Genomic DNA, 115343 nt, shown 5'->3' on the forward strand with positions numbered 1-115343 from the left:
ACTGTGTAAATTACCCATGCCGTAGTCGATGACGGCAACGGTGGTTTTGCTCATGTTAGTGCTTCCGACAGAATTCGCTTACAGGATTCAGACTACAGCGAGCCCTTGGTTGAGGGCATCACACCGGCCATACGCTCATCACGTTCCACGGCCACACGCAACGCGCGACCAAACGCTTTGAATATGGTTTCTGCCTGGTGGTGGGCGTTTTTACCCTTCAGATTGTCGATGTGCAGGGTCATCATGGCATGGTTCACCAGCCCCTGGAAAAACTCTCCGAACAAGTCCACGTCAAAGCCACCAATGGACGCCCGCGTGTACTCAACGTCCATCTGCAAACCGGGTCGACCGGACAAATCAATCACCACACGGGACAGGGCTTCATCCAAAGGCACATAGGCATGACCGTATCGACGGATGCCCTTTTTATCGCCCCAGGCCTGAGCCAACGCCTGCCCCAGGGTAATACCGGTATCTTCAACGGTGTGATGGGCGTCGATGTGGAGATCACCTTTGGCCACAATTTCGATATCAATCAGGCCATGGCGGGCCACTTGATCAATCATGTGCTCCAGAAAAGGCACGCCGGTATCCAGCTTGCACTGGCCGGTGCCATCCAGGTTCACGGACACGGTTATCTGGGTTTCCAGCGTATTGCGCTCAACGCGGGCAGTACGTTGCAACATGGCTACTCCACTGAGGGTATGGGAAAGCGGGGGATTATAACGCGAAGGCGATGAAATTCCTAAGCCGTTGGGTGGTTTCCGAGGGCTCTAGCCTGAACAGGGCTTAGCCAACGCTCCACCACCTCTTGCAACCCTTCCTTGCGCAGGGGTTTGGCCAGATAATCATCCATGCCAGCGGCCAGGCATTTCTCCCGGTCTCCGTCCATGGCGTTGGCAGTAACCGCTATTATGGGCAAGGCCTGCCCCTTGAGATGCTCGCGAATAGCCCGGGTTGCCTCGTAGCCATCCATTACCGGCATCTGGCAATCCATGAACACCATGCCGTAATGCTGCCTTTTGACTGCTTCCAACGCCTGCTGGCCATCCTCCGCAATATCACAGCTGAAACCCAGTTTGCGCAGGTAACCACAGGCCACGCGACGGTTAACCTCGTTGTCATCCACCACCAGCACTTGGGGCAGGGAGGCTTTGACAGCAACACCGGACTGCACCACGGTGATGAAATCATCCCCCCGACCCATCATGCAGTCTACGAGTTGTCGTTGCGAGAAGGGCACGTACAGATGTGGCAGCGGGCGCTGCCCATAGCGTTCTGTCGGCACCCTTAACTGTATGATTCTAGGAGGATTATCACCATGCAGAAACGGATTGAGCTTCTCCCAAAAACGATCGCTGATCTCTTGAGCAATAAATATCCAGCGATAGTTTCGGGCGTTCAATACATCATCCAATTGACGTATCAAGCGGGATTCTTTGGGCTCCCAGTGAAAATCCAGCCCCCATTGCTGACAGGCCATCTGCATCACCATCTGTGTGGCAGGCAAATCACCGATCAGCAGCACAGATGCATCCGCTTTGTGATGTGAAAACTCCTGGCGCACGCGTACTGCCAGCGAGGTCTGCCCTGCAGGCACTTCCACCGGCAGCTCAAAAAAGAACGACGATCCAACGCCTTTGATTGAACGCACGCCAATGCGCCCACCCATGGCACTGAGCAACCCATCACACAGGGCTAACCCCAGCCCGGAGCCTCCAAATTTTCGGGTGCTGGAGACATCCTCCTGCACAAAGGGCCTGAATAGATCCCCCTGGCGCTCGGCACCAATACCGACACCGGTATCCTTGATCTCCACATAAAGGCGATTATTGGGCAGCATTTCGGCCCACAGCAGAATGGAGCCGTGCTCGGTAAATTTCACCGCATTCGAAAGCAGGCTGGTGAGCACCTGACGCAGCTTGGTCGCATCGGCCACGACGCGCTGGGGCAGCCCGGCCTCGGCCACCATGCCCAGATCCAGCCCCCGGCGATAGGCCTCCACCGACACGAAGCTCACCGCCGAGTTAAACAGGTCGTGGACATTCAGCTCTTCGTACACGAACTCCAGCTCACCGCTTTCCAGCCGGGAGAAGTCCATTACGTCGTCCACCAATGACAACAGGTTGCGCCCTGATTGCTTGGCCAACTCCAGCACCTGACGCTGCTCATCAGTCAGGCCGCTTTCATTAAACACGTCCAACATGCCCAGCATCCCGTTCATCGGGGTGCGAATCTCGTGGCTGACAATGGCCAGGAACCTGCTCTTATCTTCTGCCGTGGTTAACGCCAGATCACGCGCTTCGGCCATATCTTCGGAGGCCTTCACGATTTCGTTGATGTCCACCACCACACCACGCAGGCCCACCACGTTAAGCCCTTCGATCACCACACTCACCAGTGCTTTCACCCACACCCATTCACCATTACTGTGGCGCGCCTTGAATTCAATATAGGTATCGCTGGCCTCGTTGGTGGCATAACGGAAGGCATCCATCACCGTCTGATGATGGTCAGGATGAACATGATGCTGCCAGTCATTTAACTGCTCCAACAGCTGTTCGGGCGTATAACCCAGCACGTGCTGCACCTGCCCGGACAACAGTGACACGTGCATTGGATTGATCTGGGCCTCCCAAACGACACAATCAATGGAGCTGATAATAGATTGATAGCGCTCTTTGGATTCAAACAACTCATCCAGGTTCTTTTTCATATTGCTGCGCATGTTATCCAGCGAATTGGCCAGTTGGGCCAGCTCATCATTGGAACGCAGACTGATACGGCGATCGAGGTTGCCGTGGGTAAGCTCTTCTGCCCAGCCAGAAAGCCGGGCAATGGGTGCACCGATTTGTCGCGACATAACATAGGCCACCACCGCAATCAGCATGGTGGCAATCAAGCCGATCAAAAACGCCCGTTCGCGGATAAACGCAATATCCTTCAGGGCATCGTCGGCATCGCGCACCAGCACCAGGCTCCAACCACTGTCACGCACATAGCGGAACTCCCGCGCAGGCATATTGACCAGCAATAGCTCCTGAGAACCTCGGCGAATATAACGATGGCCCGGCCGACTCAATAACCGATCCAGCAGCATAGGGTTGTTGGCCACCCACCAACGCTTGCCATACACACGAGTGGGATCGTCGCCACTGCTGGCCGCATCATCAAACAGAATAAAATCAGGGGCCGCCAGGATATAGCCATCGGCATCGATCAACACCGCATAACCGCTCTCCTCCTGCTGTTCTGGCACCACATTGATGGCGCTTACCTGCAACAACAACTCGCGCCAATCAAGACTGGCTTTGAGCACACCGACAAGATGATCGGGCTGGTATTTTCGAAAAATAGGCACCACGATACTGACACCGTAGCCACCCAGCTCTGAATCAAGCCGCAGAGGCGACAAAAACGCCTTACGCTCAATCATCACCTGTTTAAACCACTGGGCCTCTTTCAGGGAAATACCGATCAAATCGGAATCCCCCGCTGCCACCACCGCGCCGTCTACATCCACTGCCACCAACGTGTTATAAACACCATAGGCACGCTGATAATCGAACAGCATCTCGGACACCACCCCTTCCGGGTCGCCCCGCTCCACCGCCTGCATTACATCCAATGCCGCCCATGAGCGAATATTCTCCTGACTGAAACCAAACGTACGATCAATTTGCGACATGGCCAACAACGAAGTGGCTTGTAAACGTTCACCTACCTGATTGATGATGGTTTCGCGGGATTTGAAATAGGCAAGGGTGCCGAACACCATCAGCGGAGCCAATGCCACAATCAGCATTATCGCCAATAGCTTATTTTGAATGGTGGGGGCGAGCCAGCGGCGCGCTTTGCGTCTGTCCATATTACTAATCAGGGAGCCTTGCTACACGATCCTTGGTCTTCGCCCGAATGGCAGGGGCAGGTTCACTACTCCATAAGTTCTCAGTATAGTGGCAATCCCTACATTTGCCCACGCGCGGTAAGTAATTACTAATCAGTGCCTAACCAACTGATATATTGAACAAAAAAACCATACAGAAGAGTAATTTTTGAACCCTGAACTTCTACAGAATGCAGACATCTTCCGAGCCCGCGTGCTGGACTGGTATCACCAGTTTGGCCGCAAGGATCTACCCTGGCAGCAAAACGTCAACCCTTACCGGGTTTGGATTTCAGAAATCATGCTGCAGCAGACCCAGGTCAGCACCGTAATCCCCTATTTTGAACGCTTTATGGCCCGCTTCCCCAGCGTGCAGGCCCTGGCAGACAGCCCCGTGGATGACGTACTGCAACACTGGTCCGGCTTGGGCTACTACGCCCGCGCCCGCAACCTGCACAAAGCCGCCTGCGTGGTGGACGAAGTCTTTGCCGGAGAATTCCCCCGCAACGTAGACACCCTCACCACGCTCCCCGGCATTGGCCGCTCCACCGCCGGAGCCATCGCCAGCATCAGCATGGGCATCGCCGCCCCCATCCTGGATGGCAACGTAAAACGGGTACTGGCACGCCTGCACGCAATCGAAGGCTGGCCCGGCGACAAAAAAGTGGCCGACCGCCTGTGGCAGATTGCCGAAGGCTATTCCATGGCTGAGCAAAACCGCGCCGACACACGGGAATACACCCAAGCCATGATGGATCTGGGTGCCACCCTCTGCACCCGCAGCAAGCCCGCCTGCACCGTCTGCCCCCTGGTGGACGGCTGCAAGGCCGTGGCTGAGGGCAACCCCACAGCCTACCCCCACTCCAAACCCAAAAAAGACAAACCCGTCAAAGCCACCTGGATGTTAATGCTGCAACACAAGGGCGAACTGCTGCTGTACCGGCGACCCGACCAAGGCATCTGGGGTGGATTGTGGAGCTTTCCTGAGTTTGGGAGTGAAGACGCACTGCAACAGCATCTGGCCCTGCAGGGATTAAAGCCCCGCCAACAGACCAGCCTTGAGCCCTTTCGGCACACCTTCTCCCACTACCATCTGGATATCCACCCCATCCACATTACCCTAAGCCGCAAACTGCCCAGCGTGATGGAAGGGCTGGATCAGGTCTGGTATAACGAGAGCCAGATCGAACAGCTGGGGCTGGCCGCCCCCATAAAAAAGCTGATCCAGATACTTCATCACGCCAACCCCGTCAAACAGTGAGCTGAACACCATGAGCAGAACCGTCTTTTGCCGCAAATACCAACAGGACATGGAAGGCCTGGAGCGCCCGCCCTACCCCGGCCCCAAAGGGCAAGACATCTACGACAACGTATCCAAACAGGCCTGGCAGGAATGGCTCAAACACCAGACCATGCTGATCAACGAAAAGCGCCTGAATATGATGGACCCGGAGACTCAAACCTACCTGACGGGTGAATTTGACAAGTTTCTTGCTGGAGAAGACGTCGAACAGCCCGAAGGCTATGTACCCCCAAGCAGCTGATTTAGAAAAACCTTCTGGATCAGGCCAAGGGGTATTGACTCAAAAGCCGTCTGAAGGTTTAATAGCGCCCTCTTGACGCCCGGTTAGCTCAGTCGGTAGAGCAGGGGATTGAAAATCCCCGTGTCCTTGGTTCGATTCCGAGACCGGGCACCATATATAAAGGCCTGCAAGCAGTTGCGGGCCTTTTTTTATTCCTGTGACACACCCCTGTCACACTGCCAATTAGCCTCCCCCCTCTACCAGCACGACCATACTCTTACAACTAGATTCCCCCCTTCCAATTCCCTTTATATCAACATGCAATTAATATCAGTGGCGACTGCATTCGTGAAACTATTGGAAATAACTAATGGGTAACAATAACCATCAAGAAGAAATCGCCTCATCGGGAAAAAAAGATGATAACAAGCCTATATCTAAAACTCCTTTGTCTGAACACGTAAAGAAGTTTTTGCTCCTTAAATTTTTTAGCAGTTTTAGCTTATCCCAAAGAAAGCTCCTTAGAATAATGTTCTATGCTTGGTTTATTTGGGTTGTCGGCTTTATTATCTCTGCCCTGTATCTCCTTAGAAAAAGCGAGACTCTAGCAGAAGTCGCAAAAGACAATTTCTGGATATCCTTCTACGCATCTGCCGCTGAAGACGCTCTTTTCTTCATTATTTTGACCGCGATAGTAATACTCATTTCATCCAGGAAACCAGAAGAAGAAACTATCGACAACAAAATCAGTTTTCTTTTCAATGATGAATCTCTTAACGCTAAACAATACGCCAAAAGAGCAATAGAAAGATTGGCATGCTATAGTCCCCAGTCAACTGTTCGCATCTCCGTTCACAGTTACAACTCGAAAATAGACGCTTTCAAAGTAATCACTAAATGGGACTTCAACCTAACCAATATTTACAATAACTTTGCATACGAAAATGATGACAGTCTCCACGTCGACATAGATACAGACGACATCTATTTGGAAGACGAAATCAGAGGCGCCTTAACACACCTCCAACTTTGCCCCATTGTCTCCTCAAAACATACAACTAACACTCGAAGCTATGAATTGCAGAATGACGAGCAAATAAAATCGAAGTTTTTGAAAAAGAAAATCCATGCTTCAATTGGCGCCAATGAAGCTGCTAAATATGAAGTAGAATTCTGGATGTGGTGTAAAAATGGAGAGCCATACCATCAATGGGTTCGACGCTTTACGGAAAAATACGTAATCAAAGTAACTAATGACATGACTTGCGGAAAGTCTATTACAGTGGAATGTCAGCCTCCATTCGACAAAACTTCCGATATATCTGACCCCGAGCACCGCAAGATCGAGCTGAAACCCAACCAGTCAGAAGTTATTTATTCGGGAACAGAGATGACACCAGACGATGACATGTGGATATGTATTTCAGGAAACGGCTCAACCCCAGAAGATAACCACAAAGAATAAAAAGCAATATACTTATTCCTATATACTATAATAAACAGTTTTTAAATCTGTATACTTGTAAATGTTAACATTTAGTTCTCTTTCTAGAAGGATGCACACCATGTACTTAGTAAGTAGCGGTGCAGGTGGTGGTTGAACCACTTATATTTTGACTTTGCATGAAAATTATAAAGGACGCAGGCCGTAAGCCTGCGTTTTTTATTGCACCCAAGATGCGACACATATGTGACATACCAGAACAAAAAGCCATAACCAGCTGATTAATAATATATATTTCTAGTTGTTCGGTGATTATTAGTCCCCTGTTGCCGTTTATTGTCAATTGCTGTAACCTTTTGCTGTATATTTGAACAGTGTAAAGGTTTTCTCCATGGCGACTATCCGAGAGCGAAAAACAAGCAAGGGTGAAACCCGCTATCAAGCCATAGTCCGCCTCAAGGGCTTTCCTCCCCAAACAGCCACATTCAATAGAAAGACTGATGCCAAAAGATGGGTTACCAATACCGAAGCAGCTATACGCGAAGGCAGGCACTTCAAAACTACGGAATCCAAAAAACACACGCTCAGCGATTTAATAGAACGCTACATAAAATACGTCTTACCCACAAAACCAAAGAGCCAGCTTAAACAAGCTGCTCAGTTACGATGGTGGCAATCTGAAATTGGCTACCTAACGCTTTCAGAAGTGACTCCAGCTCGCTTAGGCGAAGCAAGAGACAAACTTCAAAGGGGGCGTCAGCCAGCAACTGTGGTGAGGTATATGGCAGCCCTCTCTCACGCCTTCACAATTGCTTCAAACGAATGGGGATGGTTAGAAGACAACCCACTACGCAAGGTGCGGAAACCTGTAGAACCAAGAGGCCGAGTACGCTTCCTGGATGAAGAAGAACGCTCCAGACTGCTCACAGCCTGCAAACAATCTGACTGTGAATCACTGTACCCCGTAGTGGTACTGGCACTTTCAACAGGAATGAGACAAGGCGAAATCCTATCACTTGAATGGCCTCATGTAGACTTGGTTCGCGGCTACATCTACCTATCAGACACAAAAAACGGTGAGCGCCGCACAGTTCCACTGGTAAGCCATGCAAAAGAGCTTGTTCTTAACCTGTCAAAAATTCGCAGAGTCGATACAAAGCTACTGTTTCCCAGCACAGTGAAACCACAATCCCCAGTCGCCATACGAAGACCTTGGGGTGAAGCCCTCAAAGCAGCTGACATTCATGATTTCAGGTTCCACGATTTACGCCATACTGCCGCCAGCTACCTAGCTATGAACGGAGCATCTTTGGCTGAGATAGCTGAAATATTAGGTCATAAAACTCTCCAAATGGTGAAGCGTTACGCCCACCTTTCCGAGCAGCATACCAGCCGAGTTCTGGAGTCCATGAATAGGAGTATGTTTAATGGCTAATGTTTCAGATTCATCCTTAGAACTAGAGCTCAGCCAGAATTCTTATTACCTGGAAAGTGCCAGCGAAAAGCTCAGTGAATTAATGAACAAGCCTTTTAATGTGTCTAGACTATTCGAGCTAGCGGAACACGGTGAGATTGCCATAGCGTTCTCACCTGAGCCCAGCCTTGCCCAGCGGATGTATGCCCAAAAAGAAGCGAAAATAAAGCGGTTCTTGTATTTGAATCACTCTGACATTCTAGAGTTTAGCCCACACAACAGAAACAGAGAAATTATAAGGAGTGTCACCGCATTCGAAGATGCGAATTATGCGCGAATGTACAATGCCCATGCATCCGGCAATGATACAAAAAAGTTTCCGACAGACAACCCTGATTCAACGGACAAATTATATTGTGAAAATCTAGCTAGAACCGAATTAGTAATAACCAAAGAAGAACTAGAGCGATTTATCAAGGAGTCAAAACCTACGACTTCCCTTGAATTCTGTAGTTATCACGATGCTGGACACATTCTATTTAACAATGATGGCATAACCCCCAGAATGAGAGGGCATGAACTAGAAATGTGGGCATATATCGACCAAGACAACCTGCAGCCCTACCTGGATAAAGGCCTCACTAGAAAAACCACAACAAATGAATGTAGAAAGTTAGGATTAAATATAGAATCCTGCTACTTCTCTATGACACAAGTTGAAACCTTCAATCCAGAGGCCAAGGAAAACAGTGGTCGCTGGCTCACATTTCAAGAATTAATCCAACGTTGGTCGAACCAAACACCGAATTATTCACTTGAATCTCTAAACAACCTAATAACTAGCGTTCACAAAAAAGCCATTAACACAAATCATCTTGAGTTGTGGCCTTTGTCGCCCGATGAATACTTCTATGCCGTCGATCCTTATTCCGATGTAGCCTCCTGCCCCCAATCAGGAATGTTTCAGCTGCGTCAGATTGAGAAATTTGAAGAGCACCACTTTAAGGTAAGTCTCTCGGATTTGAGCAACCCAGAATCAATTGGATATGAAGTTGCTTTTCAGATTCTAAACAGCAAGTTCGAATGTTCTGCTGAAGAGTTCACAGTGTGGTGCAATTGGGACAGATGGGAATTAAAACCTTACATGGACGACCAATTAAAACGCCAATATTCGTTTTTTAGAGAAGAAGTTAGCTCACTTACTGATTGCTTAATTGGGGCGTTCTTTAACAAAACACAAGTTGAGCAATATGAGCCGAATGAGCGCTACATTACGCACACTGAACTTGTACACAAAATTGTGGAAGCAAGTGGATATGATGAAGCTAGAGCAGTAAAGCTAGTGATGAACAAATTCCATCAGGATCGAGGGCAATTAGAAAAGCCCGACCCGGTATCTAATACGAATACTCTAGGAATGACTTGGACAACTAAATTTACAAGCCCCACCCCTAGCAACGCGGTTTTTGAATTAGAAAAGGTAATCAAGTTCATAGCATCATCATTTGCCTGCCACACGATCACTTCCTCTAACTCAGCATCCAAGATAGCGAACACAAGCGCTCCGGCTACCTCATGTCAGCCATCAGTAGTCACCAGAACCAACCAACTGCACCAACTACTAATGAAAATTGACGAGCATCTTGAGAAAACCCTTGGCAAGAAACCAGCTCTTAAGCTAATACAAAAAACTCTCGAATCCCATTACGCTCAATTCGACGACGAAAACATAATCCAAGAAATTGACGAAGACACAATTTATTGGAGAAGCAAACATGGGTCAGAACAGAAACTAAGTTTCGGCTCCTTATCTGCTACCATATCCAAACTGCGGAGACGTTAATTTAACGCTAAGCGTTAATTCTTAATGCCCCCCTTAACGTTAAGCAATACATCTAATAATCACAGTTACAGATAGCGAATAACCGCTACTGACAACCAAATACCAAACTGTAACTGGTGATTTATGTCTACTGAAACTCACGCTAAACGGCTAGCTACCGTAAGAAACACTAGCCTGAAGTACCCGGATGCCAACATTACTGAAAGCAGCCTGCGCTGGCTCATATTTAATGGTAGTGAAAATGGCTTTAATCAATGCATTGTTAGGATCGGTCGTAAAATCCTTATAGACTTGGATAAGTTCGAAAGCTGGCTAGATGAGCAGGCAGCCAATGGGGGTGCAGTATGACTCTCAATATCAGTTACCCTAAACCAAACTGCTTATGTGCGCGATATTTAGCCCGATTCTTACAAGGCGAAACGCTTAAACACAGAGAGGCTGACAGCGCTACAGGGAGTTACCGGCTCGCATCACATGTCCATTACCTTCAGGAAAAGCATGGTTGGCACATTGAGCGCAGGGAAGTTACTGAAGCTACTAGGGATCCCACAGGGAGAGCTGCCACCTTCATGGAGTATTGGTTAGCAGCCAGCTTGATAGAGTGGGCAGGTATCCAAGGCCAAGAATATGTTGAAAAGGTCTTGGAATTGGAAGCCATCAGGATAGCGGAGAGGCTGGCGGCCACCAGCCCCACCGCAGATGACAATCCTGACGGGACTGACAAGGAGAAGCCTAGCACGATTCCTGCCTTAAGTAATGGGCCAGATAATGGCTCGCAATAGGGCAAAGACTAAGGGAAGGGGTGGGACTCCACCCTTTTTCCAGCTCACTCATCGACTTTTAGACCTACCCGCGTACATCCAATTGCCACATACCGCAAAAAGTCTGTTGATTGACATGGCAAGGCAGTACAACGGCCATAACAACGGTGATATATGCGTAACACTGAAAGTGATGAAAAAGAGAGGCTGGACATCAAACGGGACCATGTGGAGAGCGCTACAGGCACTCATAGCGGCTGATTTAGTCATGCAAACCAGACAAGGAGGATTGAACAAATGCAGCCTGTATGCCTTTACGTGGCTAGCTATCAACGAGTGCGGGGGTAAGCTGGACATTGCGCCGACAAAAGGCCCGCCAATACCCCTTCACATGCACCCAAGCCTGAACAAATAACCCATACCTTGATAGGGATTAGCCTACTCTCTATCAAGGGTCTGTTCACACACAACGGATTAATAATTACTCCTTTACAAGGTACAGTGAATTACCAATCAGTAGTTGAAACTAATCCTCCAATGAGACACCTTTCTATATATCTGCCATACCTTATGGACATAAAGGGAAAAACCATGAGTAAAGTCACACATAAAATATTGCTGGGGGCATTAGTAGTCACACTACTCGCATGTAGGAGTACAAGCATCAAGCACTATACGGATGCAGATTACAAAACATACCAGATACATAAATTTCTGGTGGAATCTAATAGTGATAAGTTCGAAGAAATGCTCAGCCACAAGATTAAGCAAACAAATGCAGAACTGGTAGAACGCTACTCAATTATGCCACCGACCAGAAGCTACAGCCCTGAGCAAATACAGACAATAATCGCAACAAACAATATCGACTCGGTTTTGGTGGTCCAGATAGGGGAAATGAAAAAGGAAACCCAAGTTGTCGGTACAAACACTCAAACCCAGCATTCATTCTATTATTCACCTCCGCCCAACAACCCATACTTGGTATCACCCACAAGCTCGACGATAACCGGCACATCAAACTCGACCACCACCACTATAATCGCTTCCAGAAGTGCTTCAAACGCAACCGCCACGCTTTATGACGTAAAAACAGGCAGAATTATATGGACCGGAGAAATCGCCACGAAAGCTCAAGGCACCATTTACACGAATGAAGCCTCAGCCGCGAGCGATATAGCTATCAAAGTTCTAAACGCCTTACTTGAAAGCGGTCATATCAGCCGCAAGTAAGCAGCAAAATGCTATGATGGTTCCTCATATTTAATCGAAATCATTAGGCAGATTGGGAAATAAATCATGGGTGGAATTGGCAGCGGCAGACAAGCTCACAGGAATACCGCTACCGCAGAAGAGTTTAAACGGATAGACATTCGATATTTGAAAAGAATAGGTATTCTGGGCAAGTATCGAAGTGGCACCCTATCATGGACCTGTAACGGCCAACAGAGCGGTTTTATCAATTACGCCTCATCGCCCCAAACCCTGACTTTAGAATTTCGATTCCGTAGGTATGGCGAGGATTGGCAGCCAGTCACCCAGCATATCCAGTTCGTCGATTCTCTCTGTAATTATGGTGGAAGCCGGAAGTGGCTTGAGTGTCCAAAATGCGAACGGCGCTGCGGAGTTCTATATGCAGGTGGGCCACGATTTTTATGCCGGACCTGTTACCAGATACCTTACACCAGCCAGACCAAAGGCCCAATTGACCGTATGATTCACAGAATGCATAACTTAGAAGCGCGAATCTTTGACGAAACTGGCTACAGGAAGCGAAAGGGGATGCACTGGAGGACATTTGAGCGGCTTCTACAGCAACGTGACAAGCTGAGCAGTCGAATTGACGCAGACATATACAAATTCTGCTCAGAGCACCTTGAGGGCATCCCCAGAGGCGGCTATAGCCAATAGTAGTTTAGTTTCGTGCCACACTCCTGCCACACTTGGAGATATTAAAACACAACAAAACACCACATCCGACAGCTCAACAAACCCGATAATTCATTGATATTATTATTGTTTATTGTTGTCATCCATTGCCGTTATTGAATAGAAACCGATTGAAAATCCCCGTGTCCTTGGTTCGATTCCGAGACCGGGCACCATATTTTAGAACGTAAAAAAGCCCCTACAGCGATGTTGGGGCTTTTTTGTTTGGGCCGTACCTGTAAGTAGGTCTATTTTGGAAAGCGTACTTGGCGGCTCATTTTTTTAGCCTCATACGCTTGCTTGACGACCCGAATACTTCTCCAACCCGGCTCAGCCGCATCCAACTGTGTTTGTAAATTCCCAAGATGATTAACAGTCCTTATCAATTCCAGCAACCGGTCATTTTGTGCTTGGTTACGCTGTCGTGCGTTCCTACCACCTCCTCCCTGCTTGGTTTCCCGCTTTGCTTCTACCGCTGCTAATGGCCTCGCATGCGCGTTGATATACGCCACTGCTGCTGCCCTATTGGTTGTCGCCGCGGAGTTCTCACCATCGCCCCGCCCTCCACTACGATGCCCATGGTGTTGGCTTTTAGCGGGATAAGATTGCAAAACACGTAGAATTTCAGTTTCACCGTACTTACGCGATAATTGATTCGCTGTTGCGCGATTGTACGTATATATGCAAGCCCAAACGTTTCTATGTGGCATTTTTCACTCACTCCATGTGATCATTGACGGAGTGGCCTAGCACGAGCCTAGACTTTATAACTGAAAGTGAACGAGCCACACATCCATCGGAACACCGCCATCATGCGAGCTGACATTTTTCTGCCCCCAATCTAAGCACTGATAAGCAATCGAAACCCGGTGCAGTTCCTAGATCGGCTTGCAGAGATCACGGTGACAGCGTTATCTATGGGTTTTCCTATTTGTGTGCATCCTTGGACATAGAGTCTTCGGAGTAAGCAGTCAATCAGGGCTTATTACGGCGAAAATACCGGCAATATAACTCTATGGGGCATTTGGAATTTACTCTACCCACTCAGCGTTCTGCAATACAACACGATACCCATCAGCGTCCTCAAAGGTCTTACCAACAGAATCCCAATAGCTGTTAAATGACTGCACAGAGATAAATCCAGCTGCTTCCATTTTTTTGCAGCTTTCTATCCATGCACTATGATCAGGCATAAAGAAAACCAGCAAATTATCTTTAGTTGGCGCTCGGCCAACCATTGTACCAGCGTGATGTGTGAACTCTAGATGGTAAGCATGATTTGGATGGCCGATGATCGACCCATCAAAACCATCGTGATCCTTAAAACTACTTAGCAGTTGGAAGCCTAAACCGGAGACATACATTGAAGTAATCTCATTCAACTTATCTGTTGGTCTGGCCACCCTGAGAACTGAAGATTTTAAAACCATTCGGCACATCCTTTCGCTGATATAATCTTTATTTGTCTTCACCTTGATTCGCTGATGCGCAGGGCGATGTTTTCATACACTTCAGCATCGCCCACCTCCCCAAACTTTGCTACAAACACGCTCTGTATCAACTTGGCCAGTGCAGCATCCGAGAACACCGCCCCCATTCGCATAACAATTGCAGCCACCTCCTGATCGTACGCATCTTTGGCACCAGCATGCACAAGCCCAACGGGGTCCGCATGGTTAATCGCTGCTTCCGCCTGCTGCCAGCGTTGTGGAAATTGCTGTTTTATTCTTTGATAGTCCATCTCCATGAGTTTGCATCCCGCTTAACGATTCAATTCAGAAACTCTATCACCCTAGCGCCCAGCGTCGTAGCAGGTTGTGGTAAATGCCGGTAAGCCTCGCAACCTCTGGGTGATTTGGTTGCAGCTCGGTGCGCACCGATTGAATGCTCTGATCCAAGTCGTAGAGCAGCTCTCGGGCTGCTTCATCCCGCACCATGCTTTGCAGCCAGAAGAAAGAGCACACGCGCTGCCCCTGTGTTACCGGCAGCACCTGATGCAGGCTTGATGAGGGGTACAATACCATGTCCCCTGCGTTGAGTTTTACCGATTGCGCGCCGAACTTACCTTCAATGATCAGCTCGCCACCTTCGTAATCCTCTGGCTGAGTGAGAAACACCGTCGCTGACAGATCGGTGCGCATGCTGTCTGGCTTGCCTGGCAGGTGCATAATGGCACTGTCCACATGAACACCATAATGGCCTCCATCGCGGTATCGATTAAACTTGGGCGGGTAAATGGTCTGCGGCAATGCAGCAGAGATAAATTGCGGATGCGTACCCAGGCGGGTAACAAGATGATTACCCAGCGTAATGGCAAGAGCGGTGTCATCGGGCAGCTGTTGATTGGTTTTTACCGCTCTGGCAATGTCACCGGCGGTGCTGCTACCCGCCTCCCATTCGGCTTGATCCAGTTGTTGGCGATACTGGTGAACCTCATCCGGCGTCAGTACATTTTCAATCACGATGAGCATGTTGGTTTGTCTCCTGTTCGCTATGCCACAAACATTGGCGGTCGATTTCCTGAAGGGTGGGGCAGCCGGTTAAGGCCATGCACACTTCCAGTTCATCCCGCAGCATTCTCAATATGTGGGCCACCCCCAGCGCTCCGGCCACCGCAAGACCGTACAGAAGCGGCCGCCCCACCATGACCGCATCCGCCCCCAATGCCAGCAATTTAAACACATCGTAACCAGAGCGCACGCCGCCATCCGCTAACACGGTAACGTCTTTACCCAGCGCCGCCCGGATCTGAGGCAATACGTGAACCGCCGAAGGCACACCATCCAGGGCACGACCACCATGATTGGATACCACCACGCCACTCACCCCCATGGCAGCCAGTTGCTTGGCATCATTGGGATGCAGCACCCCTTTCACCAGCACTGGCAGTGAGGTATTGGCCAGCAGCCATTCCAGATCTGACCAACCCGGCGCTTCGGCCATGGCGCCTTGAAATATAACGCTTTGATCGGTGCTGAGGGTGACTTGCTGGGGTGGCTGGTAGCGTTGCAGATTCTCTGGCCGAACGGCGGTGGGGAATTGAAACCCTGCCCGCTTGGCACGTCGGTTACTGGCTTGTATCGATGCATCGAGGGTAACCATTAACGCGGAATAACCGGCGGCCTCGGCTCTGCGCACCAAATCCAGGGTATGCGCCCGATCTACCTGAAAATAAAGCTGGAACCAGCGATTGCCCTGATGAGCCTGGGCAATCTCTTCTAATGTGCAGGATGACAGTGTACTGGTCACCATGCAGGTATCCAGCGCTTCTGCTGCACGTGCCGTTTCCAGTTCGCCCAATGGATGCACCAGCTTTTGATAGGCCACTGGGGCCAACAAAACAGGATGCCGAAAAGACTGGCCGAGCAGTTGTGTCGCCGTAGTGCCGGCAGAACAATCCACTAACAATCGGTTTACCAGTTGTACGCTTTGAAACGCTTCGATATTGGCACGCAGGGACTGTTCATTACCGCTGCCACCGGCAATGTACTCATACACAGGCGTGTCGATATAGTCTTTTGCCAGGGCTTCGTAATCAGCAACGCAGGTAATGTCAGAGGGAATGGAAGTAAGTTTGGGCTTTGATGCGCACTTGGGCAATTCTGATTGCTGCATAGTCACTGACCCCTATCTCGATACCACATAAACAGAAAAAGAAAGAGAGGCAGCACACTGGGTACGGCCCCTCTTTCTTAGTACTTACAGGTTAACAACCTATTGAATTACATCTGATACGTCAATGTCAGCACTGCGCGGCGGGCATCACCTATATAGGTGAATGAACCACTGCGGTAAGCCGCCAGATAGTAATCTTTGTCGGTCACGTTGGTGACATTCAAGCGGGCATTAAGGTTGTCGGTTACGTCATAAACCGCGAACACGTCAAACACAGTGTAGCTTGGCACGGTGTATGAGTAATCGTTGATGTCATTGTCCCAACCTGCTGCGGAATCAGGCTGGCCCGCGTACATTTCACTTTTGTAAGTAGCGGTACCACCAAAGGCGAACTGATCCAGCAACTGATAACGCAATTGCAGAAAGGCGCTGTCATCGGCAAAGTTACTCAGTGCGCGGCCGATGTTCTCTGGGTTATAGGAGTCCAATACTTTCGATTCCATCATCGAGACCCCTAATTGCGTGCTGAGTTTAGCCGTAATATTTCCTACCAGCGACGCTTCAACACCTTGCACGCGGTTTTCTCCGCTATTCAATGTTCCCACAGTGTCGTAACCTTCACCTTCCATTACATCGTCTTTATTAATGCGGAAGATCGCCAGCGTAGCCAACAGCTTCTCATCGAAGATATTCCACTTGGTACCAAGCTCCCAATTGACCGTTCTTTCAGGTGAAGCGCTTTGGAATTCACCCAGCGTTGAGCCGCATGCACCGCCATAGCCGCAGTTTCCACCCAGATCGGATTCACCACCATTTATGTCGCTGGATGTGCTCCAAGTCAGATACACATTGCCATTTTCGGCAACATCGTACACCAAGCCAACATGGCCATTCCAGAATGAGTCGGTATTGTAGAAATCGGTAACATCTTCCGAGCCACGCTGATAGAAGCCATTCGAATAATCATAGCGATCGTAGCGAAGCCCCAGGAACATCGAGAACACATCATTAAAGTCGATGGTGTCCATGATTGAAGCAGACATGGTTTCTATATTCCAGTCAGAATCCCAGTCGCCTTTTTGGATATCGCGTTGTATCAAGCTGGTAGCATCACTCACCCAATCGCCGTTGGCATCCATAATACAATAGCCGCCGGAAGCAGGATTCGAACCACGACCTGGCAATACGCAATTGGTGGCACCCGTGTCGGTTCGATCATACACGCCGTTTAGCACTTTGTAGTCTGAATACTCCAATCCAAAGATGAAGCTGTGAGCAATGCCGGAAGCCTCAACTGTATTAAAGTAAAAGTTGAGCTGATCAACGAAGTATTCCGCCTCTTGCCAGCCCTGGTGTGTAGACAGGCTGACGGTATAAGCACCCGGCGCAACAGGGTCACTAATGTCGCGATCACGACCTCGCGCACCGGTGGTCATATATCCATTATCAGTGGTGCCGTAACGCAGCGAGTTTTGAACGCGGAACTGGTCATTGACCTCGTATCCCACTCGCAGCGTAAATGCGTTAATTTCCGAATCCTGAAAATCTTCATCCTGCGCATACACAGGGATGTCTTTCACCGGCTTACCACCATCAGGCATGATATAGGTGCCCAGATCAGGCTTATCTTTGGCATCCAGATAGTAATAATCGGCAATAACGTTCAACTTGTCGGACGCCTGGAAAGACGCAGACAGCGCAGCACCGGTACGCTCACGATCAGCCGGATCACGATCAGGCACATCTTCGGCGGTTTGCAGCAGGTTGGCGCGAATGGCTACGGTATCGCTCAACACCTGATTGGAATCCACCGTGGCACGATAGTAGTTGTCGGTACCCACACCACCAGAAAGCTCAGTAAAGTTATATTCTGTGCTGGCCTGTTTGGTTACGCTGTTAACCGCGCCACCGGTGGTGCCACGCCCACCAAACGTGGAGCTTGGGCCTTTGGTAATTTCCACTTGCTCGGTGGCAAAGCTTTCACGGGTGGTCATGCCTGGGTCACGCAAACCATCAACGAACACATCGCTGCGGGCTTCGTGGCCACGGATAATATAGCGATCACCAAAGGCGTTGCCGTTTTCCCCTGTGCCGATCGTGATACCGGGCTGAGCCTGCAGAATTTCTTTCAAATCGGTGCGGCCCGATTCCTGAATCTGGGTTTCGGTCAGTACCGTCATGGTTTGCGGTGTTTCAGCAATAGGTTTGATATGGCGCTGATCACCAGACACTTTTGCCTTATAGGGTGCCCCTGGCTCTGCATAGGGGTTGGTGTCGATGGTTCGATCTTCGATCTTCAGTGTATCCAGTTCAATGGCTTCCTCTTCCTGAGCCATGGCAACCGGGCTCAACATCAGGGCGGATATACCCAATGCCAAGGTGGTTTTTTTGGTGGTCAGTGAAGCTTTGATCGCAGGTTCACGCAGGCTCAAGGGCCGCTGAATTTGCCGTGAGTCAACAGACATGAAATTCCCCTTCGGTGATTAGTGAGTATTAAGTGAGTATTCGATTGGAATGCTTAACAGCAGTCGATCACGATTCATGGAATCCGGTATCGCTGGCACTGGGTCGGCCTTGGCTAACATGTCCAGAGCCGCTTGATCCAGGATTGGAAAACCTGAACTTCTTTTGATCTTGGCTGTTAAAACCTCTCCGTTTTTGTTGATGGAAAATGTCAGCACTACCACGCCTTGCTGTTTTTGTTTTTTAAGCTCTGCCGGGTAGTCCTTGTGCTGTTCAAGCCAAGCCATTAGCTCTGCAAAGTAACTCTTTGCATTGCCTGACCTGCCACCGCCGCTGTGTTGCTGCTGCGTTCCGGTGCCTTCTCGCATGGCGTCTTGGGTTGCCTCAGCTTTAACCTTGGCGTCTGTTACATCTTCCTCAGTGGGTGGCGGAAGAATCGATTCCGGCTCCGTTTCCGGTTCCGGCTTCGGCTCTTCAACCTGTTCTTGTTCTGGAGGCTGTTCAGTGGTATTGACCTGAACGGCCTCCGGTGGTGGTGCAACCATTTCTACTGTTTTCAGTACGGGTTCTGGCTCAGGAGCCACGGGCTCGGGCTCTTGTATCGGTTCCGGCGCAGTGGTTTCTTCTCGGCTCCGATACGCGCCCAACTGCCCCAGCCCAATTTCATGCCCTTGCCGCCCTTCGAACTGCGCTGAACCTGTGCCAAATGGCTCTATCTCAGGCACGCCAAGCAGCAATGCGACATGCAGCAACAGCGCTATAACAAAGCCCAGGCTCCAATGTGTTAGTTTCATGCTATTGCACCGTAGCCCTGGTCAGCAGTGTTACGCTTAGTACGCCGCTGTCTCGCAGCACTTCCAGCAATTTATCCAGGTCTTCGGCCAGCAAGGCTCGATCAACCTTTACCGATATGCGCTGATTACCAACGGGGTTGAGCGCCGCCAACTGCGCTGGTAGTTGCTGCAAATCAATTCGCTTGCCGTTCAGACGCAACCCTCTATCCGAGGCCATTTCAAGCATCCACTCAGGGTGCACTGCAGTATTTTCGCTGGCCGATTCAGGGGCTTGTATGCGCTGATCCTGTTGGTGGCTGATCTGTCCGGCGATCAAAAAGAAAATCAATAGCAGGAATACAATGTTAATCAGCGGGATGAGGCTTTCATCCAAACTCTTTTGTTGGCGTTCTGGAATCATGGTCATGGGGCCTTTGCGCCACCGTAGTTCACACTGGATATCCCCAATGCGCGCAAGCTGTCCAAAGCGCTGACAATGTCCTGCACGGACACCGTTGCCTCTGGCACCAGAATGATGGGTGCATCTGCATTGAACCAACCCATCTGTGCCGCACCCAATTGCTGATAGTGATCAAGGGAGCCGACCTTGCGATTGCCCTGATCTTTCACATCCAGGGATAAGTCTTCATTCAAAAACACCAGCTGGTTTTTGCTTTCGGCATTAGGCTCTGCAGCAACCATCGGATGAAATTCAACGGCACCCCATTGATCAAAATTGGAGGTGAGCATAAAAAACATGAGCAAGATAAAAACCACATCAATCAGCGCGGTGAGGCCGATACTGCGTCGTCTTGGCTTGTAACCCAGTGCCGCTGTCACCATGATTTATGCAGCCACTGCCAAGCTGATTTCTGCAACATCGCCTGTCTGCAGCAGTTGAGTGCGATCCATCACGTCCTGCAGCAGGGTGGCCTGTACTTCAACCCGCCGTTCGAACCAGCTGTGGGCCATGGACACCGGGATCGCGACCGCCAGCCCCACTGCCGTGGTAAGCAGCGCTTGCCAGATGCCACCGGACAACACCGCAGGATTAACCTGACTACCCGCTACTTCCATCGCCTGGAAGGCCTCGATCATGCCCAACACGGTGCCAAACAGCCCCAGCAGAGGTGCGACATTGGCCACCACTTCAAGAATACGCAGATGATCGGTTAGCTCACTGAGCAGCTCCCGGGCCTTACGTTGTGATTCCATGCGCAGATCTGCGGCGGAGAGGGATTGGCGTGATATCAGCGCCACCATGTGGGCCAACAGCCGAGAGGCGAGATCTTGACGTTTGAAGGTGGGCTGGGCCTGTTCATGACGCTGCCCGGCAGGCACAGAGGCTAAAAGCACTTGCATCTGCTGGGCCGAAAGCGGCCGCAAGCGAAAGAACTGCCATGCTTTGACTAGAATGACGGTGAGCGCTATCAACGATAGGCCTACCAATATGCTGACGACGACACCGCCCTGTTCGGCGATATGAATTAAATTAGGAAACATGCCTCAAACACCCGTAGCGTTAACTGGATATATTTGAGGCACTATACCTAAATGATAATTATTATCAATACGATTATCATTAAATTGTATTAAATATAATCAGCGATACCCTGCCCTGTCCATCAACATAATGGCATCCTTCTGTCGACGCCCAGCCGCTTCCAGGTTCAAAGGGTCGGCCTTGAACTCACCCCAGGATTCCACAATCGGGTCCAGGCGAGTGGCATCATTGACCGGATACTCCATATTGATCCCCGCAAAAGCCTCTTGCGCGGAGCGCTTGGCCAGCCATTCCAGCAATGCCTGAGCAGCTTTGGGGCTTTTGGCGTGGGTAGTAACCCCGGCACCCGAGATGTTCACGTGAACCCCGGTGGTGCTTTGATTAGGCCAGAACAGGGCGGCGGGGATCTCGGGATTCGCCATCTGCAGACGCCCAAAATAGTAGGTGTTGACGATTCCAACATCGCATTGGCCGGCCACAATGGCTTCGATCAGAGCGGTATCGTTGGCGAACACCGGCGCGGCCAGGTTGCTCACCCACCCCTTTACCATCTGCTCTGTGGCTTGCTCACCCTGACGCTCCATCAGCATGGCCAGCATGGATTGGTTGTACACTTTTTTGGCAGTGCGCAAACACAGCTTACCTTTCCATTTGGGATCGGCCAGATCCTGGTAGGTGGACAGCTGTTGCGGTTGAACACGGGCCTTGGAGTAGACAATGGTTCTGGCTCGTAACGACAACCCAAACCAGCGGTTATCCTCATCCTGATACTGATCCGGCACCACCGCTTCCAACACTCTGGACTTGATGGGGCGCAGCAAACCCTGATCGGCGGCATACCATAGGTTGCCGGCGTCGACGGTCATCAGCATATCAGCAGGTGTACGTGAGCCTTCCGCCGCCAGTCGCGCGATCAGCGGGCCCGCCTCATCATTGAGCAACACCACCTTGACCCCGGTTTGCTGGGTATAGAGATCGAAAATAGGTTTGATCAGGCCCTCGCTGCGGGCTGAATACACAACCACTTCTTGACCAGCGTTAGCCCAAGGGGAAACCAATACCCCTAGAATCAAAGTAAGACGAGCCAGAACAACAACTGCACTTTTCATATAAACACACCATTACCGCAAAAGGGTTAATGATAATCATTATTATTGCCAAAGTGAATGCGTATCTTTCGCAAAGGCGGGCTGACAGCCTCTATCCAGCCATCACTGTTGATACTGGCCGACCAATTGCTGAATCTGTGCGGCGGATAAGGCACCGGCTTGGTCGAACTTCATATCCCCGCCGACAAACAATTTGAAATTGGGGATGCTGCGGATGCCATAGCGGGCCGCCAGTTGCTGTTGGGTTTCGGTGTTCACTTTCAATAAGATAGCCTTGCCTGCCAGGGCTTGTGCCGCTTTGGCAAATTCCGGCGCTGCCATTTTGCAGGGGCCGCACCACTCGGCCCAGAAATCCACCAACACCGGCACCGTGGCGTTATTGATAATGTCATCGAAGCTGGCGGCGTCCACATCTATGGGTGTCGACTGGGGCGGCAGCGGGGTTTTGCATTGGCCGCACTTGCCGGTGGCGGCAAGATAGCGGGCTGGAATGCGGTTTTTGGTCTGACAATGGGAGCAGGTTCGAATCACGCAGGGCCTCATGACGGGATCAGTGTATTAACACATATGGGGCCATGGCGGTTGATTACAAGCTACCTGTCTCCCATCACGGCCTGAATATAAGGCTCCGCCTCCTGCTTCAAGCGCACAAACGAAGGCCGCATGGAAACCTCTTCCCAATAGCGAAAAATATTGTCAAAACCACCAAATGGTGCAAAGGAGTTGGCGTAGAACAGCACGGGTATGGCGGAGCAATCAGCGATGCTAAAGGTGTCACCCCCCAGATACTGGGAGCTGCCTAACTGATCATCCATAAAGCGGTACATGGTGCCGATTCGCTCGCTGCTTTTACTGATCAATTCACGGTTTTGTTCGTTCTCCGGCTTCCAGCTTTCAAAAATCAGGCTCACCACGGGATCATTCAAATACAGGTCGCACATGCGATCCATAAAACGGGCGCGACGGCCCAGCTCAGGATCACGGGGGATAAGAATCGGTTCCTGCTCGAAATGGGTGTCGATGAATTCCACAATAATGGAGGATTCGGGGATCATGCGGCTGTCATCCCGCACCAGTAGCGGTAATTTGCCAAAGGGATACAGCTTTGTGTATTCCTCTTTGGCGGCCGGATCGCTCAGGTCCACCAAGTGCGGGGTGAACGAGACATCCTTTTCATAAAGAGCGATAAGCACTTTCTGCGAATAGGTGGAGAGGTAGGAAAAATAAAGATCCATGGAGCGGCTCCTGATGGTCAATTGGGCAAACTTATTTGTTATTAGACGTTAATGTTCCCAATAAGATTAGCCGCTCCAGTGCATTTCGCCCAATGCCCCTGATTTTGATCAGGATTTGAGCAGCGCCTCCCACTCAATTGCGGGATCACCCAGGGCATAAAACTCCGGATTCAGCACACTTTCCTTGCGGTTGTAGGTCAGCGGTTCAAACTCGGTGTTGATGACCCGACCTCCGGCCTCCATCAACACCGCCTGAGCCGCTGCAGTATCCCATTCACTGGTGGGCGCCAGGCGCGGATAGAGATCCGCTTTGCCTTCGGCGATCAGGCAGAATTTCAACGAGCTGCCCATGCTGGTCATATCGGTGCTGTAGCCTGCGGACTCTAATTTCTGCAGCAGCGCATTCAACTTTTCGGCACCATGGCGGCGGCTACCCACCACAATAAGCGCCCGGTCTTCTACTGTGCGCACTGCTATTTTATGCCATTGGCCCTGATCCACCTTGAAGGCACCCACACCCTGACCACCCACATAGGCCTGATCCTTCAGCGGCACCGTAACCACCCCCAACACCGGCTCGTTGTTCTCAATAAGCGCAATATTGACGGTAAATTCACCCGTGCCATTGATGAACTCCTTAGTGCCATCCAGGGGATCCACCAACCAATAGCGGCTCCAGGTTTGCCGTTGCGCATAGGTGATACTTTCTGACTCTTCGGAAAATACCGGGATATCAGGGGTAAGGCTAACCAGCTTGTCCACGATGACATGATGGGCGGCATGATCGGCCTCGGTTACCGGGCTGTCGTCTGCTTTGGTAATCACTTGCACGGCCTCATCGCGATGGTAGACAACTTTAATTGCCTCACCTGCCTGTTCCGCAATTGCCAGTACGCTTTCCATTAAGTCTTTGGTGACCAATTCGCTCATGAACTATTTCCTGTTTCGAATGATGTCGCGGGCCATATACAGCGCCGCCAATGATCGTGCCTCGGTAAAATCTTCTGCGGCCAATAAACTGTCGATGTCCTCCAAAGGGTGCTCGATCACTTCGATGGCTTCCGGCTCATCACCGGGAAGGGTTTTTTCGTACAAATCCTCTGCCATGACCACATGAATCATATGCCCCATATAGCCAGGCGACATGGATAATGTCTTTAGCTCGGTTAACTGGTTGGCACCATGACCGGCCTCTTCCATCAGCTCGCGGTTAGCCGCTTCAAACATGGTTTCCTGCCCGTCCATGGCACCTTTGGGCAACGCTAATTGATAGTCATGGGTGCCACAGGCGTATTCCCGAATCAGTAACACGTTGCCATTCTCTTTTACTGCCACCACCAGCACCGCCGGTATACGCGGCGTGCGCAACCGCTCGTAGACGCGCTCCTCACCATTGGAGAAACGCAGCTGCAGGCGCTCTATGCCAAACAGGCGACTTTCCGCCACTAATTCATGATCGAGTATGGTAGGCTTTTGCGGCATGATAATCGCTCAATTTCAGGAGTAATGGCTTTTATGATTTGCTGGGATCATATCGATACTGTGTTGCTGGATATGGACGGCACCCTGCTGGATCTGTATTTCGACAATTATTTCTGGATGGAATTTTTACCCCAGCGCTATGCCGAAGCGAAACATATTAGCCTCGATGACGCCAAAACCCAACTGTTCGCCCGCTTCAGTGAGCATCGCGGCACTCTGAATTGGTATTGCCTGGATTTCTGGCGCCAAGAGACAGGCCTGGACATCGTAGCAATGAAAGCCGAAGTGAAAGACCTGATTGGGCTGCGCCCCAACGCCATCACGTTTCTGCAGAAAGTGCGGGAATCGGGCCGTAAAGCCGTGCTGATCACCAACGCCCATCGCGGCAGCCTGGATCTGAAGCTGGAACAAATCCCCATGGCACCTCATTTTGACGGTATTTTCAGCTCCCATGACTTTGGCCTCCCCAAGGAAGATCCCCATCTGTGGAGCCGACTGCAAGCAGTCATGCATTATGAGCCAGCCCGCACTCTGTTGATCGACGACAGCCTGGCCGTGTTGCGTTCCGCCAAAAAAGCGGGGATCGCTCACACTCTGGGCGTGCTGCAACCGGACAGCCAAAAACAATCCATGGATACCGAAGAGTTCATTGGCCTGGACTGCTTCAGCCGCATTTATCCGCCCTCCGCGCAGCCCGACAACCACTAAACAAATGACACAACCTTGTTTCCGAGGACAAAGCAGTAGGGCAAATTGACCATTCAAGCCTTGTAGAAGGTGCCTTTTATAAGACGTTTTATACAATTGTCTCAACACTTAGCACACAGTGTTGAAGTAAGCCCATCATCTTATGAAGCAATTGAGTTGTGTAGTCGATACTTTGGCGCCGCACCGGCGCCTTTTTTTTCGCCTTTTATTCGCATCTGTTTCCACCCAGCACGGTTCCTGCAGCAGACCTCGCCAAATCGTTTTATAATGCCCCGTTTTAACGCTGACATTGCGTGCAACCTTGGATCAGGAAACAGGGGCCAAAACGAGTATGGGCCAGACCGACAACGGACGCTCCGATACCCACACCAAAATTCGACTGGATAAATGGCTGTGGGCGGCGCGTTTCTACAAGACCCGCTCCATTGCCAAAGACATGATCGATGGTGGTAAAGTGCACTACGAAGGCCACCGGGTTAAAGCCAGTAAAGAGGTGAGCCTGGGAGCCCAAATCCGCCTGCGCCAGGGCTTTGATGAAAAAACCGTGGTGGTGCTCAGCCTCAGCGATCGGCGCGGCAATGCCAGCATCGCCGCCACCCTGTATGAAGAAACCCAGGAAAGCATCGAAAAACGCCAACTGGCCAGCGCCCAACGCAAAGCCATGAACGCCGCTGCGCCAGGCACTGAAAGCCGCCCCAACAAAAAGCAGCGCCGCCAGATCAACCAGTTCAAAAGCCAACAGAGCGATTAATATGACCAGCAGCGACATCAGCCAACGATTCATGATCAACGACAGCGGCGTGCGCGGCCAATGGACCCTGCTGGATGCCAGTTTTCAGACCGTGTTGGCCAAACACGATTATCCGTTGGAAATCCAGGCAGTTTTGGGAGAAATGATGGCCGCTGCCATTTTGCTCACCTCAACCCTCAAGTTCGAAGGCAGCATGACCATCCAGGCACGCGGCACCGGCACCGTCAGCCTGCTCACCGTAGAATGCACCCACGACAACAAGCTGCGCGCCATCGCCCGTTGGGAGGGTGACACCAGCGGCATGGATTTTCGTACCATGGTGGGGGATTCCACCCTGGGGATCACCATTTCCCCCCTCCAAGGCGAGCGCTATCAGGGCATCGTACCTCTGGACGGAGAAAACCTGTCCCAATGCCTGGAAAGCTACTTTCAGTACTCCGAACAATTGCGCACCCAGATTCAACTGTTTCACGGCAACAACCGCGCCGGCGGCCTGTTTCTGCAAATACTGCCCACCCATTCCGGCATCAAAACCGACCCGGAAGCCCAGAAAGAAGAATGGGAGCGTGTCACCGCCCTGGCAGGCACCCTTACCGCCGAGGAGCTGTTGAATCTGGATTGTTCAACCGTGCTGCATCGCCTGTTTCACGAAGAAAGCGTGCAACTGTTTCAGCCGGAGCCGGTACTATTCCAATGTACCTGCAGTCGCCAGCGCACCGCCGATGCCCTTATTCAAATAGGCAAAGAGGAGCTGGACAGCGTCATCGCCACCGAAGGCAAAGTGGATGTCAGCTGCCAGTTTTGTAACGAGCGTTACGTTTTCGATGCGGTGGATGTGGCCCTGCTGTTTACCGACGCCAGCAGCGAAAGTATTGACTCTGGTAAGTCCATAAACTGAGCAAAAATGAATGAGCGACAACCACTTATCGCTCGCACCCCGGCCATTGTTAGCAACCACTAACCACAGCCACCAATTAACTCGCACTCGCCCCGAATAAGTGCGTTTCATGGACGAATTTCGGCCCAGCGGAAAGGCTTAGCGTTTTTCAGGGAAATTTGCCATAATGCGCCGCTCAAATTCGGGCTGGCGTTAAGTCGAGCAGGACACCAAGTACAGCAACCGATTGAATTCATCGGTCTGTCATGGGTACAGCCCAGTATTCAGAGCCTGCTTGCGAGAAGCTACCGTCGTGGCCAAGGGCCTGCGGAAACGCTATCTCATAACGATAGCCACACAGCTTTATTTTTAAACTGTTAGAAAAAGCGGCCAAAAGCCGATTAAAGTGAGGTTATAGGAAACATGTCAAACGCTCCCCAGATTCATACCGATCCGAGCAGCACATTCTTGATTGAAGAAGCCATCAAGCGCGGCGAAGGCGAATTGGCCCACAACGGTGCCTTTGTTGCCAAAACCGGTGCCCGTACTGGCCGCTCTCCCATGGATCGCTTCATCGTAGACGAGCCCAGCACCAGTGAGCACATCCACTGGGGTCCGGTTAACCGTCCTTTCCCTGCAGACAAGTTCGATGCCCTGTGGGGCCGCGTTGAGGAGCATGTTTCCCAAAGCGACCAGTTCATCTCCAACCTGCACGTTGGTGCTGACCCTGATCACTACATCGCCGTTAAGGTCACCACACAAACCGCGTGGCACAACCTGTTCGGCCGCTGCCTGTTTATCCGCCCCGAAAAGTTCAACCCAAAATCCAAAGAAGGCTGGGAAATTCTGCACGCCCCCACCTTTGAGTGTCAGCCAGAGCGCGACGGCACCAACAGCGATGGCTGTGTAATCCTGAACTTCGCAGCACGCAAAGTTCTGATCGCCGGTATGCAATACGCTGGCGAAATGAAGAAAGCCATGTTCTCGGTACAGAACTTCCTGTTGCCTGAGAAATCAGTACTGCCCATGCACTGCTCTTCCAACGTGGGTGAAGACGGCGGCGTAGCCCTGTTCTTCGGCTTGTCCGGTACCGGTAAAACCACCCTGTCTGCTGACCCTGATCGCTACCTGATCGGTGATGACGAGCACGGCTGGGCCAAAGGCTCCGTATTCAACCTCGAAGGCGGCTGCTACGCCAAATGTATCGACCTGAGCCAGAAAAATGAGCCCGTGATCTGGGATGCCATCCGTTTTGGTGCCGTTCTGGAGAACGTGGTCATGGACGAAAACCGCGTTCCTGACTACACCAATTGCACTCTGACTCAAAACACCCGTGCTGCTTACCCGCTGGAAAACATCGAGAAGCGAGTGCTGGAAAACCGGGCTGGCGAACCCAAGCACGTAATCTTCCTGACCTGCGATCTGAACGGCGTTATTCCTCCCGTATCACGTCTCAGCAACGAAGCCGCTGCTTACCACTTCCTGAGTGGCTACACTGCACTGGTTGGCTCCACAGAAATGGGATCTGACGCTGGCATCAAAACCACCTTCTCTACCTGTTTCGGCGCACCTTTCTTCCCGCGTCCTGCAGGCGAGTACGCAGAGCTGCTGATCAAGCGCATTCAGGAATTCGATTCCAAAGTGTTCCTGGTTAACACTGGCTGGACCGGCGGCCCTTACGGCGAAGGCAAGCGTTTCGACATCCCCACCACCCGTGGTGTCATCACCGCCATCCTCAGTGGCGCACTGGACGAAGTTGAAACCCAGCACATCGACATCCTAAACCTGGACGTGCCCGTTGACGTTCCTGGTGTTGATCCAAACCTGCTGATCCCCGAGAACACCTGGTCCCACAAAGACGCCTATGTTGCCCGTGCGCAACACTTGGCTGAGTTGTTCAACAACAACTTCCAGAAGTACTCAGAAGTGTCTGACGAGATCCGCAACGCAGGCCCAAAAGCCGAGTAATTTTTATAGAGCCTCTTTAAAAAGACTCTTTAAAAATTCTGAAAGCCGCCCCCTTCTGCTACAGTTGGGGCGGCTTTTTTATACCGAGAGAGAAAATGGAATACGACAGCCCGTTTGGGCGCTTCACCCTATTGCCACTGCACCATCACGCCAAATCCCCTTTACAGGCCTGGAGTGCCGCCGATGACTTGCTGTTGAAAGAACTGGCCAGCATCGACCCACTGCCCAAGCGCATATTGCTGCTCAATGATCTACATGGCGCCCTTGGCACCTGCCTCAATCATCTGCACCCACACAGCTGGAATGACAGCTACACCAGCAAACTCTCTCTACAGCAGAACCTGTACCGCAATCAGTTAGCGTTCCTCAGCGACCATTGGCGGGAATCAACCCAAGAGCTGGATGGCCTGTTCGACATTGTGCTGGTGAAGATTCCCAAAACCCTGTCCCTGCTGGAATACCAGCTCACCCGGCTGCGCCCCCACATCGGCCCGCACACCAAAGTCATCGGTGCCGGCATGGTGAAACATCTCAGCCAATCCATGGTGCGCTGTTTTGAAAACTGCATCGGCCCCGCCACCACCTCCCTGGCGCAACGCAAGGCCCGCTTGGTGTTTGCTGAATTCAACCCCGAACTCAAACCTGCCGTGCCACAACCCATACGCTATGGTATTCCCGGCACCACGCTGCAAATGGTGAATCACGCCAATGTGTTTTCGCAACAAAAGCTGGATATCGGCAGCCGTTTTCTGTTGGATAACTTCCCCCAGGTAGAAGAAGCGACACACATCATGGATCTGGGCTGCGGCAACGGTGCCCTGGCCTGTTACGCCGCCCTGCAAAACAGCAGCGCCCGCCTCAGCCTGCTGGACGATTCGAGCCTGGCACTGCTCAGCGCCAAAGACAGCATGGCATTGAATGGCATCAAAAACCCCTGCGACTACATCATCGCAGACGGGCTGGATGGGTTTGAAGAGCAAGTGGACGTGATACTGTGCAACCCGCCGTTCCACGAGGGCAACAACATCAATTCCAACATCGCACTGCGCATGTTCAAAGGTGCCAAGCGCTGCCTGACAGAACACGGAAAACTGGTGGTAGTGGGCAACCGTCATCTGGATTATCACCAAACCTTAAAGTCGCACTTCAAAGAAGTAGAGCTGACCGCCAGCAACCCCAAATTTGTCGTCCTGACCGCCAGCCGACCCCGCTAAGACCTCGCCCGGGTTACTCCGGGCACACCTCCCCACCCTTACCGCCTTGGCCCAAGCCTCCTCTCATGCTTTCGAAATTAATGCAATTGATAACGATTTGCATTAAGATTGCGACATTATTAGGGAAGTAAAGGCCAGCTGTATGATTTCGCTTGATCAAGTATGCGTCAATCGTGGGGGTAAGCGCATTCTGGATACCGTGTCGGTCTCGCTTAAGCCCGACAGGATCACCGCCATAGTGGGGCCCAACGGTTCCGGAAAAAGCTCCTTGCTGAAAGTGATGGTGGGCGCACTGCAACCCGACCGGGGTCAGGCCTGCCTGGATGAAAAGAACCTCCAGCGCTGGCGACGCAAAGATCTAGCCAGAGCCCTGGCCTACCTGCCCCAAACATCAGAGCGCCCCAACGGCATGTCCGTGGAGGAAGTGGTGGCCTGTGGTCGCTTTGCCCACCTGCCCCCCTGGGCGAACCTGACCGAGGAAGACAGCGCGGCCGTAAGCCATGCCCTGCAGCAAACCGAAATGCTGGATAAAGCTGAGCAAACCGTAGACCACTTATCCGGCGGCGAAATGCAACGGGTGTGGCTGGCCACGGTACTGGCCCAAGGCTCGGATTTGTTGTTACTGGATGAGCCCAACTCTTTTCTCGACCTATCCCACCAGCTGGAATTGATGGCGCTGATTCATCGCCTGAATCGGGAGCTCAGCAAAACCATCGCCCTGGTAATTCACGATCTCAATCAGGCGATTCAGTGGTGCGACGAAGTCATTGTCATCAAACAAGGCAAGGTGTACGCCACTGGCCCCATCAACCTGCTACAGGATCCCACCCTGCTGCGGGAAGTATTCAATCTTTCCTGCCAGTTCTTACGCTCACCGGGTCAGAGCAGGCCCATTTTACAAGCAAGCCTGTATCAACCGGCAGGGGCACCCAGCTCATGAAATCCGCTTTTCTGTGGCTGCTGAGCGCAACCTGTGCCCTGCTGGGCAATCACGGGCTCGCAGCGATCACCCTCCATCACGACGCAGGCAGCACGACATTCGAGCGCCCGCCCCAGCGAATTGTCGCGCTGACTTGGTCCCACGCCGAGATTCTGCTGACACTGGGGATCACCCCAGTCGGCGTGGCGACCGTTTCAGGCTACCGTAAATGGCAGTCCAATCACCCTCCCCTGCCAGACACCACCATCGACGTAGGCCATCGCGGCAATCCAAGCATGGAAGCCATCGCCCGCCTTAAACCGGATCTGATTCTAGGCTACAACTTTCGCCACCAGAACCAGCTAGGGCGACTGCAAGGCATTGCCCCCACCCTGCTCTACCGCCAATACCCCAGCAGCAGTCAGCCTGATTTCCGCTACTTCGAGCAGATGCTGCGCATCACCCGTGATCTGGGCCGCCTGTTGAACCGGGAACAACAGGCAGAAACCGCCATCTCCGACATGGAAGACACCATCCGCAGCGCCAGACAACAACTGCAACAGGCTGGTCTCCAGGGGCAGCCGGTGGTACTGGGCAAGTTTGTCGGCATGGGAATGGGTCTGCGGGTCTTCGCCAATCAAGCCATGAGCGCCGACGTAGCTCAACAACTGGGCCTGCAAAACCACTGGCACTCAGCATTGCCCGGTCGGGATTTCAGCCACATCCAGCTACCCCAGATGCTGGCGCTGGGAAACTGTCACCTGATCATATTCGGTGATGATTCCAATGAAACGGCTCTGATGGAGCAATCCCCCATCTGGCCGCAGCTTGAGTTTGTAGTGAATCACCGTTACTACCGGGCCCCCAACAGCTGGGGCTTTGGTGGCCCACTGTCGGCCACCCTGATGGCACAACGGATCCGTAATGCCCTGTTGGGATACGCCCCATGAACGCACCTCTGATTACACTCAATCCGATCCGCGTCGGCCTGCTGTTCGGCGGCCTGCTGCTGGCCACCATGTGCTTATGGCTGGCCTTACAGTTTCCCTTGCAGCTTCACAGCCAACAGGCTCTGTTGATCCGGCTGTACGAGCTGCCACGAATCGGGCTGGCGTTATTGTGTGGTGGAGCCATGGGCCTGGCCGGTCTGCTGATTCAACAGGTCATTCGCAATCCGTTTGCCAGCCCATCCACCCTCGGCATCAACGCAGGTGCCATGCTGGGTGTCACCTTGGCGGCCAGCGTGGGCAGCCACCCCGGCTTCTCGCCACTGGGTGGTTTACTGGGAGGGCTGCTGGCGGGCGGCCTCACCTTATTGCTGGCAAAACGACTGGGAGGCAGCCCGGTACACACCGTATTAATCGGCATGATCATCAATCTGGGCCTGAATGGACTGGCTGCCATACTGCTGCTGTTTTTCGAAAACTCCCTGGATGGTCTCTACATCTGGGGAGCGGGCAATCTGCATCTGCACGACTACTCCCTGCTGTGGCAGATGGGGCTGGTCGTCTTACTGGTGCTAACGGTCAGCCTGCCCATGGCGCGCTCACTGGATCTCTTCGCCCTGGGAGAAACCCGCGCCACCAGCCTCGGCGTCGCGGTAAAACCCATTCAGATTCTGGCCTTGGGTAGCGCTATCGTATTGGCCTCAATGGTCTGCAGTGTGGTGGGCATGATCAGTTTTGTCGGGCTCATTGCGCCTCACCTGGCTAACGGCAGTGGGGCTCGCAGCACCCGCCAGAAACTGTGCTGGAGCATGGCATGGGGTGCCCTGATTCTGTTGGGTGCCGACGTATTGGCCCGTTGGCTGGGCGGTGACGATGTCAGCATTCCCGCCGGAGCCCTCACCACATTACTGGGTGCACCCTGCCTGCTGTATTTTCTGCGCCATCGCAACAAATACAGCTATCACAGCCCTGCCAAAAACACCCTGAGCCTGACAACACCGCTTCGGGCACCACCAGTGCCAGCCGCCACAGCATTACTGGCTCTGACTGCCGTCGGAATTTACCTGACATTAACCCACGGCACCACAGACGAAAGCCTGATGTCTCTGCGCCTGCCCCGCATCATCTACGCCATCTGCGCTGGCGCAGGGCTGGCTGCCGCGGGCATGATATTGCAGCTGTTTTTGCGCAACCCACTGGCCAGCCCCGACATTACCGGACTCACCCACAGCGGCGTACTCAGCGTTGTGATCGCTGGCATGTTCCTGTCTGGCATGAGCCAACTCACCACACTCACCATCTCCATTATCGGCAGCGGCCTGGGCTTGGGCTTTCTTCTATGGCTGAACAGAGGAGCCTACTTCTCACCGGTGCGATTGGCACTCACGGGCATTGCCGTAACCGCCATCACCAGCACTGCCACGCCCATCGTCTTCGCCCTGAGTGCAACCCAATCCACCGACGCACTGATGTGGCTGTCAGGAACCACCTACACCGCCACCCCCGCCATGGCCTGGTTCTATGGCCTGTTGAGTGCTGCCCTGTTACTGCCCCTATGGCTCACCTGGCGCTGGATGAATCTGTTACAGCTGGGCAATCACTGGGCCACAGGCCTTGGGCTTAACCTGCAACAGTGCCGCTTGCTACTGTTATTGATTGCATCCCTGTTGAGCGGGCTTGCCGTGGCATTAGTCGGCGGCATCACATTTATCGGCTTGATGGCCCCCCATGGCGCACGCCTGTTGGGCATTTCGAATCACAAACACCTGACATTGATTACCGCGCTGATGGGTGCCTGCCTGCTGACCTGGGCAGACCTGGCCGCCCAAACCGTTATGTACCCATTCGAACTGCCGTCCGGCCTATTGGTATCCCTCATGGGGGGGCTGTATTTCATCGGACTCATGTCACTGGGCATTCGCACGCAAAAATAAACACCGCAGTCTTTGGAGAGAGGCTCCGCTTTAACATCCATTGGGAGTAACAAACGTGAAAGTAAAACCCTTAGCTTACGTCGTCGCGACACTCAGCGCCGCGACAGTCAATTCATCCTGGGGCGAAGAAGAACCCTACATGCTGGACACCCTTGTGGTGAGCGCCTCACGGATTACCGAAAACGTGGCATCTATCCCCTACACCACGCAGGTAATCGAAGGAAGCGCAATAGCAGAACAAGCACAACCGGGGCGCAACCTGGGGCAGATACTGGGGCAAATGGTTCCCGGTCTGGCCCCCGGAGACGACTCAGCCACCAGCGCCTATCAAACCCTGCGGGGCCGCAAAGTACTGGTGCTGATCGATGGGGTGGCACAACGGGCCACTCGCGATATATCACGCCAACTCACCACCATCTCGCCAGAAAACATCGAACGGGTTGAAATCATCTCTGGTGCCACGGCCGTTTACGGGGCCGGTGCAACCGGTGGTGTTATCAACATCATCACCAAACGCGGCCAGAATCAACAATCCCAATTCAACACCAAACTGGGCATGACCCTGAACACTGAAAACACCGACAGCGACGGCTTCACCCGTTTCGGCTCACAAACCGTAAGCGGCAGCGGCGATCAAGTCGATTACCTGGTGAACGTAAACTACGAACAACGAGGCAACTACTACGACAGTGAAGGCAACCAGATCGCTACCGACCCCAACCAAGTAAGCCGTGATAACAGCGACACGCTGGACATCCTGGTCAACCTGGGTTGGCAGATCGACAGCAATCGCTCTCTGCGGGTCAGCATGGAGCACTATAAAGAGAAACAGAACACCGACTATGCGGCCGATTTCGGTGAGCCAAGCGCCACTTACCTGGGCCTGCCGTCGGGCATTTTTGCCAAAGGTGGTGATTACACCCCAACCCCTAAACCCGGCCTTAGTTTGAATGAACAACCACAAAGCACCCGCGACAGCATCACCTTCGACTTCAGTCAGCAGAATTTCTTTGGCCATACCCTGCTAACCCAGCTCAGCTACCGCGAAAACGAGTACTTTTACTATCCTTATCCCAGCAGCCCGCTGTTCCTCAATATCGACTGGGCCGGTGTCGTGGCCGCAGGCCCCACCACCACGCCACAATTATTGGCCGCTGTAGCCGCCAATATTCAAGGTGCAACCGGCACCCTGTTCCAAAGCCAGGTCAACTCAGAAGTATTGGATTTCAAACTGGCTCTGGATAAGCCATTTAAGCTCGGCGATGGTCAAACTCTGGATCTCACTTACGGATTGGATTACATCCATGACAACAGCGAGCAGCGCTCCATTGCCTACAGCTACAACAACTGGATCGCCAGCGGGCAAACTGAATATCAAGCCACTGGTGGAAACTATGACGCAGGCCCTGCCACCACAACCGAAACCACCGCTTTGTTCTTGCAGGGCAAACTGGCATTGAATGAACGCTGGACACTGAAAGCCGGTGTGCGCTACGAGCACGCCGATGTTGAAGTAGATGACACTGTTTCCGGCGTTGATATCGCCAACGCAGAGTATTATCAACAAGAACTGGAAGATCCCTATCTGCAAGCTATCGCAGGAGCATCCGGTACACCCGCCAACCTGTTACTGGAAAGCATCATCAACACCGCCTCCAATCTATACGATTACGAAAATTATCTAATCTACAGCGATAGCGCAGCAAATCGCACCGGCGGCAAAGAAACCTACTCGGAAACCCTGTTCAACGCAGGCGTAGTGTATGCACTGACCCAACAACAAGAAACTTTCCTCAATTACTCAGAAGGCTTTACCGTTCCAGATCTGACAAGACTACTGCGATCAGTCACCGTACTGAGTGATGGTGGCGTGCAAGGCCCCATACTGGAAGGCACGAACATCGATGCCAGCAAAACCCAATCATGGGATCTGGGTTGGCGCGGACGTTTTAGTAACATCAGCGCACAGACATCGCTGTTCTATAACACCTCCGATCAAAATGTAGAATTTGATCGCGAAACCGGCGTCGTTACCATTCGCAAACAGGACGAACGTTTCTGGGGCTTTGAGGCGCTGCTGGATGCCCGCTTCGACAGCGGCATGGTCGCAGGTCTGACCTACGCCCGCACCCAAGGGGAAACAGAAGATGACAACGGAAGCTGGTATGCACTGGGTGCTGATCGGGTAGCCCCCGAAAAAATCACCGGTTACCTGGGCTACAGCTTTAACCAAGCCGCTGATGCCCGGTTGCAGTTCACTCATCTAAGCGATTACAAACAAGGCCATCATGAAGCGCCGGATGATCAGAAATCTCAGGTGGTTCCTTTTGAAGGCTATCGCACATTCGATCTGATCACCAACTTCTACACAGAAGCCGGTAACTTCACAGCTGCAGTACGCAACCTGACCAACGCTGAATACTACTCGGTTTACAATCAGGTACGCGGATACCCGTCAGGCGGTGCATCAGCCTACCTGCCCGCTCAGGGTCGCACTCTCACCCTCAGTTACAGCGTGGATTATTAAGCGCCCATAAAAAAAGGTGGCCACGGATGGCCACCTTTTCACTACCGCTCACTGCAATGCAACATTACATATCAGTCAGTTTATCCTGCAACCAAGCCCGCGCCTGCTCCTCATCAACCGAGGCATAAATAGGGCACGGCATCGCAGCCTGCATCTTCGGCCCCGCCAAACGTTCCACGGCATCGGCCTGCGGTGCTATACGAGCCACCCCCACACACCAAAGGGAAAGTTGCTCTCGCCGCAGCTTGAACCACAACCCCATCGCCTTGCGCCCGGCAGCAGAAAAGTCACTGTCTTCATCTGTTTTGGTTAGCAACCCAAAGCGTGTACGGCGCAAGAACAGATCATCCATTTGTTGCAACCAGGACTGCACCTGCCCCTCATTCGCAGGGCCAACAAAACACACCTTAACCAACGGCCAGCCTTCAACCAAAATCGGCTGACCCATATCCTCAGCATTCATAGTAAAGCCTTCTTCACGCCACAAAGCGCTCTTTCGCAGTCGCTGGCAACACGCCCCACTGAACAAACCCGGGCTGCTCCAGCTTATATAATTCGTATCCCAGCAGATCATTAACAATATTGGCAGCGCGCCATGCCATCAGGCTCGTCTGCGGATCAACGATACCGTGATGATGACGACTGGCATTCACAGCATAAATACGACTTTGATCCTGACACTCCCAGTTCACCTGATAATTGTCATCCATGGATAATACACCATCACTTTCCCATTGGATCTGTTCTGCCAACGGTTCCAGGCACGACGGGATCACCGTGCGAAACCCTGTACTGAAAATAACAACATCAGCATCAATACGTTCCTTAGCCTTACCGCTGTGCATCAACATCAACTCGTATCCTCCGCCCTGCTTCAGCATAGACACCAACTGACGATCCGGCAGCATCATGATATTACGCCCTCGCTCGCACACCACCTGGGTGTGATACAGCGACTGATAGATTTCCTTCAGCGTAGCAGGCGAGATACCGTCACTGGCCAGCTTCTGTCGCGCTACAATCGCTTGTTTCTCTTCCTGAGGCAGAGCAAGAAAGTGCTTAACATAAGATGGGGTAAACAGATCATTGGTAAATGGTGCTTCATCCAGCTGATCAAAGTTTTCCCTGCGGGACACCCAGGCAATTGATTCACACTCACCCCAGCGCTCGCTAATCAGCTCCTGAAATATTTCAGCGCCCGTTTGACCGCCACCGATCACCGCAACCTTTAACCCTGTAAAATCACGCTTCGCATTCAGAATTCCGCCAGCATGAAGAACCTGCTTTCCCAAATAAGGAACAGCAAACTCCGGCACATAGGGTTGCGTACCGGTCCCTACACACAGGTGATCGGCACTGACAATGCGATCATCAAAACGCAGCCAAAACCGTCCCTGCTGGTAATTCACCTCCCGAACATGCGCATTATATCGGACAGCAGGCAGTTGCTGAGCTACCCAATCCAGATACTGGGCAAACTCCTGTCGCGATATCGATGATTGCTCGGCATTAATAAACGAATAGAATCGTCTTTTCTCCACCAGAAACTTCAAAAAACTGTACGGACTGGTTGGATCAACCGGAGTTACCAGATCCTTCATCCATGAGGTCTGTAATTTTGCCCCCGGCAGCATCAATCCGCTGTGCCAGCTGAACTCCGGCTTTTTATCGAAAAAAGCGTAGCGAGTATTCCGACATTTCTGCAACAATGCTGCCACGCTCAGATTAAAAGGGCCCGCGCCAATTCCGGCCAGGTTAACGTGCTGCTGATTCATCAGGCAACCTCCTATTGCATTCAAAGTGTGTAACCAGTAACGGATTTTCAAGATCGGTTCCCAAAATGGGTAACGGGCGCTCATGCCGATCGCCATAGCCCTCCAGAAAGCGCACCCGGTTTATGCAGACGCGTTTCATTTTGGGAGCCAGCAAATCAAACATGTCAAAACGCTCCTGCAACTGTGGGCATCCTGACTGATAGTCGCGGATCACCTCGGCCAGGACAGAATAAAATTCGGTTTCGGTCAGCAGCTCCTGCTCGTGCAACAGCGCGGACAGATAACGCAACACCGTCACGAAGTGGCCAGTCTGTAAATCATGGATCAAATAGTGAGGCGGCAACCGAGTAAGCACGCTCTTAATGTCTGCATCCAGCGATTCCAGTTCCGCAAAATCCTGATCCACCAGGCGCAGATCACCTTGCAGATCTTTAATCGCTAATCGCCGGGGCACGCCATCTGCAAGAATCAGCGTAAGATTCTGCCCATGGGCTACCAATCCAACACCGTACTTACACATCAAGTGATACAGCGGCACTACCACCGCATCAAAAAATGCCCGCATCCAACTTTGCGCCGTCAACCCCGATCTGACGATCAGATGGCCCACAACACAATCACCCTGATTATCCTGTTGCAGTAAACCGGCCACCAACATAGCCTGCTCATCAGAACGTAATTTGCTTTGCACGCTCTCTCGCCACACAACACCCAGCATTTCATTAAAGCGGTAGGGTGCTTTGTCTATATGAACGTAGTGTGGATGGCTGCAACTAACCCCAACCGGTTCTTTTAATACCTCTGTGCCACGATCATATAGCAAGGCATCCATCTGGCAGCGTTCATGCAACCAGTTGGAAAGCCGCCCTCCAATTTCAATGTACTTACCGGGGATACCGCGATAACAGGATGTATTCAGAATGGTCACAGGCAACTTGACATTGAACGCTTCAGGCTCGTCGATGTTAGCCAGGGTACGAATAGACTGCAGCGGTAAAAATCGGTGCCCGGCCACGCCCAAATCCACCAAGTCACCACCGGCAATCCAGTCATAAAAGTGTTTGCGTATTTTGTGCTGCCATTGCCATGGGTGAACTGGCAGCAACACCCAGGGCTCTATTAAACCACTGACCCGAACCAACTGTTGCAGCAGTGCTGTGTATTCATCGTCACTCATTGCACTGCGCACAACCGCACTCATCTCCAACGCATGGCTGCTGCCAACCCGACAGTGACGTTTCTTCACTGCGATCCAACGCAATTGCAAAGGGCTCGCGTACTCGGGGGCGAATTGCTCCAACTCCGCATCCCCCCACCCTAGCCGCCCTTTGTTCAATACGGCTTTCGGGTGCCCATTTAAATATGGCTGCATCCTGTCAATATCCATACTGGCCAGCTCTGCAGCGCTAACACCCTGTTTTATGTGCCACGACTGTATGTCGCCTTGCAGCGTCTGGGCGCATTCTTCCAGCAAGTTTGCCAGTACAATATCATCCAACTCCAGCTCACTCTGCGCATCCAGAAAGAACTGCGCAGCGCTGACAGCCAGATCTGCGCTGCGTTGCAACGAGTCAACATCAACACGCACCTGCCCCCACAACGTCTCCCAACCTGTAAAGGTATAACGCACGCCTGAAGTCAGTTTCAGTACCCAGCCAGCACCTTCCTTATTAATTTGAAAGCACTGTTCATACTGCAGCTCACCGATGACTTTTGCCACCAGCTCGCGATTCAGCCTATCCCAAAGTTCACCATCCGACATTATGCTCATTTCCAACCTTCATCATGGCAATTTAACAAGATCGAAAAAGCGTGCGCGCGTGCATTCCGCTAGCGCAGCTCGCTTATGGGGAAAATCGAATTCTTTAACCACCTGAAAAGACGGCACCGTTTGCAGGTGTTTGAGGATGGATTTATTATCCGCACGAGGCTCACCCATCACATTCATCGTTCTGGGGTCATCCAGAAACAAAAAGTGCGTCAACCCGGTAAACCACGCGGCAAAGTACTGAGCCCCAAGATAGGCCGGGTTGCCCACCAGCAAGTGAATCCCACGGTCAAAATCCTGCGCTTGGTAATAAGGCCCCAGCCGATCTTCCGGGGTCCAGTACAGTTCAAAATATCCGAAGGGTTCGTCATCAAAATAACCAAAAACAGAAAATATATGCGGATCCGACTGACGCTCCAGCAAGTACTTCTCCAGCTCTGGTTTAGGCAAGCCCAGCTCCCAAGCAGGAGCGATGCGTGGGTGATTCATCCAGTCGTGAAAACGATCCAGATCCCTGGTTACATCAACGGTTTTAAACGACAGGACTTTGTTCAGCGTCGGCACATAACGGCGATAGAACTCACCGTCTGGTTGCGGTGGACGCAATGGATGGCTAGCGTGTTCGCTCATCACCCATTCCACCGGGCGAGGATACGCAACACCCGCCGCCAGCCACAGCTCGGGCCATTGATAGAACGTCTGCCGGGTCAGAATGCGACCGCGCAGCATGGCACCATCCATTAATCGGTCGATTTCATGATTAACAATGATCGCTCGCAATTCTTGGTGGGTACTGAACACTATATCCAGTATCGACAACAATGCGCTTCGAACCCGGCGCTGATCTTGCTCCCCCGTGGCCACGTGCCAACTGCGAATATTAAGCAGATCGGAGCCATCCCAATGCAACTCCAACACCATGGAGATTTGATCTGCATCCAATACAGCGCGAAGCTCTGCACTGCCAGTATCCAGCAGAATGCTGGTACTTCCCATTACATGATGATTGTAATGCCAGGCACGAAACCCACTTTCATGCTGAACTACGGTAGTCATAAATTGGCTGGTCATATTGATTCCTAGCAGGTAGTACTTGCTCGCAAAGATGGCTTGGTTAGCCCGGAGCAAACAGGATTAGAGACGGCGCGATAAATAGATACAGGATCAGCCAGGGTGTTTTCGTTCAAGTCTGCCAACGAGCAGATGAAATTCCCTTTCTGCCAGAGTTCTTCTGATTCTAGAATGGTTTTAATGAAACTCTGATCCTGAAGCTTTGGTGATAATGTGGTCAGAAAGAATGCCCTGAGACGATCAACCAGATCAGCTTCATCAATCATCCCCTCAGCCCCCATGGCACTGATCACACCAAAGGTGGAATTAATAATCAGGTAATACGCGAACAGTTTGATCGCCATGTCGCTATGAATCTGATTTTCGGCTGATTCGCCCAAAGCGTTCTGGTCCAGATGAAACCGACGCACGCCCACATCGCTGAAACCCGTACCCTGGCAATCACGGAAAAAGCAGTGCACCGGCAAACCCTGCTGCAATGCCAGCACTATATTTTGCTGATGAGCACCAAACAAAATGCCATAGTCTGCCTGTGCCAGCAGCAACGGTTTAACCGCCACATCAAGATAAGCATCAAACCATAAACTGGCAGCCTGCTCTTTCGATACTCGCTGCGTTTGTGCAACCTCACCCACCAGGTTCGATAAGCGCCCCGGCTCAGCAAATGGGTGATCCTGAGTTATGGTTGCCAACACGTTATATTGCCAATCGGATCGTTCACGGATGGGGTTATCACGAAACACCATCATGGATTCAGGTATCTGAGCCCCCCCGTCATCCAACAAACACAGATAAGCGGGCTCTTCCATAATGTCAAACTGGCTGAAACGTTGAGTGAACTGTTGCCCAGTGGCTGTTGCCAATACCTTTGAGATCAGACAACCTCGCTCCGCTTCCGCCGGCTGCAAATGGCGCACCGAGTTGGTAAGCCGCACACTGAGGGAAAACTTCAGCATGTAGGGAGCATTCTGTGCATAGAGGGAACGCATGGATGAGGTGGCAGACCAACGTTGACCCTGAGGTTCAAGCACCGTGATTTCCTGTTGTGCGAAAGCCGTTTGCAGTGCTGGCAGCTGCTGCAAACGGCGAACCTGCCATGGATGGGCCGGGATCAGGGTGTACCCTTCCGGCGTATCTGCAAGCACCTCACTAAGATTCGCATCATTGGCAACCAACAACTGTATCCGCTGCTGCAAGGTCTGGTTGTCTGCACTGCGATAATGAATGCGATGATCACGCACCCGCATCCACGCCAAGGCAAAGCCGGAACCCCCTTCCGGTCCATATTGAATGGCTTCGGTTAGCGTCATAGGCTGGCGCACTTTAGGGGCAGGGTGAACCGAATGCCCAATCAACAAGGCCTGCTCGGCTTCACAAAACGTCAGCGGATCGCGCATCAGCTTGCCAATCTCTGCTTCCCGCAGCGCCAATAGCATTTCCAGATTACGATGGCTCTCAATAATGCGCTCCAGAAAACGTGCCATCGCACCGATGGTGCCGTTTGTCTGGATCGCTGCGTTTTCCACCAACACTTTTGCCAGTGCTAAAAATCCCATCTGCCGATCCTCCCGGCAGTGTTCACCTTCACAACGGGCGGGCATGGCAAACCGATGACGTCCACACAAAGACCAATACTTAACGCCAATCCACACTGTTTGATGCCCAAGCGGAATAACCAAAGCCTGCGAGGGAAAGCCAAGCACCTGCCATTCCGCCGGGCTGGCAGCATAACGCCAGTCATCAAACTCACGCACATAAGCATTTAGAAAACAGTTGACCGATAAATAATCAGCCGCACCAGAAATCAACCTGTCCATCGTATTCACCCGCTGTGATGTTTGCGGAGATCACGATATCGTGTATGATTATCAAATGCAAACGATTATCATTCAGAGCAACGTAGGCGCTACGACAGAAGCTCCCAAAGGGGGCAATCTTGTCGACGATACCCAGGTCCGCCGCCTGAGCTGGGCGGTGGGCCCTATGGGCTTAAGTCAGTCGGCCATGTTGGTTTATCTTCCCCTGTTGGTCAGCAATACCGACCTGGATTATCAACATTGGGCACAGTTGTTTGCTGCAGGTATGCTGACCTACCTCGTGGGGGCTATTGCCTGGCCACTGCTACTGCCCCGGTTGGGACATCGCCGTATGCTGTGGATTGGCTTAGGTGGTTTTGCCATAAGCATGATGTTGTTTGGAGCAACTTTGTGGATGAGGGACAGCGGGGTGCTGACTCGTGATGAGAACCTGATGGGTTTAATATTGAGTCGACTTTTGTATGGGGTTTTTGCGTCCAGCCTGCTGCCGGTAACCCAAAGCTGGAGCGCCCAACTGAGTCAACCTCAGCAGCGTCTGGCAGCTTTCAGCCGTATCAGCCAGCAACTGGCGCTATCCCGCGCACTGGGCCCCATTCTGGCAGCGGCGGCAGGATGGCTGCACTGGTTACTGTTGCCGGTGCTTCTGGCTCTGCTGCCCCTGATTCTAATCACCAAATTGGCAGGATCACCCGAACCCACCCGGCCGAACTCCCAACTCGCACTGGGAAAAACCTTGCGTGGATTAATACCACCCCCCTGGCTTGGGGTCATCGCCATTGCCACAACCGCCATTGCCAGCAGCCTGCAATTTCAGCTCAGCCCCGCCTTAGCGGTACTGACCTCAGCATCAGCCGAGCACATCAGCCTTACCATTGCGCTGTTAATGACTGCCGCCGCGGCACTGAGTGTCATTGGTCATCGTTTGCAGATCAGGCATCCCGCGCCCAACCCCATGTTGCGGCAGCTCTGGATTGCGGCGCTACTGGTCACCTGCACTTTGGGGTTGCTGCTAAGCCATAATCTGTGGGGGCTGTGCGCCATCGCATTATTGATGAGCCTGGGGTTAGCCTGGCTCACACCGCTTTACAGCACATCGTTATCCCTTGGGCAACATCAAAACCAGCAACACCTGGTGGCAGCGCAATTGGGCCTCACTCATATTCTGGGGCATCTGCTGGGGTTGTCTGTTACGGCGGTAGCCATGGCGCAATCCCTTAGCTGTGTTTATATCTGGATGACAATACTGGGCATGATCATCGCCATCGCCAACCTTTCCCACCAGCCAGAAGGCTGATGCACGCCGAGCGTTAAGAAGCCTGCTCGGTAACGTGCTTATTGCCAGAGAAAACACGCTTGAGCTTGAGAATGCCAAAGTACGTGGCCCAAACCCCACCCACTACCGCACGTTGCAACCATGAGAACAGACGCACCCCCATTGGCTGCTGTTTATAAACCGTCACTTCCTGAGATTTTCCGGTCTTGTGATCTTTGCTGATCACCAGGCTATCATCCTGCTGATTAGGATTTTTGGCCCACTTCAATTCATAGGTGTTGCATTGAAATGTGTGTTCCGCGATAGGTGTAAAATGATACACAATCGGCAAACCACGAATTTTCACCGCCAACATGCCATCACTGACAAACACATCACCGGAAATAGGCACCGTCAATCCCAACAATGGTCCACGCACCACCAATGTTCCACAATAAGACTTCAGAGTTTCCTCATCCATTTCAATAGGGTTCAATTGCAGTATCTCGGTTTCACTGCGTACCTGCTCTATAAACGCTTCCGGGAACAATTCCAGCGTCTCAGCCGTAATGGGGCAATCCATAACCAGATGCACTCGGGTTATATCGCTTTTATTGCGCAAGGAATGCGGCTTCGAAAAATCCCCAAACCAGAATTCACCAGGTTTCCAATATACCTCGTCATCCCCAATACTGAACTCAACTCTGGGATCCGTCACAATAGGAATATGCAAGCGCACCATACCGTGATGCCAGCCAAACCCGGCATCCGTGTGTTCACCAATCACTTTTCCCGGCGGCAAAAACAGAATGCGCGCCACGTAAACCGGGCAACCAATATTGTCCAGCACTTCCTTAAAGTAAGCGCATTGCTTCAACACCGCCGTGTCCTTGCTGTGGCCTGTGTGTGCGGCCAGGGTATTGCCATGATCGCCAGAAAAATTGCGCAGCCCAATACCAGTCCAACTGCCGTCATGGTATTTACCAACCTGAGGTGCAGATTGAAAATGGGCGGTCGCGGTATCCAGATCCGCCTTCAGGCGATCCACATCAAAGCTTCCCTTTAACTGAACACTGGTGGTTTTCATCTCATGCTCCTATTGCAATGACCGCTGGTCATACCTGTCGCTCTACTGCTTATTATTCTGAATAAAGTACCCGGCCACATCCTGCGCCAGAATAGTCGAAAACAATGGCCGCCCTGAGTCCATAGACAAGTGGGTGACGTCATAAAAAGCCGATTCATCAAAAGCCTCATGCTCCTGATAATTGTGTACTGTCACGCCTGTAACCTGCTGCAAATGCGCCAGCATCTGCGCCAATCGCTGCTGCCCCTCGGGGGATGGCTGGACCCACTTACGGTTACGCGGCATCACAACAATTTCTACCCGATCTGAAAACCGCTGAGCGCTCTTCACTGTATCAATAAATTCATCAATCAGCTTGTCATTGAAGGACAGATTCTCTATATCACAGCATTGAATTCTTCCCGCAAGATCCATCTCCAGTGCCTTAGGATGCCGCATTTCACCTGAGATTTTCGCTGCCAGCGCCTGTGCTTGAGGTGAAAGATCCATCATATCAATCAAACCACCCTGAGTTAGCGGATTCCACACATGGGACTTTTTGGTCACCGGGTGTTCCTGATAGATGTATTTATTCAGCTCGGAGCGGAATTCCGATAACTGCTGAATATGCTTCAGCTGATCATCGGTGAGTTGATTCATCATCGGAGCCTGTGCCTGAGCCTGCCCCACCAAAAAACGCACGCCCCCGGTGATCGCTTCTGCAGACACGCCGTTGCGTAAGTACTTGATACTGACCAGACGAGCAAAGCGCTCCGGATCATCCCACAGCGTATCCATCACCTCGTCCGGCGACATCAACACAGCCTGGATCTGCTCTGTCATAAACGGTCGAAACTGTTGGCGCGCATCGGTGACCAAAAACGGATTAAACTCTATCAGCGTCAATGCAGCATTACGCTGATGCAGGGCAAAGGTCTCCGCCATCCGTCGTACCAATATCTTCTGATAGCTGGGCTTCATATTACCCATGCCCACATTAAAACTGGTCACCCTACTACCGCTGGCCTGCGCCAATGCCGCATCAAACACTCGCGGAGAGAAGCCATCTTTTACCAGCGATGAACCTACGAACAACGCGGTATCACCATCGACTTCAGCCATATAATCCATGGATTCGATCACCGAGCGAATGCGCTGGATACCAAAAATATCACCGGCACTGCTTTCGGCAGATCGCGTCAACCAGTTCACCAGGCCCACCGCTGGCAACATCGTAATCGCCGCGATGAACATCGTGTAAAACGCGATGTTTCTAGAACTGGAAGTAGATGAACTCATAGCCCGGCTCCCCGATAAGAATGGTGAAGGTCAGCCCTAAAATCAGCAATGGCACAAAGCGGGCGTAACGACGGGTAATCAACTCACGGCCGTGAACAATACCGTAATCAATACAATGGATCAGCAGGATCGCCACCGCCACCATAGCCAGCAGGCCACCGGCAAACGGCTGGGCCTCAACTGCCGATCCAGGGCTGTGCAAAGCAGCGATAATAGTCAAAGCATCCTGCACCGATTCGGCACGGAAGAACACCCAACCAATACACACCAAATAGAACGTAAACAACCACTGCAGCCAGCGAAATGCTCGCAGCTTTATACCCGCCAGCCACTGCCCCAACGCCGTACCCCGCAACATATGAGTGGCCGAAATAATAACACCATGGTATGCACCCCAGATCACAAAGGTCCAGGCGGCACCATGCCACAACCCACCCAACAGCATCGTGATAAACACGTTGCGAATTTGCCGCCCGTTACGGTTGCCCCCCAGCGAGATATACAGGTAATCCCTCAACCAACTGGATAAGGAAATATGCCAGCGCTTCCAGAAATCCACTGGTGACAGCGCAAAATAAGGCGTGTTGAAATTCAGGGGAATTTGTATTCCCAGCAACAAGGCAATACCGATGGCGATATCGCTGTAACCGGAGAAATCACCGTATATTTGGCCCGCGAATGCCAGCACGCCCGTCACCGTCTCGATCCAGCTCAAGGGCGCATCACTGTTAAAAAGCGTTTGCGCAGGGGACGACAGCAAATCTGCAATGGTCTTTTTAAACAAACCCATGGTAATGAGCACAAAACCAAACTTAACGTTTTCCGGCGTCACATCAGGAAAGCGTTCTATCTGCGGCAGGATCTGCTTGGCCCGCAGAATCGGCCCGGCAACCAATTGCGGAAAAAACGAAAGGGTAGCAAAAAAAGGCACAAAATTATGTCGAGCCTTGGTTTCACGCCGATACACATCAATGGTGTAACTCATGCTCTGGAAGGTATAAAACGAAATACCCACCGGTAACACCACCTCCAGCGTACCCAGCGAGACAGGCACACCAAAGAAGCTCAGTGTTTCCTGCACCGAATCGATCATGAAATTGGAATACTTGAAGATCCCCAGAATACCCAGGTTTACAAACAGAGAAACGAACAACCACTGCTTACGCCGCCGTTGCTCGGTGTGTCCCTCGATTTGCTGGGCCACAAAAAAATCCACCACCCCGCTGAACACCAACAACGGCACAAAGCGATAATCCCAACCGGCGTAAAATATTAGGCTGGCGGCCACCATAAACAGCGCGCGGGTATGCGGCCGAGTAAAAACGAAGGAGTGTAGGATAAAAAAAAGGCAAAAAAAGCCAAAAAACAACGATGTATTAAACAGCATCCCAGTACTTCACAATTCTTATTATTATCCCGCAGACAACCAAATCCGGGGAACACAACGCACGGAGGGCTATTGTCCAGCACCACCCCGAACCCGTCAATTGGCGTCAGATAGCCGGTCAACCGACAGAACCTGGCCCTAAATGACCGTTTTTTAGCACGCTTTGACTGTACCAGCCTGCACGGCTTTCCCTATACTGGGACGTACGCACTAGATTTACCACTACAAAACGTAACCGTATTTGCAGATACCGTATTCGATGCCACCCCGTTTGAGGTACCAACCATGACCGCCGCTGCTCACCAAAATGCCAATCGCATTGGCACAGACGACATTCCTGTTCGCCATATGGATTTTGAATTCGACGACAGCATCCCCACCTTCTGGTTTGGTAACGATCCGCTGCGTTCCATGATACTGACAGCGCTATCCGGCACCTTCCCTGAAGGGGAGCGTATGTTTATGCGGTCTGTGCGGCATTTCCAAAAGGCCATCAAAAACCCCGAGCTGAAAAAACAGGTGAAAGCGTTTATCGGCCAGGAAGCCCATCACGGCAAGGAACATGAGTCCTTCAATAATATGATGAGCCGCAAAGGCATACCGGTGGATCAAATCGATAAGTTCACTAAGATCGGACTGGGACGCCAGGAGAAGTTCTATTCACCCGAGCGCCTGCTGGCAAAAACCTGCGCCCTGGAACACTTCACAGCGCTGTTTGCCGAAACCCTGCTGGCACACCCCGAGCTGATCGATGAAGTAGATGAAAGCCTCAAACCCCTGTGGATATGGCACGCCATAGAAGAGAGCGAACATAAGTCGGTAGCGTATGACGTCTATCAGGAGCAAGTAGGAGGCTATTGGATTCGGGTCAGTGAAATGGCCATCACCACCCTGCTGTTCAGCTTCTTCTCAACGCTGCATACCGCCCAGCTGCTGCATGCAGCCAAGGATCTGCCCAAGCAGAAAACCTCCCTCAGGCAACGAGCGAAAGGCCTGTGGAAACATCGAGATGTATTTGCCGAGCTGGGTAAACACTACATCTCCTATTACAGCCCCAGCTTTCATCCCACCCAGAAAGACAGCTCAGACCTGCGCAATAAAGGCCTGGCAATGCTGACCCAATATGTGGGTGAAAAGGCCAACATCTCAGCCTGATACAGATCAAAACAACCGCTGATTCAATGGCACCTGGCAACGGTGCCATTGCCCCCAACAAGGCCCCCCGCTGGTTTAGCCACCCCGAAACCGGTATCATCTGCACCCATTACTTTACCTATTACAAGTCGGTGGGACTGCATTCATGGAAATCATCAAGACCCTGGGCGAATTCATCATTGATCAGCAAACAGAGTATCCAGACGCCAGCGGCGAACTGACCTCTCTGTTTTCTTCAATCCGACTGGCAGCAAAAATATTGCACCGGGAGATCAATAAGGCTGGCCTGGCGGACATCATGGGATCAGCCGGAGAAGACAACGTACAAGGCGAACAGCAGCAAAAACTGGATGTCTACGCCAACGAACGCTTCAAAAATGCTCTGGCCCAGCGCGGCGTGGTCTGCGGTATAGCCTCCGAAGAAGAAGAAGAGTTCGTCACCTTTGAAGAAACCAAAAACCTGGACGGTAAATACGTCGTATTGATCGATCCTCTGGATGGCTCCTCCAACATCGATGTGAACGTCTCCGTTGGAACCATTTTCAGCATTTATCGCCGCGTATCGCCACTGGGCAGCCACGTCACCGAGGAAGATTTTCTGCAACCCGGCCATAAGCAGATCGCCGCTGGTTACGTTATCTATGGTTCCTCCACCATGCTGGTCTACTCTACCGGCAACGGCGTGAACGGTTTCACCTACGATCCCACCATCGGTGTGTTCTGCCTGTCTCACCCCAACCTGAAGATCCCTGCCGACGGCAACATCTACTCAGTCAACGAAGGCAACTACATACACTTCCCCGATGGCGTAAAAAAATACATTAAATACTGTCAGGAAGAAGACACCACCACCAACCGCCCATACACCTCTCGCTACATCGGTTCACTGGTATCAGACTTCCATCGCAACCTGATCAAAGGCGGCATCTATCTATACCCCACCTCCAGCCGCTACCCCAACGGTAAACTGCGCCTGCTGTATGAGTGCAACCCCATGGCCTACCTGATCGAACAGGCCGGGGGAACCGCCGTTGCCACCACCGGGCAGCGCATTCTGGACATTGAGCCAACCACACTGCATCAGCGTTGCCCGCTGTTTGTGGGATCGCCGAACATGGTCGGCAAGCTGGAAGAGTTCATTACCGAGTTCGGCTGATCATGCAGGCGCTGGAGCTAAAAATCCCCCCATTGGCACTGGTAGTTATTTTCGGTGCGCTGATGGGGTTGGCTGCGTGGCTCAGTCCGCCGATGAATCTACCCACTTGGATGATCATGCTCAATACCGGCGCTCTTGCCCTGCTGGGTTGTGTAGTCGCGCTTACAGGTGTGATTAGCTTTCGGCGCGCCAAAACCACCGTCAACCCACTACAACCAGACGCCAGCTCATCATTGGTCAGCACCGGCATATACCGATACAGTCGCAACCCCATGTACGTTGGCTTCCTGTGCTGGCTATTGGCCTGGGGCGTATTCCTCAACAGTGGCTTAGCCCTGTTGCTGGCGCTGGGGTTCATCCCGTATATGAACCGATTCCAAATCGTCCCCGAAGAACAAGCCCTGCAACAATTGTTTGGCAACTCTTTTACCCAATACCGAAAGCACGTGCGACGCTGGCTGTAATGCCTCATGCAGCAATGCGTTGACTTCCGGCTCCCCGCTGGGTAGAACATCAAACTACCCAGCGACAGATTACGACCCATCTGAAAAGGAGCCTTCATGACCAGCCCCACTCTATCTGAAATTCAGGTCCGCCCACTGAGCGTCGACCATCCCTGGTTGTGGCTGCAGAAAGGCTGGGAAGACTTCAAACGCGTACCTCTGATTGGGCTGGCTCACGGGATCGCTGTATCAGGGTTTGGATTTTTACTGCTGGTGCTGGCCTATGATCAGTTCTGGCTATTGGCCGGTGCATTCACGGGCTTTCTAGCGGTCGCCCCAGTATTGGCAGTAGGCCTATACGCCGTCAGCCGCGCGCTGGAACAAAACGAACCGGCCACTTTCATGCTGGTATTGCGCACCTGGTGGAGCTGGCGCGGAAAGCCTCGCCATGATTGGCGCCTGGTGCGTTTTAGCCTGCTACTGGGCCTGTCTGGTGCCGGCTGGGTGGTTACCTCCGCCGCGCTCATTGTTTTATTCTCTGCTGCGCCCGTAAACCAACCGCTGGATTTTCTACGCTACGTAGTGGCCGCTCCAGACAGCTATCTATTCGAAGCCTGGCTCATACTCGGTGGCATATTGGCTGCACCGGTATTTGCATCCACCGTCGTCACCCTGCCTTTACTGCTGGACAGGCGCGTCAGCATATTGGACGCCGTACTGGTTAGCTGGAAAGTCATCATGCAAAACCCCCAGCCCATGGCATTGTGGGCGGCACTGATCATGATCATCTCACTATTGGGTTTAGTTGCCCTGATTGGCAGCGTACTGGTCATTCCTGTACTGGGTCACGCCAGCTGGCATGTATACCGCGATGCAGTTGATGCCCACACCCTGCCACCCAGAATAGGGAGTTAACCATGGAAGGCGCCGTGCTAGGCTACACCGAAGAACAAATCGCCACTTTTGGGCTCACCTTCGGCGTTGCTGCTTTCATGCTCTATATGCTATTTATAGTCGCCCAGCTGGCGCGGGAGTCCAAAGCCGGGCGCTTCGGCACCTTTATGATCTTTTTAGTACTCACCCTGGGCATGCTGGGATTCGTCGCCAAACTCTTCATTCAATGGCTATTGGACATCTAGCAACTGCCAACAACCGTTAGGAATCTGCATTGTGAAACTCATAATGAAACTGATCATTGGATTGATCGCCGTTGTTTTACTCGCCACGGCCACCTTGGTAGCCGCCACCTGGCAACCGGACCGCAAGGTAGAGGAACTTACTGAGCGCTGGGCCCCGGCACCCTCTCAGTTCATAAGCGTTAACGGGCAAGCCGTACACCTGCGCGATGAAGGCCCCAAAAGCGACCCAACCCCCATAGTGCTGCTGCACGGCACCTCTGCAAGCCTGCACACATGGGATGGCTGGGCCGACAAACTATCCCAGACCCGCCGCGTCATCCGCTTTGACCTACCTGGCTTTGGCCTAACCGGGCCTGCTGCCAACGGAGACTATAGCCTGGATGCTTACGTAGACTTCGTCACCAGCGTACTGAACAGCATTGGTGTAAAGCGCTGTATTCTGGCTGGTAATTCATTGGGTGGCAGCATCGCCTGGCGCACCACCGTAGCCCACCCGGAGCGCGTGGAAAAACTGATTTTGGTGGATGCCGGCGGTTACCCTTTCAAGCCGGAATCCATGCCCATCGCATTTGTCATATCCCAGATACCCGTGCTTAACCACGTCATGGAGCTCACCCTACCCCGAGCCGCCGTTGAATCCAGCGTACGCAACGTATACGGTGATCCAGCCAAAGTCAGCGAAGAATTGATTGACCGCTATTTTGAACTCGCCTTGCGGGAGGGCAACCGCGCCGCCCTACGGGAACGCTTTGCGCAATTAGAATACACCGACCAAAGTGGCCTGGTAAAAACCATCCAACAACCCACCCTGGTATTGTGGGGCGCTGAGGATCATTTGATTCCAACCAGCATTGCCAAACGTTTCGAACAGGATCTACCGAATGGAAAGCTGATCACATTTGATGGGTTGGGGCACGTTCCCCACGAGGAAGATCCAGCCACTACTCTGGCAGCCGTTGAAGCCTTCTTGCAATAGCCTGCCACCAACCGACATCGAATCAAAAACAAGCAAGCTATTTGGCAGGCCCCGCCGCTCCAATCAGCGCAACGGCCCTATCAAAAAATTGGAGAGCATCGTTGAACAACCCAATCAACACCGACCTGAAGCACGAATGGTCTTTACTGCAAAATCAATTCGACAGCTACGAAAAGCACTCACTGCTTATTAAGCTGGCCAATACTGCCCTGCTAAGCGCGGCTTATGTATCAGATACCTTGAGCGCTTTCGTTGGCTTGCTGCTGCTGACCTTGTGGGGGCAAGATGCAATCTGGAAAACGTTTCAGTGGCGCATTGAAACCAGATTGCTGCAGATTGAAAACAGCCTGTTAACCAGCGGCAATGATGCTGCATATCAATTTAACACTCAGTACGAGAAAACAAGACCAGGCCTGCTCGGGTTGATAAGTGAATATGCACGCCAAGCCATAAGGCCCACCGTAGCGTTTCCCCACTTGATACTGATCATAATACTCGGAGCCTACTGCTTCGCCCCGTGAACATCATTCACCAATGCCGCCAGCACATCGATTCTGGCGTCGGACAATTGGCGATAATCTAAATACGGAGAGACAATCAAGCGTTTGGCGCGGTTGACAGCGAAGTAGCGATCAACCCATACAACACACTCAGTTACCCCCAGGGTGTGGGCATGCTGCTTGCCAGCAATGATATGAATGGTGTTTTCTGCAAAACTGGGCGCGCTAAATAGCAGCGCATAATTGGAGCCTGGCTGCAGGAGCGAATCATCACGCAACTGTTGCCACGAACCATAGCCCTCGGCACACAGCTTGAAGGCAAGCTTGGCATACACGTTAAAGATTTTGCGCCAATGATTGCCTGTAAGGCGGGCAATTTCTGCTATTTCACCGTGCACCAGCGGCGTTAAACCACCAATATATTGATGTTGATCGAGCGGGGGGCGATTGGGCATGTATATCGCCACCGTGAAAGATTCACTACCTAAACCGACGTCGTTAACCATATCTGGATTATACACATTAATACGAACACACTATGGACGGCACCCACCAGCGCCTTTAAACTTGCCCATTCTCTTAAATAGCACCGCCCATGTCATGACCAAACGCCTCGACACCGACGATTATCGCACGCTGTTCCTTAACGACCTTCCACTACTGGACGTACGTGCGCCTGTTGAGTTTGTTAAAGGTGCCTTCCCCTGCAGTACCAATATACCCTTATTGGATGACGACCAGCGCACAAAAATCGGTACCCGCTACAAGGAACAAGGCCAGGATGCAGCGATTGAGCTAGGCTGGCAGTTGGCCACACCGGAAATCCAGCAGCAACGTATCAAGGCTTGGTCTGCCTATATAAACCAGCACCCCAATGGCTACCTGTACTGTTTTCGCGGTGGATTGCGCTCCCGCTTGAGCCAACAACTCATCCGTGAATCAGGCCTTAACTATCCACTGATAAAAGGTGGCTACAAGGCCATGCGCCGGTTCCTGATCGACGAGCTGGATGCTATAAGCCGATCCCAACCCATGATTGCAATCAGCGGGCGCACCGGCAGTGGCAAAACCCTCGCAATCAAACAACTTCAGCAGGCCGTTGACTTGGAAGGGCTGGCAAATCATCGTGGGTCGGCTTTTGGCCGCCAACTGCAAGAACAGCCATCACAAATCAATTTTGAGAATGCGCTCAGCATAGCACTGATTAAACTTCAGGCCGCACAGAGCAAAGTCGTATTTGTGGAGGATGAAGGACCGCTAATTGGCCGTGTGTCCTTACCACAGGCTTTTTTGGAAGCTTTCAAGCGCGCCCCTCGCATCCTCTTGGAAACACCAATGGATAAGCGGATAAACATTACCCTCGCCGATTACGTGACCGAAGCAATCCCAGCATACAGAAACGCATACGGCGAGGCAGAAAGCATTCCCAAGTTTCGAGAGCACGTGCTTGGCAACTTGGCCCGAATTCGTAAACGTTTGGGTGGTGATCGACACAGCCATTTACATGGATTGTTTTCCAGTGCGATTGACGAGCTGGATCATTCCGGCAGTACTGATGCATTCCGCCCCGGCATCGAAATGCTATTGAAAGAATATTATGACCCTATGTACGACTACCAACAGGCCAAGCGCGGCGGCCAAGTATTGTTTAAAGGCGAGCATGATGAGTTAATCGCCTGGGCACAGCGCTATCAATCAGGAATCTGACGCTACTTATAATTGAATCGTTTCACCCCAACACTCACACCAACTAGATAACAGGAGAATATACCGTGCGGTTATTGACTGCTTTAGCAGCGCTGCTCGTTTCCCTCAGCACCAGCGCACAGACATTTACATTCACAGCCATCCCTGATCAGGATGAATCCCACCTGCAGGAACGCTTTGGCAAGGTGGCAACCTACCTGTCCAAAGAACTGGGCACAGAAGTAAAATACATCCCGGTTAAAAGCTACGCTGCAGCTGTTACCGCGTTTCGTAACAACCAAGTCCAGCTCGCCTGGTTTGGTGGCCTTTCCGGCGTGCAAGCCAGAGCATTGGTACCCGGCAGTGATGCCATCGCCCAAGGCTACGAAGATCAACTGTTTAAGACCTACTTTATTGCCCATCAAAAAAGCGGTATAAGCCCATCGGAATCCTTTCCCAAAGCGATTGAAGGCAAAACATTCACCTTTGGCTCCAAGGGCTCCACGTCCGGCCGTTTAATGCCAGAATTTTATATTCGACAACACCTAAATAAAGCGCCTGATGCCGCATTTTCCCGAGTGGGCTTCAGTGGCGACCACAGCCGTACCATCGCATTGGTTCAGTCCGGTGCGTATCTTGTTGGCGCACTGAACTATGCCGTCTGGGAGGAAGCCGTTGCCGCAGGGAAAGTCGACACCAAGGTTGTAAACGTGATTTGGGAGACACCCACCTACCCCGATTATCAATGGAGTATCCGTGGTGATGTTGATCAACGCTGGGGGCCGGGCTTTAAAACCAAAGTTAAATCCGCTTTGATAAACATCAAAGACAAAGCGCTACTGGACGCGTTTCCTCGCAGCTCGTTTATAGAAGCCAACAACGCACAGTATCAACCCATTGAAGATACGGCTGTCTCCATCGGGCTGATGGATTCGTTCTAAATCGTGCTGTTTGAAATTGATGGCCTTGATTTGAAATATCAAGGCCAATCCATACTGCAACAGGTATCACTGCGCATCGCGCACGGTGAGCGCGTAGCGCTGATTGGAAAATCAGGCGCTGGCAAATCAACTTTGCTGGCTCACTTACGGGCGCTACAACCTCAACAGATTGCATGGTGCCCGCAGCACACCGGTTTGGTGCCAATGCTCAGCGTCTACCATAATATCTATATGGGTGCGCTACACCGGCACAACAGCATTTACAATCTGGCAAACCTGATACGCCCTCTGTCCCGCCCGTTTCAAGAAGTTGCGCAATTGGCAGATCAACTTCTATTACGGAATTGGCTCCTTACCTCAGTAGACCAACTCTCCGGTGGACAACAGCAGCGCACCGCTATCGGTCGCGCACTCTATCAGCAAAAACCTGTATTCATAGGGGACGAGCCCGTATCTGGCCTTGATGATTTTCAAGCCAACACACTGCTAAAGCTCATTGCAGAACGTCACTCCACACTCATTCTCGCGCTACACGACATTGAACAAGCATTGCAATTGTGCGATAGAATAATTGGCTTAAAAGACCAGCGAATTGCGCTTGATGCGCCTAGCGCTTCACTGTCTGCGGCAGATCTAACGCCGCTTTATCAATAACCTTGTCATGTCCAGTCATGCCACGCGGCCCTACCCCATCAGCACTTCTGCAAGAAAGCTGAAAACTGCCAGCTTCTGGTTCGCTGTTGTGGGAATCGGCTGCCTGCTGCTTGCCGACATAAACATCTCTCGCCCCGATCCTTGGCACGAACTTTCCTTGATGGGCCAAGGATTGATGAACCCACACATCCATTCGTGGCCAGAAACATTAGCAAGCATCGCAACCACACTTAGCTTTGCATTGCAGGGCATTGTTCTCGCTGCTGTCAGCGGTTTTATCCTGTCGCTGGGTTATCGCTGGCTACCTGTCCGATCACTGTGTGCCTTTATTCGTTCTATACATGAATTATTCTGGGCATTGCTGTTTATTCAGATTGTCGGGCTTTCAACCCTAACCGGGCTGCTGGCCATTGCCATTCCCTACGCAGGCACACTGGCAAAAATCTACGGTGAACTGTTCGAAGAAACCAACCCTGCGCCCATAAATAATTTGGCACCAGCAAGCAGCCTAAGCAAATTCTTCTATACGACACTGCCGCTGGCGTGGCAGCCTTTGGTAGCCTATACCCGTTATCGTTTCGAATGCTCCATCCGATCCAGTGTGGTGCTTGGATTTATCGGCTTTCCCACTCTTGGCTTTCATCTAGAATCTGCGCTAAGTGATGGTCACTACAATGAAGCCGCCGCACTACTGTATATACTTTTCTTTGTTGTACTTAGTTTTCAGATCTGGCTGAGGGCCCGTTTATTGCCGATCTACCTGATTGCATCGATATGGTACTTGCCTCCTCATGCCGCGACCTCATGGGAAACCGCCATGCGCTTCCTTACGCAGGATATAGTACCTGCGCCTCTGCGTGGCAGCTGGACTGATTCAACTCTCAACGACCTATCAGGCTGGTTTGACTATTTATGGCAAAACCAGCTATGGCCAGGATTGATTGACACCCTGGTATTAAGCCAAATTGCCGTGGTTGCCACCGGCTTGATCACCCTTATATGTTTCCCCCTTAACTCAACATTATTCTTCAGCCCAATTGCAAGACGTCTGGGTGACAGCATTCTCATTTTCAGTCGCTCTACTCCGGAATACCTGTTGGCGTTTATCGGCCTGCTGCTATTGGGGCCATCCATGCTGCCTGCCGTTATAGCATTAGCCATTCATAACGGCGCCATCATCGCTCACTTGGTGGGTAGATACAGTGATCAGTTAGTGCTGAGAGTAGATACCAATCAAGGCTTGGACCGTTATTTCTACGACGTATTACCAAGAGTGTACCGGCAGTTCCTGGCGTTTCTATTTTACCGATGGGAGGTCATTTTAAGGGAAACCGCGATTCTTGGAATCCTGGGCATAACCACCCTGGGATTCTATATTGATTCCGCCTTTGAGGAGTTCCGCTTTGATCGTGCAGCAGTATTGATTCTGGCATCTGCAATCCTCAACATGAGTGTTGACTATTGTGCCAGAACGCTGCGCCGCCGCATGCACCTGAAAACAACGCCTGAGACAGTTTAACCCTTTGCCTGATATACTCGCTCCATGAAAACACCTTCAACCCCATACAAAGATCTAGTGCTGGTAGGCGGTGGCCACAGCCACGCACTGCTATTAAAAATGTGGGCTATGAACCCGGTTCCCGGTGTGCGCTTAACCCTGATTTCTCCACAGGTACAGACTCCCTATTCAGGAATGTTGCCAGGCTTGATTGCGGGCCATTACTCGTTTGACGAAGCCCATATCGACCTAAACAAATTGTGCGGTATTACCGGCACCCGCTTTATTCAGGATCACGTCACAGAGATAGACCTACAGCAAAAGGAAGTGAGTTTTTCTGACCGACCACCTATCGGCTTTGATGTGTTATCCATCAACAGCGGCATCACACCCGACACATCCGTTCCTGGCAGCGAACAACACACTATACCAGTAAAGCCCATCGCTCTGTTTTATCCTCGCTGGCAGCAACTATTAGCCCGTCTCACTAACGGGCAAAACACAACTTCATGCCCCTACCGAATTGCTGTGGTTGGCGGTGGCGCAGCAAGCGTTGAATTAATCTTGGCGATGCACCATGCCACAATCAATATTGAAACAAAGCGCCCATTACAGTTTTGCCTGATTCAACGAGGAAACGGGCTTCCTGAACATTATCCTGCGCGCTTGCAAGGCAAAATTCGCGCATTATTTAACGCGCGCAAAATCCAGATCCACAGTGGATACGCCGTCTCCGAAACACAAAAAGGCGTAATGTATTCTGCCAAAGGTGATGCGATTTATGCCGACTCCATATTCTGGTGCGCCCAAGCCAAAGCTGCTGCGTGGCCACAGAGATCAGGATTAGCAGTGGATTCAAACGGATTCATTGCAGTCAATTCACACCTTCAATCCCTTAGTCATGATTTTGTTTTTGCGGCCGGGGATATTGCACAGCAAGAAGACTCACCCACACCCAGAGCTGGTGTGTATGCAGTGAGACAGGCACCCTATCTGTTAAAAAATCTGCGCAATCACTTTCTTGGCCGAGCTCTGTCACCGTATCGCCCACAAGCCCATATTCTGAGTTTGATCGCCTGTGGTGATCAATACGCAGTCGGTTGCAGGCCAAACACAATGCTTCCCTCCATTAGTGGCAAGTGGGTGTGGCAATGGAAAGACTCTATCGATCGCAAGTTCATGCGTCAGTTCAGCGAGCTTACCTCGGGTGATATGAATGAGAACACCGAATCATCCGGTATGCTTCAGACCGACGAGCCGCCCAATGCTGACAGCATGCGTTGTGGGGGCTGCGGTGCAAAAGTCGGAGCTACTATTCTCAGCCGCACGATTAAACGATTGCAACCCATTAGCCGGGAGGGCGTGATGCTTGGTTTGGGCTCAGCGGATGACGCTGCTGCCATTACCGTCCCGCCCGAGCATTGGTTAATTCAGAGTGTCGATGTGTTTCGCGCCCTGATCGATGATCCATATCTGCAAGGTCAGATTGCTGCGCTTCACGCATTAAGTGACCTGTTCGCCATGAATGCTGCACCCCACAGTGCTCAAGCCATTGTTACCTTGCCATACGCAGGCGAAACGTTAGTTGAGCGTGACTTATTTCAATTGATGAGCGGCGCCGTGAAGGTTCTGAATGAGCATCAATGTGCATTGATCGGCGGCCATACCAGTGAAGGCGCAGAGCTTAGCATTGGATTTTGTGTAAATGGATTCGCTCAAGCCAGCAAAATTCTACGCAAGAGCCAACCGCAACTGGGCGACAAGCTAATTCTGACAAAACAACTGGGCACCGGTGTTTTGTTCTCCGCACACAATCAGTATAAAGCTCACGGAAAGTGGATTGAGTCTGCAGTGAGCTCCATGCTTCAATCCAATCGCAAAGCCGGTGAGATATTCAGTTTGTACCACGCCAATGCCTGCACGGATATTACAGGGTTTGGTTTGGCAGGACACTTAATTGAGATGCTAACACCTGCGGATCATACAGAGGATTCCCTCGCTCCGTTAGCTGCAACATTATCGTTACACCACATTCCATTACTCGATGGTGCCCTAACCTGCTCGCAGAATGGCATTCTCAGCAGCTTGTACACACAAAACCAGCGTGCTGAAACACGCATTCTCAATGCCAATTATTGGAACAAACACCCAGTATGGCCACTGCTGTTTGATCCTCAAACATCCGGAGGCTTACTGGCAAGTGTCGCAGCACATGAGGTTGATGGCTGCCTTTCAGCATTACGCTTGGCAGGTTATCATCATGCCTGCGTTGTTGGCGAAATCACGCCAACCCGTGATTTCGCCTCTGTTATTGAACTCTGCGCCCTGGAATCAAACCCCAACTAATCACTACTTGGGCCAACAGTCAGATTCAGCTAAAAACTTAGAAGGGAGCCGATTCGCTCAACTCCCTTTTGGTGCAGAGTAATGTTTAGTAATTGCAGGTTTCACGATAATCAGAGATGCTGCGATCCGACTCATGATTGGGGCCACACAGGAACTGATCGTATCGACGATCCCCATCAATAAAGCGCTTCATCCACGAAACACCATACTTGCCCAAGATGTCTTCATTGGGATATCCGCTGTTCGCACAAAAATGATCGCCACCATTGATTTCAAGAAATGCCTTAGCGGTCGAGCTCGGAATGCGATTGTAGAACGGGCTTGCATGCTGACCAACCGGCGCAACCACATCCAACTCACACGCAATGATCAACGTTGGGGTAGTAATTCGGTTGAACGAATTGAACCCACTATACCAAGGAGCCTGAGGAATAGCGGCTTTCAGTGTACGCTGAGTCGACAGCTTCAAACTGCCGCCACCACCCATAGACCAACCAATCACGCCTAGGCGATTACTGTCTACCATTCCGGAAATCGAGCTGTTTCTTGAGTTACTTTGCGCTATCACGTAATCCAGAGCCGCACTCAGCTGATTCGCACGACTATCAGGTTGATCATAGATCGTGTTGGTATCAATGGTAATAACGACAAACCCCCAAGAAGCTAGGCGGCTGCCCCACCATCTGATGGAGCTTTCATAGGACACATAGCCAGGTATGACAGCGATTGCGCCCATTTTACCTTCTGTGCCAACGGGATAGTGGATGGTTCCACCACCAAAGCCGGAAACAAATGATGAGACATTGGTGGTGCGCACTGAGTAAGGGCCATCATCCGCCTCAAGTGCACGCACCGTTGGATTAGGGCCGCGAATGTAACACTCTGCGCCAGAACAGGAGCCCGGGTCAGGAGAGGGGTTGGGAGTAGGATCTGGCGTGGGCGTAGGTGACGGTGTTATAGCAAAGGCCGCAGACGACAACATCCCGGCAACAAGGGTGACAATTAAGGGCTTTAATATATCCAATTTCATTATTTTGCCTTATATATTCTTGTATGAGTTGAAGGCTTTATAGGGCACCCACAATAAGTGAATCCATTTCTTATGGATGGTTGCTCAAAACAACAAAGTCAAATGTTGACGTACTCGCGCAAATACGGACAACGATACTTACATGTGATGTCATCATTACCACGAACACGATGTCATCAATGTCCAGTTTGCTTCGCATTTTGGCCATGAAGGAACGGCATTTTCAGGATAAGATGTCTGCATGTGCTCATTTGTGATGTCGCGTTAAACAATACGACGCCAATCTGCGCACATCACCTCAATGACTACACGTTATTAAAAGAGCGCACTACTATGAATAACAAACATAAAGCAGCGCTCGCTGCTATCAGCCTGACCAGTGCATTGCTGTATTACACAACTAGCAACCAGCATCCGAGTCAGACACGCGACACTCCCGAACCCGCTATCGCTACTGAGTCTACCCACGCCAACAATAACCCCACCGCCAATACAGTTAAGGACTTGTGGGACTGGGATAATCTTGAATTGCCAGAAGGTGCCTCCGCCACGGCAAGCAGTAGCACCGATGCTGACACTCAGTTTGATATTCAAAAAATTCATGATGCCCTACAAGCACTAAGAGTTGATTCCTATGGTGACATCATTACCGATGATCTTGCTTTAGCCGCTTTAAATCAGGCCTTCCAGCATGGCCGAATCACTCTTGACGAACAATCTATGACTAAGTTTCTAACCATAATTCGTGCTGCGCTCCCCAATCAAACGGGCGATCAGGCAGCAGAGATTGCCAAGAACTATCATGATTATCTACAAGCTCGATCGGATTTGTTTGCTTACGTTTCCGCAAAGGATCAGCAAGCAGCTATTGAGGACATCATCGCCCTACAGTCACTTTATCTAGGCAACCAAGTAGCACGTGATTTATTTCGCACCGAAAATGCCAACGCCCACTATATGATGGCTGCCTTTGAGGTGGAGCAGGATGAATCCCTCACCTTGGCCGAGAAGCAGGCTCGGCAAGAGGCATTGACAGAGCAATATGCCGGGGATCAACACGGTATAGAACACTGGCAAAGCCGCTACCAACAATTTAAGGCCGAGAAGGCCATTCTTGAAGAAGCAGGTTATTCATCGGCTGAAACCAAACGGCAAATTTACGAACTGCTGAATTATCACTTTAGCGAAGATGAACAGAAGCGCTTGGCTCAACTTAATCTATGGCATTAGTGTGAACCGGGCTTCAATCATTCTACAGGCATTGCTTATGGCCACCATCACACTAACGCTTGGTGGCGTGGTATCTGTGCTTATAAAGCCCGGGATACAGGATCAGCAGCACCAGCCAGCAATCGCCCTACCATCTGAATCTGTGATCAGTTGGCCGCCTGCATGGAACTTTGATTATCATCCCATAGAAAAAAATCTACTTAGCATTCAAATCAACGAATCCATCCCAGAGGCAAATTCAACCAACGAAGCCTTACTACGTAACGCAGTTCTGGCCTTTCCCGATAATATCGACAACAATATTCTTGAGCGCGTCATCTGGCTCAGCCGGAAAACCCTACCCGAAGAAGGCGGTGAACTTTTATCCCTTTGGCTGCTGCAATACCATCACTATCATCAAGATGTGCTAGCACTGAACCAAACCCCTGAAGAAGCAGACCGGCATCTTCACAAGCTGATTGAGCTGCAACAACACCATTTCGGTGAACAACAGGCCAGCCTACTATTTGCAAGATACCATCAACTGGCCAAGTTCAGCGATCAACGACAACAATTGCGAGGCAGCAAGGCCCTTGCACAAACAAAAACCACCAATGCGACGCCCTAGCTTAATGCGGCAGTATTTAATTGCTAGCATATCAGGGTTGCTGCTTGCGGCCCCATTCATACAGCCTTCGTGGTTTGTCACACCTTGGCTGGCATTCATTCCGCTGTTCTGGTGTCTCCGCCAAGCCTATCATTATCTGCAATGCTATCTTCTGGGCCTAATGTTCGGACTTGCCTTTGCAGTAGCTGCAGGTTACTGGATCTCACCTTTTATTTATCTACTAAAAGGCTATAGCTACCCCACCAGCTTCTTGATTGGGATCGTATTTTGGGTCTACAGTGCCCAACTTTTTGCCTGCGCTTGCTTGGCCAGCATCTGGCTCATACGATGCGGCAAAATATCAGAGCTTGTTGCTTTCCCTTTGATTTTTGGTTTATTCATTCATCACTTTCCCATGGTATTTTCACCATACTTGGGAGGCACGCAGATTAAATTCGAGCTAGCGCTGCAAGGGGTCGACCTGTTCGGAGAGCAAGCCCTCAGCACTCTGATCATTTTGGTTAACGTAACTCTGCTACAAGCCTTCACAATGGGTGCTAGATGCCTTTCTCGCAAAGCAAACGGCATAGCAACACTGCTAATCTGCTGCTGGTTTGGTTACAGCGCATGGTCACTCTCTTTGTGGCAAAGCCGCATGGAGCAGTGGAGCACGCTGGCAATTGGTCTTATACAGCCAAATGAAGCTCCACAGCGAGGACATACTGCATCTGTACCCGGTTACAGCAGAACATTTCCTGCAGAAATGGACATGTCCGAGCAGCTGGTAACAGCTGGCGCTCAATGGGTGATCTGGCCAGAGGCTCGCTACAAAGGTTATCTGGAATTGCCCCGCGTACGTGATGCCTATCATCATGCGGTAAAGAACCTGTCCACGCCGCTCTTGTTTCAGGATATGGAACGCACCAGTGATGGAGAAAACACCTTACTTAGAAATGCCGCAATATTACTCAGTGGCAACGACGAACCTGCCGATATTCACTTTAAGGTGAAACGAGTACCATTTGGTGAATATCACCCACTGGCTGAAGCGATTCCCCCGATAAAGCCACTGCTTGCATCATTTTTTGGGGGCTTCACAGACACCATAAAACCAGGCATTGCGGCTGGGTTTTTCACACTGAGCGAATTCAAGATCGCACCTTTAATTTGCTTCGAAGTGATGTTTGGCGACTACGTTGCCGAACAGGTGCAAGGGCGCGCCGAAGGAGCAATACTCACGGTGCTCTCAAGCAATGGATGGTTTGGCAGTAGCCGCCAGCCCTATCAGCATTTGTATGGTGGTGCGTTGCGTGCGGTTGAAAACCGCTTACCCATGGTTCACGTAATGAACAACGGCCCATCTGCCATTATATTGCCAACAGGGCGCATCATTGCAGAAACACCCTTCCAGCAGGCAGGAGGTTATCTGCTGAAGTTACCCTATTCCGCGGTCTCCGGTGGCAGCTTTTACACTCGTCATCCACATTTGTTCTCAAGTTCATGCTGGGTGGCACTTAGCTTGCTGACGCTCGTTGCTATTTGCCACAGGCGCAACCAACGTTACCTGGCACGCCGGGCTCGAACCACTACACAAACCTCTTGAGCAATATGTCCACTTGATCGCAGCGCCAATTTGTTACTGGCCGACTAATATTAGCTTTCCAGTTTTAGCATCTCGATACACCGTGCCTACGCTTTCCATACCCTGACCGGTGGCACCTTGCGCTTTCATGGCATCCGGCAAATCCACCAATTCTTTTCCAGTATTCACTTCAACCGGCTGTACCGCGAAATGCTCACGCAGCTCTTGGCTTTGTGCAATAAGCGCAATCATAAGGCCCAGCGCGAACACCAACATGACATCCATAATATTAGCGAAACCTGACAGCGGGTCTGAATCCTCCTGTGCGAATCGTCCACCATTTAAAAGCCTCCGTCTTGATTTACACATCTTATTCTGCGCCATATCCTGTGACATTAGATTGCATCCCTCTGCTCAATATTCTGCAAACAGGCTTCATACCATCGACGCCGCACTCGACCCAGGACATAACCCAACAACCCAACGAACAGACCCAATACTGTGGTATCAAACGCCACCGTCATGGCGGTTGCCAGAATTTCAATATTGCCACTGCCCATAGCCGACAGCCCCGGCCCCAAGGGTATCAATGTACCCATCAACCCCAGTATCGGGCCACTTCGAGCAAGCAGATCAACCCGCTCCAGCCTCCTTACGGCGTAATGTTCAAACATCAACGCGTCACCAGTCTGCATTCTGGTTAATGCACCAAACCTCTCGGCTAACGCAGATCCGCATTCCCACAGCACCATCAGCAGGCATACAGCCAGAGCAATCAAAACCGGATACAACAGCCAACTTACAACATGGTGCAATAAACCTAAGGTCAAACCATGAATCATGTTATTTTCCCTGTTCAAAAATCAGTAAGAGTGGCCACGCCAACTGCGCCTAAACCCCGCAACAACCACCGAGATCATAAGAATCACCAGCGCCAGATAAGCAAGCTGCACATAACGATCGGGTGGTAATTGCTCATTTGAATCGACACTCAGGTCAGCCTTGCTTGTTATATCATCCACGACTGGATCGTTTACCAATTTAATTTCTGTAAGCCGATGGACTTCCTCACCCACCTCTTCGGGAGTGGCTGCTGCATCCAGAATCGGCGCAAACTGCTGCCACTGTTCCGCACTCACAAATTGCTCCAGCCAGGGCATCATAGGATGATTCGGATCAGTATGCCCGCTACCAGGGAGCCCGTTTTCTATTACTAAACGGGTAAAGTCTTGCGCCAACTGTTGGATTGTTTGCTCATCTGCCTGCCAAAATTGCTTATGGACTGCCACCAGCATAATGGCCAGCATATTCGCCTTAACATGAGCATTATGTTCCACTTCTAAAAATGTATTCACACCCAACCCATAACGATCATCCAGATATACTTCTTTCACTTCCTGCCAGGCCCAATCGCCCACCAGCGTAGGGTTTGTTACCTGCCAGCCCCAAAGATACTCAAGAAACTCGCTCCCCATCGTGCGCGCACCGGCATACCCATGATCCATCAACCCCGTTAACCACTTGGGGTTTAAAAAGCGCCCTCTCAATTCCTGCCGCAATGCCAGACCCAAAGGCTGCGTTACCACCCGCTCTGGATCTGCATGATTAAGCACGTAATTATTGGGTGCGGTTCCAGTTAACGTTTCAACTGCCAGACTTAAGCCACCAAGATAATCAAATGCATCATTATTATCGATTAACCCATATAAGTTACTGGAACGACCGAAGTAGGTGTTCTCCACATCCGCGAGCAGAGTTTTGAAGGTCTCCTGCGCTGATGCCCCAAACTGATCTTGATTGAACCCATGCCCCAGTCGTCGTATGTAGACCTCCGCCAGCTCCTGGCGTTGCTGCCATGCACCTGAACGCTCTACCAATCGGTTGATTCCAGCTCCATAACTACCTGGCGCATCACCAAATACCCGCAAACTGGAGAGCAATGCGACCTGCTCAGGGCTGCGACCTTGTGCTAAAAGTCTACGCGCATCTTTAACCCAGTGGCCTGCTACCTGATTCTGCTGTAACGATTCGTTTCCGCCCGCTAGGGAACCACCCAGAGGCGCTAAAGCCAGTTGTAACGACTCTACTAAGGCCGGATGCTCGGCAACGATACGATCAGCCGATGCACTCAACGCCATTAAGACACCACGATCCAACATCTTCATTTGTTGTCCGTACAAATCACGAAACAGGCCGGAGGTGGTGAACACCATATCCCGACGCACACGATTGCCTCCTAAAGCCTGAAGCTTCAAGCCTTTCACCAATCCCCGACTGTTCCATACGGGCTCCAATCCCAGCATATCCAGTGCGAATGCAATCATCACACCTTCATCGCGTACGACATCTGATGCCCAAAGCACCTGCGCTTCTCGCTTATCCGAGTTCTGTGCATTATTCGCGCGCGCATCACGAGCCATTTCTCGCCCTAGCTGCCATGCAACCGGGCTGGGAATCAGGCTGTTATCCAACGCATAAAAATTACGCCCGGTGGGCAGGCTCTCGGGGCTACGAATCGGATCATTACCTTTTCCAGGCAATACGTAACGCCCATTCAATCCATTCAGCAATGCAGACATTTCAAACTGGGGTGATTGCTCCAACAATGCCTGCCACTGGGCTTTCTGCAGTTCATTCTCCGGCGCCATGGATGAGAGCATCATCTCCACCGCAGGCGCTGCCCAGTCGCGACCGAACACGTGCAGACCCAATGGCATAAAGCGCTCCTGAAGATTCGTCAGATAATGTCCAACCTCATGAACCAGCATGTCGTCATCCACTTCATTGAAGCTGATCCCCATAACAGACAATTCAGCTGACATCGCCTCCGCCAATTCGTCTTTTAGTTCAAGCGCGTCCACTTTTTCACGGATTTGTGTCACCAGTCTCTGTGTGAGCGCAGGGTTATCAGAGTTATGATTAGCTTCAAAGCTTTCAATGAGTTGCCGCAGCTTCAGCAACTCATCATATAAAGGCGTGCTTTGCAATGGTGGCGTCAAGTGATCGATCATTACCGCCAACCCTCGGCGCTTAGCTTGAATCCCCTCCCCTACACCATCGACAATATAGGGGTACAGCCCAGGCACGTCCGCAGCAACAATACGCGCGTAATCATCCTCAGCCAACCCAACCGAACGTCGCGGCAAAAATTCATACGTTGAATGTCGCCCCACATGCACAATCGCATCGGCCTTAAACACATCGCGCAGATAATGATAATACGCTAGGTACTGATGCGGTGGTGGAAAAGCCAGATTAGCGTGTAGCAGCTCTTCGTTGATCTCCCAGCCACGAGGCGGCTGCGGCCCGATAAATACGTTGCCAAATTGCAAGCCCGGCATCAGCAACTGACCATCGTGCACCATCACCTTACCAGGCGCACTTCCCCATCCGCCCAAACCTTCAATTCCGGTTTTCTTCAGTGCGGCTACAATTTTGTCAGACTGTTGCCAACAAGCTTGATCCGATTGATCGATACAGCCCTGGTAACACGCTTGCAACTGACCAAGCAGATCCAGTGCTCGCTGGCGACCTTGGTGATCTACACCTTCCAATAGGTGCAGCATTTCCTCCATTGTATGATCCAACGTAGCCTGAGCCATTTTGGGCAACCCTGCAGCCAAAGCAACCTGCAGTTGTCCGTGCAGCAATCCAAATGGCCCGTCTACCATCTCACGCTTAACCACTTCGGGTAAGGTATCAAAGTAGCTCTGATACTGAGTAGCGTCCATACGCATAACGGAATGACTCATTTTTACCAATGCTGCATGATCATTTGGTAAGTTCACACCACTTTCCTGCATGGCATCCAACAACGCATTCTGTGATGCGGGCAAATCACTAACACGATACCCCGCCGACTTCATTTGATTCAAAATTTGCCATAACGTAGCGGGTACATCGAGGTTATCTGCACCAATGTTATGTCGGCCCGGTGGGTGATTGTAATAAACTATAGCAATCCGCTTTTCTGCATTGGGCTGTGTTTGAAGGCTATGCCAACGCTGCACACGATCCATTAAGGTTTCCATACCTTCAAGCACCGGCTCAATAGGCTGAATACGAATACCAGTTTGCACATCCTCAGTAACGGCACCAGCCGACGCCACCACAAGTGGCTGGCTGGCACCTTGCATCTCGGGCATAGAAATCTGGTAGTACACTTTTTCTACCGCCAGACCATCTGATGACAGCCGCCATTGAGCCGCCGTGCGATCGCGCAATTTGATTGCTTTGAGCACAGGGACATTTAGCAAAGCAAGCTGCTCATTCGCGCGCTCCCGCCCTTCACCTCCTCCCATAACGAAATCCTGCAGCATCACGACAGCCGTCAGGTTATTCGCTTGCGTGCGCAGTTTTTCTAGTGCATCAACCGTTGCATCGCCCCAGTAGGCTAGGCCAACTAGACACTGCTGGTGTTTTTGTTCTGCTACAGCGCACAATTGATTAAGCAAGTACGCATCTCCCGGCCGGTCACCACCAGCATGATCTAGAACAACCACTAACGGCTTGTCATTATCAATTGCAGGCACCTCCTCACTCAACTCGCCTCGAAACCACCAACGCAGTCGCGCCTGAGCTATCGCATCTTTAACGACTAATTTACTCTCGAGGTCATATTGCTGTGCGACCCACACAAACAACTGCTGCAGATTCTCTTCTCCGCCCCCCTGCCAATAACTTCGGGCAATTAACCAAGGTGCCTGGGCAGGATACTGATCCAACATCGACTCTAACCATATCGCAAGCTCTTGCTCTGGGCGCATTGCTGACAATGTTTCCACTTGCTTATCATCATTAAATACCTGCACACCATCGTGCCTGCTAAGCCGAACCAAACGATGATCACTATTGAAAACCAGAACATTCTTGATGTTTCTTGATTGTGACAGGTCGGCCACCAGCTCACTCACTACTGCACCGAACAGACCTGCGCCAACCACCACATCCGCAGATTCGAGCAACTCTTGTCGCTGTTTGGAGGAGAGTTCTAGCAGTTGGGTTTCTGTACGCGCTTGCAGTCGAAAATTGGGGTTCGATTTCAGAAAACGGTGGCCGGCTTCCGCCACGGTCTCGGCATTACGCTGAGACACCAGCATCAGAATTCGCATATCGGAGGAAGCGGCTAATAGCCAATTACTATGAATACTACACAAAGTAGCAGTGAGCACGTATAACACTACACGCATTGCATTACCTCAAGGGATTCAAATTTACCTTAAGGGAGAGATGTACTGACGCTGCGAGGCTATATTGAAGAGATCGACAGTGCAGTACCAGGTTTTCCCGCCCGGTTGCATAAAACACTTTTCGATCCGACTCCAAGTATCTGGCTCGCACACTCATGGAGCATGCTTACAGTTGCGGGTACAGCCCCGGGGTTACACCGGGTTCCTTGGCAAGAATCGATCATGATGATCTATTCAGCCGGATTCGAGAGGCTGTTATAGAGATTTCAGAGACGCCTGTCAAACTAAACTAGCGTATATTAAGTCGAGCCTTGGCGATACCAAGCGATGGAGTCTGTCACGGCATCGAACACCAACCTGCCAAGCACCTCACCAAACAGCACATGTTTTCCGCAGTAGGCAACGGTTTGCCCACTGACTCGAGACACCACGGCAACCGCATCCGTGCCAGTGCCGGTCGCCATGCGCTGGGATACAGGGCTAACGATACCTGCCTCAAACAATGCTGCAGATTTCGCCTCGGTAATCATCTGCACGGCTTCTACCTTTGCTGCATCGCTCATGGCTACCGATGTCAACATTATGATATTTATTGTTCCTGCCAAGCCTGGTTCCGTCAGCATGCTGCGGTATTCGGCGTGATCGCCGACGCAACGGGCGTTATTCAGGCCACAGGTTACCAGCACCACGACCTCAACACCCTGGACGGTCTCTTCATACAGCCGGAAGGAGTCCATCGAGGCAGCTGTCATCATGCCTACTACCTCCCCTGTGCATTCAAGGCTATCCGCGTAGTTCTGCAACGTAATCGCTGGGGCCTCCAATTCACCCGGGTCTGCGGGCACTTTGAGATTTAACACGTGACGAGCATGGATCAAACCTCCGTTTAACACAGAAGAACTCAGCACCCGAAAATCGGACTCAAGCAGGCTGACCAATACATATTGATGCGTTTGAATTACTCTTAACCAAGGGCTTTGCTTGACAATAATCATGAAAGAGCCATTAATTGCTGCACTGGTCATAGGATACGTAGAATTGACCCCTGACACAAAAGGCTGCATACCCATGAACGAAAAATTAATATTTTTACCTGTTCTCATCCATATTTTGTTAACAGTCTCTGTTTTTATTGCCCTAGCAAGTGCCAAAAAGCGGGCTTTGGCAGAAGACAGCGTAAACGAAGAGCGACGTGGATTATTTGATGACGCCTGGCCTAACAAGGTCATCCAGATCAACAACAATATTCGCAACCAGTTTGAAGTACCCATTCTATTTTACGTGCTGATTTTTATGCTTTGGGAATTAGGTGGTGTCAGCTGGTTGGCATGCCTGATTGCCTGGCTTTTTGTCGGCAGCCGCATTTTGCACGCCTATATACATACCGGCACCAACTACGTTCCGCTACGGCGCAAAGTTTTCACCTTTGGCTGTGTAATGGTGCTTATACTTACTTTTCTTGTATCAAAAGCTATTTGGTCTGCCTGACATGTGGAAACTATTGTGGGTAAGCGTGTTTGTCGCCGTCTTGCTCTGGTCTGGGTGGCACCCCAAAGACACTGTGACCTGGATGCTAGAAGTGGCTCCAGCCGTGATTGGAGCAATTCTAATGCTCATCACTCTGCGCAGCTTTCCTCTTACGCCACTGCTGTATTGGCTGATTCTACTCCATTGCATCATTCTGATGGTGGGTGGTCATTATACCTATGCCGAGGTTCCTCTATTCGATCATCTAAGAGACTGGATGGGTTCTGATCGCAATAACTACGATAAACTGGGGCATTTTGCGCAAGGTTTTGTCCCTGCCATCCTTGCCCGAGAAATACTGATACGCAAGCAGGTAGTAACCGGTTCCAGTTGGTTGTTCTTTATCGTGGCAAGTATTTGCCTGGCGTTCAGTGCATTTTATGAATTGATCGAGTGGTGGGTGGCATTATTATCAGACGAGGCGGCAGATTCTTTTCTGGGTACACAAGGCTATGTATGGGATACCCAATCTGATATGGGGTATGCGCTCTTGGGCGCCATTATAGGCCAACTCTTACTGGCTCGCCTGCACAACAAACAACTGGATCAACTGGCATAAAAAAGCCCCGCATCATAACGATGCGGGGCCACGCCTAAACCACACGCCTGGTGGTTAAAAAGAGTAGGAGGTTATGGCAGGGTGGTACCCAATACTTCCCTTGAGTAAATCAAATCACCATTACTGTCAGTACCGGTAATTCGATATCGCACCGCAAAGTCATCACAGGATGCTTCCAAACAGAAGGCATCGTAATACCCACCGGTAATGGAGCCACCGGTTAGATTCAGGTGCATCTGTATATAGCCTGTCAATCCATCACACTGGAACTCAATCGAAGCACCTGTGTTCAGGGGCCCGGTTGCGCTGCTATTCAGCACACCAGATGCAGATCCGTTGCCCAAACAACTATCCAACATGGCGTTATTGGCCGTAAACGTCATCAACGCAGTGGGTGGGAAGAAGGAGTTTACAGTCGCTTTCCAATTGGCAGAGCCTGCTTCCAATTCTGAATTGGAGGCATTGATTGACCAGTTGAACGTACCATCCGGCTGGTTACAGTTGTTGTAGGTACACTGCATGATCTCCATCAGGCGATCCAACAGATCCAGGTAGTCATAGAAGAACTTATCTGTTCCCACGTATCCTGGCTCATCGCACGCATCACCAATATCATCACCATCCGTATCTGCTTGATCCGCATTAGGAACCAACGGACAGTTGTCCAAGTCGTCTTCTACCCCGTCACCATCGGTATCAAACAGCAAATCACACGCATCGCCGATACCATCTCCATCGCCGTCGCTCTGGTCGGCGTTGGGTGCAACGGGACAGTTGTCCTGATCGTTATTAACCCCATCATTATCTAAGTCAGCGTCACAAACATCACCGATCTGATCACCATCACCATCGGCCTGATCTGTATTGGCTACGGCCGGACAGTTATCTGCATCGTCATCAATGCCATCGTTATCCTGATCTACATCACAGACGTCGCCATCACCATCATCATCGCTGTCGATTTGTTCCGGGTTATAGTCAGCCGGGCAATTATCATTTAGGTCGACTATGCCGTCACCGTCGCTGTCGTTACCCTGCCCGCCATTATCGCAATTCAGGAAGAATAAAGCCGAGCGAGTCTCAAGGGTGATGCCTCCCAGTGGCGATGCATCCCATTCGAATGCCAGACTTACCTGACGCAGCACTTCAGCACCACTTTCGCTGCTATCACATGCCAGCTCAATTCCACTATTGTAGGTTTGCGTAGACCCACCGGAACAGTCACCACCGGCATAGTCAGCTGCGCTGCCATCCGTTGTGTAGCAAACGGTCTTACCACTGAGCTGACTCAGAAGCACCGTGCCGGTGTCAGTTTCGAATTGGGTATTGGCGGGTGGATTAACAAAAATCTGTTCATTGGATGGCGCTTCACAGGCCGCCATCAGTATAGATACAAGTGCTAGAGCAGCGACACGTACCAGCCTGTCGCCCCCCAATCCATCAGGAATCAGTATGCTCATCAGTAAATCCTTCACAATCGGAAATGTATTTGAGTTGTAGTTATTTTTTTGGCCCCAACTGTCTGGGTATCCAGCGATTCATCACAACGCCCATTATCCGTAGCAACATAGCTACTGGAGCCTCAGCGGAGTTTGTCACGATGATATCGCATTCTGGTAGTACTTAAGTCGCATTGACAGCACACCACGCCTATGGTTTAACTCGTTGGCCTTATTAAACACATTAAACGAAGTGACTTATATCTTGGATAACAAGCAGAACCGCCAGCAACCCCAAACGACCGTATTGGTAATCGACGATCACCCCGTCTTTCAGGATGGAATTTCTGTAATTCTGGACGCGCTATTGGCTCCAGTGGAAATCATTCAGGCCCTCAATGCCAAGGAAGCGTTTGCCCATGCCAACTCAAGAGCGGATCTGGATTGGATTTTTGTAGATTATCAGCTGCCCGATTCTGATGGTCTATCCATTATCAAAGAGCTGAATACGCTGATGATCACGGCACCCATTGTGATGATGTCGGGGGTAGATGACCTGGAGCTGGTATCAAAAGCCCTTAAACTGGGCGTGAGTGGTTTCATTCATAAAACCGGCGGCAAGATGATTTTCAAGGATTGTCTGGATACGATTGAGCAAGGCAAAGTCTATTTACCAACAGATACCCGCGTCCGGTTGGAGCATTACCAACAGACCGTTGGCAAGCAAAATGAAGCCATCATGAAACAGCTCAGCACTCGTCGCATGGATGTCTTACTGTTGGTGGCTGAGGGGTATTCCAATCAGGAAATTGCCGGTTCACTTTCTATTTCTGAGGCCACGGTCAAATCGCATGTATCTGCACTTATGTCTATTCTGGATGCTGACAGCCGTTATCATTGCGTGGCAGAAGCGCGCAAACTTGGCCTGATCAAGTAGCATTTTGGTGTTGCAATAATTGCCTCAACACCTTGCGAAGATGAACTGGCTTAACCGGTTTTTGCAACAGGAACAATGCATTCTGACGTATCTTTTGCAGCAATACAGGACTGGTGTCACCGCTCATCAGTAACGCAGGAATCTGTTTGCCAATCCGCTCCTGCACAGCTTTGATTAACGCTAAACCTGTGCAGTTAACCAGATGGTAATCCGACACTATGATCTGAGGCGGTTTAACGGTATCAACACACGCCAATGCAGACTCCATACCTGATGCTGCGGTTACCGTGCAGCCCCATTCTCGCAACAAATTGCTGGTGGCCTCCAGCAAGGCTTGTTCGTCATCCACCACCAAAACCCGGCAGCCCTGCAGTGAAAAGGTCATAGCCTCCTCTTTCACTGCCACTTGTTCACGATCCCCTTTAGGGGCCACGATGGTAAAGTTGGAGCCCTGGTTTGGCACCGATTCCAAACGCAATTCCAGATCCAGTAATTCGGTCAGACGTTTCACCACTGACAAACCTAAACCTACGCCCTGTTGTCGTAAACGATTCTGACTGGCCACCTGATGATATTCTTCAAACACCAGCGCTTGTTCTTGCAGGGGAATGCCCATACCGGTGTCCTGCACGTCAATAAGTACACGCTCGTTCCGTGTGCTCACGCTTACTTCAATCGAGCCTTCATCGGTAAACTTTACAGCATTAGACAGCAGGTTGCGGATGATACGCCCCAGTACCATGGGATCGGTGTAAGCCACGCTGTCATCGGCATGCAACGTAAGCGCTAAACCTTTTGAGTGTGCTGCTGGCTCGAACTCTCGCACCAGCAACACCAACAGTTCCCGCAGGTCTATATTTGCCAGGCTGACTTTCAGATCATTTGACTCAAGCCGCGATAAATCCATTAATGAGTTGAACATTTCGCTCAGGGAATCATGACAATTCAACCCTTGTTGCACCAATGCTTTCTGATCGGCAAGCAGGCCGGTGTTAGAGCTGCTGGTCGAACTGGCGCGCAGCTTCATACTTTCCAAAATAAGGCCTAACGCCTGCAGCGGTTGTCGCAGGTCGTGACTGGCCACTGCCAAAAAACGCGATTTGGCACGATTGGCCGACTCGGCTTTTTCTTTGGCAACGGTGACTTGCTCCAGTAGCTCGCGGTTCTGAAAATCGATGGTGATCGACATGGTAATGATCTGATTGATCTTGCTGCTGATCATTATGAAGGCAGTAATACAGGCAACCCCCAGCAAAGCCGTTGCAGTCAAACCCAGTAAAAACAACTTAACGATCAACAACCCCAATATGGGCAACGTAAATGCCAAATAGGCCGGCAGGTATCCAGCCAACGCGGGCAATGTAGACGCACACATGCCAGCAAGAGCAATTGAAATAAAGATAACGGATTCGGTCTGGGGCTGATTCATAAACCAAACGGGCACCAACCCCCACAAAGAGCCCGCATAGAGCATCCCCAGCACCAGCAGCCGTGGCACTCTGCGGTAATCACCATGCTGCCTGGCCTGTTGCCAGTGACTATCAACCACCACCACCCGGGCGACGTGACTCAACAACACCACCACTAACCACACCAACACCAGAATTGAATGCGTGGTAAACCAAAGCACCCCACTGGTTACCAACACCGCAACGGTGTGTGGCCAGGTGGTAACACGAAGCTGATCAAAAACGTAGTCAAGCTGTGATTCTTTAACAGCGGATTTAGCGTACTGCATCGATTATTATTATCGTTGGTTAGGAGGCTTGGCCCATGCTAGCACGAAACCATACTCTGTATTTAGTGCTCGCGCTCCTGCCGAAGGCTTTCGCGCTGTTTGCGCAAGCGTGGGTTATCCGGTTCCAATTTAATAGCGGTGGCAATAATTTCCAGCGCTTCCAGATGGCGCTGATGCTTTCCCAGGGCAGTAGCCAACGCCATCAAAGCCTGCACACAACGAGGCTTGTGTTCCAGGCAGCGTGTAGCAGCCCCCGACAGCATGACATAATCCTCCATGGCCTCGCAGGCTTCAAACAGAGCCAGCCATGCCTCCAGATAATCGGGCAACTGCTCAGTTACTTGCTGCATTACCACCTTGGCGACTGGCCACTGCTGTTGTTGCCCCATCATTTTTGCAAACGCCACTGCCTGCAGGGCTGACATGGTTTTTCCTCCACGCCCCGGCAGGCTTACGTCGATTTGTTTGTTTCCAATGCTTTCGGGTTTGTTCACGGGCACCACACGATCAGGGGTAAAACCACAGTATACCCGCAAACAGAAGCTAATTGCCTTTGGCAGCCTTTATGTAATTTTAGTTAACAACCAAGCCTCGCAGGTTGATTCCTCGGCAGGTTCCGTTAGAATGCCGCGGCTTGGTATTCTTACTTTACTAACCGCCCTGGATTTACGCTCCAGACAGCGAGGACATCATGACCCACCCCTCTAACAGCGCCCCCATTGTGGTTTGTGCGCTCTACAAGTTCGTGACATTGGAAAACTTTGAGCAACTGCGCCAGCCACTGCAGGATGTGATGTTGCAGCAGGATGTAAAAGGCACCCTGCTGTTGGCTCAGGAAGGTATTAACGGCACCATCGCTGGCAGCCGAGAAGGCATCGATGCTGTTTTGAACCATCTGCGCACAGACCCACGCCTAAGCCAGCTCGACACCAAGGAATCCTACGACGAAAGCCAGCCCTTTTACCGCAGCAAGGTAAAACTGAAACGGGAAATCGTCACCATGGGTGTGGAAGGCATCGACCCGAAGCGCGTGGTGGGCACCTACGTCAAACCCAGCGAGTGGAATGATCTGATCAGCGATCCTGATGTGATTCTGGTGGACACACGCAATGACTACGAGGTAGAGATCGGCACATTCAAGGGCGCTATCGACCCCAAAACCAAGACTTTTCGTGAGTTTCCCCAATACGTGACGGAGCATCTGGATAAAGACAAGCACAAGAAAGTCGCCATGTTCTGTACCGGCGGCATTCGTTGTGAGAAGTCGACTGCTTACTTGAAAGAGCAAGGGTTTGAGGAGGTCTACCACCTGGAAGGTGGCATTCTTAAATATCTGGAGGAGGTTCCTCAGGAAGAGTCACTGTGGCAAGGCGAATGCTTTGTATTTGATAACCGGGTGACCGTAGATCATCAACTGCAGAAGGGGCATTTTGATCAATGCCACGCTTGCCGTCGACCGATCACAGAAGAAGACAAACGCTCGCGCTATTATCAGGCCGGTGTCAGCTGTCATCACTGTTATGATGAATATTCAGAAGAACAGAAACAGCGCTTTGCCCAGCGCGAAAAGCAAATCAAGTTGGCCAAAAAACGTGGCGAACAACACATCGGGGGGGATCAGCAGGCGCTAATCGAGCAGCGCCGCGTGGCGAAACTGGCGCAGAAGAACGCCCAGCGGGAACATGATCGCACCTCAGGATAATTACCGTAGCCGCGCCATCATCGAGTCCGGCGGCACCAGATCACCGGTCACCGGGAAGTGGGCAATGGCCTCCAGGCCACCCCCTTCCCGGTTGCGCAGCTGCACTCGGCCGTGATGCATATCCACAATACGTTTGACGATAGCCAACCCTAAGCCTGAACCTTTGGTGGTACGACTTAAATCACCCCGCGCGAATGGCTGAAACAGCTCGTACATTTCCTTCTCGGTAAGCCCAGGGCCACGATCGGCCACCACCACACAAATTTCGCCATCCTCCATACCGCTGCGAACTTCTACTTCCCCTCCACCATGACGAATGGCATTTCCAATCAAGTTGGCAAACATGCGCTTAAGTGACAGCCGCTTTAAGGAAATACCCGGTAGCTGATGCAACGCGGTATTGATGTTGCGATCTTCTGATTCAAACTGAGCCACTACTTCCACAATGACTTCGTTGAGATCCCCCACTTCCGTTTGCTCATCGCTGCCGTCACGCACAAATAGTATGAACTGATCCAGTATCGCGTTCATATCCTCGATATCGCGAATCATGCCATCGGTGAATTCCGACTCGCCCAACAGCTCAGCGGTGAGCCGCATGCGCGTTAACGGGGTGCGCAGATCGTGTGAGATGCCCGCCAGCAATAGGGCACGCTCTCGATCCACCCGTTGCAGGTTCTCGCTCATCTGGGTGAACGCCTTGTTCACTGCACCGATTTCCCGCGAGGTGTTTTCCAGCAGAGCCCCCTTTAACGGCTCACCACGGCCAATACGACGCGCCGCCATCTCCAGGTTTTTCAGGGGCCGGTTTAACTGCCGCACAAAGAAGGTGCCCAGCAAGAAAGCCAGTGCGGGTGTACCAATCAACCAGGCAAGAAAGGCGATGGCTTCGTAACGACCAAAATTCTCCAAGGGAAAACGTACCCATAGATCACCCAGCTGATGGGTGCTGACCCACAACCCTGCCTCTGGTTCGAAGCCCAATCGAACCTCACCCCCGTGCCCGATGCGATTACGCATTGGATCAACAAAAATACTGCCGAACAGGCCCTCGTATTCAGGAGGAATGATATCGGGGTCGGCGGTAATTTCGATATCATGTTGTTTTTCCAGGCGCTGCAATAACTCGTTTTTGCGTTCGCTGTCCACCAGGTAGCCGATGGTGTCCATTTCCAGGGCAACCAGTTTGGCGTTCTGTTTTACACCAGGCAGGTAGAGGTAGTATACGGCGAACAATAAGGTCGATGTCTGGCTCAGCAGTATTACCAACCATACAAGCCAGATGGTCCGCCAGAAAGAAGAACGTGGTATGAGTTTCATAAGGATTCCAGGGTGACGCCAGCGGGCCATTATCCTGAATTCGTGGCAGCTGTGCCACTACTGCAGTTTGGCTACGTCCAACGCACGCAGAGTGGCGCGGCGCTTATGATAGTGCTGATCCATGCGGGACAGTATTCCCCCCAGCATTTTCACGGTATCCACAATGTAGGGGCCCTTGTTGAGCATGGCGCACTCTGCCAGCACACTCATCCCTGCATCACTGACTTCCGCACGGGAGGGCACGCCTTGCTTGGCCATGGATTCCAGTATCTGGGTGGCCCATATTACCGGTACGTGGGCCGCCTCACACAACCAGAGAATCTCCTGCTGCACCTCAGAAAGCCGCTCAAAGCCGACCTCTACCGCCAGGTCACCACGGGCGATCATTACGCCCAGTGAGCGACCATGGCGCAACCCCGTCAGCAGAATGCGGGGCAGGTTTTCGAAGGCCTGGCGGTTTTCGATTTTCAGTACCACCCCCATGTCCGGTCGGCCTAGTCGGTTCAATTCCCGATGTAAGGACTCCAGATCATCCGGGTGCCGCACGAAGGATAAGGCGACTATGTCCACCAAATTCACGACCGATTCGAGATCCTGTAAATCTTTTTCGGTCAGCGCAGCAATCGGCAGCTCAGTATCGGGAAAGTTAATGCCTTTTTCTGCTCTTAGTTTGCTGCCGGTAGGCTTGGCGAGGGTAATGCGCAGAATCATCTGCCTGCCATCACAACTGAGCACCTCCGCGCCGATCTTGCCGTCATCAAACCAGACACGCTGCCCTGGCTGCACATGATCAAACGCCTCGGATACGGTGCAATGGATACGCCCGGGTTTCACCAGTTGCCCCGATTGATCACGCTGCTGATGGACGCCGGGAAGCGGATCACGGGTAAGAATGAGTTCATCACCACAGAATAATTCAATGGGCACAACCACATCCGGCAGCCCCATCGGGATGGTAATGGCGATGTTCTTTTCGCCTCGCTTCAGGCACAGCTGGGTATCACTTGCAACGTAGGCGGTGTGGGATAATTCAGCGATGCATCCGCCGGCCTGCACTTGCACCACCCGCAGTTTGCGCCGCTGACCGCGACAATCTACCAATTGGATTCGATCCTGAACCTGACACTGCTGAAGAAAGCCATCCTCCACCAGCAACTGCTTATGCATGCCCGCAGGCAAGGTGTCGCTGGCGCGACTGTGAAGCCATACCCGGCAGGGCTCCAACACCACGCCGTAAATATCCCGGCGCGGTTTAAGCTTGGCCAGGCAGCCACTGCTCTGGATGGGCCCGGTACGCAATTTTGGCCCCGCCAGATCGGCCTGCACCTTACAGGGCAACCCCAACGCTTTGCTGGCCGCACGCTGATTGTCCACCATGGCACGCCAGGCTGAAGCATGATCGTGGGCGCAATTAATGCGCATGACATTCATGCCAGCGGCCACTAGATCATTTACCAAATCGGGGTGAGTCGCCGCCTCGGTGGGCATGGTTACCATAATATGAGCAGCATGTCGGGCGGGCCGCTCCCCCAGCAGCTGCCGAGTGCGCTCTTTAAGCAGCTGGGGCCCGGACAGGTAATCCACCGGCGGCACCGGAGCGTCGCACTGGCGACCCGTGAGGTTCTGCAACAAGCTTAGGACTGCATTGATGTGCGCCAGGGTATAAGGTTCCATCACCGAAAGGGATGAAAAACCGTAGCGGGACAGCGCATGCTGTAATGGGCGAATATCCTGCTGCCGCACGCCGAGATAATGCAGCAGGTTGCAGGCACTGGCCTGCAGGCCCGTTTCGCACTGCAGGATGTCATCCTGAAACCGTTGCTGCATGGCCAGCGCGTCGTTGCGCAGCCCAATGAGATGCTGCTGCAGTTCCAGCAGTAAATCCATATTGGAGGCGATCACAAACCCGTTACCTCTTCTGCGTAAGGGTGCAGAAGACTGAGACTAACGGAGATTTATTGCAGTTTCGGGTATCCGGCTGATTTTGGTTTTTTACTCAACCCCTGCTCAGCTGGCAGTTCCATCGGGCACAAACACGTAGCCTACGCCCCACACGGTCTGAATATAACGTGAGTTTGAAGGATCATCCTCTATCAAGCGTCGCAAACGGGATACCTGCACGTCAATGCTGCGCTCCATGGCACTCCACTCACGCCCCCGAGCGAGGTTCATCAGCTTATCGCGTGTGAGGGGCTCGCGAGGGTGTTGCACCAAGGCTTTCATCACGGCAAATTCGCCAGTGGTGAGAGATACAGCCTGGCCATCCTTGGTTAATGTACGGGTAGACAGATCCAGTGAGAATGGACCAAATGCCACCACAGCCTCCTGCTGCGAGGGGGCTCCCGGCAGCTCTTTCACCTGGCGACGCAACACAGCTTTCACCCGCGCCAACAGTTCTCGGGGATTGAAAGGCTTGGGCAAATAATCATCGGCACCGGCTTCCAGACCATTGATGCGATCAGCATCGTCGCCTTTAGCTGTGAGCATAATAATGGGGATCATATTATCGCCATCCCGCAGGCGCTTGCAGATGGACATGCCATCCTCACCGGGCAACATCAAGTCCAACACCATCAGGGAATATATTTCACGGGACAGCGCACGGTCCATTTGCTCGCCGTCGGCCACGGCTTTGACCAGATAGCCCTGCTCCTCAAGATAACGCTGCAGCAACGCCCGCAAACGGGAATCATCATCCACTACCAGAATCTTCTGTTGCTGTTCCTGCTCGCGTGGGCTGTCTACCATTAGTGTATACCTGCTGATTACTTTCTATATGATGATGGAACCTTCGGGGCAAATGCACCTCAAAAAACCTGTTCCGTGCTCAACCCGCAAAGGTAGCGGGATGCGCCAGCAAAGTCATGCCCCGAATGTGTTACAAGGCGTGATATCTGGTCTAAGGTGTTAGAATTACATCGGTTTTCGGCATTATCAACTATTGCATCAAAATGTTGCTTGCCTTCATTATGGTAAAAATCCTATTAATTATGCGACAGCCTGGATGAACACATTGCTCGCTTACTTGAAGAAAGTACCTTTGCCCCTGATCATTTTCGGGGCTACTGCCCTGCTGATCGTTGCCTTTTGGCTAATGCAGCCCAACCCGGCCAAAAAGCCGGAAGCGGATCTGGTGCCTCTGGTGAACACGTTGTCTGCACAACCTGGCAGCCACCGCCCAATGGTGACCTTGTATGGGCGCCTCGAGTCTCCCCGCGAATCCAACCTGTCCAGCACCATCAACGCTTATGTTGCCAAGGTTCTGGTGGAGGAAGGCCACTGGGTTAAAGCCGGTGATATCCTGGTGGAACTGGAAGACAGCGATGTACGGCTGGCCTATGAGCAACGTCAGGCAGAGCTTGAGGATATGGAGGCACAGGCTGCATCCGAGCAGGCCCGCTACAACAACGATGTGAAATCCCTGGAAGTTGAGAAAGAGCTGGCCGCGCTGTCGCAAAGATCCGCCCAACGCTATGAAAAGCTGGTGGAACGCAACGTAGGATCGGATCTTAACCGCGACGAAGCCTTACAGCAGGCACGCGTACAAACCCTCAGCCTGTACAACCGCGAATACGCAGTTAACGACCACCCGAACCGCCTTAAACGCCTGCAGGCTCAACTGAAAAAAGCCCGCGCCATTCGTGATCAAGCGGCCTTGGATCTGGCCCGGTCTCGCATTGTCGCGCCCTTTGCCGGTCGGGTTACGGCCCTCAATGCCTCCCCCGGCAACCGGGTACGCCCCGGCGACGTCATCGCCACCCTGTTCGATGCTGATCATGTGGAGGTGCGCGCCCAGATCCCATCCCGCTATCTCAATCAGGTGGAAAAAGCACTGGCGGACGACCTGGTGCTGGACGCCACCTTTGCCCTGAATGAAGACCGCGTAGCACTCAACCTGGCACGGCTGGCGGGTGCCATCAGCACCGGTCAGGGAGGGGTGGACGCGCTGTTTGCACTGGAGCAGTCCAATCGCAGCTTTACCCTGGGGCGGGCTGGTGAGGTCTATCTGCACATGCCTCCGCTGGACAACGCATTAGCCGTGCCCCCCACGGCCATCTATGGTCAACAGCGCATCTACCGCGTGGTGGACGGCACACTGCATACCATCATGATCCAGCGACTGGGCGAGGTGATGATGGACAACGGCGAGCGCTGGCAACTGGTGCAGGGCGACATCAAGGCCGGTGATGAAATTCTGATTACCCAGCTATCCAGCGCCGTCGGTGGGCTCAGGGTCAAGCTGGATAAACCCGAATCAGACTCAGAGCCGACCACTTCCGGGCCAACCACAGAATGAGCGAACCCAAAGGCATCATCGCCACCTTTGCCACCCACAGGGTAGCCTCCAATCTATTGATGTTTCTGTTCATCCTGGCGGGCCTGTGGGGCCTGAAACAGATGAACACCCAGTTTTTCCCCAGCTTCGAACTGGAATACATCACCATCTCGGTGCCCTGGAGTGGTGCCAGCGCCGAGGATGTGGAACGCTCCATCATCATCCCCATGGAACAGGAGCTGAAAACCCTTACCGAAGTGAAGAAAATGACCGCCACGGCCACCTCCGGCGCTGGCGGCATCACCCTGGAACTGGAAGAAGGGGTGGACGTGGGCAATGTACTGGATCGCGTCAAACAGCGCGTGGAAGCCATTCGTAATTTACCGGAAGAAGCCGAGCGCCCGGTAATCCAGCAGGTGGAAAGTTTCCAACCCATCGCCAACATCGTCATCATGGGCTCCGAATCCCGCCCGGAGCTGGCACAGCTGGCCCGGCAGTTTGAAAAAGAACTACTGGCCCGAGGCATACGCAAGGTCAACTTTGTCGGGCTGCCCGCCGAAGAGATTGCCATACAGGTGTCCTCCTCTACACTGCACGAAACCGGCTTATCCCTCACCGATATCGCCAACCGCATTCGCCAGAACAGCACCGACCTGCCCGCCGGCACCGCTGCCAAAGATGAAGTCTCCAAACAGGTGCGCAGCCTCAGCCAACAACGCACAGTGCAGGGCTTTGAACAAATGCCGCTGTTTACCGACAGCAAGGGCCGCCTGCTGCGAGTGGGGGACATTGCCGAAGTAGAGCGCCGCCCACTGGAAGACGAACCCTACATCACCGTTGACGGCCAACCCGCCATTGAAATGCTGATGATGCGCACAGAATCAGAAGACACCCTTACCACCGCCCGCATATTTACCGAATGGGTGGAAGACGTGCGTCCGCGTCTGCCGGAAGGTGTTCAGATCAAGGTCTATAACGAGCGTTGGAAGCACCTGCGCGATCGCATCAAGCTGCTGCTGAACAACGGCTTGGGAGGACTGGTACTGGTCATCGCCACACTGTTCCTGTTCCTCAATGTACGGGTCGCGTTCTGGGTTACCGTGGGCATCCCTGTATCGTTCATGGCCACGCTGGCGGTGCTGTACCTTACCGGCGGCACCATCAACATGATCAGTCTGTTCGCCCTGATTATGGCCCTGGGCATCATTGTGGATGATGCCATTGTGGTGGGGGAAGACACCCTCACCCACAAAGAAATGGGCGAGTCCGCCGAGCGTGCCTCGGTGGGAGGAGCCCGCCGCATGTTTGCACCGGTGCTGGCCTCCTCCATGACCACCATCGCCGCGTTCCTGCCCCTTTCCATGCTGGGCGGCGTAATGGGCAAAATTGCCTTCGACATGCCAGTGGTCATCATCTGCGTGATCATAGCCTCTGTGGTGGAGTGCTTCCTGATTCTGCCGGGCCACCTCAATCACAGTTTGCGCAAACAGAAAGAGGCAAAAACCATCGGCTTCAAAGCTAACTTCGACCGCAAATTTGTTGAGTTCCGGGAAAAGCGCCTGCGCGTGGCGGTAAACGCAGCCATCCGCAACCGTGGCAGCGTGGTTACCGCCGGCCTGTGTGCCTTTGTGTTGATGTTAAGCCTGGTGTTCACCGGCGTGATCAAAACCACCTTCTTTCCTGCGGTGGACGGCAACGAAATACGCGCCAATGTGGAATTCCACGCCGGCACCCCCAAGCCCACTGTCGACGCTTTCCTCGATCACTTGGAGGACAGCCTGGAACAAACACGCCAGGAAATTCTCGATGAGCACGACGAAGACATCCTCAATGCCGTCGTCACCTACCACGGCCGCTCCTTCTTCGGTGTCTCGGGTCGGGAAGTCAACCGCGAGTCCGGAGCCCTGATCGTGGATCTGACCACAGGGCAACGCCCCCTGACCAATGCAGAGTTTATCCGCCACTGGCGCAATAACATTCAGCTGCCCCCCGGCATCAACCGCTTCGCCATCTTGCAGCGGGAGGCAGGGCCACCGGGCAAACCCATCGCCGTACGGCTAATCGGCAACGACATTCACCAACTGAAAGATGCCAGCCTGGAACTGCAGAAAGCCCTGGCCCGATATCAGGGCGTCAGCAATATCGATGACGACCTGCCCTGGGGCAAAGAGCAGTTGATCTACGAACTCACCCCCACTGGACGCCAGCTCGGCCTGGACACCGCCACCGTAGGCCGCCAACTGCGGGCCGCTTTTGATGGCAACCTGGCGCAGATATTTCATCAGGACGACGACGAAATCGAAGTGCGGGTCACCCTGCCGGACAGCGAGCGCAATTCCACCCAGACACTTGAGTATTTTCCAGTCACCCTGAGCAACGGCATGACCGTTCCACTGAGTGAAGTAGTACACTTTGATTCACGTCAGGGCATCGAAAAGCTAAACCACACCAATGGCGCTCTGAATGTCACCGTGTCGGCAGATCTGGACGACAAAATTGCCAATGCCAACGAAATTTTCGAAGATCTGAACCAAGGATTACTGGCCGACCTGCAGCGTCGTTACGGCATCAGCCTGGGGCTGGAAGGCAAAGCACAGGATCAACAGGAAACCATCGCAGAAATGCAGATGGGCATGATGATTGGCCTGGCACTGATATTCATTGTGCTGTCTTGGGTATTCTCCTCCTACATGTGGCCCATCGCGGTGATGTCCGCTATCCCGCTGGGGTTGACCGGCTCGCTGATTGGCCACCTGATTATGAACAAAGACCTGTCCATGTTTTCCCTGATGGGTCTATTCGGGCTCTCTGGCATCGTGGTAAACGATTCCATCGTCCTTATATCCTTCTTTGGCCAACTGCGGGAACGGGGCATGAATGTGCACGATGCCATCGTGGAAGCCATCTGCGCCCGCTTCCGCGCCGTGGTGCTGACATCCCTCACCACCATAGCCGGTCTACTGCCCATTCTGTTCGAAACATCACTTCAGGCTCAGTTTCTGATCCCGATGGCCATATCCATCGTATTCGGGCTCGCCTACGGCACTTTCTTGATACTGTTCTTCGTTCCTGCGATGATCACCTACTTAGAGTCGGCAAAACGGATACTTTTCGGCCAAGCCAGCGCTGTGGGTCACGGGGATCAGCTCTAAATAGACCAAAAAACCGACTAAGCACGTTAGCGGCTACATTGTTTAAACATTTTTGGGGCAATTAGGATAGAAACCCGGCGTGGTTTTTGAAACAATCGCCACCCAATACCCGTACCACACCGTTAGTTCAACCGAACCGACATGAACACCTGGGGTCAGGAAGGCAATGCCTCCAACAGATCAGTCATCATTCACAAAAGGGTTTTCTGTGCAAAACCAGCACGACCGTGATCGAAACGGCTCTCTACTTGTGAACATCCAAAGCCGGGTGCTATCGAACCTGTCTGATCTGCTCACCGAATTTTTCCACAAAATGGATGATGCTTTTTTTGATCTGGCGGAACAATCGGCCAGCAATAACGAGCAGAACCTGTATTTCGAAGCCATGCGCGAACTGCGTTTACACGCTCGCGACGTAGACACCGAGTTGCGCAAAGAGCTGGCCTATCAGTTCGACTTGCTGCAGAAACGCCAACGGGATGACGAGGCCGGAAACCACGACTCCGACAACCTGAGCCTGGTAGACAAAAACCGCGTAGAAGTCGACGTTGCCCTGACCAACATCCGCAACAAAATTCGCACACACTATCCAGAGCTGCAATTACAGTTCTGCCGTCGCCTCAACCAGTATCTGGACATCGATTGGCTGAACGAGTCCAACAACCCGCTGGGTTGCGACACCCTGGTGAATGCATTCAGCCGTGCCATCGAAAAACTCGAACTACCGCTGAAAGTTCGCCTTATGGTATTCAAATACTTCGAACGCCAAGTAGCCGAGAACCTGCAGCAAACCCTGATCGAAGCCAACAAAATACTGGCAGATGCCGGCATTCAAGCCGAGCCCAAAAAAGCCGCCAAACCCGCACCGGAAACCACCGAGGCCAATAGCGACTCTAAGCACCACGCCGACCAGCCCAGTTCCGGTCAGCAAACAGCTGAGGCAACACCCCCTACACTGGAACAAGCCTTCGCGTCCAATTACGAATACACCGTGGCCTTCGAACAAGTGCAGGCCATCATGGCCAACTTCTACAAGGGCAGCCTTAACAATCGCCTGTTCGCAGTAAAACAAGGGCAGCCCGCGCCAGAGCTGCATCGCGAGGATCTGCTCAACGTGCTGGCTCGCCTGCAAAGTGCAGAACGCGACTCACTGCAGGATGAAGACCCCACCAACAACCAATACGACCACCAGGATGTCCGCCTGCTGCTGGAGCATCAACTGGCCCACACCGTACGTGAGCGAGGTGCCCGCAAACTGAAGCAAGCTGATGACGACGTCATCAACCTGGTCAGTATGGTGTTCGAATTCATACTCGACGATCACAACATTTCGCCGGAAGTATCCCTGCTACTGGGGCGTCTGCAGATTCCTGTCATCAAGATCGCCCTGGCTGACAAACAATTCTTCAGCAACGTCAATCATCCCGCCCGCCGCCTGCTGAAACTGCTATCACAGGCCGCCATCGGTTGGGAAAAAGAGTCCGTGCTCCAGCGCGACCTATTGATGGAAGAAATTCGCAACGTGGTCACCCGCGTACTGAACGAATTCGAAGTCGATAACCTGGCCCTGTTCAGCGAGCTGGAAAAAAGCTTCTCCAGCTTCCTGATGGAAGAAACCCGCCGCGCCGACACCATTGAAAAACGGGTATTGCAAGCGGCCAAAGGCCAAGCCAAAACCGAGCAAGCCCGCAGCACCATCAACCAGCTCATCAACGATCGTATGCAGGGCAAAACCCTGCCTTCTGTCGTAATCGACATGATTGACGGCCCCTGGCGTGTACTGATGCTGCAACGCCTGATGCGCCATGGCCGTGACTCCGATGAATGGAAACATTGCCTGAAGACCGTCGACGATCTGATCTGGAGCATCCAGCCTGCCAACGCCGCGGCAGACCGTGATCGCTGGGTTAAAATCATTCCCATACTACTGAAAGAAATCTGCAGCGGATTGGAAGGCATCAAACACCCCGGCCTGGAGGTGGACAAATTCCTGTCGTCTCTGTGGGAGATCCACGGCCAGATCCTGCAAACGCCGCCAGACCAGCAACTGCCCAACAGCCGTAAGGTGGATCACACCATATCCGAACCTGCACCGGGAAACCGCAGTGCATCAACGCAGCAGGTGTCGCAATCGGTAACGCCTGATAAGGCCGCAGGCACCCTGTCCGCCATCGAACGCCAGAAGCTGAAGGCCGCAGAACGCCGCGCCCTGCTGGACCCAAGAAACAACATCGACGCTGACTTGCGCAAAACCCTGCTGACCCTGAAAACCGGTCAATGGATCGAAGTACACACTCTGGAAGGCAAAATCCGTCGCTGCAAACTGGCCTACCGGGACGCCAGCTCGGATCTTTATATCTTCGTTTCACGACGTGGCAACAAAGTACTGGAAACCAATCTGGACAGCATGATTCGCATGGCCAACGCCGACGAACTGCGCTTGCTGGAGAACGTCTCCATGTGGGATCGGGCCCTCAGCAACGTAATGAGCCGCCTCAACCGCAACATCGAAGCCGAACCAGCAACCTGATTCAAGGTCAGCCAGCCACTATGGTTCCCCTCGATCAGCGTTTCCCTGCCGTTCCCTACCGTTTTGCCTCCCCATAGGTTTATAATCCCACTCCACCTCAGGTAGTAGCCACGAGAACGATTATAAAATGATCAATATCACTGACATCATTGCCAACGAACTTGGCGTTAATGCCATTCAAGTGAAAGCCGCAGTAACCCTGCTGGACGAAGGCGCAACGGTTCCCTTTATCGCCCGCTATCGAAAAGAAGCCACCGGCGGGCTGGACGACACGCAATTGCGTAACCTGGAAGAACGCCTGCGTTACCTGAGAGAGATGGAAGAACGGCGCGAAACCATCCTCAAAAGCATTGCCGAGCAGGACAAGCTCACCCCAGAGCTGGAAAAGTCCATAAAAGAGGCAGACACCAAAACCCGGCTCGAAGACCTCTATCTGCCCTACAAGCCCAAACGCCGCACCAAGGGCCAAATCGCCCGTGAAGCAGGGCTTGATCCATTGGCCCAAGCGCTGCTGCAGGATCCCAGCCTGACCCCGGAGCAGGAAGCCGAAAAATTCGTCGATGCAGAAAAAGGCGTGGCGGATGTGAAGGCAGCACTGGATGGTGCCAAGTACATCTTAATGGAACAATTCAGTGAGGACGCGGATCTGCTGGCCCGACTGCGCAACTACCTGTTCCAGAATGGCGTCCTCAGCGCCAAAGTAGTGGAAGGCAAAGAGGAAGAAGGCGCCAAGTTCCGCGACTACTTCGAGCATAACGAAGCCCTCAAAAATACGCCCTCCCACCGCGCGCTGGCCATCTTCAGGGGCCGCAACGAAGGTATCCTGCAAGCCAGCATCACCATCGTGCAAGAGGAAGGCATCACCAGCCACCCCTGTGAAGACATGATCGCCCAGCACTTTGAGCTGCGTGATGAAGGTCGTGCCGCCGACAAATGGCTGGGCGAGGTAGTGCGCTGGACCTGGCGCATCAAACTGCTCACCCACCTGGAGACCGAGCTGTTAGGTGATCTGCGTGAACGAGCCGAAGAAGAAGCCATCAAGGTCTTCGCCCACAACCTGAAAGACTTACTGATGGCAGCCCCCGCTGGCCCCCGCGCCACCATGGGTCTCGATCCCGGCCTGCGTACCGGTGTCAAAGTCGCCATCGTGGATGCCACCGGCCAGTTAGTGGAACACGGCACCATATTCCCCCACGCACCCCGCAACCAATGGGATGAGTCCATTGCCGTAGTGGCGGCTCTGTGCAAAAAATACAACGTAGAACTGATCAGCATCGGCAACGGTACCGCCTCCCGCGAAACCGACAAAATGGCCGCCGAAATGCTGAAGAAACACCCAGATCTCAACGCGCAAAAGATCATGGTGAGCGAAGCCGGAGCCTCCGTATACTCAGCCTCCGAATTCGCCGCTCGCGAATTTCCCAAGCTGGACGTTTCCTATCGTGGTGCCGTCTCCATCGCCCGCCGCCTGCAGGATCCTCTGGCCGAACTGGTAAAAATTGAACCCAAAGCCATCGGCGTGGGCCAATATCAGCACGACGTCAGCCAAGCTAAAATGGCCCGCAGCCTCGATGCCGTGGTGGAAGACTGCGTAAACGCAGTCGGCGTGGACGTGAACACCGCCTCCGAGCCTCTGCTGGCCCGCATCTCGGGTTTGAACAAAACCATCGCTGGCAACATCGTCTCTTTCCGCAACCAGAACGGTGCCTTTAAAAGCCGGGATGACCTGAAACAGGTTCCCCGCCTGGGCGATAAAACCTTCGAACAGTCCGCCGGGTTCATGCGCATCATGAATGGCACCAACCCGCTGGATCGCTCAGCCGTTCACCCGGAAGCCTACCCCGTGGTAGAGAAAATCGCCGCCAAAAACAGTCGTGACATAAGCCAAGTGGTTGGCGATACCGGCTTTTTGAAAACCCTGGCAGCCAATGATTATGTGGATGACAGTTTCGGCCTGCCCACCGTAACCGACATCATCTCCGAACTGGAAAAACCCGGCCGTGACCCTCGCCCTGAATTCAAAACCGCTGAATTCAAAGACGGCGTAGAAACCATGGACGACCTCAAACCCGGAATGATACTGGAAGGCGTGGTAACCAACGTCACCAACTTCGGTGCGTTCGTGGACATCGGCGTTCATCAGGATGGCCTGGTACACATCTCGGTACTGTCAGACACCTACATAGCCGACCCCCGTGAAGTAGTGAAAGCCGGTGACATCGTCAAAGTAAAAGTGGTGGAGATCGACCTGCCCCGCAAGCGCATTGGCCTCAGCATGAAACTGGACGAAGCCGCCGGTGAAAAGATCGATGGCCCCCGCCAGCCCAAGGGCAAACACGGCGGCAAAAGCAAGCCCCGCACCAATCAAGCACCGCAGCGTAGCAGCAAAGGGCCAAGCAACGCACCCGGCAAGAGCGGCACCTTTGCCGATCTGTTCGCCAACGCCAAAAAGCTGCGTTAACCTCAAGCTGCACGTGCGGCAACCAGCCAATAAAAAAGCCCTGCTTACTTAAAGAGCAGGGCTTTTTTATTGGTTTATGATCAGTTCAAATAATCCAGAAAGGTCACGATATCCTCAGCCGCCGCTGGCCACTTGTTTTCCAGCAGCACCGTATGGGGGCTGTCATACACCAGCATGCGTTTTTGTCTGCTGTCAATTTGGTCGTAGATCTCCTGACTGGAAGACACCGGCACCAGCACATCATCCTTGCCGTGCAACAACAGCATCGGCACCGTGATATATCGCAACCGTGGCTCCAGATAATCGCCAGCTTCCAGGGTCGTACTGATATAGGCTCCCGGCAGCCAATCGTGGCACACCACAGGGTCATCCAGCAGACGATCTTGCAGTGCGTCATCTTCCACCGCCATGCGCAGGCCTAAATCGGATTCAATCGCCGGAAACGAAGACAGCCCCATCCAGAACCATTTAGCTGAGGTTAAGGTGAAATCGTTAACCACCTCCGGCGCACGAATGCCCATCAACTTGAGGCTGGGTTTATATCCAACCCCACTGGTGATCACACCATTAACCAAAAACTCATATTTGACGGCGGTGTGCATGGCAACCGCGCCACCCAGGCTTTCCCCCAGCAAATAGTTATTCACCTGGGGATAGCGTTTGCGCAGCATCTGCAGCACCAATTTCACATCGTAGGAATAAGCGTCAAAGCTCTCCACATAGCCGCAGCCCTTCAAACCCTCGGAATACCCCCAGCCCTGCATATCAATGGCATATACCCGATAGCCGTTGGCAACCAGATGCTTGGCAGTATTGGCATACAGGCCGCCATGCAAAGAGGTTCCATGCAGAATAATCACATTGGCCTTAGCTGCCGTTGCTGGCTCCCAGGTGCGGGCAAACAAGCGCAAGCCTTCGGCATTAACGATAAACTCTTCACGGTAGTCGCTTCGCTGCTGTAACTGGGTTTCCGGTATCACCGGGCGCGTGCTGCAGCCTGCGGTCAACATCAGACAGAACAACTGCAAACTGATCAACAACAGACCCATCAGGTTTTGACGAATCATGACACACCTCGTTCAGCTCTTTATTTGATAACGGCTAAGTCCCGAATGGGCCTCACTTAAAACAGGCATCCACTATATGAAGCCACCTCTTGCGAGTCAACTTATCAATTTTGTCTCAAGCCTGTTTTGTCCCGGCAATTATCGCCATTTCATTGACCGTTGTTTTCCCGCATAATCCACCAAAACCGCTCGGGACCACTGCGTGAAAAACAAGTTACTGCACCGCCTTGAATCCATTCGCGAGGTGCAACTTCATCGAAGCCTGACCCAAATGCAGCGGGGTCTTGAAAAAGAAAGCCTGCGAATTACCCCTAACGGCCAGCTGTCGCAAACCCGACATCCGGACGCCCTGGGTTCCGCCCTGACCCATCAATGGATCACCACAGACTATTCCGAAGCACTGCTGGAGTTCATTACCCCGGTGTTTCAGGATGTGAAACGGCCGCTGGGATTTTTGAATGACCTGCATCGTTTCACCTACCAGCATCTAAATGATGAACTGCTGTGGGTAAACAGCATGCCCTGCCTGATGGGAGACGAGCTCAGTATCCCCATTGCAGAATACGGCAGCTCCAATGTGGGCCGCATGAAGCATGTTTATCGGCATGGGCTGTGGCACCGTTATGGCCGTTATATGCAAACCATCGCGGGCATTCATTATAATGTCTCTATCCCCAATAACTTCTGGTCGGTATACCATCAACTGGAAAACAGCGGTGAGCCACTACAGGATTTTATTTCCGAACAATACTTCGGCCTGATTCGCAACTTCCTGCGTAACGTGGGCCTGGTGGTGTATCTGTATGGCGCATCGCCTGCCGTGTGCGGCTCCTTTCTGCAGGGGCGTAAGCATCAGCTGGAAACCTTTCAGCAGCACACCTGTTACATGCCCTACGGCACCTCCCTGCGCATGAGTGATCTGGGGTACCACAATGATGCTCAGGCCGGCCTCAACATCTCTTACAACTCCCTGCCGGAATACGTTCAAACACTGCAACATGCCATCCGTACCCCCTATGAGCCTTACGCCAATATGGGCGTGAAGAAGGACGGCATCTATCAGCAGTTGAACACCAACATTCTGCAAATCGAAAACGAGTTTTACAGCAGCATTCGCCCCAAACGGGTTACCCGCAGCGGTGAACGCCCCACCTGCGCCCTGTCTGATCGTGGCGTGGAATACGTCGAGCTGCGTTGTGTGGACCTGGATCCATTCAGCCCGTTGGGAATCACCGAATCCCAGATCCGTTTTCTGGACGTGTTTGCAGTTTACTGCCTGTTGGAGGACAGCCCACCGCTGAGCGAACAGGAACAGCAATGCAACAGCGACAACCTGCAGGCCATTGTGAGTCAGGGCCGCGACCCGGATCTGAAATTGTCGTCCCCCTGCACTCAGGCACCGTTTCGGGAATGGGCCCAGGAACACCTCAACAAAATGCTGCACGTAGCTCATCTGTTTGATCAAGCTCACCAGCACACCGCTCACAGTGCCGTGGTAAAAGCGCAAATGGAGAAACTGATCCATCCGGATCAAACGCCCTCTGCCCGCGTCATGCAAACCCTGTTCGACAATGATCAATCATTCTTTGAATTTGCCATGAACAGCGCGATCGAGACTGCCAATTATTTTACAAAACAACCGCTTAGCTCAGCCGAAGCCAGCGCTTTCAGCAAAGAGGCGCGCCGTTCCACTGAAGCACAGCGCCGTTTAGAGTCGGAAGATGATGTCTCATTTGAGCAGTATTTGAGTAGTTTCTTTGCTCAAGATGCCCTGAACCCCTAGGGCTCGCAAAAAATTCAATGACTTAGCGTGACTTCCTAGAATTCACTGCTAACATTGGATGTAGGTGCAGGATGTAAGCATCATATTTGTAGTGAACGCTATGAAGACCGCGCAGATTAGAAGAGGCTTGGAGCCCTATGAGCATCAGCGAAATTGATCAGCAAAACTGGAGTATCGAGGCCCTGAACAAGGCCTACCGTCAAGGGTATATGTTCGGATTAAGTGGTGAACCGCAGCAGGCTTGCCCCTACCACTCCGATGTTATAGCTGCCGCCTGGGAAGCAGGCTGGAGCGATGGTAGTTCTCAGGCCACCCAGATCGGCTTTAAACGACCGGAACGCGCCATCGCGTAACGGAATTTTCCCCAGGGACTGGGGTCAAAGGTCACAGACTTCTTGCCGGTTATGGTTATAATCGGCACGGGATGCCTCCCCCGCAAAATAGCATCCCGAAGACTGATTCAGGAACATAAACAGGAACGTGACCTTGCCTTCATATCGAATTCTTAACGCACTGGGCGTGCTCGGTGCTATCACTTCAATATCCTTCGCCTATTTTTACCTGCAGAAACACCTGGGTCTGGAAGCCTGCCCTTTATGTCTCATTGATCGCGGCATCGTGATCGCCATCGGTTTCTTTTTTCTGCTGGCGTTGCTACACAACCCCGCCAAAATCGGCCAACGACTTTATTCTGCCTGTGCTTTGATCTTCAGTGGATTAGGCATCGCCGTCTGCTGGCGTCACCTTTGGTTACAGAACCTGCCCAAAGATCAAATACCGGAATGCAGCCCAGGCCTGGATTACATGCTGGAAACCTTCCCCATCGGTGAAACCTTGCGCACCATCTTCAACAGTGCCGGAGAGTGTGCAGAGATCCAATGGAGCTTCATGGGCCTGTCCATTCCCGCCCAAACCATGCTGGTTTTCATCGGTTTTGCTGTGCTGTCCCTCTATCAAATTCTGCGTAAAAACGGTTAATCGACCGTTTTTACGCAGCTTTGTGCCCATCCAATTTATACCTTGTTTTCATAAAAAGAATTACTTCCATTACATAAACCTCGTTTTTCCGCCCCAAAACAGAACCAAGCCAATAATCAATTTTTGTCAACGTGAATATACGCTTTTTGCATCGGTCTAAATGGCTTGCCCGCCCCTGCTAATTTGCATATTCTCGAAACTCCACCGACCCAAAACGATTTTTGTCGGTGGGCGATTTCCCTGTGGAATCAACGACAATTAGACGAAAAGCCTTTATGGCACCCTGGCTTTCCAAAGCCAAAAAATGAAAGAAACGATCATAATCGTTTCGTTGTGTAAAAGGGTAACAGTGCAATGAAGCACACACCCACAAAACAACCACCATGCAAATGGGGAGAACAGAAACATGCTGACCGAAGTGAAAAGCACCATCGACGAATGGGGCAATGTGGACAAGATGATCAGCCGTTGGTTACTGGAGCGACAGGAACTGATCGTGCTGTATTGCAAAGTTGACGGCTTAAAGCAGTTTTCCACCCAGGACACCCCTATCAGTGTCCGCGTTCAGGCCCTGTGTGACGTATTGATCGACTACGTCTCTGCCGGCCATTTTGAAGTGTATCAACTGCTCATGAAAGAAGCCGAGCAGTTCGACGACGACTATCACAAAACCATCGACCGAATTTTCCCCCTGATTCAACAATCCACCGAACTCGCACTGGACTTTAACGATCGCTACTGTTCTGCCGAGCTGTGTGAAAAGAATCTTGAACAGCTGGCCCGAGATCTGAATAAACTCGGCGTTAAGATGGTGGAGCGCTTTGATCTGGAAGATCAACTGATCGATACCCTGCACAACTGCCATCGGGATATGGTTGCCTAAGCAACGCATCCACAAACAATTTCAATAATAAGAGAGAGCCAGGTGCTCTCTCTTTTATTTTTGTCTACACTGTTTTTATAACCCTTTGCTCACGCTGAAGAAAATCACATCATGCGCGTTCTGATCACGCTTATATTTTCCCTGCTGTTGGTGGCCTGTGGCGATTCCCCCAGCCGCGAATGGGAAACCACCAGCAATGGTGCCTACACTGCATCCCTGAGCCCGGATGGGGAGTACGCCGTGATTGGCTCGGTGCAACACGGCGGCAGCCTGTGGCGACTCAAGGATGGTGAACGGCTCTACAACTGGAATCACGCCAACGGCCAGTTTTCCAAACTGGTGGCCAGCACCTTTTCCACCGACGGCCGCTTCGCCCTCACCGCTGAGCAAAAGCGTTTTGTCATGTGGGAGGTCTCCACCGGAAAGCCCGCCGGGTTCTGGCCTGCCGAAGGTGGCGTGCTCTCTATGGCGCTCTCTGATAATGGCCGCTACGCCATCATCGGTCAGGAAAACTACAGCGCCCTCTACGTCGACACGGCAAACGGTGCCATTCTCAGCACACTGACGCATTCAGGTGATATCAACACCGTCGCCATCAGCGCCAATGGCCTGATAGGGGTAACCGGCTCCGAAGACGGCATTGTGAAAGTGTGGGATCTACCGGAGGGCAAAGAAACCTTTGCCTATCAATTGGGAGACGACGTCAGCGCCGTGGCCATCAGCCGCGATGCCAGCCTAGTGTTCGGCAGCCTGTACTACGGCAAAGGCAAGATCTGGCAGGTAAAAACAGGCAAAGAAGTATCGAGCGTAGGCCACTTTCGTACCACCATCACCGCCGCCCGCTTTTCCAAAGACAATAAAACGCTGCTTACCGGGTTCACTGCCCGCAGAATGGTGCTGTGGGATGTTGCAACCGGAAACACTCTTAAGAACTGGCGCGCACAAGCCCCTCTGTTCTGGCGGCCCTCTGGCTTAGTGGTGGGCGATGTTGCCTTTACCAACACCCCCAACCAATACCGCAATATATTTTCTAACGGCTTAATTAATGAGTGGCGCTAAACCTGCCGCCTTACAGCAATACACTCACCAGCACCACGCCTGCAAAACCTACGCTGTAGGCCACCAATAAATAACCTGAATAACGCAAATAGGCCACGAAAGTCAGTTCTGGAATCTTGCTCATGGCCACCACGCCCGCAGCAGAGCCAATGGCCAACAACGATCCACCCACGCCCACCGCATAGGTCAGGGTCAACCACTCCGACAGCTCCATATCGATGCCCGACTTCAACAGTGCAGCAGTGAGCGGCACGTTATCAAACAACGCAGACAACAAGCCCACTACATAGTTAGCGGCCATAGGCGGCAGGTATTCATACAAACGGGGGAAGTAAGACAGCACACCCAACTCTTTGAGCATCCCCACCAGCAACAACACACCCAGGAAGAACAGCAGCGTATCAAACTCGATACGGCGCACATAATCGAGGATAGGCTCATCGCGGTTGATAAACTGCACCACCATAAACATCAACGATAAGCCAAACAGGAATGACAACACCGGGGGAATATCAAAGGCAATATTGCCGCCAATCGTACCCAAAATAGTGAGCAGAAATAACGCCCCCACGATCAGGTCACCACGATTAAACACATAATTCTGCTTTTCGAACTGCAGCTCCTCCTTCATGGAACGGGAAAGCAACCAGGACAGCACCAGCACCGCCGTCACATCCGGCAAAATCAGCATCAATAAATCCGGAATCGCCACCTTGTCGGCCAGAAAGATCATCAACGTAGTCACATCACCGGTGATCAGGGCAGCGCCGCCCGCGTTAATGGAAAACACCACCAACACCACATACCGCAGCAACTTCTCCGTGGGCATTTTCAGGCTTAACAGAACGGTGATACACACCAGGGTGCAGGTCACATTATCGGCCATGGATGAGAACACAAAAGCGAACAGACCGGTAATCATCATCAGCGTGCGTTCAGTCATGCGCCGGGGCAGCATTCGATTCACCAGCCCATCAATAAGTCCCTTGCTGGACAGATACGCCACGAAGGTCATGGCTGCCATCAAAAACAGCCACAGGGTCGCGATGTCCAGCAGGTTTTCATTGAGGGCATGCATCAGTTCGCCCGACGCCATATGGGCGGGCGGCACCATAAAGTACAAAACCCACACCAGCGAACCAAAGAACAAAGTCGTTTTGGCTTTATCAATATGAACCAGATCTTCGATGACGATGGAGACAAAACCCAGAGCCACCAGGACAAGCAAAAGCGCTGACATCACACATTCCTGCTAGTTTGAATATGGAAAAGTGCGCGGATTCTAGCCCATGGCTGCCCCTGAATCGAGCGACAGATGATGTCGTTTTGTGAATACACCCATCAGCGCCCGACCAAGGTCTCAAGCGGCTCCCTCCAGACGCTTCAGAATTATTGAACTATACTCATATTTTCAATATGTTACAGTGGATATAGCTGAGCGGGAAAGCCTTACAAAATGAACCGATTTGTGTCCTCGGGACTGATATTAACAGTATTGATGGTTATCCTGTTGGGACGCTGTCATTACAACAATGCCTCTACTAATCTAGCGATATCATCGTACAGTGTGATCTCTACGGTACTGAGCGTCAGAACCCAGATCGATCACTACTACTACGAGTATCAGGAGCTACCCGACAGCAATGCAGCCATCAGGCAACCCGAGCCGAATGAGTTCTCCCGCAAAGTGCCACAATTACAACGCCTGGAAGTGTTGCCAGGGGGCAAGTTATTCGTACAGCTAACGGCGCAAAACGAAGCGCAACCGATCGAATTCACCTACACGCCGACGATTGACGACAACTACCGGTTAAGCTGGACCTGCAGCTCCTACAACATCACCCAGCATTGGCACCAATTGCTGCCAGATCTGTGCGGTGATGCACCTGCCCCCGTTGATCTGACTGAAGTCTCGCAACACGCCGAGCAACAAGCCGCAGCCGACCACTACATAGAACAACTCAGTTCGCAGCAACGAGGCATCGAACAGACCAAACCCGCCTTTGATTGCAGCGTCATCGAGCAGGCCAACAGCGATTTTCTCTACATCAATGGAAACCAGGTAGAGTACTGGGAACTGGGTGCCCAACCTCAACGCCTGTTCTCATTCCCACGGCCTGAGCTGGCGCATCAAACCGCCCACTGGGCACTGGCCGGCAACGCCTATCTGTACGTCAATAACCGCCTGCAGGTATTCAGCCAGGCACAACCGAAAGGCTCCAGCACCCAGATCAATCTACTGAACCCCTACCGTTGGCAACACGCAGGCACCACGCTATTGGCCAATTCCGGGGTTGGGCTTACCCGAATCGATCTCTGCCAGCCCACACCAAAAGTGAAAGATAACTACCTGCTGGAGCTGGGTGCCTTTAATCAGATAGAAGACTTCCTGATCATCGATAAGCTGATGTTTCTGACCGCACTCGAAGCTCATCGCGGCAACACGTACTCAGCACTGCAAATCGTCAGCTTAAAATCCAACCGCGCTATTGGCTTTCTCAAACTGGAGGGCAACAGCGGAGGCATCGCCATTAATGGCCGCCTGGCGTACGTCGCCAACGGCAGTCACGGCATCGCCGTGGTGGACATCTATGATCTCACCATACCACGGCTGTTGAGCCGGGTTGCCACTATGGACTATGCCAGCGACCTGATCATTCTCGATGACCACCTGATCGTAGCCGACCGGCTGGCGGGGCTTAAGGTTTTCCAAATACAAGGGGAAAGCCTGCAGCTGACACAAACCCTGCCCACCGCACAGGCCGCCATTCAGATAAAACCATTACAGCCGCCGTATTTTTCCATCAGTTTCAAAAATGGCAGCAGCGCTTTATATCAGTGGTATAACAACAAGGTGATCACCGTTGAACTTGACGCACAATAAAAAGATTCGGCTGGTATCGACCATCGCCATCGTACTGATAGTGGGATGGCTCTTACTGCTGAACCATCAGCATGAAGTACAGAAGAAGCAACACGCAGAAGTCGTCACGGCTGTGGCCCGGCTGAAGCAGGAGTTTATCGTGAGCTATTTGGCGCAAGGTGAATTTCCCCGCAACAACAAACAGGCCAACCTGCCCCCACCAGAGCAATTGACCATCGGCCCCATCAAAGAACTGGTCGTGATGCGAGACTCACGGTTATTTATGGCACTGCAGTTCGAGGACGGGCCGAAGAGTACCCTGTTTCTGACTCCGGAGATGAACAGTAACGATCAATTCAGTTGGTTCTGTCGCTCCCCCAACCTCAGCGAGGAACTGAAAAGCACTCTGTTCCAGGGCTGCCATGTCACCACCGAGAACCTGTCTCTGGCCCAGGCCAGTGCCCTGCAATATGTGCCGCGCCGCAAATCAAGAACACCTGAGCCCGAAAAGCTCGACATAAAGCTGCCTCCTGCCCCACCAAAACAGGAGCCGACAGCGGAACTGGACGTTAAGCCCTGTGAAGACACCGACTCGAAACAGCTTTTGGTACACGATGATGGCATAGGCATCTGGGACTTCACCGATGGCCCGACCCTGAGCGATTTTATACCGCTCAACATCAACCGCCCCCAAGGTATCGCCGCCAGAATCGGCAGCACCCTGTTTGTGGCCCAAAACAGCTATATCTGGTACGCCGACACTAAACAGAAACCCATCACATTGCAAAAATCCAGCGTCTGGATCAAACCCGGCACACAGCTTTTCAGCACGGGTCGGCAGCTAATATGGATCACCCCCGATAACCTGATGTTTGTGGGAGATGTCTGCTACCCCCCCAATATACGCATCATCCACGATACCAATCTGCGACTTTCCGGCAACCGCAAAGTCGTAAACCTCACCATCGCGGAAGGGCAGCTGCATGTGTTGAGCCGGTATGAATCGGACTGGACGAACAGCAGCACATTGAACATCTACCGACTGAAAGAAAACGGTGCCCTGGTGCATCAGTTCAATTTCAACTTTCGTGGTAATGCCAACAGCATGTATCGGTCGGAACCTTACTTGTTGATCGCAAATGGTCGTGATGGCCTGTCGATTAAACAACGCACATCCGATCATCGCTGGATGGAAACCGAATCGATCTCGGCCGCCGATTTCATCATGGATGCCGTGCTCAAGGAGAACACCCTATGGGTTGCTGACCGCAGCGCGGGGTTGATTGTCTATCGGCGTCGGTCGGAAAAGGCTCCGTGGGAACAGGTCGATCAAAAAGAGTTTGATTTCCCCGCTTTTCATCTGCAGTGGTTCAAGCATGGCATACGGGTGAGCAGCGCCACGCGGCACGCCTGGGTTCCACACCAGGCCCCACAAACAGCCCGCATTCTGCAGCCTACTATTTCACCCGGATCTGGCTAACTTTATATTCCAGCTCGTATAACTCATCCTGGTATTCGTGATAACACTCGCTCCAGCGATCCCACAGGATTTGTGTGCCCGGTTGATTGGGATCACGATAGGGTTGTGAGCCACAGCGCTTATCACGCTGGGATTGAATGCGGGATATTTCCTGTTGCAGCTGCTCGGATTCATTTTTAAGCGTCGTTTGCGCCTTCTGCACATCACCTTTCTGGTTGTCCACCCACTGCACAGCACATTGCAGATCCCGCTTCCGCTGCCCCGCCTCCGATGGATCACGGTTCAAATTATAACGGTTCATATGCAGGCGGAAACGCACATCATTCAGGTCTGTATCCCCTTCCAGCTCCCGCGTCCAAGTGTATTTGTATTCCCCCAATTCAAGGTATTCTTCGGGGTTCTTGGGGTTAACCACGGGCAGCTCAATCTCGCCACAATACTGCTTTTTGCCCACCGCTCGAACCTGGGATGCACTCTCCCCGTCCACATTCATTTCGGCTACCTTCAGTGTGCTACTTTGGTCTTGCTGCGGCTTGGGTTGAGGAGGAAACTGGCTGTAGGTGACGCTGCCATTCTCATCCACGATTTTGTACAGCTTGGCGGCCTGAGCGGAGCCAGACACTAAAACAGATAAGCAAATGAAGATGGCAAGTCGAGCAGTCATAATAGGTGCGCCCCTACTGAAAACGAAAACAGCACAAAATGGCTATAACATGAACAGAATAGTAGCCCAAATTTTACTGGCCGTGGCAACGATATGCGGCTCTGGCTGCCAGACCTACCCAATATTGCCAGATCTGAAAGGTAATGCCGCCATTGTGCTTGGTTTTACCACCGACAGCGCCCAGCCCTACGAAGGTGGCACGCTGCAATCGGACATCGATGAGTACAAGTCACAATGCATACTGAGGTACATTGAAAAGCCACAGCAAGTATCAGGTGGCCACCACGTTCTAGTCGGTCGACAATAGCTCGTATACGTATCCGGGCAAACGGCCGTTAATCTCATCCCGCAGCCGCTGGGGCAGCAGATTCGCCTCCGTGGAAGACACTTTTACCGGCCAGCGTTGTTTCGCCAGAACCTTGCTGCCATCTTTAAACACTAATTCGTATGAACCTCGCAGCCAAAACCAGGCCTGCTTCTGCTCCACTGGGGCCACATCCAGACTGCCCATTAAAATCAGATTAGATTGGTCTGACACCGGCACCCCAAGGGTTGCCAATGCCTGCTGGATCTCGGCCTGAATAGAGGGGTCTTCCGCCTGCACCTGCACCTTGAGAGCCGCCAATCCATTACGAATCAGGGCTTCCACGGAAGCCGTGTCGTATTGGCCTTTGATCCCCTTACCATCGGCCACAATCATAAGATTCTGGTTAAGTTGGTCGCGCTGCATCTGGGCGCTACGGGCACGCTTTAAAGCGCTCAGCGCCGCCACCGGGCTATCGGCCTTGCTGCTGGCATATTCAACCAGCTCATTTACCTCACGATCCAGGGAGCCAATAGACTGCCGAAACCGACTGGCGGCAGGCTGCTTAGCCAATATCGCCAGCGCGCTAACCCGCCCCTGCTCAGATTGCCAGTATTCAACCACCTGAGCCCCGCTCAAGACCTGGCGTGCTTCGGTTGTTACGGTGCGGGTGATTTGCTGCTCGTTGGTCACACTGCTTTGGCCACCGGCACTGCTCACCTGGGCACTGCTGAAATCCATACTGGCATCCTGCACTGCAACCTCAAAGATTTTGGCCAGGTTAGCCGTCGCCCGATCGGCGGCCGTGTTGCGATCATCCGCTGACCCGACAGCAGTGAGATGGCTGCTGGCCGGGTACGCTGATTCCGGCTGATCAACCCAGTCAGGTTGACCACCACCGCTGCTGCACGCCGCCAAACCAACCATTGTGGCTGCCATTAAAACGCTTTTAAGACTTTGGATTACTGATTGATCAAGATTAATGGGCATCTGTCTCTCCTTGTTGAGCAGTCTCCACAGTGGCTTCCGCCTGCAATTCCGGTTCTGCCGCCGCCGTAGTCGAGGTTGTAGTCGGCACCACTGGCGGGGTGGGTGGCGGCAGTTCGGGATAGGCAAAGGTCTGATCCGTCAGACTGGTGGCAAATACCAACGCCAGTGGTCGCGTGCTGAATTCACTCAAACCGGGCAGAGTTAGCGCTTTCTCAGCCAACTGTACCGGCTGCTGCACCGGTGCCTTGATCCGCGCCACCTGCACACTGGCGGGCAACATATTCCAACTACGGACATCCGCCTGCTCTGATACTACCGTAGCGATATTCATCAAAACACCACTAAAGTCGTTCTTGCTCTGGGCTTCCTGCACCACCTTGTATTTGGCCACGGCCCGCACCGTTGCAGCAGCAAGAATCTTGGCATGGTCTGCCTCCAAGTCCTCACGGGCGCGGGTTTCCAGATTCTCGATAATGCCACTACGCTGGCGTTTTTCAGCTACCAGCGTCAAAGCACGGGGCTGGTAATAAGACGGTAAATATCGCGGCATCACTACGCTGACAACGGTATCGACACTGCCGTCATACACAGAAAGACGGGATTCGGTCTTACTGCTCACCACACCATCTAAATACACCAAAATCCACTCGCCTTCGCCCGCGCCAGGCAACTCAGCCTCTCGACCAAACCGGTTGCTGAATTCTTTGTACTCTTTGTCAAAGCCCTGGCGCTGGGTGAGGTTAAGCAGGCTGATCTGCAGCGCTTCAGGTATAGGCTCCCTCCGATCGGACATGATCTGATAAGCCCGACGGTAGCTGATCAACGCATCATCCCATTCCCGGTTTAGCTCATAAATCACACCGGACAGAAAGCGGGCGCTGGCTAATTGGCCCAGAGTGCTGTCGTCCTGGCTTTCCTGCTTCATGGTGATGTTGGCTTGCAACATTTCCACACGGGCACCGTCCAGATCACCACTCATCAAATAACCCAACGCCAACATCACATGCACCAACACCTGATCGGTGGGAGTTCCGTCATAGGTGCGCAAAGTCTCGTTGGTGGTGAGGGCGGCAAAGTTTTCTGTGATGCTCACCGCCTGCATGGAAGACATAATGCCCTTGGCTTCTTCCAAGTCTTTACGGCTGCCACTCCAGTCGCCCAGATACAGTTTCAAGACACCGGTATTCAGCAGATACTGAGCGCGATCCCGCCCAGAGGGATTAATCTTTTCAAGACGGGATAAAGTAGCCTGCGGCCCCGCAACCGCCAGACCCGCTGCAGCCTGATTCACTTGCCAGGAACTGCAGCCCTGCAACAGCAACAGGGCGCTGCACAACAGTGTCAGCGCCAGCCGTGAAATGGACATAGGCAAAGGCTGAATCAATAACGCAGTTTGGCGTTTTTAACGTATTTTTTGATCTTCTTCTGGCCCAACCAGACTTTACGGTTATCCGCCATGCTGATCAGGGTCAGATCCACCTGATAATAACGCACCTGCTCTTTACCCTCGGCGTCAATGATGGTGTTGATCTGGCCTTTCAGCATGAAGTCGGCACCCAGTTCCTGCCCGGCAGCATTGCGGGTACCTTCACTGGCATTCAAATCCTGATCAATGCGTTCATCACGGATCTCGCCACGATCGTCTCGGGATGCCACAAAATCCACACGACCTGAGTTCACCAGAGCACGCTCCATGTCCGCTACAAACGTCTGCACATTAATGTGTTCGTGGCTCAGGTTGCGCACTGTACCCACAATCACCGCCGGACGCTTGCCGGTACGGCCACTGAAATCCCCAATCCAAGGGCGGGACAATACATCGGCGATCATCTCTTCGGCCACCAGACGGGAATCCGTATCGTTCCAAGCACCGCTCAAATCAATGGTTGAATCCGCCGACACCCGCTCAACCGAGGTGGCACAAGCGGAAAGAAAAACAACTGAGAATACGAGAATCCAATGCTTCATTTCTGGGCATCCTTCATAAATCGGTCAAAGTTAGCGTTCGCATTTTTCTGATAGAAATCTTTAAAGTTCTGATTCAGCTTGCCAGCCGTGGTAATGGCATCATCCAAGGCCTTCATATCCATCTCGGCAAATGAGTAGATATTACCGCTGTTCTTATCCTTCCAGCGGCCTTTGATTTTTGCTCCATGCAGCAAGGTCTGCGTGCTGCTGTTAAGGCTTTGCTCAATACTGCTGGTGGCCGTATCACCGGTGCTGGCAGCATAGTCGGTCAGGGTATGATCAACGTAGGTGGACACCATGCGCGCTACTTCGGCCCGCGCACGCGTATCGGCGGTGGAGGTTTGCAGGGATTCATCATTCAACGGCGGCGCGAACGCTACACCGTAAACGAAGCGCCCGTCATCATTATCCACAGCCTGAGTCCCCTCATTAACCCAGTCCGGGGCACCTCTAATGCCCAAATCGCTTTCAATGGTGGGGGAACTGCTGCAGGCGGCCATCACAGATAAAGCCAACAACACCCATAGTCCATGCAGATATCGCGTCATTGCTATGCTCCTATGTCGAATCCTTGTTGTTATAACCGATTAAGCTTAAACGATTCCTGAACGCTTATCGAATAGGAATCACAAATGGGTAAAAAGGCGAACAAAAAAAAGGGCATTTGCTCACGCAAACACCCTTTTAAGTCGTTTCTACCTGACTTGGTTAGTCGACTTTTTCTACACCCAGCAACTCAACCTCAAACACCAGCACCTGATTCGGGCCAATTTTGGGGCCAGCGCCACGGGCGCCGTATGCCAGATCAGAAGGAATAACCAGCTTCCACTTGTCACCCACTTTCATCAGCTGCAGCGCTTCCGTCCAGCCTTTGATCACGCCATTCACCGGGAAAGAGATCGCTTCACCACGCTCAACGGAGCTATCGAACACTGTGCCATCTGGCAGCGTGCCATGATAGTGCACGTTCACTTTGTCGTTCGCGTCAGGCGTTTCGCCCTCGCCTTTAGTGATCACTTCATACTGCAGACCGCTTTCAGTCACAGTAACACCTTCACGGGCCTTGTTTTCAGCCAGGAAAGTCTCACCACTGGATTTGTTCACTTCCAGAGCTTTGCTCTGAGCTTCCTGCTGCTCTTTCACTTTGCGCGCCTGCAGCGCGTTCATGGCAGCAACCATTTCTTCCTGACTCATTTGAGAGTCACGACCGTTAAAGCCATCTTCGAAGCCCTGATAGAATGCTTTAACATCCAACTCCTTCAGATCACGCCCCATGCCTTCGCCAAAACGCTGGCCAATTGCATAGCTGGCTTTCTGGTCTTCGCTCTGCAAAGGCGCAGATTCCGGTTTAGCGGCGGCGTCACTGCCCGCTTCACCCTTACAAGCCACCAGAGCAGCCAGGGCCGTGGCCACAATTACGTACTTTTTCATGTTTTCTCCTGTCTTAAATGGATACCCGGGAATCCGCTGAATGCGTATCGAAAAACAGGGCCAAACAGCCCAGAGGATTTCACAACAACCCCCCCACTTCCTCACCGGATTATTTTGTTATTTGGTCGGGGACGATCCCGATGGTAACAGAAAGCCCTAATATCGGAACCATTCACCGGAAAAATTTTGCGTTCTAATGTGCATGTGCTATCACAAGAAAGGTAGATATTGTTTAAACAACACGTATAATTGCACGCGAATGCGTCACCAAATCACGGCTGAGGAACTCTGATTATGGCAGCAAAGAAAACCACGGCGAAAGCAGCCGCCGCAAAAACGAAAAAAGATCCGGTGGCTGAACTGTCCGCCCAAATAGCTAAACTTGAACAGCAACTGGAAGTGGCCCGTAAAAAAGCGGTGATGAATGCAGCCAAGGCAAGCGCTACGGCAAAGAAAGCCGTAGACAAAGCCCAAGCTGCCGCGAAGAAAGCCTCTGCCAAAACCGCAGCATCCGCCAACGCCAAACTGACCGAAGCAAAAGCAGCTCTGGCAGCAGCCAAATCTTCTGAAGCAGCAACCAAGAAAGAAGTTGCAGATGCCGCCAAAGTGAAGAAAGCCGCGGCAGCCGTTCAGAAGCAATTGGCAGCAGAAGCGAAAGCCGTTGCCAAAATTGCAGCGGACAAAGCCAAGGCGCAAGCCAAAAAAGAAGCCGAAGCCAAGAAGAAAGCGGCTGCCAAAGCCAAGGTAGCCGCCAAAAAGGCTGCAGTTGCCAAAAAGGCAGCCGCTAAAAAGGCCGCCACCAAGAAAGCGCCAGCGAAGAAGGCAGCGGTAAAGAAAGCCACTGCTAAAAAAGCGCCAGCAAAAAAGACCGCAGCCAAAAAGGCCCCCGCCAAGAAAGCCGCTGCCGTTAAGAAGGCCGCTCCAGCCAAAAAAGTCGCAGTTAAAAAAGCAGCCGCGAAGAAGGCTCCAGCCAAAAAAGCGCCTGTGAAAAAAGCCGTGGCTAAAAAGCCAGCCCCAAAAGCACCTGCTCCAAAAGCTGTAGCCAAGCCTGTTGCCAAAGCTCCTGCAGCAAAACCAGCAGCCAAGCCTGCAGCACCTAAGGCTGAAGCGCCAAAAGCAGTGGCCAAGCCCGCCGCACCCAAGCCGGTTGCACCAAAACCTGCAGAGCCTGAAGCCCCAAAGGCTGAGGAAAAGCCCTTCGAACTGAAGCCAGTTGAAGCGCCTACTGCTCCGGATCGCAGCATATTTGATCCACAGAAAGACGCCTAATAAGATTAATCTTTCATAGGCTTAGAAAGGGCTGCATCCTCATCGGATCAGCCCTTTTTTCATGCCTGCGAATTGGGTATGCTGCCCTCCCCGTATCTCAGTCGGCAAAACTATGATCCAGCTTCAATCCGTTTCCCTCTATCGCGGCAACAAATGCTTGCTCAACGATGCCACATTTACAGCCTTTCCTGGCTGGCACATCGCACTGGTTGGGCACAACGGCTGCGGCAAATCATCGCTGTTCACCCTATTAAGAGGGGAAGTGGGCCCAGATGCAGGCAATGTGCAGCTGGCCTCCGGCAGCCGTATTGCACATATGGCGCAAGAGGTTGAGGCACTGGATCGTACGGCAATCGATTATGTGATGGATGGTGACAAACAACTGCGTACCCTGCAGGCCAAACTGGTTCAGGCAGAGGCGGAGAATGATGCGCACGCCATCGCCGAGTGGCACCAAAAGCTGGATGATATCGACGCCTACACCGCAGAGTCTCGCGCGGCAAAATTACTCAGCGGCCTGGGTTTCAATCAATCCCAGTTTCAATCCACCGTAAAATCCTTCTCCGGCGGCTGGCGTGTACGCCTGAACCTGGCCCAGACCCTGATGTGCCCCTCCGACATTATGCTGCTGGATGAACCCACCAACCACTTGGACCTGGATGCCATCCTGTGGCTGGAAGATTGGCTCAAAGCCTATCCAGGCACACTTATACTCATATCCCACGATAGGGAATTCATCGATGAAGTAACCCAGCACGTACTGCATATCGAGCATCAACGGCTGAACTACTACAGTGGCAACTACTCCAGTTTCGAAATCCAGCGCGCCGCCCGCCTGTCCAATCAGCAGTCTGCGTTCGAAAAGCAGCAGCGCGAAATCGCACACCTGCAATCCTTTATCACCCGTTTCAAGGCCAAGGCCACCAAAGCCAAGCAGGCTCAAAGCCGGGTAAAAGCACTGGAACGCATGGAGAAAATCGCGCCTGCACATATCGATTCCCCCTTCCATTTTACCATTCCCGCTGCCAGTAAAATGTCTGACCCGTTACTGGATATAAGAGAAGGCGAGCTTGGTTACGCTGGCAATGCCGTATTGCACAAGGTTGCGCTGCAATTAGGGCCATCCTCCCGCATCGGCTTGATTGGCCCCAACGGTGCCGGTAAGTCCACCCTGATTAAGACATTGGCAGACAGCCTCGAAATGGTATCAGGCAGCAAAAACCTGGGTGAGCATACCCAGATCGGCTACTTCGCCCAACACCAGCTGGACCAACTGGATGCGGAGGCCACACCATTCATTACCTTGCAGCGCCAGGCCCCCAGCACCGATGAGCTGACTCTGCGCAAATATCTGGGCAGCTTCGGTTTTCATGGCGACGCCGTACATGACAGCATCGCCCGCTTTTCCGGAGGAGAGAAAGCCCGCCTTGCCCTGGCTCTGATCATATGGCACAAGCCCAATCTGCTGTTGCTGGATGAGCCCACTAACCACCTCGACCTGGAGATGCGTCTTGCTCTGACCCTTGCTCTACAGGAATACGAAGGCGGCCTGGTGCTGGTTTCCCACGATCGCCACTTGTTACGGGCCAGTACCGACGATCTGTATCTGGTTGCTCACCATCGAGTGGAGCCCTTTAGCGGTGACCTGGATGACTATGCAAAATGGCTAATGGAGTACCGTCAGGCCGAGCTGACCGGCTCCCCTGTCAGCGGCGCAGCCCAAGATGATAAAAAGGACAAAAAAGCCGAACGCCAGAAAGCAGCCGAGTTACGCAATCAACTGCGGCCGCTCAAGAACCGCATCAATAAGCTGGAACAGACGATGGCGGAGCTTGAGAAGGATAAAATCCAAGTTGAAATGGAACTGAGCTCCGACACTATCTATGAAAGCCAAAACAAAGAGTCGCTAACAGAGTTGCTGAAACGGCAAGGCAACATTGCATCACGATTGGAAGAAATTGAAATGGAATGGCTGGAGGCATCCGAAGAGCTACAGAACCTGGAACAAATGCCCTAAAACCTCGCCCTCAATCAACGGAACTTATTAGCCTCACCAAGGTTAATATTAGCGGCGGTGAACGCGGACAAATCAATCCCATAAGAGCCATCCATCAGCACCGTTTTGATTCGGTGCTGAGTCTCTGCCTGAGACTCCCGCTGAGCCTTGAGATCCACGATACGCTGCTGCATCGGCTGTTTGTTTTCATCCAGCAACAACGCCACTTTAGGCAACAACCGGTTTTCCGGATTCACCGAAAGCACTATACCTACCTCACCGGCGACCATCTCCACCAATGCTCCAGGTGGATATATCCCGATGCACTCTATAAATTTGACCACCAATTTGGGATCAAACTGACTGCCACTGTTTTCATATAGAATCTTCAACGCAGTAGCGGAGGTGTTTCCCTTGCTATAGCAACGCTGACTGGTGATGGCATCGTAAGCATCAACAATAGTCACGACTTTGGTATAGAAGTTCAGCGTATTAGCATTCAAGCCCAAAGGATAACCTTGACCATCCTGCCGTTCATGATGGTTATAGGCGGCAGAAATCACCTCGTTGGGCAATGACGCATCTTTTACCAATATATCGCGCCCATGCACCACGTGCAGCTTCATGTGCTCAAATTCTTCCCGCGTAAGACGTTCGGGCTTATTAAGAATCTCTTGATCCACCTTCATTTTGCCGACGTCATGCAGCATTCCACACAGCCCCAGTAGCTCCATATGCTTGCGCCCGACACCAACATGACGCCCCAGCGCGATCGCCAGAATCCCCACATTAAGACAGTGTTCCGCCGTGTACTTATCCACGCTTTTGATGCGGGTCAGCCACATCATTGCAGAAGGATTACGCTCAATGGAGTTCACACATTCCCGAATATGGCGCCTGATTTCCTCTGTCTGAATCGTTTCTTCGTTGTACGCAGAGTGAAGAATACGCTCCACCTCACCATAGCTGCGATGATAGTGAGTATTCGCCTGCTTAATTTCGTCTTCCACCGGGGTGGTGATCGCGTACTGGAGGGGCTTGGTTCGGCCCACCATTGCCGAGCGTGCATCAACATTAACGCGACCGGATTTGAGCACGTCGATGTACACGTACTCACAGATGTTTTTGAGCGCGGTGAGGTCATCCTGGTCATGCACGGGAAACCCCTGGAAGACAAAGGGCGTATCCAGCCACGGCCTATCCAGCTCCGACACATGCATGCCGAGCCTCAGCTGATCTGTTGGTACTTTAACGGTCTCCCGAGTACGGGTCTTTTTCTTAGTCATGGGTCAAAAATTTCATCTACTGCCTAAATCTAACTTTAGCCCAGGAAATCCATTTCGCCCTTAATCACCAACAAAAACCGGGTCTATGACCAGACCGCCAAACCAACTACAAAATCAAAATAAAGCTATAATTATCATATATTTAAAACCAAAGCCTGCCAACAAACACAGATCAGCTCGCTTTTCACAGGGATAATTTTGGCGATTTTCGTCATACTCCCATTCCGCCCTGCAACATAGAATGACCAATCAGACATAAAAGTAAGCCGACCCATGCCCCAGCTCCGACTCGTTCAGTTCATTCTCCTGTTTTGCATCATCAGCATCGGCATGGGGCAATTCATCGTATTCGCGGTGTTGGCTCCCCTGATTCGCAGTGTCGGACTGCAGGAGATTCATGGGGGCTTGATCATCTCACTGTCTTCCATTGTGTTTGCACTGAGTAGCGGTGTTTGGGGACGAGTCAGCAGTGTCCAGGGGCGGCGCAAAGTCATGCTGATTGGTTTGTGTGGCTACACGTTTGGCACACTTCTGTTCTCTGGCGCATTCTATCTGGGGCTGGAGGGCTGGATGCAAGGTACGTTGCTGTTCGTGGCGCTGTCCATTGCCCGCATGCTGCAATCCACCTTAATGGGTGCAACAACCCCTGCGGCAACCGCCTACATGGCGGATATAACGACGCCAGAACAACGCGTTAAAGGCATGGGCCTGCTGGGGTCGGGACACAGTCTGGGTACGATACTGGGCCCGGCTGTCGCCGCTCCACTGATTCTGCTGCACTTACTGGCACCCTTGCTGGCAGCCAGCGCCATTACCCTGTTGGCCGCCGCTGTGGTCTGGAAACTGCTGCCAAGACACGTCATCGCTGAACCGACCAAAGCCGTACATGTGGGCAGGGAAATTCTCAGCACCTTGCGTTCCTACTTTGATCCCCGCTACTCAGCCACGTTACTGATCGGGGTGCTGATGTTTCTGGGCTACGCCATGTGCCAGCAAACCGTAGGATATCTGGTACAGGATCGACTGCAAATATCGGCAGAAGCAACCGCCACCATAGTGGCGCACGCCTTTATCTACTCCGCCGTGTTTGCTCTCACGGCGCAACTGATTGTGGTGGCCAGACTGAAACTGGCCCCTACAAGATTGCTGTTTCTCGGCTTACCTTTGATGCTGGCAGGGTACCTGACATTGATGGCATTGCAGTCTGAGCGCGAGGCTCTGATCGCGTTTTCCTTCATCGGCTTTGGTTTCGGTTTGGCGTTGCCAGGCTTCTCTGCTTCTGCGTCGCTGTCTGTCCCGGCGGAGGAGCAAGGGGCAGTGGCCGGGGTTATCGCCGGCGCACCGGCCCTGGGCTTTATCCTTGGGCCGACAATAGGGGCTGTGCTGTATGAATTCAATACGATGGCGCCCTACGGGGCCGCAGCCCTGTTGAACGCCATCCTGGCGTTAGCAGTGCTGCGGCGCGGCTTTAAAAAGCACAATGCAAAAGAGTAAAACCAATCTTATATTCGTACCTCAGGCTCGCGCCAACACTGCCTCCACCAGCTTACCAATACCGACCGCTGCCTGACTGATGCGAATATCCAGCATGTACGCTGGCGTCGTCACCAATTTGCGCTCCTCATCAATGCACACTTCGTCCACAGCACAGGGGACATGATTGGCCCCCATGGCCATTACGGCTTTGGCTGCATCATCTTCGCTACTGCCTAAAGTGCATGCCACCCCCTCACCAAACAGTTTTGGTGCCAGAGCCGGAGCGATGCACACCAACCCTACAGGCTTGCTCTGCTTGTGTATGCCTTGTACAAACCTCACCAGATCTGCGTTGATGGTCATGTCGGTACCATCCACCGCAAACGATGACAGGTTCTTGGCTACCCCAAAACCACCAGGCACGATCACAGCGTCATAGTCATTCGGGTTCGCCTCCGCCAGATCCACAATATTACCGCGGCACAAACGCGCAGCTTCCACCATAACATTGCGGGTTTCCTGCATTTCCTGACCGGTAATATGATTCAAAACGTGCATCTGATTCACGTTAGGAGCCATACATTGATACTCCACACCCGCCTCATCCAGACGCAACTGCACCAGTGTTGCCTCATAAACTTCAGCACCATCGAACACACCGCAACCAGACAATATCACTGCTACTTTTTTGCTCATATTCAGCCTCCACTTCGATTCGTTAAACACCACAACAGCTTACGATTCCTGACTTAAATGCGCCACCTTGTGAGCGTGCTGCTCCCAGTTCTGCCCATCAAACGGCTCGATGGTAAGCTGCGGCGGACGCGTATCCAGGCAACGTACATTCACATCCACCCCGTCAGGATTGGATCGGGGTATATAAAATGACTTTACACCGCAGGTCTTACAGAACGAATGCTTGGCCACACCGGTATTGAAGGTATAGGTGGTCAGATTATCTTCACCGCTGAGCAGCTGAAACTTCGATTTGGGCAGAATCAAATGCAAGTAGCCCGACTTGGAGCAAATCGAACAATTGCAATCCGCACATTCAATATGCTCAGGTGCTTCTATAAGAAATCGTACCGCGCCACAATGACAACCACCCTGATATTGCATTAACAACCCTCCTTTGCAGAATTAAAAGCAAAAAAAAGGGCAGACCCGAAGGGCTGCCCTTTTTCACAATCCAATCGAAATTAGATTGCTACGATATTCTCGGCTTGAGGACCTTTCTGGCCCTGAGTCACAGTGAACTCAACCTGCTGGCCTTCAGCCAGAGTTTTGAATCCAGAGCTCTGAATAGCGCTGAAATGTGCGAACACATCAGGGCCAGACTCTTGCTCGATGAAACCAAAACCTTTAGATTCGTTGAACCACTTAACGGTGCCTTTTACTTTGTTTGACATGATAAAATCCTGAAATTTAAAAAAATATTCGCCTCTAAGAAGCGACGGGTAGCACGGAAAACTAGACTTAAATTTAGAAACTGCAGGACGAGTATTACAAGTAAGACAACGAAATGTAGGATTCAAAAATCAGGCTTTCTTTCTAGCTGCAAGTTAGAGTATAGAGAGAACTTGCGATTGTCCAGTGATATTTACGAATTTTCTATCCCTGTGTGCTTCTTGTTCAAAATCACCAAAAAAGCCTTATATTTGAACAAGAAAGCACCAAAACGCATGCTCAGTCAGAGTTCAAATAATGGAGAATCGTGCTTCTGTTGGGGCTCGCTTTCAACCAAACCGCCACCTCTTGTGCCCGCTCCGCCTCTGAATTGCCCACCACATTCTGCAAACGCTTGAAACGCTGCTGCTCGGTCACATCCTTTCT

At 52.1% G+C, this 115343-nt stretch carries 102 protein-coding genes, 1 tRNA gene and 1 riboswitch (2 of these 104 running past the window's edge); of the genes, 53 read left to right on the forward strand and 50 right to left on the reverse strand.

Annotated features, from left to right (window positions below; all coding sequences use genetic code 11):
* The 3 genes in view from hisH to Kalk_RS08540 are tightly spaced (at most 59 nt apart) and all read right to left on the reverse strand, a layout consistent with a single transcriptional unit that may run on beyond the window.
* Nucleotides 1–54, reverse strand: the 5' end (the start) of a protein-coding gene (gene hisH, locus Kalk_RS08530) for an imidazole glycerol phosphate synthase subunit HisH (RefSeq protein WP_101893831.1). Its footprint begins 597 nt before the window's first position; the window shows 54 of its 651 coding nt (coding positions 1–54); its start codon is at nucleotides 52–54; its stop codon lies beyond the left edge, outside the window.
* Between the two features lie 38 nt (nucleotides 55–92).
* Nucleotides 93–686, reverse strand: a complete 594-nt coding sequence (gene hisB, locus Kalk_RS08535) for an imidazoleglycerol-phosphate dehydratase HisB (RefSeq protein ID WP_101893832.1) — start codon at nucleotides 684–686, stop codon at nucleotides 93–95.
* Between the two features lie 59 nt (nucleotides 687–745).
* The gene (locus Kalk_RS08540; RefSeq protein WP_101893833.1) at nucleotides 746–3868 is read right to left on the reverse strand and encodes a response regulator; all 3123 of its coding nucleotides are present in this window, start codon (nucleotides 3866–3868) and stop codon (nucleotides 746–748) included.
* 187 nt (nucleotides 3869–4055) lie between these two features.
* On the opposite strand from Kalk_RS08540, the gene mutY reads away from it, so the two are divergent.
* The 9 genes from mutY (at nucleotide 4056) to Kalk_RS08590 (ending at nucleotide 12104) form a co-directional block, all read left to right on the forward strand.
* Nucleotides 4056–5147 carry an A/G-specific adenine glycosylase gene (gene mutY / locus Kalk_RS08545; RefSeq protein WP_101893834.1) on the forward strand — a complete coding sequence of 364 codons (1092 nt, stop codon included), beginning with the start codon at nucleotides 4056–4058 and terminating at the stop codon, nucleotides 5145–5147.
* Nucleotides 5148–5157: 10 nt separating this feature from the next.
* Entirely contained in the window at nucleotides 5158–5430 is a 273-nt protein-coding gene (locus tag Kalk_RS08550; protein WP_101893835.1) for an oxidative damage protection protein, read from the forward strand.
* A 77-nt stretch (nucleotides 5431–5507) separates the two neighbouring features.
* Nucleotides 5508–5583 (forward strand) — tRNA-Phe (locus Kalk_RS08555).
* Nucleotides 5584–5779: 196 nt separating this feature from the next.
* Entirely contained in the window at nucleotides 5780–6874 is a 1095-nt protein-coding gene (locus Kalk_RS08560) for a hypothetical protein (RefSeq protein WP_101893836.1), read from the forward strand.
* Between the two features lie 370 nt (nucleotides 6875–7244).
* Complete coding sequence (locus Kalk_RS08565) at nucleotides 7245–8288, forward strand: tyrosine-type recombinase/integrase (protein ID WP_101893837.1); 1044 nt, start codon at nucleotides 7245–7247, stop codon at nucleotides 8286–8288.
* Nucleotides 8281–10110 carry a hypothetical protein gene (locus tag Kalk_RS08570; RefSeq protein WP_101893838.1) on the forward strand — a complete coding sequence of 610 codons (1830 nt, stop codon included), beginning with the start codon at nucleotides 8281–8283 and terminating at the stop codon, nucleotides 10108–10110. The genes Kalk_RS08565 and Kalk_RS08570 overlap by 8 nt, the downstream gene beginning before the upstream one ends.
* 123 nt (nucleotides 10111–10233) lie before the next feature.
* Nucleotides 10234–10458: a hypothetical protein gene (locus Kalk_RS08575; protein WP_199768034.1), complete on the forward strand. Its 225-nt coding sequence runs from the start codon at nucleotides 10234–10236 to the stop codon at nucleotides 10456–10458.
* Nucleotides 10455–10892, forward strand: coding sequence for a hypothetical protein (locus Kalk_RS08580; RefSeq protein WP_101893839.1), 438 nt, complete (start codon nucleotides 10455–10457; stop codon nucleotides 10890–10892). Before Kalk_RS08575 ends, Kalk_RS08580 begins: the two co-directional genes overlap by 4 nt.
* A 570-nt stretch (nucleotides 10893–11462) precedes the next feature.
* On the forward strand, nucleotides 11463–12104 hold the full coding sequence (locus tag Kalk_RS08590) for a hypothetical protein (RefSeq protein ID WP_101893840.1): 642 nt from the start codon (nucleotides 11463–11465) through the stop codon (nucleotides 12102–12104).
* 1727 nt (nucleotides 12105–13831) lie between these two features.
* Here Kalk_RS08590 and Kalk_RS08605 read toward each other — a convergent pair.
* The 14 genes from Kalk_RS08605 to nudE all read right to left on the reverse strand — a co-directional run bounded on the left by Kalk_RS08605 (nucleotide 13832) and on the right by nudE (nucleotide 24981).
* Entirely contained in the window at nucleotides 13832–14230 is a 399-nt protein-coding gene (locus tag Kalk_RS08605) for a VOC family protein (protein ID WP_101893843.1), read from the reverse strand.
* A 38-nt stretch (nucleotides 14231–14268) separates the two neighbouring features.
* Entirely contained in the window at nucleotides 14269–14547 is a 279-nt protein-coding gene (locus tag Kalk_RS08610) for a DUF1871 family protein (protein WP_101893844.1), read from the reverse strand.
* A 40-nt stretch (nucleotides 14548–14587) separates the two neighbouring features.
* A complete protein-coding gene (locus Kalk_RS08615) occupies nucleotides 14588–15271 on the reverse strand; it encodes a Fe2+-dependent dioxygenase (RefSeq protein WP_101893845.1) in 684 nt (227 codons plus the stop codon).
* The gene (locus Kalk_RS08620; RefSeq protein WP_101893846.1) at nucleotides 15255–16415 is read right to left on the reverse strand and encodes an alpha-hydroxy acid oxidase; all 1161 of its coding nucleotides are present in this window, start codon (nucleotides 16413–16415) and stop codon (nucleotides 15255–15257) included. Before Kalk_RS08620 ends, Kalk_RS08615 begins: the two co-directional genes overlap by 17 nt.
* Before the next feature lie 107 nt (nucleotides 16416–16522).
* Nucleotides 16523–18880: a TonB-dependent receptor gene (locus tag Kalk_RS08625; protein WP_101893847.1), complete on the reverse strand. Its 2358-nt coding sequence runs from the start codon at nucleotides 18878–18880 to the stop codon at nucleotides 16523–16525.
* Nucleotides 18881–18898: 18 nt separating this feature from the next.
* Nucleotides 18899–19672, reverse strand: coding sequence for an energy transducer TonB (locus Kalk_RS08630; RefSeq protein ID WP_101893848.1), 774 nt, complete (start codon nucleotides 19670–19672; stop codon nucleotides 18899–18901).
* Nucleotide 19673: 1 nt separating this feature from the next.
* Nucleotides 19674–20078, reverse strand: coding sequence for an ExbD/TolR family protein (locus Kalk_RS08635; RefSeq protein ID WP_101893849.1), 405 nt, complete (start codon nucleotides 20076–20078; stop codon nucleotides 19674–19676).
* Nucleotides 20075–20494: an ExbD/TolR family protein gene (locus Kalk_RS08640; protein WP_101893850.1), complete on the reverse strand. Its 420-nt coding sequence runs from the start codon at nucleotides 20492–20494 to the stop codon at nucleotides 20075–20077. Before Kalk_RS08640 ends, Kalk_RS08635 begins: the two co-directional genes overlap by 4 nt.
* 3 nt (nucleotides 20495–20497) lie before the next feature.
* Nucleotides 20498–21154 (reverse strand): MotA/TolQ/ExbB proton channel family protein, encoded by a 657-nt coding sequence (locus Kalk_RS08645; protein ID WP_101893851.1) that lies wholly within the window; start codon nucleotides 21152–21154, stop codon nucleotides 20498–20500.
* Between the two features lie 99 nt (nucleotides 21155–21253).
* The gene (locus tag Kalk_RS08650; RefSeq protein ID WP_101893852.1) at nucleotides 21254–22264 is read right to left on the reverse strand and encodes an extracellular solute-binding protein; all 1011 of its coding nucleotides are present in this window, start codon (nucleotides 22262–22264) and stop codon (nucleotides 21254–21256) included.
* A 102-nt stretch (nucleotides 22265–22366) separates the two neighbouring features.
* A complete protein-coding gene (trxA, locus tag Kalk_RS08655; RefSeq protein ID WP_233716846.1) occupies nucleotides 22367–22795 on the reverse strand; it encodes a thioredoxin in 429 nt (142 codons plus the stop codon).
* A 62-nt stretch (nucleotides 22796–22857) separates the two neighbouring features.
* Nucleotides 22858–23499 (reverse strand): glutathione S-transferase family protein, encoded by a 642-nt coding sequence (locus tag Kalk_RS08660; protein ID WP_101893854.1) that lies wholly within the window; start codon nucleotides 23497–23499, stop codon nucleotides 22858–22860.
* A 108-nt stretch (nucleotides 23500–23607) separates the two neighbouring features.
* Nucleotides 23608–24429, reverse strand: coding sequence for a 3'(2'),5'-bisphosphate nucleotidase CysQ (gene cysQ, locus Kalk_RS08665; protein WP_101893855.1), 822 nt, complete (start codon nucleotides 24427–24429; stop codon nucleotides 23608–23610).
* Between the two features lie 3 nt (nucleotides 24430–24432).
* Nucleotides 24433–24981, reverse strand: coding sequence for an ADP compounds hydrolase NudE (nudE, locus tag Kalk_RS08670; protein WP_101893856.1), 549 nt, complete (start codon nucleotides 24979–24981; stop codon nucleotides 24433–24435).
* A gap of 24 nt (nucleotides 24982–25005) precedes the next feature.
* On the opposite strand from nudE, the gene yrfG reads away from it, so the two are divergent.
* The 9 genes from yrfG to Kalk_RS08715 all read left to right on the forward strand — a co-directional run bounded on the left by yrfG (nucleotide 25006) and on the right by Kalk_RS08715 (nucleotide 36826).
* Nucleotides 25006–25689, forward strand: coding sequence for a GMP/IMP nucleotidase (yrfG, locus tag Kalk_RS08675; protein ID WP_407656812.1), 684 nt, complete (start codon nucleotides 25006–25008; stop codon nucleotides 25687–25689).
* A 331-nt stretch (nucleotides 25690–26020) separates the two neighbouring features.
* Nucleotides 26021–26440: a ribosome-associated heat shock protein Hsp15 gene (gene hslR / locus Kalk_RS08680; RefSeq protein WP_101893858.1), complete on the forward strand. Its 420-nt coding sequence runs from the start codon at nucleotides 26021–26023 to the stop codon at nucleotides 26438–26440.
* Between the two features lies 1 nt (nucleotide 26441).
* On the forward strand, nucleotides 26442–27338 hold the full coding sequence (gene hslO, locus Kalk_RS08685) for an Hsp33 family molecular chaperone HslO (protein WP_101893859.1): 897 nt from the start codon (nucleotides 26442–26444) through the stop codon (nucleotides 27336–27338).
* A 402-nt stretch (nucleotides 27339–27740) separates the two neighbouring features.
* Nucleotides 27741–29285 carry a phosphoenolpyruvate carboxykinase gene (locus Kalk_RS08690; RefSeq protein WP_101893860.1) on the forward strand — a complete coding sequence of 515 codons (1545 nt, stop codon included), beginning with the start codon at nucleotides 27741–27743 and terminating at the stop codon, nucleotides 29283–29285.
* A 95-nt stretch (nucleotides 29286–29380) separates the two neighbouring features.
* Entirely contained in the window at nucleotides 29381–30499 is a 1119-nt protein-coding gene (locus Kalk_RS08695; RefSeq protein ID WP_101893861.1) for a methyltransferase, read from the forward strand.
* Between the two features lie 142 nt (nucleotides 30500–30641).
* Entirely contained in the window at nucleotides 30642–31439 is a 798-nt protein-coding gene (locus Kalk_RS08700) for an ABC transporter ATP-binding protein (RefSeq protein WP_101893862.1), read from the forward strand.
* Nucleotides 31436–32368: an ABC transporter substrate-binding protein gene (locus Kalk_RS08705; protein WP_101893863.1), complete on the forward strand. Its 933-nt coding sequence runs from the start codon at nucleotides 31436–31438 to the stop codon at nucleotides 32366–32368. Before Kalk_RS08700 ends, Kalk_RS08705 begins: the two co-directional genes overlap by 4 nt.
* Nucleotides 32365–34299 carry an iron ABC transporter permease gene (locus Kalk_RS08710; RefSeq protein ID WP_101893864.1) on the forward strand — a complete coding sequence of 645 codons (1935 nt, stop codon included), beginning with the start codon at nucleotides 32365–32367 and terminating at the stop codon, nucleotides 34297–34299. Before Kalk_RS08705 ends, Kalk_RS08710 begins: the two co-directional genes overlap by 4 nt.
* Before the next feature lie 55 nt (nucleotides 34300–34354).
* Complete coding sequence (locus Kalk_RS08715; RefSeq protein WP_158643386.1) at nucleotides 34355–36826, forward strand: TonB-dependent receptor; 2472 nt, start codon at nucleotides 34355–34357, stop codon at nucleotides 36824–36826.
* A gap of 64 nt (nucleotides 36827–36890) precedes the next feature.
* Here the strand turns inward: Kalk_RS08715 and Kalk_RS08720 are convergent, their stop codons facing one another.
* The 5 genes from Kalk_RS08720 to Kalk_RS08740 are packed head-to-tail and all read right to left on the reverse strand — an operon-like array spanning nucleotide 36891 to nucleotide 43257.
* Entirely contained in the window at nucleotides 36891–37289 is a 399-nt protein-coding gene (locus Kalk_RS08720; protein ID WP_101893866.1) for a hypothetical protein, read from the reverse strand.
* Between the two features lie 13 nt (nucleotides 37290–37302).
* Nucleotides 37303–38601, reverse strand: coding sequence for a lysine N(6)-hydroxylase/L-ornithine N(5)-oxygenase family protein (locus Kalk_RS08725; RefSeq protein WP_158643387.1), 1299 nt, complete (start codon nucleotides 38599–38601; stop codon nucleotides 37303–37305).
* Entirely contained in the window at nucleotides 38582–40372 is a 1791-nt protein-coding gene (locus tag Kalk_RS08730; protein ID WP_101893868.1) for an IucA/IucC family protein, read from the reverse strand. The genes Kalk_RS08725 and Kalk_RS08730 overlap by 20 nt, the downstream gene beginning before the upstream one ends.
* Nucleotides 40373–40384: 12 nt before the next feature.
* Nucleotides 40385–41440, reverse strand: coding sequence for a GNAT family N-acetyltransferase (locus tag Kalk_RS08735; RefSeq protein WP_101893869.1), 1056 nt, complete (start codon nucleotides 41438–41440; stop codon nucleotides 40385–40387).
* An 8-nt stretch (nucleotides 41441–41448) separates the two neighbouring features.
* Nucleotides 41449–43257, reverse strand: a complete 1809-nt coding sequence (locus Kalk_RS08740; protein WP_101893870.1) for an IucA/IucC family protein — start codon at nucleotides 43255–43257, stop codon at nucleotides 41449–41451.
* Nucleotides 43258–43312: 55 nt separating this feature from the next.
* Between Kalk_RS08740 and Kalk_RS08745 the strand changes: the two genes are divergently transcribed.
* The gene (locus Kalk_RS08745) at nucleotides 43313–44551 is read left to right on the forward strand and encodes an MFS transporter (RefSeq protein WP_158643388.1); all 1239 of its coding nucleotides are present in this window, start codon (nucleotides 43313–43315) and stop codon (nucleotides 44549–44551) included.
* Between the two features lie 13 nt (nucleotides 44552–44564).
* On the opposite strand, the gene Kalk_RS08750 is transcribed toward Kalk_RS08745, so the two are convergent.
* The 3 genes from Kalk_RS08750 to Kalk_RS08760 are packed head-to-tail and all read right to left on the reverse strand — an operon-like array spanning nucleotide 44565 to nucleotide 48165.
* Nucleotides 44565–45596, reverse strand: coding sequence for an aspartyl/asparaginyl beta-hydroxylase domain-containing protein (locus tag Kalk_RS08750; protein ID WP_101893872.1), 1032 nt, complete (start codon nucleotides 45594–45596; stop codon nucleotides 44565–44567).
* A 42-nt stretch (nucleotides 45597–45638) separates the two neighbouring features.
* Nucleotides 45639–46874 (reverse strand): hypothetical protein, encoded by a 1236-nt coding sequence (locus Kalk_RS08755; RefSeq protein ID WP_158643389.1) that lies wholly within the window; start codon nucleotides 46872–46874, stop codon nucleotides 45639–45641.
* Nucleotides 46849–48165, reverse strand: coding sequence for an MBOAT family O-acyltransferase (locus Kalk_RS08760; protein WP_233716847.1), 1317 nt, complete (start codon nucleotides 48163–48165; stop codon nucleotides 46849–46851). Before Kalk_RS08760 ends, Kalk_RS08755 begins: the two co-directional genes overlap by 26 nt.
* Nucleotides 48166–48546: 381 nt before the next feature.
* On the opposite strand from Kalk_RS08760, the gene Kalk_RS08765 reads away from it, so the two are divergent.
* From Kalk_RS08765 to Kalk_RS08795, 7 genes are all read left to right on the forward strand, one after another.
* Nucleotides 48547–49416 (forward strand): metal-dependent hydrolase, encoded by an 870-nt coding sequence (locus tag Kalk_RS08765; protein ID WP_101893875.1) that lies wholly within the window; start codon nucleotides 48547–48549, stop codon nucleotides 49414–49416.
* Between the two features lie 145 nt (nucleotides 49417–49561).
* Nucleotides 49562–50572: a class 1 fructose-bisphosphatase gene (gene fbp / locus Kalk_RS08770; RefSeq protein WP_101893876.1), complete on the forward strand. Its 1011-nt coding sequence runs from the start codon at nucleotides 49562–49564 to the stop codon at nucleotides 50570–50572.
* Nucleotides 50573–50574: 2 nt separating this feature from the next.
* Nucleotides 50575–51036 carry a methyltransferase family protein gene (locus Kalk_RS08775; protein WP_101893877.1) on the forward strand — a complete coding sequence of 154 codons (462 nt, stop codon included), beginning with the start codon at nucleotides 50575–50577 and terminating at the stop codon, nucleotides 51034–51036.
* A 96-nt stretch (nucleotides 51037–51132) separates the two neighbouring features.
* Nucleotides 51133–51930: a DUF2189 domain-containing protein gene (locus Kalk_RS08780; protein WP_101893878.1), complete on the forward strand. Its 798-nt coding sequence runs from the start codon at nucleotides 51133–51135 to the stop codon at nucleotides 51928–51930.
* 2 nt (nucleotides 51931–51932) lie between these two features.
* Nucleotides 51933–52154: a DUF2788 domain-containing protein gene (locus tag Kalk_RS08785; RefSeq protein ID WP_233716849.1), complete on the forward strand. Its 222-nt coding sequence runs from the start codon at nucleotides 51933–51935 to the stop codon at nucleotides 52152–52154.
* Nucleotides 52155–52185: 31 nt separating this feature from the next.
* The gene (locus Kalk_RS08790; RefSeq protein ID WP_101893879.1) at nucleotides 52186–53130 is read left to right on the forward strand and encodes an alpha/beta fold hydrolase; all 945 of its coding nucleotides are present in this window, start codon (nucleotides 52186–52188) and stop codon (nucleotides 53128–53130) included.
* Nucleotides 53131–53231: 101 nt separating this feature from the next.
* Nucleotides 53232–53651, forward strand: coding sequence for a hypothetical protein (locus Kalk_RS08795; protein WP_101893880.1), 420 nt, complete (start codon nucleotides 53232–53234; stop codon nucleotides 53649–53651).
* Here Kalk_RS08795 and Kalk_RS08800 read toward each other — a convergent pair.
* Complete coding sequence (locus Kalk_RS08800) at nucleotides 53633–54136, reverse strand: DUF6942 family protein (RefSeq protein ID WP_101896255.1); 504 nt, start codon at nucleotides 54134–54136, stop codon at nucleotides 53633–53635. The genes Kalk_RS08795 and Kalk_RS08800 overlap by 19 nt on opposite strands.
* A 94-nt stretch (nucleotides 54137–54230) precedes the next feature.
* On the opposite strand from Kalk_RS08800, the gene mnmH reads away from it, so the two are divergent.
* The 5 genes from mnmH (at nucleotide 54231) to selD (ending at nucleotide 60755) form a co-directional block, all read left to right on the forward strand.
* The gene (mnmH, locus tag Kalk_RS08805; protein WP_101893881.1) at nucleotides 54231–55337 is read left to right on the forward strand and encodes a tRNA 2-selenouridine(34) synthase MnmH; all 1107 of its coding nucleotides are present in this window, start codon (nucleotides 54231–54233) and stop codon (nucleotides 55335–55337) included.
* 65 nt (nucleotides 55338–55402) lie between these two features.
* Nucleotides 55403–56257 carry a putative selenate ABC transporter substrate-binding protein gene (locus Kalk_RS08810; RefSeq protein WP_101893883.1) on the forward strand — a complete coding sequence of 285 codons (855 nt, stop codon included), beginning with the start codon at nucleotides 55403–55405 and terminating at the stop codon, nucleotides 56255–56257.
* A 3-nt stretch (nucleotides 56258–56260) separates the two neighbouring features.
* Nucleotides 56261–56911, forward strand: a complete 651-nt coding sequence (locus tag Kalk_RS08815) for an ATP-binding cassette domain-containing protein (protein WP_233716851.1) — start codon at nucleotides 56261–56263, stop codon at nucleotides 56909–56911.
* Between the two features lie 7 nt (nucleotides 56912–56918).
* A complete protein-coding gene (locus Kalk_RS08820) occupies nucleotides 56919–58430 on the forward strand; it encodes a PhnE/PtxC family ABC transporter permease (protein WP_199768036.1) in 1512 nt (503 codons plus the stop codon).
* A 24-nt stretch (nucleotides 58431–58454) separates the two neighbouring features.
* A complete protein-coding gene (selD, locus tag Kalk_RS08825) occupies nucleotides 58455–60755 on the forward strand; it encodes a selenide, water dikinase SelD (protein WP_101893884.1) in 2301 nt (766 codons plus the stop codon).
* Between the two features lie 85 nt (nucleotides 60756–60840).
* On the opposite strand, the gene Kalk_RS08830 is transcribed toward selD, so the two are convergent.
* The gene (locus Kalk_RS08830) at nucleotides 60841–61785 is read right to left on the reverse strand and encodes an alpha/beta hydrolase family protein (protein ID WP_101893885.1); all 945 of its coding nucleotides are present in this window, start codon (nucleotides 61783–61785) and stop codon (nucleotides 60841–60843) included.
* Between the two features lie 243 nt (nucleotides 61786–62028).
* Between Kalk_RS08830 and Kalk_RS08835 the strand changes: the two genes are divergently transcribed.
* The 3 genes from Kalk_RS08835 to lnt are packed head-to-tail and all read left to right on the forward strand — an operon-like array spanning nucleotide 62029 to nucleotide 65204.
* The gene (locus tag Kalk_RS08835) at nucleotides 62029–63015 is read left to right on the forward strand and encodes a lipase secretion chaperone (protein ID WP_158643390.1); all 987 of its coding nucleotides are present in this window, start codon (nucleotides 62029–62031) and stop codon (nucleotides 63013–63015) included.
* A gap of 37 nt (nucleotides 63016–63052) precedes the next feature.
* Entirely contained in the window at nucleotides 63053–63622 is a 570-nt protein-coding gene (locus Kalk_RS08840) for a hypothetical protein (protein ID WP_101893887.1), read from the forward strand.
* Between the two features lie 4 nt (nucleotides 63623–63626).
* Nucleotides 63627–65204, forward strand: coding sequence for an apolipoprotein N-acyltransferase (gene lnt, locus Kalk_RS08845; RefSeq protein ID WP_233716882.1), 1578 nt, complete (start codon nucleotides 63627–63629; stop codon nucleotides 65202–65204).
* A 33-nt stretch (nucleotides 65205–65237) separates the two neighbouring features.
* Here lnt and Kalk_RS08850 read toward each other — a convergent pair whose 3' ends face one another.
* The 4 genes from Kalk_RS08850 to Kalk_RS08865 form a co-directional block, all read right to left on the reverse strand.
* Nucleotides 65238–65579 (reverse strand): DUF2149 domain-containing protein, encoded by a 342-nt coding sequence (locus tag Kalk_RS08850; RefSeq protein WP_324774595.1) that lies wholly within the window; start codon nucleotides 65577–65579, stop codon nucleotides 65238–65240.
* Entirely contained in the window at nucleotides 65579–66025 is a 447-nt protein-coding gene (locus tag Kalk_RS08855) for a MotA/TolQ/ExbB proton channel family protein (RefSeq protein ID WP_101893889.1), read from the reverse strand. The genes Kalk_RS08850 and Kalk_RS08855 overlap by 1 nt, the downstream gene beginning before the upstream one ends.
* Nucleotides 66026–66046: 21 nt before the next feature.
* Nucleotides 66047–70372: a cobaltochelatase subunit CobN gene (locus Kalk_RS08860; protein WP_158643392.1), complete on the reverse strand. Its 4326-nt coding sequence runs from the start codon at nucleotides 70370–70372 to the stop codon at nucleotides 66047–66049.
* Nucleotides 70373–70486: 114 nt separating this feature from the next.
* A riboswitch (cobalamin riboswitch) is annotated at nucleotides 70487–70640 on the reverse strand.
* Nucleotides 70641–70671: 31 nt separating this feature from the next.
* A complete protein-coding gene (locus tag Kalk_RS08865) occupies nucleotides 70672–71367 on the reverse strand; it encodes an adenosylcobinamide amidohydrolase (protein WP_158643393.1) in 696 nt (231 codons plus the stop codon).
* On the opposite strand from Kalk_RS08865, the gene Kalk_RS08870 reads away from it, so the two are divergent.
* Nucleotides 71366–71860, forward strand: a complete 495-nt coding sequence (locus tag Kalk_RS08870) for an MAPEG family protein (RefSeq protein WP_101893892.1) — start codon at nucleotides 71366–71368, stop codon at nucleotides 71858–71860. The two genes, Kalk_RS08865 and Kalk_RS08870, sit on opposite strands and share 2 nt — an antisense overlap.
* Before the next feature lies 1 nt (nucleotide 71861).
* The gene (locus Kalk_RS08875) at nucleotides 71862–72458 is read left to right on the forward strand and encodes a DUF2238 domain-containing protein (RefSeq protein WP_101893893.1); all 597 of its coding nucleotides are present in this window, start codon (nucleotides 71862–71864) and stop codon (nucleotides 72456–72458) included.
* A 71-nt stretch (nucleotides 72459–72529) separates the two neighbouring features.
* On the opposite strand, the gene Kalk_RS08880 is transcribed toward Kalk_RS08875, so the two are convergent.
* Nucleotides 72530–73918, reverse strand: a complete 1389-nt coding sequence (locus Kalk_RS08880; protein ID WP_101893894.1) for a thrombospondin type 3 repeat-containing protein — start codon at nucleotides 73916–73918, stop codon at nucleotides 72530–72532.
* A gap of 244 nt (nucleotides 73919–74162) precedes the next feature.
* Between Kalk_RS08880 and Kalk_RS08885 the strand changes: the two genes are divergently transcribed.
* Nucleotides 74163–74834: a response regulator gene (locus Kalk_RS08885; RefSeq protein WP_158643394.1), complete on the forward strand. Its 672-nt coding sequence runs from the start codon at nucleotides 74163–74165 to the stop codon at nucleotides 74832–74834.
* On the opposite strand, the gene Kalk_RS08890 is transcribed toward Kalk_RS08885, so the two are convergent.
* Together Kalk_RS08890 and Kalk_RS08895 are read right to left on the reverse strand one after the other, a co-directional pair.
* Nucleotides 74827–76572, reverse strand: coding sequence for an ATP-binding response regulator (locus Kalk_RS08890; RefSeq protein ID WP_101893896.1), 1746 nt, complete (start codon nucleotides 76570–76572; stop codon nucleotides 74827–74829). The genes Kalk_RS08885 and Kalk_RS08890 overlap by 8 nt on opposite strands.
* A gap of 62 nt (nucleotides 76573–76634) precedes the next feature.
* Nucleotides 76635–77066: a hypothetical protein gene (locus Kalk_RS08895; RefSeq protein WP_158643395.1), complete on the reverse strand. Its 432-nt coding sequence runs from the start codon at nucleotides 77064–77066 to the stop codon at nucleotides 76635–76637.
* A gap of 197 nt (nucleotides 77067–77263) precedes the next feature.
* Here Kalk_RS08895 and trhO point away from each other — a divergent pair, with 197 nt between their 5' ends.
* Nucleotides 77264–78274, forward strand: a complete 1011-nt coding sequence (gene trhO, locus Kalk_RS08900) for an oxygen-dependent tRNA uridine(34) hydroxylase TrhO (protein ID WP_101893898.1) — start codon at nucleotides 77264–77266, stop codon at nucleotides 78272–78274.
* Here trhO and Kalk_RS08905 read toward each other — a convergent pair whose 3' ends face one another.
* The 3 genes from Kalk_RS08905 to ompR all read right to left on the reverse strand — a co-directional run bounded on the left by Kalk_RS08905 (nucleotide 78275) and on the right by ompR (nucleotide 82342).
* Nucleotides 78275–79594 (reverse strand): ATP-binding protein, encoded by a 1320-nt coding sequence (locus Kalk_RS08905; RefSeq protein ID WP_158643396.1) that lies wholly within the window; start codon nucleotides 79592–79594, stop codon nucleotides 78275–78277.
* Between the two features lie 57 nt (nucleotides 79595–79651).
* Complete coding sequence (locus Kalk_RS08910) at nucleotides 79652–81496, reverse strand: pyruvate kinase (protein WP_199768038.1); 1845 nt, start codon at nucleotides 81494–81496, stop codon at nucleotides 79652–79654.
* A gap of 105 nt (nucleotides 81497–81601) precedes the next feature.
* Nucleotides 81602–82342 carry an osmolarity response regulator transcription factor OmpR gene (gene ompR, locus Kalk_RS08915; RefSeq protein ID WP_101893900.1) on the reverse strand — a complete coding sequence of 247 codons (741 nt, stop codon included), beginning with the start codon at nucleotides 82340–82342 and terminating at the stop codon, nucleotides 81602–81604.
* Between the two features lie 256 nt (nucleotides 82343–82598).
* Here ompR and Kalk_RS08920 point away from each other — a divergent pair, with 256 nt between their 5' ends.
* The 4 genes from Kalk_RS08920 to Kalk_RS08935 all read left to right on the forward strand — a co-directional run bounded on the left by Kalk_RS08920 (nucleotide 82599) and on the right by Kalk_RS08935 (nucleotide 92013).
* A complete protein-coding gene (locus Kalk_RS08920) occupies nucleotides 82599–83891 on the forward strand; it encodes an efflux RND transporter periplasmic adaptor subunit (RefSeq protein ID WP_101893901.1) in 1293 nt (430 codons plus the stop codon).
* Nucleotides 83888–87022: an efflux RND transporter permease subunit gene (locus Kalk_RS08925; RefSeq protein WP_101893902.1), complete on the forward strand. Its 3135-nt coding sequence runs from the start codon at nucleotides 83888–83890 to the stop codon at nucleotides 87020–87022. Before Kalk_RS08920 ends, Kalk_RS08925 begins: the two co-directional genes overlap by 4 nt.
* A gap of 208 nt (nucleotides 87023–87230) precedes the next feature.
* On the forward strand, nucleotides 87231–89552 hold the full coding sequence (locus Kalk_RS08930) for a DUF1631 domain-containing protein (RefSeq protein WP_158643397.1): 2322 nt from the start codon (nucleotides 87231–87233) through the stop codon (nucleotides 89550–89552).
* 127 nt (nucleotides 89553–89679) lie between these two features.
* Nucleotides 89680–92013 carry a Tex family protein gene (locus Kalk_RS08935; protein WP_101893904.1) on the forward strand — a complete coding sequence of 778 codons (2334 nt, stop codon included), beginning with the start codon at nucleotides 89680–89682 and terminating at the stop codon, nucleotides 92011–92013.
* Nucleotides 92014–92093: 80 nt separating this feature from the next.
* Here Kalk_RS08935 and Kalk_RS08940 read toward each other — a convergent pair whose 3' ends face one another.
* On the reverse strand, nucleotides 92094–93080 hold the full coding sequence (locus Kalk_RS08940) for an alpha/beta fold hydrolase (RefSeq protein WP_101893905.1): 987 nt from the start codon (nucleotides 93078–93080) through the stop codon (nucleotides 92094–92096).
* A 202-nt stretch (nucleotides 93081–93282) separates the two neighbouring features.
* On the opposite strand from Kalk_RS08940, the gene gshA reads away from it, so the two are divergent.
* The 5 genes from gshA to Kalk_RS08970 all read left to right on the forward strand — a co-directional run bounded on the left by gshA (nucleotide 93283) and on the right by Kalk_RS08970 (nucleotide 97783).
* Nucleotides 93283–94863, forward strand: coding sequence for a glutamate--cysteine ligase (gene gshA / locus Kalk_RS08945; RefSeq protein WP_233716855.1), 1581 nt, complete (start codon nucleotides 93283–93285; stop codon nucleotides 94861–94863).
* A 137-nt stretch (nucleotides 94864–95000) separates the two neighbouring features.
* Nucleotides 95001–95216: a ribosome modulation factor gene (gene rmf, locus Kalk_RS08950; protein ID WP_101893906.1), complete on the forward strand. Its 216-nt coding sequence runs from the start codon at nucleotides 95001–95003 to the stop codon at nucleotides 95214–95216.
* A gap of 133 nt (nucleotides 95217–95349) precedes the next feature.
* On the forward strand, nucleotides 95350–95841 hold the full coding sequence (locus Kalk_RS08955; RefSeq protein ID WP_324774618.1) for a disulfide bond formation protein B: 492 nt from the start codon (nucleotides 95350–95352) through the stop codon (nucleotides 95839–95841).
* Between the two features lie 406 nt (nucleotides 95842–96247).
* On the forward strand, nucleotides 96248–96724 hold the full coding sequence (gene rsd / locus Kalk_RS08965; RefSeq protein ID WP_101893909.1) for a sigma D regulator: 477 nt from the start codon (nucleotides 96248–96250) through the stop codon (nucleotides 96722–96724).
* Nucleotides 96725–96835: 111 nt separating this feature from the next.
* On the forward strand, nucleotides 96836–97783 hold the full coding sequence (locus Kalk_RS08970) for a WD40 repeat domain-containing protein (protein ID WP_101893910.1): 948 nt from the start codon (nucleotides 96836–96838) through the stop codon (nucleotides 97781–97783).
* A gap of 10 nt (nucleotides 97784–97793) precedes the next feature.
* Here the strand turns inward: Kalk_RS08970 and nhaD are convergent, their stop codons facing one another.
* Nucleotides 97794–99023 (reverse strand): sodium:proton antiporter NhaD, encoded by a 1230-nt coding sequence (gene nhaD / locus Kalk_RS08975; protein ID WP_101893911.1) that lies wholly within the window; start codon nucleotides 99021–99023, stop codon nucleotides 97794–97796.
* A 216-nt stretch (nucleotides 99024–99239) separates the two neighbouring features.
* On the opposite strand from nhaD, the gene Kalk_RS08980 reads away from it, so the two are divergent.
* Nucleotides 99240–100667, forward strand: a complete 1428-nt coding sequence (locus tag Kalk_RS08980) for an LVIVD repeat-containing protein (RefSeq protein ID WP_101893912.1) — start codon at nucleotides 99240–99242, stop codon at nucleotides 100665–100667.
* Nucleotides 100648–102126 carry a hypothetical protein gene (locus Kalk_RS08985; RefSeq protein ID WP_101893913.1) on the forward strand — a complete coding sequence of 493 codons (1479 nt, stop codon included), beginning with the start codon at nucleotides 100648–100650 and terminating at the stop codon, nucleotides 102124–102126. Before Kalk_RS08980 ends, Kalk_RS08985 begins: the two co-directional genes overlap by 20 nt.
* Here the strand turns inward: Kalk_RS08985 and Kalk_RS08990 are convergent.
* Nucleotides 102104–102790, reverse strand: coding sequence for a DUF4124 domain-containing protein (locus Kalk_RS08990; RefSeq protein ID WP_101893914.1), 687 nt, complete (start codon nucleotides 102788–102790; stop codon nucleotides 102104–102106). The genes Kalk_RS08985 and Kalk_RS08990 overlap by 23 nt on opposite strands.
* Before the next feature lie 49 nt (nucleotides 102791–102839).
* On the opposite strand from Kalk_RS08990, the gene Kalk_RS08995 reads away from it, so the two are divergent.
* Nucleotides 102840–103097, forward strand: coding sequence for a hypothetical protein (locus Kalk_RS08995; RefSeq protein WP_158643398.1), 258 nt, complete (start codon nucleotides 102840–102842; stop codon nucleotides 103095–103097).
* Here Kalk_RS08995 and Kalk_RS09000 read toward each other — a convergent pair.
* From Kalk_RS09000 to Kalk_RS09020, 5 genes are all read right to left on the reverse strand, one after another.
* Nucleotides 103080–104084: an LPP20 family lipoprotein gene (locus Kalk_RS09000; RefSeq protein WP_101893916.1), complete on the reverse strand. Its 1005-nt coding sequence runs from the start codon at nucleotides 104082–104084 to the stop codon at nucleotides 103080–103082. The genes Kalk_RS08995 and Kalk_RS09000 overlap by 18 nt on opposite strands.
* The gene (locus Kalk_RS09005) at nucleotides 104074–105450 is read right to left on the reverse strand and encodes a COG3014 family protein (RefSeq protein ID WP_101893917.1); all 1377 of its coding nucleotides are present in this window, start codon (nucleotides 105448–105450) and stop codon (nucleotides 104074–104076) included. The genes Kalk_RS09000 and Kalk_RS09005 overlap by 11 nt, the downstream gene beginning before the upstream one ends.
* Nucleotides 105451–105464: 14 nt before the next feature.
* Nucleotides 105465–106052, reverse strand: a complete 588-nt coding sequence (locus Kalk_RS09010; protein WP_101893918.1) for a penicillin-binding protein activator LpoB — start codon at nucleotides 106050–106052, stop codon at nucleotides 105465–105467.
* A complete protein-coding gene (locus Kalk_RS09015; RefSeq protein WP_199768039.1) occupies nucleotides 106049–106600 on the reverse strand; it encodes a hypothetical protein in 552 nt (183 codons plus the stop codon). Before Kalk_RS09015 ends, Kalk_RS09010 begins: the two co-directional genes overlap by 4 nt.
* A gap of 160 nt (nucleotides 106601–106760) precedes the next feature.
* A complete protein-coding gene (locus Kalk_RS09020; RefSeq protein ID WP_101893919.1) occupies nucleotides 106761–107483 on the reverse strand; it encodes an FKBP-type peptidyl-prolyl cis-trans isomerase in 723 nt (240 codons plus the stop codon).
* A 294-nt stretch (nucleotides 107484–107777) separates the two neighbouring features.
* Between Kalk_RS09020 and Kalk_RS21335 the strand changes: the two genes are divergently transcribed.
* Together Kalk_RS21335 and Kalk_RS09030 are read left to right on the forward strand one after the other, a co-directional pair.
* On the forward strand, nucleotides 107778–108752 hold the full coding sequence (locus tag Kalk_RS21335) for a hypothetical protein (protein WP_199768040.1): 975 nt from the start codon (nucleotides 107778–107780) through the stop codon (nucleotides 108750–108752).
* A gap of 112 nt (nucleotides 108753–108864) precedes the next feature.
* Nucleotides 108865–110769 carry an ATP-binding cassette domain-containing protein gene (locus Kalk_RS09030; RefSeq protein ID WP_101893920.1) on the forward strand — a complete coding sequence of 635 codons (1905 nt, stop codon included), beginning with the start codon at nucleotides 108865–108867 and terminating at the stop codon, nucleotides 110767–110769.
* A 14-nt stretch (nucleotides 110770–110783) separates the two neighbouring features.
* Here Kalk_RS09030 and Kalk_RS09035 read toward each other — a convergent pair whose 3' ends face one another.
* On the reverse strand, nucleotides 110784–112034 hold the full coding sequence (locus Kalk_RS09035) for an HD-GYP domain-containing protein (protein WP_101893921.1): 1251 nt from the start codon (nucleotides 112032–112034) through the stop codon (nucleotides 110784–110786).
* A gap of 273 nt (nucleotides 112035–112307) precedes the next feature.
* Here Kalk_RS09035 and Kalk_RS09040 point away from each other — a divergent pair, with 273 nt between their 5' ends.
* Nucleotides 112308–113528 (forward strand): MFS transporter, encoded by a 1221-nt coding sequence (locus Kalk_RS09040; protein ID WP_101893922.1) that lies wholly within the window; start codon nucleotides 112308–112310, stop codon nucleotides 113526–113528.
* A 21-nt stretch (nucleotides 113529–113549) separates the two neighbouring features.
* Here Kalk_RS09040 and elbB read toward each other — a convergent pair whose 3' ends face one another.
* The 4 genes from elbB to Kalk_RS09060 form a co-directional block, all read right to left on the reverse strand.
* Nucleotides 113550–114206 carry an isoprenoid biosynthesis glyoxalase ElbB gene (gene elbB / locus Kalk_RS09045; RefSeq protein ID WP_101893923.1) on the reverse strand — a complete coding sequence of 219 codons (657 nt, stop codon included), beginning with the start codon at nucleotides 114204–114206 and terminating at the stop codon, nucleotides 113550–113552.
* A 39-nt stretch (nucleotides 114207–114245) separates the two neighbouring features.
* On the reverse strand, nucleotides 114246–114629 hold the full coding sequence (locus Kalk_RS09050) for a GFA family protein (protein WP_101893924.1): 384 nt from the start codon (nucleotides 114627–114629) through the stop codon (nucleotides 114246–114248).
* A gap of 80 nt (nucleotides 114630–114709) precedes the next feature.
* Nucleotides 114710–114919, reverse strand: coding sequence for a cold-shock protein (locus Kalk_RS09055; RefSeq protein ID WP_101893925.1), 210 nt, complete (start codon nucleotides 114917–114919; stop codon nucleotides 114710–114712).
* 277 nt (nucleotides 114920–115196) lie between these two features.
* Nucleotides 115197–115343, reverse strand: the final stretch of a protein-coding gene (locus Kalk_RS09060; RefSeq protein WP_101893926.1) for a TFIIB-type zinc ribbon-containing protein. The gene runs 162 nt beyond the window's last position; only the last 147 of its 309 coding nucleotides appear in the window; its start codon lies off the right edge, out of view; the stop codon is at nucleotides 115197–115199.

This window comes from Ketobacter alkanivorans (genome assembly GCF_002863865.1).
In the GTDB taxonomy this organism is placed as follows: Bacteria; Pseudomonadota; Gammaproteobacteria; order Pseudomonadales; family Ketobacteraceae; genus Ketobacter; species Ketobacter alkanivorans.

Coding starts and splice junctions, on each gene's coding strand:
- hisB (WP_101893832.1), bottom strand. CDS start 686: ATGTTGCAACGTACTGCCCGCGTTGAGCGCAATACGCTGGAAACCCAG.
- Kalk_RS08540 (WP_101893833.1), bottom strand. CDS start 3,868: ATGGACAGACGCAAAGCGCGCCGCTGGCTCGCCCCCACCATTCAAAAT.
- Kalk_RS08550 (WP_101893835.1), top strand. CDS start 5,158: ATGAGCAGAACCGTCTTTTGCCGCAAATACCAACAGGACATGGAAGGC.
- Kalk_RS08560 (WP_101893836.1), top strand. CDS start 5,780: ATGGGTAACAATAACCATCAAGAAGAAATCGCCTCATCGGGAAAAAAA.
- Kalk_RS08565 (WP_101893837.1), top strand. CDS start 7,245: ATGGCGACTATCCGAGAGCGAAAAACAAGCAAGGGTGAAACCCGCTAT.
- Kalk_RS08570 (WP_101893838.1), top strand. CDS start 8,281: ATGGCTAATGTTTCAGATTCATCCTTAGAACTAGAGCTCAGCCAGAAT.
- Kalk_RS08575 (WP_199768034.1), top strand. CDS start 10,234: ATGTCTACTGAAACTCACGCTAAACGGCTAGCTACCGTAAGAAACACT.
- Kalk_RS08580 (WP_101893839.1), top strand. CDS start 10,455: ATGACTCTCAATATCAGTTACCCTAAACCAAACTGCTTATGTGCGCGA.
- Kalk_RS08590 (WP_101893840.1), top strand. CDS start 11,463: ATGAGTAAAGTCACACATAAAATATTGCTGGGGGCATTAGTAGTCACA.
- Kalk_RS08605 (WP_101893843.1), bottom strand. CDS start 14,230: ATGGTTTTAAAATCTTCAGTTCTCAGGGTGGCCAGACCAACAGATAAG.
- Kalk_RS08610 (WP_101893844.1), bottom strand. CDS start 14,547: ATGGAGATGGACTATCAAAGAATAAAACAGCAATTTCCACAACGCTGG.
- Kalk_RS08615 (WP_101893845.1), bottom strand. CDS start 15,271: ATGCTCATCGTGATTGAAAATGTACTGACGCCGGATGAGGTTCACCAG.
- Kalk_RS08620 (WP_101893846.1), bottom strand. CDS start 16,415: ATGCAGCAATCAGAATTGCCCAAGTGCGCATCAAAGCCCAAACTTACT.
- Kalk_RS08625 (WP_101893847.1), bottom strand. CDS start 18,880: ATGTCTGTTGACTCACGGCAAATTCAGCGGCCCTTGAGCCTGCGTGAA.
- Kalk_RS08630 (WP_101893848.1), bottom strand. CDS start 19,672: ATGAAACTAACACATTGGAGCCTGGGCTTTGTTATAGCGCTGTTGCTG.
- Kalk_RS08635 (WP_101893849.1), bottom strand. CDS start 20,078: ATGACCATGATTCCAGAACGCCAACAAAAGAGTTTGGATGAAAGCCTC.
- Kalk_RS08640 (WP_101893850.1), bottom strand. CDS start 20,494: ATGGTGACAGCGGCACTGGGTTACAAGCCAAGACGACGCAGTATCGGC.
- Kalk_RS08645 (WP_101893851.1), bottom strand. CDS start 21,154: ATGTTTCCTAATTTAATTCATATCGCCGAACAGGGCGGTGTCGTCGTC.
- Kalk_RS08650 (WP_101893852.1), bottom strand. CDS start 22,264: ATGAAAAGTGCAGTTGTTGTTCTGGCTCGTCTTACTTTGATTCTAGGG.
- Kalk_RS08660 (WP_101893854.1), bottom strand. CDS start 23,499: ATGGATCTTTATTTTTCCTACCTCTCCACCTATTCGCAGAAAGTGCTT.
- cysQ (WP_101893855.1), bottom strand. CDS start 24,429: ATGAGCGAATTGGTCACCAAAGACTTAATGGAAAGCGTACTGGCAATT.
- nudE (WP_101893856.1), bottom strand. CDS start 24,981: ATGCCGCAAAAGCCTACCATACTCGATCATGAATTAGTGGCGGAAAGT.
- yrfG (WP_407656812.1), top strand. CDS start 25,006: ATGGCTTTTATGATTTGCTGGGATCATATCGATACTGTGTTGCTGGAT.
- hslR (WP_101893858.1), top strand. CDS start 26,021: ATGGGCCAGACCGACAACGGACGCTCCGATACCCACACCAAAATTCGA.
- hslO (WP_101893859.1), top strand. CDS start 26,442: ATGACCAGCAGCGACATCAGCCAACGATTCATGATCAACGACAGCGGC.
- Kalk_RS08690 (WP_101893860.1), top strand. CDS start 27,741: ATGTCAAACGCTCCCCAGATTCATACCGATCCGAGCAGCACATTCTTG.
- Kalk_RS08695 (WP_101893861.1), top strand. CDS start 29,381: ATGGAATACGACAGCCCGTTTGGGCGCTTCACCCTATTGCCACTGCAC.
- Kalk_RS08700 (WP_101893862.1), top strand. CDS start 30,642: ATGATTTCGCTTGATCAAGTATGCGTCAATCGTGGGGGTAAGCGCATT.
- Kalk_RS08705 (WP_101893863.1), top strand. CDS start 31,436: ATGAAATCCGCTTTTCTGTGGCTGCTGAGCGCAACCTGTGCCCTGCTG.
- Kalk_RS08710 (WP_101893864.1), top strand. CDS start 32,365: ATGAACGCACCTCTGATTACACTCAATCCGATCCGCGTCGGCCTGCTG.
- Kalk_RS08720 (WP_101893866.1), bottom strand. CDS start 37,289: ATGAATGCTGAGGATATGGGTCAGCCGATTTTGGTTGAAGGCTGGCCG.
- Kalk_RS08725 (WP_158643387.1), bottom strand. CDS start 38,601: ATGAATCAGCAGCACGTTAACCTGGCCGGAATTGGCGCGGGCCCTTTT.
- Kalk_RS08730 (WP_101893868.1), bottom strand. CDS start 40,372: ATGAGCATAATGTCGGATGGTGAACTTTGGGATAGGCTGAATCGCGAG.
- Kalk_RS08735 (WP_101893869.1), bottom strand. CDS start 41,440: ATGACCAGCCAATTTATGACTACCGTAGTTCAGCATGAAAGTGGGTTT.
- Kalk_RS08740 (WP_101893870.1), bottom strand. CDS start 43,257: ATGGACAGGTTGATTTCTGGTGCGGCTGATTATTTATCGGTCAACTGT.
- Kalk_RS08745 (WP_158643388.1), top strand. CDS start 43,313: ATGCAAACGATTATCATTCAGAGCAACGTAGGCGCTACGACAGAAGCT.
- Kalk_RS08750 (WP_101893872.1), bottom strand. CDS start 45,596: ATGAAAACCACCAGTGTTCAGTTAAAGGGAAGCTTTGATGTGGATCGC.
- Kalk_RS08755 (WP_158643389.1), bottom strand. CDS start 46,874: ATGAGTTCATCTACTTCCAGTTCTAGAAACATCGCGTTTTACACGATG.
- Kalk_RS08760 (WP_233716847.1), bottom strand. CDS start 48,165: ATGGTGGCCGCCAGCCTAATATTTTACGCCGGTTGGGATTATCGCTTT.
- Kalk_RS08765 (WP_101893875.1), top strand. CDS start 48,547: ATGACCGCCGCTGCTCACCAAAATGCCAATCGCATTGGCACAGACGAC.
- fbp (WP_101893876.1), top strand. CDS start 49,562: ATGGAAATCATCAAGACCCTGGGCGAATTCATCATTGATCAGCAAACA.
- Kalk_RS08775 (WP_101893877.1), top strand. CDS start 50,575: ATGCAGGCGCTGGAGCTAAAAATCCCCCCATTGGCACTGGTAGTTATT.
- Kalk_RS08780 (WP_101893878.1), top strand. CDS start 51,133: ATGACCAGCCCCACTCTATCTGAAATTCAGGTCCGCCCACTGAGCGTC.
- Kalk_RS08785 (WP_233716849.1), top strand. CDS start 51,933: ATGGAAGGCGCCGTGCTAGGCTACACCGAAGAACAAATCGCCACTTTT.
- Kalk_RS08800 (WP_101896255.1), bottom strand. CDS start 54,136: ATGGTTAACGACGTCGGTTTAGGTAGTGAATCTTTCACGGTGGCGATA.
- mnmH (WP_101893881.1), top strand. CDS start 54,231: ATGACCAAACGCCTCGACACCGACGATTATCGCACGCTGTTCCTTAAC.
- Kalk_RS08820 (WP_199768036.1), top strand. CDS start 56,919: ATGTCCAGTCATGCCACGCGGCCCTACCCCATCAGCACTTCTGCAAGA.
- selD (WP_101893884.1), top strand. CDS start 58,455: ATGAAAACACCTTCAACCCCATACAAAGATCTAGTGCTGGTAGGCGGT.
- Kalk_RS08830 (WP_101893885.1), bottom strand. CDS start 61,785: ATGAAATTGGATATATTAAAGCCCTTAATTGTCACCCTTGTTGCCGGG.
- Kalk_RS08840 (WP_101893887.1), top strand. CDS start 63,053: ATGGCCACCATCACACTAACGCTTGGTGGCGTGGTATCTGTGCTTATA.
- lnt (WP_233716882.1), top strand. CDS start 63,627: ATGCGGCAGTATTTAATTGCTAGCATATCAGGGTTGCTGCTTGCGGCC.
- Kalk_RS08850 (WP_324774595.1), bottom strand. CDS start 65,579: ATGTCACAGGATATGGCGCAGAATAAGATGTGTAAATCAAGACGGAGG.
- Kalk_RS08855 (WP_101893889.1), bottom strand. CDS start 66,025: ATGATTCATGGTTTGACCTTAGGTTTATTGCACCATGTTGTAAGTTGG.
- Kalk_RS08860 (WP_158643392.1), bottom strand. CDS start 70,372: ATGCGTGTAGTGTTATACGTGCTCACTGCTACTTTGTGTAGTATTCAT.
- Kalk_RS08870 (WP_101893892.1), top strand. CDS start 71,366: ATGAAAGAGCCATTAATTGCTGCACTGGTCATAGGATACGTAGAATTG.
- Kalk_RS08865 (WP_158643393.1), bottom strand. CDS start 71,367: ATGATTATTGTCAAGCAAAGCCCTTGGTTAAGAGTAATTCAAACGCAT.
- Kalk_RS08875 (WP_101893893.1), top strand. CDS start 71,862: ATGTGGAAACTATTGTGGGTAAGCGTGTTTGTCGCCGTCTTGCTCTGG.
- Kalk_RS08880 (WP_101893894.1), bottom strand. CDS start 73,918: ATGAGCATACTGATTCCTGATGGATTGGGGGGCGACAGGCTGGTACGT.
- Kalk_RS08890 (WP_101893896.1), bottom strand. CDS start 76,572: ATGCAGTACGCTAAATCCGCTGTTAAAGAATCACAGCTTGACTACGTT.
- trhO (WP_101893898.1), top strand. CDS start 77,264: ATGACCCACCCCTCTAACAGCGCCCCCATTGTGGTTTGTGCGCTCTAC.
- Kalk_RS08905 (WP_158643396.1), bottom strand. CDS start 79,594: ATGAAACTCATACCACGTTCTTCTTTCTGGCGGACCATCTGGCTTGTA.
- ompR (WP_101893900.1), bottom strand. CDS start 82,342: ATGGTAGACAGCCCACGCGAGCAGGAACAGCAACAGAAGATTCTGGTA.
- Kalk_RS08920 (WP_101893901.1), top strand. CDS start 82,599: ATGAACACATTGCTCGCTTACTTGAAGAAAGTACCTTTGCCCCTGATC.
- Kalk_RS08925 (WP_101893902.1), top strand. CDS start 83,888: ATGAGCGAACCCAAAGGCATCATCGCCACCTTTGCCACCCACAGGGTA.
- Kalk_RS08935 (WP_101893904.1), top strand. CDS start 89,680: ATGATCAATATCACTGACATCATTGCCAACGAACTTGGCGTTAATGCC.
- Kalk_RS08940 (WP_101893905.1), bottom strand. CDS start 93,080: ATGATTCGTCAAAACCTGATGGGTCTGTTGTTGATCAGTTTGCAGTTG.
- rmf (WP_101893906.1), top strand. CDS start 95,001: ATGAGCATCAGCGAAATTGATCAGCAAAACTGGAGTATCGAGGCCCTG.
- rsd (WP_101893909.1), top strand. CDS start 96,248: ATGCTGACCGAAGTGAAAAGCACCATCGACGAATGGGGCAATGTGGAC.
- Kalk_RS08970 (WP_101893910.1), top strand. CDS start 96,836: ATGCGCGTTCTGATCACGCTTATATTTTCCCTGCTGTTGGTGGCCTGT.
- nhaD (WP_101893911.1), bottom strand. CDS start 99,023: ATGTCAGCGCTTTTGCTTGTCCTGGTGGCTCTGGGTTTTGTCTCCATC.
- Kalk_RS08980 (WP_101893912.1), top strand. CDS start 99,240: ATGAACCGATTTGTGTCCTCGGGACTGATATTAACAGTATTGATGGTT.
- Kalk_RS08990 (WP_101893914.1), bottom strand. CDS start 102,790: ATGACTGCTCGACTTGCCATCTTCATTTGCTTATCTGTTTTAGTGTCT.
- Kalk_RS08995 (WP_158643398.1), top strand. CDS start 102,840: ATGAACAGAATAGTAGCCCAAATTTTACTGGCCGTGGCAACGATATGC.
- Kalk_RS09000 (WP_101893916.1), bottom strand. CDS start 104,084: ATGCCCATTAATCTTGATCAATCAGTAATCCAAAGTCTTAAAAGCGTT.
- Kalk_RS09005 (WP_101893917.1), bottom strand. CDS start 105,450: ATGTCCATTTCACGGCTGGCGCTGACACTGTTGTGCAGCGCCCTGTTG.
- Kalk_RS09010 (WP_101893918.1), bottom strand. CDS start 106,052: ATGAAGCATTGGATTCTCGTATTCTCAGTTGTTTTTCTTTCCGCTTGT.
- Kalk_RS09015 (WP_199768039.1), bottom strand. CDS start 106,600: ATGACGCGATATCTGCATGGACTATGGGTGTTGTTGGCTTTATCTGTG.
- Kalk_RS09020 (WP_101893919.1), bottom strand. CDS start 107,483: ATGAAAAAGTACGTAATTGTGGCCACGGCCCTGGCTGCTCTGGTGGCT.
- Kalk_RS21335 (WP_199768040.1), top strand. CDS start 107,778: ATGGCAGCAAAGAAAACCACGGCGAAAGCAGCCGCCGCAAAAACGAAA.
- Kalk_RS09030 (WP_101893920.1), top strand. CDS start 108,865: ATGATCCAGCTTCAATCCGTTTCCCTCTATCGCGGCAACAAATGCTTG.
- Kalk_RS09035 (WP_101893921.1), bottom strand. CDS start 112,034: ATGACTAAGAAAAAGACCCGTACTCGGGAGACCGTTAAAGTACCAACA.
- Kalk_RS09040 (WP_101893922.1), top strand. CDS start 112,308: ATGCCCCAGCTCCGACTCGTTCAGTTCATTCTCCTGTTTTGCATCATC.
- elbB (WP_101893923.1), bottom strand. CDS start 114,206: ATGAGCAAAAAAGTAGCAGTGATATTGTCTGGTTGCGGTGTGTTCGAT.
- Kalk_RS09050 (WP_101893924.1), bottom strand. CDS start 114,629: ATGCAATATCAGGGTGGTTGTCATTGTGGCGCGGTACGATTTCTTATA.
- Kalk_RS09055 (WP_101893925.1), bottom strand. CDS start 114,919: ATGTCAAACAAAGTAAAAGGCACCGTTAAGTGGTTCAACGAATCTAAA.